This is a genomic window from Kutzneria sp. NPDC052558 (assembly GCF_044547355.1).
In the GTDB taxonomy this organism is placed as follows: domain Bacteria; phylum Actinomycetota; class Actinomycetes; order Mycobacteriales; family Pseudonocardiaceae; genus Kutzneria.
In genome coordinates this window covers 142,607-257,949 of record NZ_JBIUAG010000008.1, presented here as the reverse complement: position 1 = coordinate 257,949, position 115,343 = coordinate 142,607, and the positions used below count along the sequence as shown (strand labels likewise).

General features: G+C 70.1%; 90 protein-coding genes and 4 tRNA genes (2 of these 94 running past the window's edge). 38 read left to right on the top strand and 56 right to left on the bottom strand.

Features of this window, described 5'->3' with window-relative positions; all coding sequences use genetic code 11:
* The 3 genes from iolB to ACIG5F_RS17260 all read left to right on the top strand — a co-directional run.
* On the top strand, nt 1–251 hold the final stretch of the coding sequence (gene iolB / locus ACIG5F_RS17270) for a 5-deoxy-glucuronate isomerase (protein WP_396518682.1). The gene continues 652 nt to the left of window position 1, outside the view; only the last 251 of its 903 coding nucleotides appear in the window; its start codon lies off the left edge, out of view; the stop codon is at nt 249–251.
* Complete coding sequence (iolD, locus tag ACIG5F_RS17265) at nt 248–2,095, top strand: 3D-(3,5/4)-trihydroxycyclohexane-1,2-dione acylhydrolase (decyclizing) (protein ID WP_396518681.1); 1,848 nt, start codon at nt 248–250, stop codon at nt 2,093–2,095. The genes iolB and iolD overlap by 4 nt, the downstream gene beginning before the upstream one ends.
* A gap of 197 nt (nt 2,096–2,292) precedes the next feature.
* Nucleotides 2,293–2,718: a hypothetical protein gene (locus ACIG5F_RS17260; protein WP_396518680.1), complete on the top strand. Its 426-nt coding sequence runs from the start codon at nt 2,293–2,295 to the stop codon at nt 2,716–2,718.
* 62 nt (nt 2,719–2,780) lie between these two features.
* On the opposite strand, the gene ACIG5F_RS17255 is transcribed toward ACIG5F_RS17260, so the two are convergent.
* Complete coding sequence (locus tag ACIG5F_RS17255) at nt 2,781–2,969, bottom strand: DUF3073 domain-containing protein (protein WP_396518679.1); 189 nt, start codon at nt 2,967–2,969, stop codon at nt 2,781–2,783.
* A gap of 185 nt (nt 2,970–3,154) precedes the next feature.
* On the opposite strand from ACIG5F_RS17255, the gene ACIG5F_RS17250 reads away from it, so the two are divergent.
* Entirely contained in the window at nt 3,155–4,048 is an 894-nt protein-coding gene (locus ACIG5F_RS17250) for a hypothetical protein (protein WP_396518678.1), read from the top strand.
* On the opposite strand, the gene ACIG5F_RS17245 is transcribed toward ACIG5F_RS17250, so the two are convergent.
* From ACIG5F_RS17245 to ACIG5F_RS17230, 4 genes are all read right to left on the bottom strand, one after another.
* Nucleotides 4,049–4,618 (bottom strand): aerial mycelium formation protein, encoded by a 570-nt coding sequence (locus ACIG5F_RS17245; protein WP_396518677.1) that lies wholly within the window; start codon nt 4,616–4,618, stop codon nt 4,049–4,051.
* A gap of 52 nt (nt 4,619–4,670) precedes the next feature.
* Complete coding sequence (locus ACIG5F_RS17240) at nt 4,671–5,525, bottom strand: 3-keto-5-aminohexanoate cleavage protein (protein WP_396518676.1); 855 nt, start codon at nt 5,523–5,525, stop codon at nt 4,671–4,673.
* Between the two features lie 354 nt (nt 5,526–5,879).
* A complete protein-coding gene (locus ACIG5F_RS17235) occupies nt 5,880–6,887 on the bottom strand; it encodes a YgfZ/GcvT domain-containing protein (protein WP_396518675.1) in 1,008 nt (335 codons plus the stop codon).
* Nucleotides 6,888–6,960: 73 nt separating this feature from the next.
* A complete protein-coding gene (locus ACIG5F_RS17230) occupies nt 6,961–7,404 on the bottom strand; it encodes a Fur family transcriptional regulator (protein WP_396518674.1) in 444 nt (147 codons plus the stop codon).
* Between the two features lie 41 nt (nt 7,405–7,445).
* On the opposite strand from ACIG5F_RS17230, the gene ACIG5F_RS17225 reads away from it, so the two are divergent.
* Nucleotides 7,446–8,288, top strand: a complete 843-nt coding sequence (locus ACIG5F_RS17225) for an aminodeoxychorismate lyase (RefSeq protein WP_396518673.1) — start codon at nt 7,446–7,448, stop codon at nt 8,286–8,288.
* 62 nt (nt 8,289–8,350) lie between these two features.
* On the opposite strand, the gene ACIG5F_RS17220 is transcribed toward ACIG5F_RS17225, so the two are convergent.
* From ACIG5F_RS17220 to ACIG5F_RS17185, 8 genes are all read right to left on the bottom strand, one after another.
* Nucleotides 8,351–10,918 carry a glycosyl hydrolase family 18 protein gene (locus tag ACIG5F_RS17220; RefSeq protein ID WP_396518672.1) on the bottom strand — a complete coding sequence of 856 codons (2,568 nt, stop codon included), beginning with the start codon at nt 10,916–10,918 and terminating at the stop codon, nt 8,351–8,353.
* Between the two features lie 61 nt (nt 10,919–10,979).
* Nucleotides 10,980–11,846, bottom strand: a complete 867-nt coding sequence (locus tag ACIG5F_RS17215; RefSeq protein WP_396518671.1) for a biotin-dependent carboxyltransferase family protein — start codon at nt 11,844–11,846, stop codon at nt 10,980–10,982.
* Entirely contained in the window at nt 11,843–12,454 is a 612-nt protein-coding gene (gene pxpB / locus ACIG5F_RS17210) for a 5-oxoprolinase subunit PxpB (protein WP_396518670.1), read from the bottom strand. The genes ACIG5F_RS17215 and pxpB overlap by 4 nt, the downstream gene beginning before the upstream one ends.
* Before the next feature lie 3 nt (nt 12,455–12,457).
* Entirely contained in the window at nt 12,458–13,087 is a 630-nt protein-coding gene (locus tag ACIG5F_RS17205) for an FABP family protein (RefSeq protein ID WP_396518669.1), read from the bottom strand.
* Nucleotides 13,088–13,251: 164 nt separating this feature from the next.
* Complete coding sequence (locus ACIG5F_RS17200; protein WP_396518668.1) at nt 13,252–13,563, bottom strand: DUF1416 domain-containing protein; 312 nt, start codon at nt 13,561–13,563, stop codon at nt 13,252–13,254.
* Nucleotides 13,564–13,574: 11 nt separating this feature from the next.
* A complete protein-coding gene (locus ACIG5F_RS17195; RefSeq protein WP_396518667.1) occupies nt 13,575–14,411 on the bottom strand; it encodes a sulfurtransferase in 837 nt (278 codons plus the stop codon).
* A 37-nt stretch (nt 14,412–14,448) separates the two neighbouring features.
* Nucleotides 14,449–14,877: a DUF4395 domain-containing protein gene (locus ACIG5F_RS17190; RefSeq protein WP_396518666.1), complete on the bottom strand. Its 429-nt coding sequence runs from the start codon at nt 14,875–14,877 to the stop codon at nt 14,449–14,451.
* Nucleotides 14,878–14,948: 71 nt separating this feature from the next.
* Nucleotides 14,949–15,023, bottom strand: coding sequence for a putative leader peptide (locus ACIG5F_RS17185; RefSeq protein ID WP_396518814.1), 75 nt, complete (start codon nt 15,021–15,023; stop codon nt 14,949–14,951).
* Between the two features lie 174 nt (nt 15,024–15,197).
* Here ACIG5F_RS17185 and ACIG5F_RS17180 point away from each other — a divergent pair, with 174 nt between their 5' ends.
* Both ACIG5F_RS17180 and ACIG5F_RS17175 read left to right on the top strand, forming a co-directional pair.
* On the top strand, nt 15,198–15,665 hold the full coding sequence (locus ACIG5F_RS17180; protein ID WP_396518665.1) for a DddA-like double-stranded DNA deaminase toxin: 468 nt from the start codon (nt 15,198–15,200) through the stop codon (nt 15,663–15,665).
* Nucleotides 15,662–16,144 (top strand): Imm1 family immunity protein, encoded by a 483-nt coding sequence (locus ACIG5F_RS17175; protein WP_396518664.1) that lies wholly within the window; start codon nt 15,662–15,664, stop codon nt 16,142–16,144. The genes ACIG5F_RS17180 and ACIG5F_RS17175 overlap by 4 nt, the downstream gene beginning before the upstream one ends.
* A 21-nt stretch (nt 16,145–16,165) precedes the next feature.
* On the opposite strand, the gene ACIG5F_RS17170 is transcribed toward ACIG5F_RS17175, so the two are convergent.
* Nucleotides 16,166–16,579 carry a TlpA family protein disulfide reductase gene (locus tag ACIG5F_RS17170; protein WP_396518663.1) on the bottom strand — a complete coding sequence of 138 codons (414 nt, stop codon included), beginning with the start codon at nt 16,577–16,579 and terminating at the stop codon, nt 16,166–16,168.
* Complete coding sequence (locus ACIG5F_RS17165) at nt 16,576–17,442, bottom strand: DUF2993 domain-containing protein (protein WP_396518662.1); 867 nt, start codon at nt 17,440–17,442, stop codon at nt 16,576–16,578. Before ACIG5F_RS17165 ends, ACIG5F_RS17170 begins: the two co-directional genes overlap by 4 nt.
* 177 nt (nt 17,443–17,619) lie before the next feature.
* Here ACIG5F_RS17165 and ACIG5F_RS17160 point away from each other — a divergent pair, with 177 nt between their 5' ends.
* The 7 genes from ACIG5F_RS17160 to ACIG5F_RS17130 all read left to right on the top strand — a co-directional run bounded on the left by ACIG5F_RS17160 (nt 17,620) and on the right by ACIG5F_RS17130 (nt 25,038).
* Nucleotides 17,620–18,384, top strand: a complete 765-nt coding sequence (locus ACIG5F_RS17160) for a winged-helix domain-containing protein (RefSeq protein ID WP_396518661.1) — start codon at nt 17,620–17,622, stop codon at nt 18,382–18,384.
* An 18-nt stretch (nt 18,385–18,402) separates the two neighbouring features.
* The gene (mshD, locus tag ACIG5F_RS17155) at nt 18,403–19,284 is read left to right on the top strand and encodes a mycothiol synthase (protein WP_396518660.1); all 882 of its coding nucleotides are present in this window, start codon (nt 18,403–18,405) and stop codon (nt 19,282–19,284) included.
* Nucleotides 19,285–19,501: 217 nt separating this feature from the next.
* Nucleotides 19,502–20,629, top strand: a complete 1,128-nt coding sequence (gene pstS / locus ACIG5F_RS17150) for a phosphate ABC transporter substrate-binding protein PstS (RefSeq protein ID WP_396518659.1) — start codon at nt 19,502–19,504, stop codon at nt 20,627–20,629.
* A gap of 177 nt (nt 20,630–20,806) precedes the next feature.
* Nucleotides 20,807–21,772 carry a phosphate ABC transporter permease subunit PstC gene (gene pstC, locus ACIG5F_RS17145; protein WP_396518658.1) on the top strand — a complete coding sequence of 322 codons (966 nt, stop codon included), beginning with the start codon at nt 20,807–20,809 and terminating at the stop codon, nt 21,770–21,772.
* On the top strand, nt 21,769–22,680 hold the full coding sequence (gene pstA / locus ACIG5F_RS17140; protein ID WP_396518657.1) for a phosphate ABC transporter permease PstA: 912 nt from the start codon (nt 21,769–21,771) through the stop codon (nt 22,678–22,680). Before pstC ends, pstA begins: the two co-directional genes overlap by 4 nt.
* A gap of 8 nt (nt 22,681–22,688) precedes the next feature.
* The gene (gene pstB / locus ACIG5F_RS17135; protein ID WP_396518656.1) at nt 22,689–23,465 is read left to right on the top strand and encodes a phosphate ABC transporter ATP-binding protein PstB; all 777 of its coding nucleotides are present in this window, start codon (nt 22,689–22,691) and stop codon (nt 23,463–23,465) included.
* A gap of 130 nt (nt 23,466–23,595) precedes the next feature.
* Complete coding sequence (locus ACIG5F_RS17130; protein ID WP_396518655.1) at nt 23,596–25,038, top strand: carboxylesterase/lipase family protein; 1,443 nt, start codon at nt 23,596–23,598, stop codon at nt 25,036–25,038.
* 60 nt (nt 25,039–25,098) lie between these two features.
* Here the strand turns inward: ACIG5F_RS17130 and phoU are convergent, their stop codons facing one another.
* The 8 genes from phoU to lysA all read right to left on the bottom strand — a co-directional run bounded on the left by phoU (nt 25,099) and on the right by lysA (nt 33,568).
* The gene (phoU, locus tag ACIG5F_RS17125) at nt 25,099–25,767 is read right to left on the bottom strand and encodes a phosphate signaling complex protein PhoU (protein WP_396518654.1); all 669 of its coding nucleotides are present in this window, start codon (nt 25,765–25,767) and stop codon (nt 25,099–25,101) included.
* An 84-nt stretch (nt 25,768–25,851) separates the two neighbouring features.
* Nucleotides 25,852–27,669 (bottom strand): LCP family protein, encoded by a 1,818-nt coding sequence (locus tag ACIG5F_RS17120; RefSeq protein ID WP_396518653.1) that lies wholly within the window; start codon nt 27,667–27,669, stop codon nt 25,852–25,854.
* Nucleotides 27,670–28,828: 1,159 nt separating this feature from the next.
* Nucleotides 28,829–29,656, bottom strand: a complete 828-nt coding sequence (locus tag ACIG5F_RS17115) for a GGDEF domain-containing protein (RefSeq protein ID WP_396518652.1) — start codon at nt 29,654–29,656, stop codon at nt 28,829–28,831.
* A 145-nt stretch (nt 29,657–29,801) separates the two neighbouring features.
* Nucleotides 29,802–30,233 (bottom strand): hypothetical protein, encoded by a 432-nt coding sequence (locus ACIG5F_RS17110; RefSeq protein WP_396518651.1) that lies wholly within the window; start codon nt 30,231–30,233, stop codon nt 29,802–29,804.
* Between the two features lie 82 nt (nt 30,234–30,315).
* Nucleotides 30,316–31,449, bottom strand: a complete 1,134-nt coding sequence (dusB, locus tag ACIG5F_RS17105) for a tRNA dihydrouridine synthase DusB (protein WP_396518650.1) — start codon at nt 31,447–31,449, stop codon at nt 30,316–30,318.
* Between the two features lie 51 nt (nt 31,450–31,500).
* Nucleotides 31,501–31,884, bottom strand: coding sequence for a hypothetical protein (locus ACIG5F_RS17100; RefSeq protein ID WP_396518649.1), 384 nt, complete (start codon nt 31,882–31,884; stop codon nt 31,501–31,503).
* Nucleotides 31,872–32,087: a hypothetical protein gene (locus ACIG5F_RS17095; protein WP_396518648.1), complete on the bottom strand. Its 216-nt coding sequence runs from the start codon at nt 32,085–32,087 to the stop codon at nt 31,872–31,874. Before ACIG5F_RS17095 ends, ACIG5F_RS17100 begins: the two co-directional genes overlap by 13 nt.
* A 143-nt stretch (nt 32,088–32,230) precedes the next feature.
* Complete coding sequence (lysA, locus tag ACIG5F_RS17090; protein WP_396518647.1) at nt 32,231–33,568, bottom strand: diaminopimelate decarboxylase; 1,338 nt, start codon at nt 33,566–33,568, stop codon at nt 32,231–32,233.
* A gap of 194 nt (nt 33,569–33,762) precedes the next feature.
* On the opposite strand from lysA, the gene ACIG5F_RS17085 reads away from it, so the two are divergent.
* Both ACIG5F_RS17085 and ACIG5F_RS17080 read left to right on the top strand, forming a co-directional pair.
* Nucleotides 33,763–34,356, top strand: coding sequence for a PadR family transcriptional regulator (locus tag ACIG5F_RS17085; RefSeq protein ID WP_396518646.1), 594 nt, complete (start codon nt 33,763–33,765; stop codon nt 34,354–34,356).
* Nucleotides 34,353–35,537, top strand: a complete 1,185-nt coding sequence (locus ACIG5F_RS17080) for an FAD-dependent oxidoreductase (RefSeq protein WP_396518645.1) — start codon at nt 34,353–34,355, stop codon at nt 35,535–35,537. The genes ACIG5F_RS17085 and ACIG5F_RS17080 overlap by 4 nt, the downstream gene beginning before the upstream one ends.
* Nucleotides 35,538–35,593: 56 nt before the next feature.
* Here ACIG5F_RS17080 and ACIG5F_RS17075 read toward each other — a convergent pair whose 3' ends face one another.
* The 10 genes from ACIG5F_RS17075 to ACIG5F_RS17030 all read right to left on the bottom strand — a co-directional run bounded on the left by ACIG5F_RS17075 (nt 35,594) and on the right by ACIG5F_RS17030 (nt 50,435).
* A complete protein-coding gene (locus tag ACIG5F_RS17075) occupies nt 35,594–39,280 on the bottom strand; it encodes a DNA topoisomerase (ATP-hydrolyzing) (RefSeq protein WP_396518644.1) in 3,687 nt (1,228 codons plus the stop codon).
* 35 nt (nt 39,281–39,315) lie between these two features.
* Nucleotides 39,316–41,367, bottom strand: a complete 2,052-nt coding sequence (locus ACIG5F_RS17070; RefSeq protein ID WP_396518643.1) for a type IIA DNA topoisomerase subunit B — start codon at nt 41,365–41,367, stop codon at nt 39,316–39,318.
* Nucleotides 41,368–41,436: 69 nt separating this feature from the next.
* Nucleotides 41,437–42,363 carry an endonuclease/exonuclease/phosphatase family protein gene (locus ACIG5F_RS17065; RefSeq protein ID WP_396518642.1) on the bottom strand — a complete coding sequence of 309 codons (927 nt, stop codon included), beginning with the start codon at nt 42,361–42,363 and terminating at the stop codon, nt 41,437–41,439.
* Nucleotides 42,360–44,090, bottom strand: coding sequence for a helicase-associated domain-containing protein (locus ACIG5F_RS17060; protein ID WP_396518641.1), 1,731 nt, complete (start codon nt 44,088–44,090; stop codon nt 42,360–42,362). Before ACIG5F_RS17060 ends, ACIG5F_RS17065 begins: the two co-directional genes overlap by 4 nt.
* Nucleotides 44,091–44,099: 9 nt before the next feature.
* Nucleotides 44,100–44,936 (bottom strand): carbohydrate ABC transporter permease, encoded by an 837-nt coding sequence (locus ACIG5F_RS17055; RefSeq protein WP_396518640.1) that lies wholly within the window; start codon nt 44,934–44,936, stop codon nt 44,100–44,102.
* Nucleotides 44,933–45,802, bottom strand: a complete 870-nt coding sequence (locus ACIG5F_RS17050) for a carbohydrate ABC transporter permease (RefSeq protein ID WP_396518639.1) — start codon at nt 45,800–45,802, stop codon at nt 44,933–44,935. Before ACIG5F_RS17050 ends, ACIG5F_RS17055 begins: the two co-directional genes overlap by 4 nt.
* The gene (locus ACIG5F_RS17045; RefSeq protein WP_396518638.1) at nt 45,802–47,097 is read right to left on the bottom strand and encodes an ABC transporter substrate-binding protein; all 1,296 of its coding nucleotides are present in this window, start codon (nt 47,095–47,097) and stop codon (nt 45,802–45,804) included. The genes ACIG5F_RS17050 and ACIG5F_RS17045 overlap by 1 nt, the downstream gene beginning before the upstream one ends.
* A gap of 20 nt (nt 47,098–47,117) precedes the next feature.
* On the bottom strand, nt 47,118–47,768 hold the full coding sequence (locus tag ACIG5F_RS17040) for a ThuA domain-containing protein (protein WP_396518637.1): 651 nt from the start codon (nt 47,766–47,768) through the stop codon (nt 47,118–47,120).
* The gene (locus ACIG5F_RS17035) at nt 47,765–49,183 is read right to left on the bottom strand and encodes an aldehyde dehydrogenase family protein (protein WP_396518636.1); all 1,419 of its coding nucleotides are present in this window, start codon (nt 49,181–49,183) and stop codon (nt 47,765–47,767) included. The genes ACIG5F_RS17040 and ACIG5F_RS17035 overlap by 4 nt, the downstream gene beginning before the upstream one ends.
* Nucleotides 49,184–49,265: 82 nt before the next feature.
* Nucleotides 49,266–50,435, bottom strand: a complete 1,170-nt coding sequence (locus ACIG5F_RS17030) for an ROK family protein (protein WP_396518635.1) — start codon at nt 50,433–50,435, stop codon at nt 49,266–49,268.
* A gap of 83 nt (nt 50,436–50,518) precedes the next feature.
* Here ACIG5F_RS17030 and ACIG5F_RS17025 point away from each other — a divergent pair, with 83 nt between their 5' ends.
* Nucleotides 50,519–52,729: an ATP-binding protein gene (locus ACIG5F_RS17025; protein ID WP_396518634.1), complete on the top strand. Its 2,211-nt coding sequence runs from the start codon at nt 50,519–50,521 to the stop codon at nt 52,727–52,729.
* Between the two features lie 464 nt (nt 52,730–53,193).
* Here ACIG5F_RS17025 and ACIG5F_RS17020 read toward each other — a convergent pair whose 3' ends face one another.
* A complete protein-coding gene (locus tag ACIG5F_RS17020; protein ID WP_396518633.1) occupies nt 53,194–55,377 on the bottom strand; it encodes an ATP-dependent RecD-like DNA helicase in 2,184 nt (727 codons plus the stop codon).
* A gap of 163 nt (nt 55,378–55,540) precedes the next feature.
* Here ACIG5F_RS17020 and ACIG5F_RS17015 point away from each other — a divergent pair, with 163 nt between their 5' ends.
* Nucleotides 55,541–56,455: an SDR family oxidoreductase gene (locus tag ACIG5F_RS17015; protein WP_396518632.1), complete on the top strand. Its 915-nt coding sequence runs from the start codon at nt 55,541–55,543 to the stop codon at nt 56,453–56,455.
* 303 nt (nt 56,456–56,758) lie between these two features.
* Here ACIG5F_RS17015 and ACIG5F_RS17010 read toward each other — a convergent pair whose 3' ends face one another.
* Together ACIG5F_RS17010 and ACIG5F_RS17005 are read right to left on the bottom strand one after the other, a co-directional pair.
* A complete protein-coding gene (locus ACIG5F_RS17010) occupies nt 56,759–57,724 on the bottom strand; it encodes a helix-turn-helix transcriptional regulator (protein WP_396518631.1) in 966 nt (321 codons plus the stop codon).
* 492 nt (nt 57,725–58,216) lie between these two features.
* Nucleotides 58,217–58,289, bottom strand: a tRNA-Lys gene (locus ACIG5F_RS17005).
* A gap of 287 nt (nt 58,290–58,576) precedes the next feature.
* On the opposite strand from ACIG5F_RS17005, the gene ACIG5F_RS17000 reads away from it, so the two are divergent.
* The 9 genes from ACIG5F_RS17000 to ACIG5F_RS16960 all read left to right on the top strand — a co-directional run bounded on the left by ACIG5F_RS17000 (nt 58,577) and on the right by ACIG5F_RS16960 (nt 73,192).
* Nucleotides 58,577–61,330 carry a helix-turn-helix transcriptional regulator gene (locus ACIG5F_RS17000; RefSeq protein ID WP_396518630.1) on the top strand — a complete coding sequence of 918 codons (2,754 nt, stop codon included), beginning with the start codon at nt 58,577–58,579 and terminating at the stop codon, nt 61,328–61,330.
* Between the two features lie 58 nt (nt 61,331–61,388).
* The gene (locus ACIG5F_RS16995) at nt 61,389–62,243 is read left to right on the top strand and encodes an alpha/beta fold hydrolase (protein WP_396518629.1); all 855 of its coding nucleotides are present in this window, start codon (nt 61,389–61,391) and stop codon (nt 62,241–62,243) included.
* A gap of 91 nt (nt 62,244–62,334) precedes the next feature.
* Nucleotides 62,335–64,041, top strand: a complete 1,707-nt coding sequence (locus ACIG5F_RS16990) for a glycosyltransferase (protein WP_396518628.1) — start codon at nt 62,335–62,337, stop codon at nt 64,039–64,041.
* Complete coding sequence (locus ACIG5F_RS16985) at nt 64,038–64,748, top strand: polysaccharide deacetylase family protein (RefSeq protein WP_396518627.1); 711 nt, start codon at nt 64,038–64,040, stop codon at nt 64,746–64,748. Before ACIG5F_RS16990 ends, ACIG5F_RS16985 begins: the two co-directional genes overlap by 4 nt.
* Before the next feature lie 29 nt (nt 64,749–64,777).
* Nucleotides 64,778–65,692 (top strand): ornithine cyclodeaminase family protein, encoded by a 915-nt coding sequence (locus ACIG5F_RS16980; protein WP_396518626.1) that lies wholly within the window; start codon nt 64,778–64,780, stop codon nt 65,690–65,692.
* 143 nt (nt 65,693–65,835) lie between these two features.
* Nucleotides 65,836–67,338 carry an LCP family protein gene (locus tag ACIG5F_RS16975; protein ID WP_396518625.1) on the top strand — a complete coding sequence of 501 codons (1,503 nt, stop codon included), beginning with the start codon at nt 65,836–65,838 and terminating at the stop codon, nt 67,336–67,338.
* A 119-nt stretch (nt 67,339–67,457) separates the two neighbouring features.
* Complete coding sequence (locus ACIG5F_RS16970; RefSeq protein ID WP_396518624.1) at nt 67,458–68,708, top strand: MFS transporter; 1,251 nt, start codon at nt 67,458–67,460, stop codon at nt 68,706–68,708.
* A 60-nt stretch (nt 68,709–68,768) separates the two neighbouring features.
* Nucleotides 68,769–72,014 (top strand): S8 family serine peptidase, encoded by a 3,246-nt coding sequence (locus ACIG5F_RS16965; protein ID WP_396518623.1) that lies wholly within the window; start codon nt 68,769–68,771, stop codon nt 72,012–72,014.
* Nucleotides 72,015–72,094: 80 nt separating this feature from the next.
* Nucleotides 72,095–73,192, top strand: coding sequence for an alpha/beta hydrolase (locus ACIG5F_RS16960; protein ID WP_396518622.1), 1,098 nt, complete (start codon nt 72,095–72,097; stop codon nt 73,190–73,192).
* A 544-nt stretch (nt 73,193–73,736) separates the two neighbouring features.
* Here the strand turns inward: ACIG5F_RS16960 and ACIG5F_RS16955 are convergent.
* Nucleotides 73,737–75,821, bottom strand: a complete 2,085-nt coding sequence (locus ACIG5F_RS16955; RefSeq protein WP_396518621.1) for a putative bifunctional diguanylate cyclase/phosphodiesterase — start codon at nt 75,819–75,821, stop codon at nt 73,737–73,739.
* 181 nt (nt 75,822–76,002) lie between these two features.
* The gene (locus ACIG5F_RS16950; RefSeq protein WP_396518620.1) at nt 76,003–76,446 is read right to left on the bottom strand and encodes an SRPBCC family protein; all 444 of its coding nucleotides are present in this window, start codon (nt 76,444–76,446) and stop codon (nt 76,003–76,005) included.
* 233 nt (nt 76,447–76,679) lie between these two features.
* On the opposite strand from ACIG5F_RS16950, the gene ACIG5F_RS16945 reads away from it, so the two are divergent.
* On the top strand, nt 76,680–78,530 hold the full coding sequence (locus ACIG5F_RS16945) for a BTAD domain-containing putative transcriptional regulator (protein ID WP_396518619.1): 1,851 nt from the start codon (nt 76,680–76,682) through the stop codon (nt 78,528–78,530).
* Here ACIG5F_RS16945 and ACIG5F_RS16940 read toward each other — a convergent pair.
* The 12 genes from ACIG5F_RS16940 to ACIG5F_RS16885 all read right to left on the bottom strand — a co-directional run bounded on the left by ACIG5F_RS16940 (nt 78,413) and on the right by ACIG5F_RS16885 (nt 99,686).
* Nucleotides 78,413–79,588 (bottom strand): glycosyltransferase, encoded by a 1,176-nt coding sequence (locus tag ACIG5F_RS16940; protein ID WP_396518618.1) that lies wholly within the window; start codon nt 79,586–79,588, stop codon nt 78,413–78,415. The genes ACIG5F_RS16945 and ACIG5F_RS16940 overlap by 118 nt on opposite strands.
* Before the next feature lie 40 nt (nt 79,589–79,628).
* Nucleotides 79,629–80,480, bottom strand: a complete 852-nt coding sequence (locus tag ACIG5F_RS16935; RefSeq protein ID WP_396518617.1) for an alpha/beta fold hydrolase — start codon at nt 80,478–80,480, stop codon at nt 79,629–79,631.
* A 1-nt stretch (nt 80,481) separates the two neighbouring features.
* Nucleotides 80,482–80,784 carry a phosphopantetheine-binding protein gene (locus ACIG5F_RS16930; RefSeq protein ID WP_396518616.1) on the bottom strand — a complete coding sequence of 101 codons (303 nt, stop codon included), beginning with the start codon at nt 80,782–80,784 and terminating at the stop codon, nt 80,482–80,484.
* Nucleotides 80,781–84,827: a beta-ketoacyl synthase N-terminal-like domain-containing protein gene (locus ACIG5F_RS16925; protein ID WP_396518615.1), complete on the bottom strand. Its 4,047-nt coding sequence runs from the start codon at nt 84,825–84,827 to the stop codon at nt 80,781–80,783. The genes ACIG5F_RS16930 and ACIG5F_RS16925 overlap by 4 nt, the downstream gene beginning before the upstream one ends.
* Before the next feature lie 5 nt (nt 84,828–84,832).
* The gene (locus ACIG5F_RS16920; RefSeq protein WP_396518614.1) at nt 84,833–91,567 is read right to left on the bottom strand and encodes an SDR family oxidoreductase; all 6,735 of its coding nucleotides are present in this window, start codon (nt 91,565–91,567) and stop codon (nt 84,833–84,835) included.
* A gap of 399 nt (nt 91,568–91,966) precedes the next feature.
* On the bottom strand, nt 91,967–92,320 hold the full coding sequence (locus tag ACIG5F_RS16915) for a nucleotide pyrophosphohydrolase (RefSeq protein WP_396518613.1): 354 nt from the start codon (nt 92,318–92,320) through the stop codon (nt 91,967–91,969).
* Nucleotides 92,321–92,363: 43 nt separating this feature from the next.
* Nucleotides 92,364–93,668, bottom strand: a complete 1,305-nt coding sequence (locus tag ACIG5F_RS16910) for a DUF2786 domain-containing protein (RefSeq protein WP_396518612.1) — start codon at nt 93,666–93,668, stop codon at nt 92,364–92,366.
* Nucleotides 93,669–93,707: 39 nt separating this feature from the next.
* Nucleotides 93,708–95,525 (bottom strand): glutamine--fructose-6-phosphate transaminase (isomerizing), encoded by a 1,818-nt coding sequence (glmS, locus tag ACIG5F_RS16905; protein WP_396518611.1) that lies wholly within the window; start codon nt 95,523–95,525, stop codon nt 93,708–93,710.
* Between the two features lie 10 nt (nt 95,526–95,535).
* Nucleotides 95,536–95,766 carry a hypothetical protein gene (locus ACIG5F_RS16900; protein WP_396518813.1) on the bottom strand — a complete coding sequence of 77 codons (231 nt, stop codon included), beginning with the start codon at nt 95,764–95,766 and terminating at the stop codon, nt 95,536–95,538.
* A gap of 655 nt (nt 95,767–96,421) precedes the next feature.
* Nucleotides 96,422–97,558 (bottom strand): Ig-like domain-containing protein, encoded by a 1,137-nt coding sequence (locus ACIG5F_RS16895; RefSeq protein WP_396518812.1) that lies wholly within the window; start codon nt 97,556–97,558, stop codon nt 96,422–96,424.
* 359 nt (nt 97,559–97,917) lie between these two features.
* Nucleotides 97,918–98,397: a CoA-binding protein gene (locus tag ACIG5F_RS16890; protein WP_396518610.1), complete on the bottom strand. Its 480-nt coding sequence runs from the start codon at nt 98,395–98,397 to the stop codon at nt 97,918–97,920.
* Entirely contained in the window at nt 98,394–99,686 is a 1,293-nt protein-coding gene (locus tag ACIG5F_RS16885) for an O-acetylhomoserine aminocarboxypropyltransferase/cysteine synthase family protein (protein WP_396518609.1), read from the bottom strand. The genes ACIG5F_RS16890 and ACIG5F_RS16885 overlap by 4 nt, the downstream gene beginning before the upstream one ends.
* 481 nt (nt 99,687–100,167) lie before the next feature.
* On the opposite strand from ACIG5F_RS16885, the gene mihF reads away from it, so the two are divergent.
* Entirely contained in the window at nt 100,168–100,479 is a 312-nt protein-coding gene (gene mihF, locus ACIG5F_RS16880) for an integration host factor, actinobacterial type (RefSeq protein WP_184868828.1), read from the top strand.
* Nucleotides 100,480–100,581: 102 nt separating this feature from the next.
* Here mihF and ACIG5F_RS16875 read toward each other — a convergent pair whose 3' ends face one another.
* The 5 genes from ACIG5F_RS16875 to ACIG5F_RS16855 form a co-directional block, all read right to left on the bottom strand.
* A complete protein-coding gene (locus ACIG5F_RS16875; protein ID WP_396518608.1) occupies nt 100,582–101,850 on the bottom strand; it encodes an ADP-ribosylglycohydrolase family protein in 1,269 nt (422 codons plus the stop codon).
* Nucleotides 101,851–101,857: 7 nt separating this feature from the next.
* Nucleotides 101,858–102,871, bottom strand: coding sequence for a YbaB/EbfC family nucleoid-associated protein (locus tag ACIG5F_RS16870; protein ID WP_396518607.1), 1,014 nt, complete (start codon nt 102,869–102,871; stop codon nt 101,858–101,860).
* A 239-nt stretch (nt 102,872–103,110) separates the two neighbouring features.
* On the bottom strand, nt 103,111–104,277 hold the full coding sequence (locus ACIG5F_RS16865; RefSeq protein ID WP_396518606.1) for an Ig-like domain-containing protein: 1,167 nt from the start codon (nt 104,275–104,277) through the stop codon (nt 103,111–103,113).
* A gap of 223 nt (nt 104,278–104,500) precedes the next feature.
* Entirely contained in the window at nt 104,501–106,162 is a 1,662-nt protein-coding gene (locus ACIG5F_RS16860; protein ID WP_396518605.1) for an NAD-binding protein, read from the bottom strand.
* Nucleotides 106,163–106,238: 76 nt separating this feature from the next.
* Nucleotides 106,239–106,556: a hypothetical protein gene (locus ACIG5F_RS16855; protein ID WP_396518604.1), complete on the bottom strand. Its 318-nt coding sequence runs from the start codon at nt 106,554–106,556 to the stop codon at nt 106,239–106,241.
* Between the two features lie 1,807 nt (nt 106,557–108,363).
* Here ACIG5F_RS16855 and ACIG5F_RS16850 point away from each other — a divergent pair.
* Nucleotides 108,364–108,603, top strand: coding sequence for a hypothetical protein (locus ACIG5F_RS16850; RefSeq protein WP_396518603.1), 240 nt, complete (start codon nt 108,364–108,366; stop codon nt 108,601–108,603).
* Between the two features lie 90 nt (nt 108,604–108,693).
* Here the strand turns inward: ACIG5F_RS16850 and ACIG5F_RS16845 are convergent, their stop codons facing one another.
* Complete coding sequence (locus tag ACIG5F_RS16845) at nt 108,694–109,638, bottom strand: DUF222 domain-containing protein (protein WP_396518602.1); 945 nt, start codon at nt 109,636–109,638, stop codon at nt 108,694–108,696.
* Between the two features lie 538 nt (nt 109,639–110,176).
* Here ACIG5F_RS16845 and ACIG5F_RS16840 point away from each other — a divergent pair.
* The 8 genes from ACIG5F_RS16840 to ACIG5F_RS16805 form a co-directional block, all read left to right on the top strand.
* Nucleotides 110,177–110,249: transfer RNA gene (locus tag ACIG5F_RS16840), tRNA-Glu, on the top strand.
* A gap of 16 nt (nt 110,250–110,265) precedes the next feature.
* Nucleotides 110,266–110,339: transfer RNA gene (locus ACIG5F_RS16835), tRNA-Asp, on the top strand.
* A 30-nt stretch (nt 110,340–110,369) separates the two neighbouring features.
* Nucleotides 110,370–110,443 (top strand) — tRNA-Phe (locus ACIG5F_RS16830).
* Between the two features lie 408 nt (nt 110,444–110,851).
* Nucleotides 110,852–112,372, top strand: coding sequence for a sugar transferase (locus ACIG5F_RS16825; RefSeq protein WP_396518601.1), 1,521 nt, complete (start codon nt 110,852–110,854; stop codon nt 112,370–112,372).
* 34 nt (nt 112,373–112,406) lie between these two features.
* Nucleotides 112,407–113,183, top strand: a complete 777-nt coding sequence (locus ACIG5F_RS16820) for a glucose-1-phosphate cytidylyltransferase (RefSeq protein ID WP_396518600.1) — start codon at nt 112,407–112,409, stop codon at nt 113,181–113,183.
* A 142-nt stretch (nt 113,184–113,325) separates the two neighbouring features.
* Nucleotides 113,326–114,282: a glycosyltransferase family 2 protein gene (locus ACIG5F_RS16815; protein ID WP_396518599.1), complete on the top strand. Its 957-nt coding sequence runs from the start codon at nt 113,326–113,328 to the stop codon at nt 114,280–114,282.
* Between the two features lie 58 nt (nt 114,283–114,340).
* Nucleotides 114,341–115,135 carry a Wzz/FepE/Etk N-terminal domain-containing protein gene (locus ACIG5F_RS16810; protein ID WP_396518598.1) on the top strand — a complete coding sequence of 265 codons (795 nt, stop codon included), beginning with the start codon at nt 114,341–114,343 and terminating at the stop codon, nt 115,133–115,135.
* On the top strand, nt 115,132–115,343 hold the 5' end (the start) of the coding sequence (locus ACIG5F_RS16805) for an O-antigen ligase family protein (RefSeq protein WP_396518597.1). The gene runs 1,114 nt beyond the window's last position; the window shows 212 of its 1,326 coding nt (coding positions 1–212); its start codon is at nt 115,132–115,134; the stop codon falls past the right edge of the window. Before ACIG5F_RS16810 ends, ACIG5F_RS16805 begins: the two co-directional genes overlap by 4 nt.

Below are 115,343 nucleotides of genomic sequence, written 5' to 3'. Positions count from 1 at the left end.
ACGGCTCGATCGACGAGGACGTGGCCATTCGTGACGGCGACGTTTTCCTTATCCCACGCGGCTATCACGGCCCGTGCGTGGCCGCCCCCGGCTATCCCATGTACTACCTGAACGTCCTGGCCGGCCCGGCCGAGGACCGTTCGATGGCGTTCTGTGACGACCCGGCGCACGGTTGGATCCGTGACACCTGGGCCACGACGCCGCTGGACCCGCGCTGCCCGGTGACGTCTGCGAAGGGACGTGTGCGATGAGGATGACCACCGCCCAGGCCCTGGTCCGCTGGCTGATCGCCCAGCGCACCGAGCTGTTCGACGGCGCCGAGGCCCCGCTGTTCCCCGGCGTGTTCGCCATCTTCGGGCACGGCAACGTGCTCGGGCTCGGCACCGCCCTCGAGGAGCACCGGTCGGAGATTCCGGTGTGGCGCGGGCACAACGAGCAGGGCATGGCTCTGGCCGCCGTCGGCTACGCCAAGGCCACGCACCGCCGGCAGGTCGGCGTCGCCACCACCTCCATCGGCCCCGGCGCGCTGAACCTCGTCACCGCCGCCGGCGTCGCCCACGCCAACCGGCTGCCGCTGCTTCTGCTGCCCGGCGACACTTTCACCAGCCGCGCGCCCGATCCCGTGCTCCAGCAGATCGAGCCGTTCCACGACGGCACCGCCAGCGTCAACGACGCCTTCCGCGCTGTCAGCCGCTACTTCGACCGCATCACCCGTCCCGAGCAGCTGCTGGCCGCGTTGCCGCAGGTCGCTCGTGTGCTCACCGATCCCGCCGACTGCGGTCCGGTCACCTTGGCGCTGCCCCAGGACGTGCAGGCCGAGGCCTTCGACTTCCCCGAGTCGCTGTTCGCGCCCGTCGTGCACCGCATCCAGCGCCCCCGCGCCGATCTGCGTTCCCTGTCCGAGGCCGCCTCCGTGCTGCGCGGCGCTTCCCGGCCGTTGTTGGTGCTCGGCGGAGGCGTCCGGTACTCCGGCGCCGGTGCCGCGGCCATCGCTTTCGCCGAACGCTTCGGGCTGCCGGTCGTGGAGACCACCGCCGGCCGCACCTTGATCGCCCACGACCACCCCCTGCACGCCGGTCCCCTCGGCATCACCGGCTCCAGCTCCGGCAACGAGCTCGCCGCCGAAGCCGATGTGGTTTTCGCCGTCGGCACCCGTCTCCAGGACTTCACCACCGCCTCGTGGACCGTGTTCTCCCCGGCGGTTCGTCTGGTGGCCCTCAACGCCGCCCCCTTCGACGCCGTCAAACACGGCGCTGTGGCCGTCGTCGGCGACGCCCTCGCCGGTCTCGCCGACCTCGAACCCCTCCTCGACTCCTGGTCCGCCCCCGCCACTTGGACCGCCCGGGCCGCTTCTGCCCGTGCCGTGTGGGACTCCCACATCGACAAGCTCCGCTCGCCTTCCCCGGAGCTCACCTACGCCCAGGTCGTCGGGCTCGTCAACGACCAGTCCGGGCCGTCGGACTACGTCATGACCGCCTCCGGCGGCCTCCCCGGCGAGCTCATCGGCGGGTGGCGGGCTTCTGGTCCCGCCACCATGGACGTCGAGTACGGCTTCTCGTGCATGGGCTACGAGATCGCCGGCGCCTGGGGCGCTGCCATGGCCCATCCCGCCGGCATCGTCACCACCCTGCTCGGCGACGGCTCCTACCTCATGCTCAACTCGGAGCTCTTCAGCGCCGCCTTCGCCGGCCACGGCTTCGTCGCCGTCGTCTGCGACAACGACGGCTACGCCGTCATCCACCGCCTCCAAACCGGCCAAGGCGCCGCCGGCTACAACAACATGTACGCCGACTGCCGCTCAGACCTACCCGTCCCACCCCGCGTCAACTTCGCCGCCCACGCCGCCGCCCTGGGTTGTGCGGTCTTCGAAGCCGACGGGGTTTCCTTCGCCGCCCAGTACGCCGCGGCTCGCTCAGCCGCCTCGGAGGGCAAGGTCGCCGTGGTCACGGTCAAAACCCACCCGTCGTCGTGGACTGAGGCCGGAGCCTGGTGGGAGGTCGGCGTCCCCCAGACCTCCCACAGGGCAGAGGTCCTAGCGGCTCGGGCGGAGCTGGACGAGGCCAAGGCCAAGCAGGTCCGGTACCTGGGTCACTGACCGGCGGCCGCGCCCGGCTCCCCCCGGGCGCAGCCGCCGGGTTCATGTCGATCCGCCTGTGTGGATTCAGGCCGGCTATCACCCAAACGGGTGCACGGGTCGATTCCTGGACGACCATGCCCTAGAAGGCGTTGCGTATGTCCGCCACGGGCCGATCGTCCGGCGACTCTGATCAACTACGGCTATCGTCGATGACGATGGTTGCTGCGCGTGTCCCGGTGTTGTGCCCGGCCCACTTCCCGGACGGCTTCCGGCGAGTGGTGGCGCAGATCGTCAACGACGTGACGGCGGTGCTGCCGGAGCTGCACCCGCAGCTGCGGATAGAGGTGGCGGACCCGGCGGAGCGGCCGCTGCTGACCTTCACGGTGTGGTTCGACCACGTCCGGCGCGCGGCCTTCGGGCTGCCGGTGCGCATGCTGAGGTCCAGCGTGGAGCAGGTGAAGCGGGACCTGGCCGAGCGAATCCAGGACGCGTTCGTGGAGGAGTACGGCCGGCCGCTGCCGCCGTGCCCCGGTCACGAGCATCCGTTGACGCCGGAGGTCCGCGATGTGGCGATGTGGCTATGCCCGTACGACCCGGGTCACTGGTCCTGCCGGATCGGTGACTACCGGGCCGCTGGGTAGGCAAAAGGGAGGGCTGAGCCGCCGGTGACCGGCAGCTCAACCCTCACCACGTCGCAGACGCGTCAACGACGGTAGTCGTCGTCGTAATCGTCGTACGGGTCTTCCGTTTGCTCTTCGTCCGGCGGACCCACGTGGGACTGTCCCGAGCCCGACAGCTCACGCTGAAGGGCATCGAAGTCCGTGTTGTGGGAGCTGTACTTGAGCTCTCGGGCCACCTTCGTTTGCTTGGCCTTCGCTCGGCCGCGCCCCATGGCTCGACCCCCTCGCACAGGGACGGGGGCGGCCGGGGGAATCGGCGGCCCCACTCGTCACGACAACTGGTTCCTGGTAACTACCGTACCGTGTCGATGGGGTTCGATGCGACGCGGCTTGCTTGTGGACCGCACGACACCTCGCCGACGCCCGGTCGGGCCGCCGATCGTGGCACGATTCGGGTGTGCCCCGCCCGTTCTCCGCTTACCTCCGAGTGTACGAACCGTTGTCGGCCTTCGACGCTGCGTTGGCCGCCAGGCTGCGCAAGGCCGTCGACGAAGGCCCCCTGACCAGGGCGGAGGCCGGAGACCGGGAACGAGAACTGTGGCTCCGGTCACAGTTGGCGACGCCGCCGCGGCTGCTGCCGGGCGAGCTGTCCGACGGCCGCCCGGCCCCCAACGCCCCGCTCGACGTGCTGGTGCTGGACCCGGCCGAGGTCCCGACCAGTGAGAGCGCCACCGTGGGCCCCGGCCCCCTCATCTGCCCCCTGGACATGCGCGCCCGCTCCGCGGCGGCCCTGGTGGGCTTCCTGAGCACCTCTTCGGGCGTGCTGAAGGCGGCTGCCCTGACCATCCCGGCCGACATCGCCCGGACCCGGGCCGGCGCGGTGATGGCCGAGCTGGCCGGCGGGGCGGTGCATGTGGTGTCCACCACGTGGACGGTGCCGCTGCCGTGGTTCTCCCTGGTCGATCCGGACAGCCGGCACATCATCCTCGCGCCCCGCGAGGACGGGGAGCGGCAGGTCGCGTGGCGGATCGCCATGGCCGACGCCCGCCGCCGGGTGGCCAGGGCCCACTCCGTGGTCCGGGAGTCGCTCGGCGAGAACGGCCCGGCCCGCGTGCTCAAGGACACCGGCCGCTGGCTGGAGCACTTCCACCCGCACTCGGCCGTCGAGCTCGACTACGGCGGCCTGGTCCAGCTATTGGACGACGAGGAGCTGCTGGAGGACACCTCGGCCCAGGACGTGCACGCCATCGTCGACGCCATGGAGTCCGGCGACGCCGAAGAGGTCGCCTCCCGCTACGAGCAGCTGCGCGACTTCTGGGGCGAACTGGCCGGCAAGGAGCGCCTCGGCTAGCTATTCCGCCTCGCGGCGGGTCCGCTCGTTGGCCAGCAGCTCGTCCACCGAGGCGCTGCCGCTGCGGTAGCGGCCGGCGATCTCGTCGTTCAGCTTGTCCATCACGATCTGCACCTCGCGCCGCCGCGCCGACACCGAGGCCTCCTCGGCCACGAAGGCCTGGCCGGCCTGGACCAGCTTGTCGTCCGACAGCGAGGCCACGTCCGACAGGTCGACGTCGGAGACCAGGGCCTCCACGTGCCGGCGGTGCGCCTCGGCCCGGGACGGCTCCAGCGTCTGGTAGCGGCCGAGCCCGGTGGCCGGGCCCACGGCGTTCTCGGACAGGATCGAGACCAGCCGATCCACCACGGAGGCGCCGCCGCCCTCGACTCTGCGCTGCTGTTCCGCCTTCACGATGTCGATGCGGGCATGCAGAAGCCGGCGCAGGTAGGACAGGTCGGTCTCCTCCTGCGCCGCCTCGTCGCGCAGCGCGCGGACCTCATCGAGCGGGCGCTGTTCGACACCGGCCGTGTAGTCCGGCGCGAGCACCCGGTCGATGCGCCGCCGCCCGCCAGGACGGACCTCGATCACACCGCCATCCTGAAGCACACTGCCATCACCCGCCAACACCTGAGAGTCGGTTTCAACCGGACCGTTGCACTCCGAGTAGCTTGCGGACCCCGTCCGCGGCCAACGGCGGCCGCTGGGCTATCCGGGCGAGGCCACTGGCCCTGGCCACCAGCTGGGCGTTGTCACGGACCCGCTCGCCCCGGGCGTAGGAGACCGTGTCCTCCATCCCGACGCGCAGATGCCCGCCCGCCGAAAGGGCCGCGAACATCACCGGTATGGAGGAGCGCCCGATCCCGGTGGCCGAGAACGTCGCGCCGTCCGGGATCGCCCGCAGCGCCGCCGCGAGCGTCTCCGTGTCGCCCGGCATGCCGCCCGGCACCCCCATCACCAGGTCCACGTGCACGTGTCCGCCCGCCGGCAGGCCGTGCTGGTCCAGCAGCCGCCGCAGACTGGCCAGCTGGCCCAGGTCGAAGATCTCGTACTCCGGCACGATGCCCCGGTCCTGCATCCGCTTGTGCAGCTCGACGATGAACTCCCAGCGGTTCATGAACACGTCGTCGCCGAAGTTGACCGTGCCCATCGTGCAGGACGCCGAGTCCGGGCCCGCCTCCAGCACCCGCAGCCGGTTCTCCTCCGGGTCGGTCACCGCGCCGCCGGTCGAGAGCTGGACCACCAGCTCCGTCTCCGCCCGCAGCGCCGCCACCGTCTCCTTGAGCAGCCCCAGGTCCAGCGTCGGCCTCGTGTCCGCGCCGCGGATGTGCACGTGGATCATGGACGCGCCCACCCGCTCGCAGTCCTTGGCCGTGCTGACCAGCTCATCCAGGGTCACCGGCAGATTCGGCACATCCGCCTTGGCGTGCTCGGCCCCCGTGGGGGCGACCGTGATCAGAGTGCCGTGCGCCCCGGGGCGCGGAGTCGACGCTGACATGGCCCGATCCTCGCACGTCAGCCACGGCAGACGGAAGATTTCCCGGGGAAACCCCCACACCACGGAAATTTGACGGCCACTCTCGCGGAATCGCCCCCTGGCCAGCGCGGACCAGACCTAGCCGGAACCTGACCCAGCCCGGTTGCCCACCCAACCCCGTTGCCCACCCAACCCCGTTGCCCACCCAACCCAAGGGGGCGTCCCCCGCTGCCAGCCTACTCAGCGGTGGGGGCGGCGGGGCGGGCGAAGATCCAGATGTGGATAACTCGGGGGCTGTGGACAAGTCAGCGGTCGCAGGTCGCGGACGGCTTCGGATAGGTCAGCGGTCGCGGGTTGCCGACGGGGTTGGAGAAATCAGCGGCCCAGGTTGCGGACGGCTTCGCGGCCGAGGGCGGCGTTGTCCGGGGGCACGGAGTCGGGGTCGATGGAGGCGGCGATGGGCTCCTCGGCGGGGCCGGTGACCAGGGCGGCGTCCAGGGGAACCGAGCGCTTGATCAGGGCCAGGGCGATGGGGCCGAGCTCGTGGTGCCGTACGGCGGAGCCGATGCGGCCGACGGCCTTGCCGTCCAGCAGCACGGGGTCGCCGGTCTCGGGCAGGGCGTCCAGGGAGCCGTCGAGGTGCAGCAGCAGCATCCGCCGGGGCGGGCGGCCGACGTTCTCGACCTTGGACACGGTCTCCTGCCCCCGGTAGCAGCCCTTGTTGAGGTGCACGGCGGTGCCGATCCACCGGGCCTCGTGCGGGATGGTGCGCTCGTCGGTGTCGACGCCGAGGCGGGGGCGGAGCAGCTCCACCCGCAAAGCCTCGAAGGCCAGGGAGCCGGCGGGGCGGGCCCCGGCGTCAACCAGACGGGTGAACTCGGCGTCCCTCGAGGCCCGGGGAACGAGCAGGTCGGCGCCCCACGGCATGGGACGGACCAGACCGCCGAAGGTGACCAGGCGAGAGGTGTCGGGCCCGAGAACGGACAGAACGGCGATCTCGGACGTGGCGTCCCGGGGCTCGACCTTGGACCAGAACTTCATCGACTCCAGGTAGGCCAGCAGCGCCTTGCCGGCGCCGGGCTCGACGTCGAGCCAGGCGGTGCCGTCGAAGTCGGTGAGCACGGCGTGGTGCTCGACCCGGCCCTGCACGTCCAGCACCAGCAGCTCGGTGGTCTCCCCGTCGCGCAGGTTGAGCACGTGCTGGCTGGTCAGGTTGTGCAGCCAGGCCAGCCGGTCCTCGCCGGGCACGGCGATGACCTCACGGTTGGAGCGGTCGACCACGGCGGCGGAGCGGGCGGCGGCGCGCTGCTCGGCGAAGGGGTCGCCGTAGTGCCACGGCACGCCGGCGTCGGGCGAGCCGGCGGGGGCCTCGACGATGGTCACAGTCCCACCTCGCTGGCGCTAGGCGGGTCTGCGACCCAGGTCACTGCGCTGAATCGCGCCCTCGCAAGCTCGGTCACGAGTTCTCCTGTTCGACGCACTCCCGGCAGGTGCCGGACAGCGCGAGATGGCTGGCGTCCAGCCGGAAGCCACGGTCCTGGTCGAGCCGATCGGCCAGACCGTCCAGCAGCGAGCACGGCACCTCGTCGACCCGGCCGCAGCTGTGGCAGACCAGGTGCACGTGCTCGTGCTCGTCGACGGAGTAGGACGGCGCGCCGTGGCCGAGATGGGTGTGCCGGACCAGGTTCAGCTTCTCCAGCAGCTCCAGGGTCCGGTAGACGGTGGTGATGTTCACGGTCGGCGTCACGCGCTGCACCCGCTGGCAGATCTGCTCCGGCGTGGCGTGCTCCAGCTCGCGGACGGCGTCCAGCACCAGCTGACGCTGAGGGGTCATCCGCAGCCCGCGCTCGTGCAGCGTGCGGCGCAGCCGCGCGGCCTCCTCGGGGCTCACGGTTTCCACACCCCCAGAATAGGACGCCAACCCGTGAGTAGGCTCGGCCCATGCGCGTGCTGGCCTTTCTGGACGGAACGACCGCGGACCCCGAAGCCCCGCTGTTGCGGGTGGACGACCTGGGACTGCTCCGCGGCGACGGTGTGTTCGAGACGATCCTAGTCATCGACGGCAAGCCGAGGGAGCTCGGTCCGCACCTGGACCGGCTGGACCGCTCGGCGGCGATGCTCGAACTGCCGGAGCCGGACCGGGCCGGCTGGGAGCGGGCGGTCGACGCCGTCATCAACAACTGGACCGGCGGCAGGGACATGGCCCTGAAGCTGGTGCTGACCCGCGGCAACGAGTTCGGCGACGGCACGCCGACGGCCTTCGCGATGGGCATGCCGATCTCCGAGAAGGTGCTCAAGCAGCGCACCGAGGGCATCGCGGCGATCACGCTGGAGCGGGGCTTCGAGCCGGGCCTGCCCCAGCGCGCCCCCTGGCTGCTGCTGGGGGCCAAGTCGCTGTCGTACGCGGTGAACATGGCGGCGGTCCGCTACGCCGCCCGCGAGGGCGCGGACGACGTGATCTTCACGGCGGCCGACGGCTCGGTGCTGGAGGGCCCGACCTCGACCCTGGTCCTGGTCCGCGACCACACGCTGGTCACGCCGCCCCCGACCATCGGCATCCTGCCCGGCACCACCCAGGCGGCCCTGTTCCGGGCGGCCGAGCGGGCCGGCTGGTCGGTGAAGATCGAGCCGATCCCGTCGGCCGACCTGACCGACGCCGAGGGCCTGTTCCTGATCTCCAGCGTGCGCTGCGTGACCCGCATCCACACCCTGGACGGCAAGCAGCTCAAGGACTCCAGCGCCCTCCAGCGCGAACTCACCGCCCTGTACGAGTCCGAGTACTGATTTCGATGTCATGAAGGGCCCCATCCTGACGTTGAACGTCAGGATGGGGCCCTTCATGACGATTACTTCAGGCCGGTGTCGACGGCGGACATCAGGGCTCCGGTGTCGCCGGACATCTCCCAGATCATCGCGCCCAGCAGGCCTTTGCTCTTGATGTAGGCCATCTTCTGGCTGATGGCCCATGTGTCGTCGAACGTCCACCACTGGTTGCCGTCATAGCCGTACGTGGCCACGGCCTGAGTGTTGTGGTAGACGGTCATTCCCGGCACCGCACCGATCAGGTTGCTGTAGCCCCGGGTGCCGGCCTCCTCGGCGAACTGCCCCGGCGCGGCCCCGTTGGCCGCCTGCCATTCGCCATGGGCGCCGCCGTCGGTGACGCCCTGCCAACCTCGGCCGTAGAACGGGATGCCCACGGTTATCTTGCGCGGACTCACCCCCGCGCCCAGATAGGTCTGCACGGCCCCGTCCACGCTGAAGTGGAACGAGTACGGGTCGTTCGACGCCGGGTACAGGTTGGCCTGGTCGCCGGTGCGGTTGGGCTCCCACGAGTTGTCGCTGCCGGAGCCGTGGAAGTCGTAGCCCTGCACGTTGAAGATGTCCAGGGACTTCGCGGTCTGCGGCAGGTCCCAGCCCTCGCTGACCTTGGTCGGGTCGGCCGGGGTGAACGCGGTCAGCTGGTACCGCTTGCCGTTGGTGGCGCCGAGGGCGTCCAGTTCGGTGCGGAACTCGGCCAGCAGGGCGGTCAGGTTGGCCTTGTCGGACGCGCTGTAGTGGTTGCCGGGGTGGCCGTTGGCGTCGCCGGGCCACTCCCAGTCCAGGTCGATGCCGTCGAAGATGCCGGCGGCCACACCGGCGCCGCCCGCGCCGCCGGTGACCGGCAGGTTGCCCTTGATCCAGGTGTCGATGCAGGAGGCCACGAACTTCTTCCGCGACGCGTCGGTCTTGGCCACGTCGGAGAAGTACTTCGAGTACGTCCAGCCGCCGATCGACACCAGCAGCTTCAGGTTGGGGTACAGCGCCTTGAGTTCCTTGAGCTGGTTGAGGTTTCCGCGCAGCGGCGCGAAACCGTCGTCGGCAACGCCGTTGACAGCCTGGGCCGCCGAGAACGGCCGGCCGTAGTCGGCGTCGGCGTCGCCGGCCCCGTCACCCTGGTTGGGGTCCTCGGGATCGGCGGTGGTGCCGCGGGTGACTCCGGACAGGCAGGTCAGATTCACCGGGTCGATGTTCTCGAACGCGTACAGCAGATGCGTCAGCTTGGTCGCCGCGCCGGTGGTGACCAGGTTCTTCACGAAGTACTGGCGGCCGTAGATGCCCCACTGCACGAAGTAGCCGACCTTGGCGTAGCCGTTGCCGATCACGTCGGAAGTCGTTGCGGTGACGGCATTGCTGGCCGCGGACACGTTGTCGTAGCCGTCACGGGCCTTGACCGTGAACGTGTACTGGGTGGACGGGCTGAGGCCGGCGACGGTCGCGGTCGTGCCGGTCACCGTTGTGGCGACAGCGGATCCGTTGAACACGTCGTAGGACACCACGCCGGTGTTGTCGGTGGACGCCGACCAACTCAGCGACACCGTCACGGAATCCTTGCCCGTCACGGCCAGATTCGTTGGTGCGGTGGGAGGTTGCGTGTCGGCCGAGGGGTCGTTGGTCGTCACGGTGACTGGCGCGCTGGCCACCGATGCGGTGCCATGCGTGTCCTTGGCCTTGACGGTGAAGGTGTACGAGGTCTTCGGCGTCAGGCCAGTGATCGACGCGGTGGCGCCGGTGACCGACACGGCCAGCGCGGACCCGTTGTAGACGTCGTAGCCGGCGATGGGCAGATCGCCTGGTGTGGCGGCATTCCACGCCAGCAACACGGTCTTGGTGGTCTTGGCCGTCGAGCGCAGGTTGGTCGGCGCACCCGGTGGGGCGTCGGCGGTTCCGTCGCACTTGCTGTCGTTGACCCGGCAGTTCTGTGGACTCCCGGAGCCGCTGACCGTGAAGGTCAGGCTGTACGGCTCGGTGGTGGCATGAGCCTTCACCACGGTGTTGTAGTACGCCGGTGTCGCCACCACATGGGTGCCGGTCTGGGTCACGGTGCCGTTCTGGCCGTTGCTGACGGTGGTGCCGCCGGGCAGGTCGAAGGCCAGCGACCACGAGGGCAGATCGGTGGCGGAGTTGTTGGCTACCACGAACTTCCCGGTCGAGCCGGACTGTGAGTACTGCGCCGTCACCGCGGCTGTCACCGGCGGCGGGGTCGTTCCGCCCGACCCGTCGCAGGCGACGCCGTTGAGCAGGCAGTTGGCCGGGGAGGCGGCCGAGCTGAGCGAGAACGACAGGCTGTACGGCTCGGTGTTGCCATGGGCGGCAACGGTGTTGATGTAGTACGCCGGGGTGGCCGACACGTGGGTGCCGGTCTGGGTGAGGGTGCCGTTCTGCGGGCTGCTCGCGGTGACGCCGGCGGGCAGGTCGAAGCTGATCGACCAGCCGGTGATCGCCGCGGCCGTCGAGTTGGCCACGACGTACTTGCCGCCGCCCGCCGCCGCGGTGAACGTGGCGGTCAGGCCGGTGGTCGCGGCGGCTTGAGGGGCCAGGGCGACCGCCGCTCCCAACGTCAACAGGATTGCCGAGAGCAGTGCAAGCTTGCGCATGGTGCTCCTACGGTCCGGGTGGCGGCCCGTTCTGAACAGTAAAGTGGCCTAGACCACTGCGTCAACGGAGCGGGTGCAGCCGAACGGGTGTTCCCGGGCGGGCCTGGGCCAGCAGGGGCAACGACCGCTCGGCCACCACGCCGATCACCGGATAGCCGCCGGTGACCGGGTGATCGGCCAGAAAGAGCACCGGTCGGCCGTTGGCCGGCACCTGGACCGATCCGGTCACCACGCCCTCGCTGGGCAGCTCGCGGGACTCGAAGGCGGCGGCCCGGCGCAGCGCGTCGCCGTCCAATCGCAGCCCGACCCGGTTGCTCTGCTGGGAAACCGTCCACCGGCCGGCCGCCAGCTGCCCGGCCGGGTCGTCGAACCAGTCCTCGCGCGGGCCCAGCAGCACGGGCACCACCAACTCGGCCGGCACGACCGGAGGCGACAGCACGTCGGCCCCGACCGGCAGGCCGAGCGGCTCGCCGAGCGGGAGGACATCGTTGGCCCGCAACGGATCCGGCCCGATGCCGGAGAGAATGTCGGTGGCCCGGCTGGACATCTGCGCCGGTGCCTCGACGCCGCCGGAAATCGCCACGTAGCAACGAAGTCCGTTGATCGGCGCACCGAGCGCCAACGAGTCGCCGGGCTGGAGGTGCACCGGGGCGTACGTGTCGACGAGGTAGCCGTCGACCGAGGCCAGCACCTGCGCGCCGGTCACCGCGACTGTGCAGGAACAGTTGGCGCGCAACGTGATTCGGCCCAGCAGGGCCTCGATCCCGGCCGCCGACTCGGGATTGCCGACCAGTCGGTTGGCCAGCGTGAACGCCGGCACGTCCAGCGCGCCCGACGGCGGCACGCCCAGGTGCGCGTTGCCCGGCCGCCCCAGGTCCTGGATCAGCGTCTGTGGGCCGACCTTCACCACGGTCAGCGAGCGGCTCACCGGGCCACCTCGAACCGGACGTGATCACCCGGGGCCAGCAGCGCCGGCTCGCAACGCTTGGCGTCGAAGAGAATTGCGGTGGTGCGGCCGATCAGCCGCCAGCCGCCGGGCGATGCCGTCGGGTACGCGCCGGTGAATTCCCCGGCGATGCCAACGGATCCGGCCGGAACGCGAGTCCGCGGATTGTCCAACCTGGCCTGCCGCAACGGTTCCGGCAGCCCGACCAGGTAGCCGAAGCCGGGCGCGAAGCCACAGAACGCCACCGTGTACTCGGCGCCGCTGTGCAGCGCGACGACCTCGTCCACGCTGAGGCCGGCGGTCTCGGCGACCAGCGCCAGATCGGGGCCGTCATAGGAGATCGGCAGCCGGACCTGGCGTGGCGTGCGATCCGGCGGATGCGACAGGTCGGCCGCCTCGACGAGGGCACGGACGCGAGCCAGCCCGTCGGAACCGGGGCGCACCTCGACCAGCACGGTCGTGGCCGCCGGCACGAGCTCGACGACCTCGGGCAGGTCGGCGACCAGCAGCGCCCCGTGCAGGGCCTCCACCTCGGCCAGCGAGTCCAGCTCCACCAGCATCGCGTGCCGGCCACACCGCCGCAGCCGCACGCGTCAGCCGACGACGCGTATCAGCTGGGCCGAGACGTGCGGCTGGAGCGGCTCGCCCACCATCGCCCGCTCCTCCACGTAGGCCAAGTCGCCGTTGTTGACCAACCCGTACAGGCGCTTGGCCGCGGTGACCTCCTTGGCCGTGGAGGTGCGCATCACGATGTCGGTGGCCAACTCCCACGAGGTCTGCGACAGCGGCGTGCCGTAGTAGATCTCGACGACACCGGTGGCGTGCGTGAGCAGCACCTCGATGGTGTCGTCGGCCTGCGGCCGCCAGAAGCCCGACTCGCGGGCCGCCGGCCGGATCACCTTGCCGTGCTCGTCCAGCAGCCAGGACCGGGCCTCGTAGGTGAGGAACGGCCGGCCGTCGTGGGCGAAGGTGATCTGCTGGCCGAAGCGGAACGGGCCGTCGATCGTCGGGTAGACGATCTGCCCCTCGCCGCGCCACACGCCGACCAGCGGCAGCAGCGCCAGGCAGGCGTCGTTCAGGTTCGGGCCCAGGCGCAGGTTGGCGGTGTCGCCGGGAACCGGCAGGTCGTCGAACTGCGGCAGATTGCGGTCGCGCGTCGACTCCGCGCGCTGCTCGGCGGCGCGGACCGCGGCGTCACCGCTGCCGAACTCAGGCTTGGTCATGGCTCAGCGGTGGTCCTGCAGCAGGCGGTACACCACGTACACCGAGAACCAGCCGATGGCGATGCACACCAGCACCATCAGGAGCGTGAAGAAGAGTTCCACGTGTTCAGAATAAGGCCGGAGGCCCCAGCCAGCAGTGACTGGGGCCTCCGGAGAGCCGTGTTTCAGGCCACCGCGACCTGGAGCTGGTGCAGGCCCGGGCCCTCGGCCGTCACCTGCGCCTCGCCGGTGCCGGTGCGGTGCAGCGCGCGCACCGTCCACTCGCCCGGGGCGGCGAAGAAACGGAAGTCACCCTGCTCGGAGGAGACGACCTCGGCGGTGAACTCGCCGGTCGAGTCCAGCAGCCGGACGAACGCCCCGCCGACCGGCTGGCCGCCCGCGGAGACCGTGCCGGACAGCACGACCTCCTTGCCCGGGTCGACGTTGGCCGGCAGCGCCGCGCCCTGCTCCGGAGCCCCACACCCTGCTGCGGTCATGTCAGTCCCTCTCATTCACTGCCGAGCGCGACCGGCACGCCGACCAGCGAGCCGTATTCGGTCCAGGAGCCGTCGTAGTTCTTCACGTCCTCGTGGCCGAGCAGCTCGCGCAGCACGAACCAGGTGTGCGAGGAGCGCTCGCCGATGCGGCAGTAGGCGATGGTGGCCTTGGAGCCGTCCAGGCCGGCCTCGCCGTAGATCTGGCGCAGCTCGTCGTCGGAGCGGAAGGTGCCGTCCTCGTTCGCGGCCTTGCTCCACGGCACGTTGATCGCGCTGGGGATGTGGCCGGCGCGCTGGGCCTGCTCCTGCGGCAGGTGGGCCGGCGCGAGCAGCTTGCCGCTGAACTCGTCGGGGGAGCGCACGTCGACCAGGTTCTTGGTGTTGATCGCGGCCACGGCCTCGTCGCGGAAGGCCCGCAGCGACAGGTCCTGCTCCTGGGCCTTGTAGTCGGTGGCCGGGCGTGTCACCTCGTCCTTGACCAGCGGGCGGCCGTCCAGCTCCCACTTCTTGCGGCCGCCGTCAAGCAGCTGCACCTTGTCGTGGCCGTACAGCTTGAAGTACCAGTACGCGTAGGCCGCGAACCAGTTGTTGTTGCCGCCGTAGAGCACGACCTGGCTGTCGTTGCCGATGCCCTTGGCCGACAGCAGCTTCTCGAAGCCCTCCCGGTCCACGAAGTCCCGGCGCACCGGGTCCTGGAGGTCGGTCTTCCAGTCGACCTTGACGGCGCCGGGGATGTGGCCGCCGTCGTAGGCGCTGGTGTCCTCGTCCACCTCCACGAACACCACGCCGGGGGTCTCGAGGTTGTCCTCGGCCCACTGCGCCGAGACCAGCACGTTCTCGCGACTCATCGATCGGCTCCTTCGCCGGTTTGGGGGTTGGTTGTGCTCACTTGCCGGTGGCCGGCGCGAACCGGCGGATGATCAGGTACATCTCGCAGCCAAGGCAGAAGCCGAAGGCCGCGTTGAGGAAGGCGGCGACCAGGGCCAGCGCGGTCGCCACGATGCCGAGGACGGGCAGGCCGGCCAGGTAGCCGATCGTGCCGACCAGGGCGAAGACGAAGCCGACGGTCTGGGCGAACTGCGGCGGGGCCGCGTCCTCGCGCTCGTCGGTGGGGCCCAGCCGCGGCGCGACGAAGCGTCGGTAGAGCAGGCCGTACGGGGCGTACTGCAGCCCGAGGAAGCCGCCGATGGCGAAGACGATCGTCTGCAGGGCCAGCACCGGCCACCAGCCGGTGACGAGCACGACCGCGAGCACGACCGTCGTGATCCAGGCGCCGAAGCGCGGACCTCGGGGATCGATCTGGGGTGCGGACATGGAAGGACCTCCTGACCTGCGGACAAAACGGGTCCACCAGGACGTCGGGGGGCCGAGCCCGGGACGTCCGGTCAGAAAGCCCGACACAGGCTGCTGCGCACGCGGCAGAGATCCACCGCGCGTCGCTTGGTCAGCAGCTGGGCCATACGGCGGAGAGTACCCGCGGTTCCCTGTTCGTGGGAGGGCCGTCCACCAGATGGAATGGCTACTGTACCGATAAAGCTCGGACGGCCGAGCCGTCGAGGCATTCGGAGACCGGTTCCGAGGCGGCAGGTCGGTGTGATGACGTTGCGTGCCTATCTGGTCACGTTGTGCCATCGATGTCGGGATCGGGCCGACCTCCCTGGTCAGGTGACGCCGTATGGGCGGCGGAGGTCGGCAGAGACATCGATCCGGAAGCCACGGATCCCCGCACGCACGTCACCACCGGAATGCTGGTGGACGATGACGGTCACCGGCTCGACGAACTACTGGTCAGCGGCGAGAACAGTGAGTGGTTCGTCAAGGCGGACGACCACCTGCGCGTCCACCTGAAGACCCCGGCTGTGCGCAACCCGCGGCTGACGGCGGCGCCGCCGGCCAGTCACGTCGAGGTCCACGCGGCGATGATCATGCGCGAGCGCGGTCTCACCCACGCCACTCTCGTGATCAACAACGATCGGATCTGCCGCGGGGTCTTCGGCTGCCCGCAAGCGGTGGCCGTGGTCCTGCCCGAAGGCAGCTCACTCACCGTGTGGACTCGAGGCGCCCAGGTACCCTCAGAGCTCGAAGGGAGGCAGCGGGCATGATTCTCAGCGCGGTGCACGACGGTCGGTGGAAGCACGCCGGCACGCCTGACGAGATCGAGACGCTCCTGCACGAGTTGGTCTATCGGGCCGACCCTCGTCATCCCAGCGACGTGGTGCTCGCGGACCTGCCCTTCGACGACACTTCCGTGGACCACCCGGCTCAGATGTTCCGGGTGAGCGCCAACCCGGAGGCCGGGGTGGCGGCGCTGCTGTGGTTCCTCAACTCGGCCGACGCGCAGATGTGGGTGTCCTACAACCCGCGGCCGCCGTTGGAGGACCCGTGGCTGGCCAGTGACGTCGACACCGCCCGCTACCACGATCGTTTCACCGCGATCCCGCTGAGCCAGGCGCATGCCGCGCTGAAGCAGTTCGTGGCCGGTGACGGCCAACGGCCGTCGAACGTCCAGTGGGTGACCGGGGACTACTACGGCCGCATCACCCAGGCCTTGACGCCGGCCTCGCCGGTGAACGCCGCCTGAGACCGGACCCGCTGGCTGGAGTCAGGCCAGGTGGGGGCGGAGGGCCTCGGCCAGGACGTCGCGCTTGGGCACGCCGCCGACCCGCAGCAGCTCGGCCCCGTCCGGGGCGAAGGCGACGGTGGTGGGAGTGCGCAGCACCTTGAGCGAGGAGGCGACCTCGGGCAGGTCGGTCAGGTCCAGCTCACGGTGTTCGACGCCCTCGGTCTTGGCGGCCAGGTCGGACAGCACGACGCGGGCGTGCCGGCAGGGGGCGCAGAAGGTGGTGGAGAGCTGGACCAGGGTGACCGGGGCGGCGGGGTCGATCAGGTCCCGGACCTGCGCCGGCAGGTCGGCGGCCGGCTTGCGGCGCGTCACGCGCCCATCCCGCCCACGCAGCAGCAAGCCCACGACGGTGGCGGCGGCCAGCACCGCGAGCAGCACCCACAGCCCGGTCATCCGATCCCGCTCCTCCCGCTGCCCAACTGGACGTTGGTGGCCTTGCCGCTGACCGTGAAGGCGTTGCTGTCCACGCCGACCTTGGTCGGCACGACCGTGAACGGCAGGGCCTTGCCCAGGTCCAGCTCGGTGGACAGGGCGGCGAAGATCGGCTGCTGCAAGGTGTCCGGAACCTTCAACGTCGTGACCCCGTCCACCAATTCCAGCCGGGTCGGCTGCACCTGGATCTTCGTGCCGGACAGGCCGAGCAGGCCGTAGGCGTTGATCTTCAGCGGATGGCCGGCCACGGTGATGTTGAACGACAGCCGCACCCCGATGCTGGTGTCGGTGTACGGGCTGGTCGTGGGGGTGGGCGTCGGCGTGGGGGTCGGGGTGTCGTAGAGCATGTCGGGCGGGGTGGGCCCGATGGTCAGGTTGGACACGCCCAGGGCCTGGCCCACGTCGGTGGCGTTGAACGCCCGGTTCACGTCGGCGGCGCTGATCTGGACCTGGCCCTCGACCTGGTTGATCAGCACCGAGTGGGCGGTGCCGGACACCAGCTCCGACAGCGGCACCTTCACGTCGTAGAGGTGGGCCTTGACCTGGAGGTCGCGCAGCGTGTCGCCGATCGGGATGCCGTTGGCCTCGATCTCGATGTCCTGGTAGTCGCCGCGGGCGGCCTGGAGCATGAACGGGAAGCCATGGATGGTCACTGACGGGTCGTCGGTCAGTTTCAGCTCGGTGCGCATCTTCTTGGACACCTGGTACTCGCCGATGGCGGCGAAGGCGAAGTCGGCCGCCACCAGCATCGCGGCCAGCACCAGCAGCACCGCGACCAGGATCTTCCACCGGCGACCGCGCCGCGGTCGGGTAGTGGTGGTCATCGCCGATTCTCCCCACCTTTGTTAATTCGTGTGACGCGCGTGTTTCGACCACCCTCGGGGCTGGTCACGACCGGTATTGTCCCGGACATCCGCAGGCAACGGGGCCTGGCCACCGTACGCCGATCAGCCCGCCCGCCGGTGGCCAGGCCGCGGCGCGCGAGAGGAGGCGGCTTGCCCATGGGTGTCGATCTGCTGCTGTTGACCGGGGACCCGGACCCGACGTCGGTGCTGCCGGCGCTGTCCCTGCTGCCCCACGTGGTGCGGCCGCTGGTGCCGGAGGTTTCGGCGTTGCTCGAGGCCGGCCCGCACGACGCCGTGCTGGTCGACGCCCGCGGCGACCTGGCCGGGGCCCGCTCATTGTGCCGGCTGCTGTCCAGCAGCGGCGTCGAGGTGCCGGTTGTGGCCATTGTCACGGAGGGCGGCCTGGTCGCCGTCACCTCCGACTGGGGCGTGGACGAGATCCTGCTGCCCACCGCCGGCCCGGCCGAGGTGGACGCCCGGCTCCGGCTGGTCAGCTCCCGCCGCAAGCCCGACCAGGCCGGCGCGGCCGGCGCGATCCAGCTCGGCGAGCTGGTCATCGACGACGCCACCTACACCGCCCGCCTCAAGGGCCGCCCGCTCGAGCTCACGTACAAGGAGTTCGAGCTGCTCAAGTACCTGGCCCAGCACGCGGGCCGGGTGTTCACCCGGGCCCAGCTGCTCCAGGAGGTCTGGGGCTACGACTTCTTCGGCGGCACCCGCACGGTCGACGTGCACGTGCGGCGCCTGCGGGCCAAGCTCGGCCCTGAGCACGAGCTGATGATCGGCACCGTGCGCAACGTGGGCTACAAGTTCGTCCGCCCGTCCCGGCCCGGCGCCCGCACCACCGGCGGCGTCGACCACGACACGCACGACGATTCGGAGTCCGACGCCTTCGCCGCGCTGGCCAAGCAGTTCCGCTGACCGCTAGCGTCGGTCGGTGTGGCAGAGCTGACTGGGCGGGACCGGCTGACCGCGGTCGAGGTGGACGGGGTGGCCGGCATCTTCGAGGCGGCCCGCCTCGCCGACGAGCGCACCGGCGCCGGTGACCTGCCGTCGTTCGTCTCCCGGCCGGGCACGCACGTGCTGGCCGAGGACAACGGGCGGCTGGTCGGCTACGCCCATCTCGACACCGTCGGCGACTCCTTCGGCCACCTGGTCGGGGAGGCGCTGGTGCACCCGGCCGGCCGCAACCGCGGCGTGGGCACGCAGCTGGTCGAGCGCCTGCTGACGCTGGCCGGGGACCGGTCGGCCCGGCTGTGGTCGCACGGGGACCACCCGGCCGCCGCCGCCATCGCCGCCAAGCTGGGCCTGAACAAGGTCCGTGAGCTGCGGCGGATGCGCTGGATGGCCGGCGACGTGCCGCAGCCCCAGCTGCGTGAGGGCGTGCGGATCCGGACCTTCGTGCCCGGTCACGACGAGGCGGCGGTGGTCGCCGTCAACCACCGGGCCTTCTCCTGGCATCCCGAGCAGGGCGCGCTCACGGTCGAGGACCTGGTGGCCACCGAGCAGGAGAGCTGGTTCGACCCGGCCGGGTTCTTCCTCGCCGTGGACGCATCGGACCGGCTGCTCGGATTCCACTGGACGAAAGTCCACGACGGCCCGCCGGAGGCGATCGGCGAGGTTTACGTGGTTGGCGTGGATCCCGACGCGCAGGGCGGCGGGCTGGGCAAGGCGCTGACCGTGATCGGGATGGAGCATCTGCGCGCGGCGGGGCTACGCAGCGTGATGCTCTATGTCGAGTCCGACAACGCGCCGGCGGTGGCGGTCTACAGCAAGCTGGGATTCACTGTGTGGGACGCGGACGTGCAGTACGGGCGCTGATCCCGCGTTACGCTGCGCTGCGTCACGAAGTCTCATCGACCGGGTCACGTTGGGGTCGCGATACCACTCGGTTGGAGTAGTCGTCGTCACTTCGTGTGCCCTGTTCATCTTCCGTTCACCTGGCCAAGGGCTGTCGTCCACCCTCGCTCCTTACGGTCGGCAAACGAGCGGCGGGACCCGTCGCGCTCGAAGTCGAGTCTCCAAACGGAGGATCCAGGTGAACATGAAGCGGCACGGCGTCGCGCTGGGCATCATGGCGGCAGGCGCCCTCCTGCTCACCGCCTGTGGCAGCGACAACAACACCGGCGCGACGGGCGGCACTTCGACCACCGGCTCCAGCTCATCGGCCCCCAAGGTCGACTGCTCGGGCAAGAAGACGCTGAAGGCCAGCGGCTCCACCGCGCAGAAGAACGCGATGGACCTGTTCGTCAAGGCCTACAACGACGCCTGCGACGGCAACGACGTCAACTACACGGCCAACGGCTCCGGCGCCGGCGTCTCCGACTTCACCGGCAAGCAGACCGACTTCGCCGGCTCGGACTCCGCCCTCGACCCGAAGAAGGGCGAGCCGGACAAGGCCGCCGCCGCGTGCGGCAGCCCGGCCTGGGACCTGCCGACCGTCTTCGGCCCGATCACCGTCGTCTACAACGTGAAGGGCGTGTCCGACCTCAACCTGGACGCCGCCACCACGGCCAAGATCTTCGACGGCGAGATCAAGACCTGGAACGACGACGCGATCAAGAAGCTCAACCCGAGCGCGACGCTGCCCAGCACCGCCATCAGCGTGGTCTTCCGGTCCGACCAGTCCGGCACCACCGACAACTTCCAGCAGTACCTGACCAGCGCGGGCGGCTGGACCAAGGGCGCCGGCAAGACCTTCAACGGCGGCGTGGGCTCGGGCGCGTCCGGCAACCCGGCCGTGGCCACCTCGCTGGGCCAGACCGACGGCGGCATCGCTTACGTCGAGTGGTCCTTCGCGCAGGCCAACAAGCTCAACATCGCCTCCATCGTCACCACGGCCGGCGGCACCCCGGTCAAGGTCTCGGCCGACAGCGTCGGCAAGGCCATCGCCAGCGCCGCCTTCAAGAACGCCGGCAGCAACGACCTGTCGCTGGACCTGAGCTCGATCCACAAGTCCACCGCGGCGGGCGCCTACCCGATCGTGCTGGCCACCTACGAGATCGTCTGCTCCAAGTACGCGGACGCGGCCACCGGCAAGGCGGTCAAGGCCTTCCTGACCACCGCCATCAACCAGGGCCAGACCGACCTGGCCACCAACGGCTACGCCCCGCTGCCCGACTCGCTGAAGGCCAAGCTCACCACCGCCATCGACGCCATCAGCTGACCGCCGTACCCCGATGAGCGAGCCTGCGAGCGAGTCATTCAACGCAGAGCGTCCGCGAATGCGGACACCGAGCGCCAGCGAGGTGCCGCAGTGAGCGAGACCCGACCGACGCGCATCCGCCCCGATCGTCCAGAGTCCGCTCTGGACGATCGGGGCGGTAGCCGCATGATTGGTGCCATGACCTCCGACAGCGGTCAACCAGGTGTCCGGACGGCGACGGTACGCCGGCCCGGCGACACGATCTTTCGCACGCTGACCACCGGCGCCGGCCTCGCGATCGTGATCGCGATCGCGCTGATCGGGATCTTCCTGCTGATCAAGGCAGTCCCGTCGCTGCTGGCCGACAAGGCCAACTTCCTGGTCAGCGCCCAATTCGTCACCCTCGACCCGAACAACCTGATGTTCGGCATCAGGGACCTGCTCATCGTGACCGTGCTGACCTCGCTGGTGGCGCTGGTCATCGCCATGCCGGTCTCGCTGGGCATCGCGCTGTTCCTCACCCAGTACGCGCCGGCCCGGCTGAGCCGGCCGTTCGCCTACCTCGTGGACCTGCTGGCGGCCGTGCCGTCGATCGTCTACGGCCTGTGGGGCATCCTGGTGCTCGGCCCGGCGCTGGAGCCGTTCGAGACCTGGCTCAACGCCACCTTCGGCTGGTTCCCGCTGTTCGCCAAGGGCAACATCCCGCTGGCCGGCGCCGGCACCATCTTCACCGTCGGCGTGGTGCTGGCGGTGATGCTGCTGCCGATCATCACCTCGGTCACCCGCGAGGTGTTCCGGCAGACCCCGGTGATGCAGATCGAGGGCGCGCTGGCCCTGGGGGCCACCAAGTGGGAGGTCATCCGGACCACGGTGCTCCCGTTCGGCCGCAGCGGCTACATCGCCGCCTCCATGCTCGGCCTCGGCCGCGCGCTCGGCGAGACGGTGGCCGTGCTGCTCATCCTGCACTCCTCGCCCACGCCGGCGACGGGGAGCCTGTTCGACGGCGGCTACACGTTCGCGTCCAAGATCGCCTCGGCCGCGTCCGAGTTCAGCCAGCCGCTGCCGACCGGCGCCTACATCGCGGCCGGCTTGGTGCTGTTCGTCCTGACCTTCGTGGTCAACGCGGTGGCCCGGTCCATCGCCGGCGGAAAGGCGGCGAAATGACCACCACCGAGTCCACTCTGGACCGTCCGGCCAGCCCGCCGGCCTTCCAGGCCGTCAGCGGCGCCCGCAAGGCTAAGAACATGGTGGCCACCGTGCTGGTCACGCTGGCCTTCCTGCTCGCGCTGGTGCCGCTGGTGTGGCTGCTGATCACCGTGGTCCTGCGCGGCTACCAGGCCCTGCTGTCCTCGGACTGGTGGACGCACTCGCTCAAGGGCGTGCTGCCCAAGGAGTTCGCCGGCGGCGCGTACCACGCGATCGTCGGCACGCTGTTGCAGACGCTGGTGTGCGCGGTGATCGCGGTGCCGGTCGGCGTGCTGGCCGCGATCTACCTGGTGGAGTACGGCCGGGGCCGGCTGGCCCGGCTCACCACCTTCATGGTCGACATCCTCTCCGGCGTGCCGTCGATCGTGGCCGCGCTGTTCATCTTCGCGCTGTGGATCGGCACCGTCGGGTTGGGGCAGAGCGCGTTCGCCGTGTCGCTGGCCCTGGTGCTGCTGATGCTGCCGGTGGTCGTGCGGTCCACCGAGGAGATGCTGCGGCTGGTGCCGCAGGAGCTGCGCGAGGCCTCGTACGCGCTGGGCGTGCCCAAGTGGAAGACCATCATGCGGATCGTGCTGCCCACGGCGCTGTCCGGCGTGGTCACCGGCGTGATGCTGGCGATGGCCAGGGTGATGGGCGAGACCGCGCCGGTGCTGGTGCTGGTCGGCTACTCGAAGTCGATCAACTTCAACATCTTCGACGGCAACATGACCTCGCTGCCGCTGCTGATCTTCAACGAGCTGAACAACCCCAACCCCGCCGGCCAGCTGCGGGTCTGGGGCGCGGCGCTGACCCTGATCATCCTGATCATGCTGTTCAATCTCGTGGCCGCCCTCGTGTCGCGGTTCTCGGCCATCAAGACGAAGTGAGCTGACAAATGGCCAAGCGGATCGACGTCAAGGACCTGAACATCTTCTACGGCAAGTTCCAGGCCGTGGACGGGGTGGCGCTCGCGGTGCCGCCGCGCAGCGTGACCGCCTTCATCGGGCCTTCGGGTTGCGGCAAGTCCACCGTGCTGCGCTCGCTCAACCGGATGCACGAGGTCACCCCCGGCGCCCGCGTCGAGGGCAAGGTGCTGCTGGACGGCGAGGACATCTACGCGTCCACTGTGGACCCGGTCGAGGTGCGCCGCACCATCGGCATGGTCTTCCAGCGCCCCAACCCGTTCCCCACCATGTCCATTCGGGACAACGTGGTCGCCGGGCTGCGGCTGGGCGGCGTGCGCAACAAGAAGCAGCTCGACGAGGTGGCCGAGCGGTCGCTGCGCGGGGCCAACCTCTGGGCCGAGGTCTCCGACCGTCTCGACAAGCCCGGCGGCAGCCTCTCCGGCGGCCAGCAGCAGCGCCTGTGCATCGCCCGCGCCATCGCCGTGCAGCCCGACGTGCTGCTGATGGACGAGCCCTGCTCCGCGCTGGACCCGATCTCCACGCTGGCCATCGAGGACCTGATCGGCGAGCTGAAGAAGGACTACACGATCGTCATCGTCACCCACAACATGCAGCAGGCGGCCCGGGTCAGCGACCAGACCGCCTTCTTCAACCTGGCCGGCGTCGGCCAGCCCGGGCGGCTGATCGAGATCGACGACACCGAGAAGATCTTCTCCAACCCCGGCCAGCGGGCCACCGAGGACTACATCTCCGGCCGCTTCGGCTGATCGTGCCCCACCGGCGGCGCTCAGCCGACTGTCGGCTGAGCGCCGCACGTGTATTCGGGGCCTTCCCCAATTGCCGGCCCCGGCGTGGATCTGTTGTGGACGGCCCGGGGTTCGGCCACGATCGGGGGTCGTGACGACTTCCCCCGAGGCCACCCTGGCGCAGACCCGGGAAGGCCTGGTCCGCGGCGTGCGCGAGGGCGAACTCACCGTCTGGCGCGGAATCCGGTACGCCGAGGCGCCCGTCGGCGAGCACCGGTTCGCGCCGCCCCGACCGGTTCGGCCCTGGGACGGCGTCCGCGACGCGACGCGCTTGGGCGCCGAGCCGATCCAGGTGGCCCTGCCCATACCCGGCTTCCCCCAGCCCGGGCCGGACCAGCGCGAGGACTGCCTGTTCCTCAACGTCTGGTCGCCGTCGACCCGGGGCCGTCGGCCCGTGATCGTCTGGATCAACGGCGGCGGATTCATCGGCGGCGCCGGCAGCCACTACGACGGCAGCGTCTACGCCCGGCGGCACGACGTCGTGTTCGTCACCTTCAACTACCGGGTCAACGCCTTCGGCTACCTGCACCAGCCCGAACGGCCGGGATCGGGCAACTGCGGCCTGCTCGACCAGATCGAGGCGCTGCGCTGGGTGCGGGACAACATCGCCGGCTTCGGCGGCGATCCCGCGGCCGTCACCGTGATGGGCGAGTCCGCGGGCGGCGGCTCCATCGGCGCCATGCTGGGCGCCCCGGCGGCCCGGGGCCTGTTCCGGCGGGCGATCGTGCAGAGCGGCAGCCCCGGCTGGCTTCCCATGCCCCAGGGCCTCGGGCGCACCACCGAGGTCGTGCTCGACAACCTCGGCGTCACCGCGGACGAGCTCACCGAGGTGCCGGCGGCCGACCTGCTCGAGGCCTCGAAGCGAGTGCGGCCCGGGGTCAAATCCCAGGCGTACCACCCGGTTGTCGACGGCGACGTGCTGCCCCGCCATCCGCTCGAGGGCCTGACCGGCGAGGTCGACGTGCTGATCGGCACCTGCGACAAGGACTTCATCGACCTCGGCCCGCAGGTGCTGAACCCGTTGGAGTACGTCATCCGCCACTTCTACGGCGACGACGCCTGGGACCGACTGCTGGCCGTCTACACGCAGACCACGTCGGCCGGGCGCGATCCCCGGCAGGACGTGCTGTGCGGGGCGTTCACCCAGCTGCCGTCGATCTGGTTGGCCGACGGCCTGGTCCGGGCCGGCGCGAAGGTCTGGCAGTACACGTTCGACTACGCGGGCGCCGGCCCTATCGGCGCGACGCACGCCAGCGACGTGCCCTTCACGTTCGGTCGGATCCGTCCGGAAGTCCTTGCCCCCGGCGCGGATCCGGCCGTGGCACAGGAGGTGGCCGACACCATGGTCCACTCCTTCGCCACGTTCGCCCGCACCGGCGACCCGGGCACGCCCGCGCTGCCCCGCTGGCCGGCGATCACGCCCGACGACAAGGCGACCCTGTCGTTCGACGAGGCCCCACGCCTCAAGCAGGATCGCCTGTCCGGGCAACGTCTCGCGGCCTGGCGCGACTTCGACCCGCTGCTGCTGAGCTGACCGTCCGAAATGGACGATCGGCCCACCGGAATCCGGTGGGCCGATCGGGGTTTTCGACGTCTACAGGTCGTCGGCGGCGCTGGCGTAGCCGGGCATGCGGCCGGTGACGACGAAGACGGTGCGCTTGGCCACCGAGACGGCGTGGTCGCCGAAGCGCTCGTAGAAGCGGCCAAGCAGGGTGATGTCCACGGCCGAGGGCACGCCGTGGCCCCAGTCCTTGTCCATGATCACCGAGAACAGGTGCCGGTGCAGGTCGTCCATGGCGTCGTCCTCGTCGTCGAGGCGGCGGGCCAGGTCGACGTCCTGGGTGCGGATCACCTGCTCGGCCTTGCGGGCCAGGTCGACCGCGATCCGGCCCATCTCCTCGAAGTAGCCCCGAACCTCGTCGGGCAGCACGGCCGCCGGGTGCCGGCGGCGCGCGGCCTTGGCCACGTGCAGCGCGAGATCGCCCATTCGCTCCAGGCTTTCCGCTGCGTGGATGACCGACAGCACCGTGCGCAGGTCGGTGGCGACGGGGGCCTGCAACGCCAGCAGCGCGTAGGCGTCCTCCTCGCACTTGGCCCGCGCGTCGTCGATCTTCGCGTCGCCGCTGATGACTCGCTCGGCGATGCCGAGATCCGCGTCCAGCAACGCCTTGGTCGCCTGCTCCATGGCGTCGCCGACCAAACCGCACATGCTCGCCAGCTGGTCAGCGAGCTCGCCGAGCTGGTCGTGGTAAGCCTCACGCATGGCCGACAGCCTACGGGCCCGGGGTCGCGCCGGCGGCATCGTCGGATGAACCGGACGTGAACCACGGGCGACGAACGCGCATCGTCACTGGCAGGAAGCGTCGGCCCCGCTGATCGTGGACACATCACTGGCCTGCTGGCCGTTCGGCTGGGCCTGCGGCGTCACGACAGTGCCGTCGAACTCGGGTCCGGTCACCAGCTGCACCGCGCCGGCCAGGGACGAGTCCTCGACCAGTTTGGAGCCCGGCACCGCGGCGGCCAGCGTGCGGGCCTGCGCCTCCCGGCCGGGGGCGTAGCGGACGGTGGTCTTGTCGATCGTGGTCGCCGCCTTGTCCACCGAGACGACCTGGAAACCCAAGTGCCCCAAGGCCCCCGAGGTGTTCGTGGGCAGCTCGCCCTTGCCGCTGCCGTTGACCACCTGGATCTTCATCGACTTCGGGTCGACCAGCGGACCGCTGCCGGTCGCGCCCTCCGACGGCAGCGGCGTGCCGTTGATGACCGCTGTGAACAAGGATTTCGTGGCCTCGGGCGTGCCACCCACCGGGACGCTGGTGAACACCACCTGGTCCGGGCCGACGCCCTGCACCGACTGGGCCAGCGAGGCCAGCTGGTCCACGCCGACGTTGTCGCCGGAGGCGTTCTTGGACACCGCGCCCAGCAGGGCGTTGAGCTTGGTCGGGTCGAGCAGCACCTGGTTCTGCACCGCCGACCGCAGCAGCGCGCCCATCAGCCGCTGCTGCCGCCGGATCTGGCCCAGGTCGGGCGACGGGTCGCCGGACACGTTGCGCGCCTTCACGATCTTCGCCGCGGCGTCGCCGTCCACCGGCTGCGGCCCGGCGCCGGACATGATCGTGCCCAGCTGGCCGTCCTGCAGCGGCTGCTTCACGCACAGCTCGACGTTGCCGATGGCGTCGACGATGCCCTTGAGGCCGTCCGAGCTCATCGTCATGAAGTGGTTGATCAGCAGGCCGGAGATCTTCTGCACGTCCTGCGTCACGCATTGCGGGCCGCCCGCGGCCAGCGCCCCGGACAGGCTGGCCGGGCCGCACGGCGGCTGGCTGAGCTGCATGCCGTTGGGGAAGGACACGAACACGATCCGCTTGCGGTCGGCCGGCACATGCGCGACCAGCACGATGTCCGAGCCGGCCAGCAGGAAGTTGTCGGCGCCCCGCTGCTGGTCGGCCGCCTGGATCGCCGGCGAGTTGGGGTCGAGCGCGTCCACCTGCTTGATGTCCGCGCCGGTCCACTGCTTGACCGAGCCCCAGGCGATGCCGCAGACGATCAGCACGATCGCGGCGGCGGCGATGGCAACCACCTTGATCACCAGGCCGATCATGCGGCGCTTCTCGCGGGCCCGCTCGATCTCGGCCGGATCCATGTCGAACTCGGGATCGTCCTCCACCGGCTCCTCGGCCGAGGCCGGCGGCTCGGGCGGCACCCCGTCCTCGGTGTCGATCCACGGCATGTACTTCTTCTGCCGGTTGCGCCGCTTGGCCTCTTCGATGGCCATCTCGTCGTGCACCGCGGAGAAGCGCGCCAGCGTCTGGTCCACCTTGCGGCGGCGCTGCACCTCCTCGCCGATCGGCTCCATCTCCGTGGTCAGCGCGGCCAGCTCGATGTCCTCGCGGCGCTCCGGCTGCGGCGGGGCCTCCGGCTCGTCGAGGTCCGCCTCGATCAGCGGCTCCTCCGGCGCCTGCTCCGGGGCCACCTCGGGCTCAAGACGCGTGCGCAGGCTGTCCTGGGACCTGTCCTGGGACCTGTCCTGGGACCTGTCCTGGGACGGCGGGCGCGGCGGGGCCGGCGGGCGGCCGTTGGGCGGCAGCACCGGCCGGGGGCCGCTGCTCTCGCCCGGGCGGTCCACGACCGGGCGCGCGCCGGTGGCGTCGCCGGGACGTGGCGGCATGGGCCGGCGTCCCGAGGACTCACCCGGGCGCGGGGCGCCGTTGGGCGGTGGCACGACCGGACGGCGTCCGGTGGCCTCTCCCGGCGGCGGCACGGGCGGGCGACCGCCCGGCGGCATCGGCCGGCGCATGTTGGACAGGCTCGACTCGCCGGGGCGTGGTCCGGCCGGCGGGATCGGGCGGCGTCCGGTGGCCTCACCGGGGGGCGTGACGGCCGGCCTGCGACCCGTGGCCTCTCCCGGCGGCGTGATGGCCGCGCGGCGACCCGTGGCCTCTCCGGGCGGAGGCGTGAGCATGGCACGGCGACCCGTGGCCTCAGCAGGCGGCGTGACGGCCGCACGACGCCCCGTGGCCTCTCCAGGCGGCGGCGCGGCCGCACGGCGTCCAGTGGCCTCTCCAGGGGCCGCGCGGCGGCCCGTGGCATCGCCACGGCGGAGGGTGGTGGTCTCGTCGTCGTCATCCTCGTCCGGCGGCGGGGGCGGCACGGCCGCGCGGCGGCCTGTCGCCTCTCCGGGCGGCGTGATGGCGGCGCGGCGGCCCGTGCCCTCTCCGGGGCGCGTGCCGGCCACCGGACCCGGTTCGCGCAGCGCGCGGCGACCGGTCGGCTGGTCGTTCTGCGGCACCACCGGGTGCTGTCCGGAATGTTGACCCGTTCCGGGGTTGGAGCGGCCCGCTCGCGAGGTAGGCGGAACGGGTGGCGCGGGCTGCGCCGCGCGGCGACGGCCACTCGGCTGCGCGGGCGGCGGCGGCTCGACCGCGGGCGGCGTCGGGCGAGGCAGATTCGGTCGGGAGCCCGTGTGCCGCTGGACCAGGTCGGACACGCTCAGGCCGCCGGAGGCCTCCATCGACCTGCGTCGACGGCCACGGCGCCCGGTCGGCTCCTCGTCGGGATCCGCGGCGCCGTCGGGACCGGTGCCGCCGAAGCGGGGATCGTCGGGCACCCAGGCTCCCTTCAGGCTCACGGCCCATACGGGCTGTTCATCACGAGTTGACGTCAGTGCGGCCACAGTGGTTGCACATCGCGGCGCGGCACCCAGCGCACGCGATAGTACGGACGACCGCTAGTTCTAGCGACAGGCAGCCGCAATTCTGACACGGTTCGTACTCGAAACCGCCCACCGCATTAGGCCGAATGGGCACTTGAGCTGGGTGTGATTGCTGTCAGTAGTGTTCGGCGACCCGCACATCGGCCACCGCGCGCCGCGCCGATGCCGGGCCGGCCAGCCGCACGCGACCGTTCTCGCGGTACGCGACCGCGTTGCGCCCCGACTGCTTGGCCGAGTACAGCAGGCTGTCCGCCTGCAACAGCTGGTGCTCGGCCCCGTTCTCGCAGTTGCCGCCCACCTCGTGCGCGACGCCCGCGCTGACCGTGACCCGCAGGCCCGGGGCCATCGCCGACCAGTCGTGCCGCTCCACCCGGTCCCGGGCCGCCTCGGCGATCTCCACCGCCCGCTCGTGCTCGGTGTCCGGCAGCACCAGCACGAACTCCTCGCCGCCGTAGCGGGCGCAGAACGCCGGCTCCGGCAGGTCCACCTGGAGAAGTTCCACGACTTGTTGGAGGACCCGGTCACCCACCAGGTGCCCATAGCGGTCGTTCACCTGCTTGAACCAGTCCAGGTCGACCAGCGCCACCGCCAGCACCCCGGTCCGGTCGGCCAGCATCGCCACCAGCCGCTGGTCCAGGTAGCGCCGGTTGTAGCTGGCCGTGAGGCTGTCCCTGATGCTCTGCTCGTGGGCCTCGGCGTGCTCTCGGCGCAGCCGGTCCACCTCGCGGCGCAGCTGCTCCGGCACCGCCGGGACGTGGCCGTCGCCGTCCTGGTAGATCAGGTCGAGCGCGGACCGCAGGTGGTCGTAGGCCTCGCGCCACTGGCCGCGGGAGGCGAGCAGTCCCGCGAGCTTCTCGTGCAGGTTCACCAGTCCGCCGTCGGCCTGCTGGCCGTCCGGTTCCTCAGAGACGTCGGGCTGTGATGACGCGGTCACCGCGCTCACCTCCTCACGAAGGTGGTGTCGTCCCCGGGGCGGCGCGGCTTGAGCTCCGACACACTGGCCGGGCCGCATTTCCCTCGACTGGCTGACCGAGCCGTGGCCCGAAACGCTGACCCTCAGTAACACGGATGGGCGTATGTGAGTACCGTCACTGGGCCGGACAGGGGGCGAAGCTGTACGCCCGGCCGCCGTCGATCACCACGCGCTGCGAGCCGATCTGCGTGCCCACCACCGAGTTGCCCTGACGGATGGTGAGCGTCACCGCCACCACATAGATCCGGCCACTCGGCCGCTTGTCCGAGCCCGGCGGCGACCAGTCCGGATCCGTCCGCAGCGTGGACAGCGCCGGCGTGATCGTGATCGTCACCCCGTTCAGGTCGCACACCCGGTCCGCGAACGCCGGCACCTGCGTCGCCTTCAGGTAGCTCTGCTCCTGCTGGACTCCTTGCGCCGCCGCCGTGTCCAGGTCGTTGAAGTACGCCGTCACCAGCCCCGGATCCGGCGACGGCTGCGCCGTGCCCGCCACCGAGCACCCCGTCAGCGCCAACGCCGCGAGCGCGATCAGCCTGCCGTCAGCCACCAGCCGCCCCCTCCGCATGGCCGCTCCTTCGCCCGCCGCTCGCGTCCGGCGCATCCACCCTGCCGACCGATCCGGCCCTTCCTCAGCCGCCCGAGTGCATCATCTCGGCGCCCGCCGGCACGCTCGCGTCCTCAGGGTCGTCCAGCCAGCCCTCCGGCAGCACCACCTTCGCCGCCGAGCCCTGGCGGCCGCGGGGGCCCTCCGCGTCGGCCGGGAACGGCACCTCGTGGTCCAGCTGGCCGATCAGGTCGTCCAGCTCCTGCATGCTCGACACCATCGCGAACCCTCGGCGGACCGTCGAGCCCACCGGGAAGCCGTGCAGGTACCAGGCCATGTGCTTGCGCAGGTCGCGCAGGCCCTTGTGCTCGTCGTAGTGCTCCGTCAGCAGCTCCGCGTGGCGGCGCAGCACCTTCGCCACCTCGCCCAGCGTCGGGCCCTTCGGCAGCGGCTCCCCTCGGAACGCCGCCTGCAACTCCCCGAACAGCCATGGCCGGCCCAGGCAGCCCCGGCCAACCACCACCCCGTCGCAGCCCGTCGCCGCCACCATGTCCAGGGCGTCCTGGGCCTTGAAGATGTCGCCGTTGCCCAGCACCGGGATCGTCGTCACCGACTCCTTGAGCCGGGCGATCGCCGACCAGTCCGCGCGGCCCGAGTACCGCTGCGAGGCCGTCCGGGCGTGCAGCGCAACCGCTTGCGCCCCCTCCGCCTCCGCGATGCGGCCCGCGTCCAGGTAGGTCAGGTTCTCCTCGTCGATGCCGATGCGGAACTTCACCGTCACCGGAATCCCCGCCGGCTCCGCCGCCCGCACCGCCGCGCTCACGATGTCCCCGAACAGCCGCCGCTTGTACGGCAGCGCCGCGCCCCCGCCCTTGCGCGTCACCTTCGGCACCGGACACCCGAAGTTCATGTCGACGTGGTCGGCCAGGTCCTCGTCCACGATCATCTGCACGGCCTTGCCCATGGTCACCGGATCCACCCCGTACAGCTGCAACGACCGCGGCCGCTCGTCCGGGTGGAACGTGATCATGTGCATCGTCGTGGCATCCCGCTCCACCAACGCCCGGCTGGTGATCATCTCGCAGACGTACAGCCCGGCCCCGTACTGCCGGCACAGCTGCCGAAACGCCGTGTTGGTGATCCCCGCCATCGGCGCGAGCACCACCGGCGGGTCGACCGTATGGGGGCCGATCCGCAGGGTCCTCGCCGCAGTACGCATGCCCCCATTGTGCGGGACGCGCCCGCTCAACTCGAAGTCGACGGCGTCGCCTCAGCTGTTGGCGAGCTGGTTGACCCGTTGGAATGACAGTCCGAGAACCTCGCCGGCCTCACGCTGGGAAAGCCCCTCCGCCAGCAGTTCCCGCACCGCGGCCCGCGATTCCAGTGCGGCTTCGGCGTTCTTGCGGATCGCTTCTTCGCGCAGCACCTCGGCCCGGGCCAGATGGTCTTCCACCGAACTCGGCAGATTCACCTTCAGATGGAGGTCGTAGTCGTCGCCGCCGACCCCCTCCATGATCTCGATGAGTTCCGATGCCATGGTCGACACGTCCCGGTAGTGCAGCGCCTGTGTCGAGCGCCCGATCTCGGGGATGCGGATGAGCCAGAACTTGCCGTCGCGAGTCACTTCGGCGTGGTAGGTCTTCACTTCCGCCACCAACCCCTCCCGAGCACGTCCTGGCATTCCTTGAAGATCTCGACCGCGAAGTTCTCGCCGAGCTCAGTATGGCGTGGGATCGGAATCACGGTGTCATCGAGTGCGAAGACGCTGTGATTCGCCCCTTCTCGGACAAGCCGCCAGCCCACGCCCTGCCGCTTCGCTTCCGTCGCGATCTTTTTTACTACGTCCCGCCGCTTCACCAAGGTACGTCTAGTCCGACCTAGACGCAAGCGTCAAGGTCGGACTAGACAGTTCGCTCGATCGAGGTCGTCGGCGCCGTCGTGTTGGCCTCCTCGAAGCCGGAGAGTGCCTCGTACCGGGTGGGGGCTGTGGACAAACCGGGTCAGCCGAGGTCGCGGGCGAGGAGGTCGTCCTCGGTCTCGCGGCGGATGAGCAGGCGGGCGACGCCGTCGCGGACGGAGACGACGGGGGGACGGCCGACGAGGTTGTAGTTGGACGCGAGGGAGTGGTGGTAGGCGCCGGTGCACGGCACGGCGAGGAGGTCGCCGGGGTGGATGTCGGAGGGGAGGACGACGTCCTCGGCGAGGACGTCGCCGGCTTCGCAGTGGCGACCGACGACGGTGACGGGGCGGCCGAGGGGGGAGAAGCGGCGGCCGACGGGGCGGACGGAGTAGCGGGCGCCGTAGAGGGAGGGCCGGGGGTTGTCGCTCATGCCGCCGTCGACAGCGACGAAGGTGCGGGAAGCGCCGTGTTTGACGGTGATGACGCGGTAGAGGGTGACGCCGGCGGAGCCGACGATGGCCCGGCCGGGCTCGATGATGAGGTGGGGAGGGGGAAGCCGGTGTGAGGAGCACTCGAAGTTGACGGCTCGACGGATCCGGTCGGCGTAGCCCTGGAGGTCGAAGGAAGGATCACCGCAGCGGTACGGCACGGCATGGCCGCCGCCGAGGTCGAGCTGGGCCAGGCTGAGACCGAAGCGGGCCTGCACGGTGGCCATGAGCCCGACCATGAGCCGAGCGGCCTCCTCGAACGAGGCGACCCGAGACACCTGGGAGCCGATGTGGCAGTGCAGACCGACGAGCCGGAGGCTGGGCTGGGCCAGGACGCGGGCGACGGCCTCCAGGGCGGCGCCGGAGCGCAGGGAGAAGCCGAACTTCTGATCCTCGACGCCGGTGGCGATGGCCTTGTGGGTGTGCCCGTCGACGCCGGGGGTGACGCGGATGAGCACGTTCTGGGGATAGCGGGCCAGGGCGCCGAGTTGGTCGATCTCGTCGAGGGAGTCGACGACAATCCGGTCGACGCCGTAGGCGATGGCGGCCTTGAGGTCCTCGGGGGTCTTCACGTTGCCGTGGAAGAGAATGCGGGCGGCGGGGAAGTCGACGGAGCGGGCGACGGCGAGCTCGCCGGCCGAGCAGACGTCGAGCGACAGGCCCTCCTCGGCGATCCAGCGCAGCACGCCGCGACTGGTCATGGACTTGCCGGCATAGGCGATCTCGACGTCGGGCAGCACAGCCCGGTACTCCTGGCAGTGCTGCCGGACGGTGAGCTCGTCGAGCAGGTAGCAGGGGGTGCCGAAGCGGGCGGCGAGCTGGGTGAGCGGCACGCCGCCGAGCAGCAGGTCGCCGTCGACGCCGTGGGCGGTGGACCGCGGCCAGATCCCGGGCTCGAGGTGTCCGCGCAGCGACTCACCCAGCGTGGGCATCAGCTCGGCGAGGGTCATCGTGTCCTCCCACTCGATCGGTCCGTCGACCTCAAGAACACTCCCGAATCCGCAGGTGGGCAGGGTTGTGTACGCGGTCATGACGGCCCGGGCGGCCACGTTGTCGCGATGGTGACGCCGGCGTGGCCCCGAACACATAGTTGACACTGACTAGTCAGGTATGGATAGTTGGAACTGACCATTTGGAGTGACGGGTGAAACGACGCAAGGTGTCCAATCCGCTGGCGCTGGCCGTGCTGGCGGAGCTGTTCGCGGAGCCGCTGCACCCGTACGAGATGGGGCGGCGGCTCAAGGAGCACGGCAAGGACCGGGACATCAAGTACAACCGAGGATCGCTCTACATGGTCGTGGAGCAGTTGACCAAGGCGGGTTTCATCGCCGAGCACGAGACGGTCCGCGACACCCAGCGCCCGGAGCGCACGGTCTACGCGATCACCGACGCCGGGCGGACCGAGCTGTACGACTGGATGCGCGAGCTGGTGGCGACGCCGGTGCACGAGTACCCCAGCTTCGGGGTGGCGCTGTCGCTGCTGGTCGTGCTGCCGCCGGAGGAGACGGTCGAGCTGCTCGGGCGGCGGCTGGAGGCGCTGACGGCCGAGGTCGCGGAGATCGGCGAGACCATCCGGCAGACGACCGAGCAGGGACTGGACTGGTGGTTCCTGATCGAGGAGGAGTACCGGCTCGCGATGCGCGAGGCGGAGCGCGGCTACGTCGCGAGCCTGGCCCAACGGCTGGCCGGCCCCGACTACCACCGCATGTGGCACGAATTCTTCAGGGGGAGAACATGAAAGCACTGATCATCGGGGGTGGCGTCACCGGACCGGTGACGGCGCTGGCGCTGCGCCGAGCCGGCGTCGAGGCGGAGATCTTCGAGGCGTACGCCGACAACCCGGACAACGCCGGCGGCTGGCTCATGATCGCGCCGAACGGCGTCACCGCGCTGGGCCTGGTCGGCCTGGCCGAGGACCTGCGCCGGGTCGGCCGGCCCAACCGGCGCATGGTGATGACCGACGGCAGCGGCAAGCGGCTCGGCGCGTTCGGGGAGCTGGACGAGAACAACCCCAGCCAGCTGGTGCTGCGCCCGGACCTCTACCGGATGCTGGCCCGGCGGGCGACCGAAGCCGGCATCAAGATCCACCACAACCGGCGGCTGGTGGACGCCACCGAGACCGCGGACGGCGTCGTCGCGCACTTCGCCGACGGCAGCACCGCCACCGGCGACGTGCTGATCGGCGCGGACGGCGTCCACTCCACGGTCCGCAAGGTGATCGACCCGGACGGACCGGGCCCGCGCTACACCGGCCTGCTCGGCTTCGGCGGCTCCGTGCCGGGCAACGACTTCAACCTGGTCGAAGGCGAGTTCTACTTTGCCCAGGGCAAGCGAGGATTCCTCGGCTACGCCCTCACGGCCGATGGCGACACCGGCTGGTTCACCAATGTGCCCAGCGCGGAGCCGATCACCGGCGACCAGGCCCGCCGCATCGGGGCGGCGGAATGGCTGCGCCGGATGCGTGAGCTCTACGGCGACGACTACCCGGCCCACGACATCCTGAAGGCGGCCACGCCGGAGGGCATGCTGGTGCTCGGGGCGATGCACATCATGCCCAGCGCGCGCACCTGGCACAGCGACCGCATGGTGCTGGTCGGCGACGCCGCGCACGTGCCGTCCAACAGCACCGGCCAGGGCGCGTCGATGGCCATCGAGAGCGCCGTCCAGCTGGCCCGCTGCCTGCGTGATCTGCCGGCGCCGCAAGCGTTCCAGGCCTACGAGAAGCTGCGCCGGACCCGGGTGGAGAAGGTCGCCGAGGCCGGCGAGCGGACCAACCAGGACAAGGTGAACGGCCGCGTCGGCCACGCGATCACCAGCCTGCTGGCCCCGGTGGCGATGAAGCTGTTCATGAAGCCGGAGAAGATGTTCGGCTGGCTGCACCGCTACGAGATCGACTGGGACGAGCGGGTCGCCGCCTAGACCCTGGGGAGGGGTGACAGGGGCGCGCCGGCCGAAAACCGGCGCGCCCCACCAACTCAGCCCCGCTCGACCAGGTGCCCGATCACGTCCGGACCCGGGTGCGGATGCCCGGAGCCGTCGCGGCGGACGTCCACCTCGGGCAGTTCCACCGAGGATCCGGTGTCGGTGGAGCCGGCCGGCCGCGGGCCGACCCAGGCCAGGCGCAAAGCGGTCTCGCCCTTGAGGAAGCGGTGCGTCCGCACGCCGCCGGTGGCGCGGCCCTTGGCCGGGTACTCGGCGAACGGCGTGACCTTGACGGTGTTGCCGGTGGCGGTGACGACCATCGGCTGGCCGTGCTCCTCGTCGTCGGTGCGCACGGCCCCGAAGAACACGGTGTGCGCGCCGGCGGCCAGCTTGACGCCGGCCATGCCGCCGCCCTTGAGGCCCTGCGGCCGAACCAGCGAAGCCTCGTAGCGCAGCAAGGAAGAGTCGGAGGAGACGAACACCAGGGTCTCGCTGCCGTCACCCAGCCAGGTGGCGCCGACGATCTCGTCGCCGTCCTTGAGGGTGATCACCTCGAACTCGTCCGACCGCACCGGCCACTCCGGGGCGCACACCTTCACCACGCCCTGCCGGGTGCCGACGGCCAGGCCGGGCGATTCCGTGTCGGTCAGCGGCGCGATGGTGACGACTCGTTCGCCCTTGTCCAGCGGCACCAGCTCGGCGGCGGCCATGCCGCCGCTCAACGACACGGTGCCGACCTGCTCGGGCAACACCGGCAGCGGCAGCACATCGGTCTTGAACGCCCGCCCCTTGCTGGTGACCACGAGGATCTGCCCACGGGCGGTGGTGTGCACCACGGCGGCCACGGCGTCGTTGCGGGCCCGGCCGTTGCGGCGGCGGGCCTCCGAGGCCTCCTCCGACTCGGCGGCGGTGCGGGCGACCAAACCGGTGGCGGACAACAGGACCTGGCACGGGTCGTCGGCCACCTCCAGCGGGCCGGCCGGCTTGGACGCGGCCAGCACCTCCTTGAGGTCGCCGTCGATCAGCGCGGTCCGCCGCTCCCAGGTGAGGTCCTTGGTCACCTTGGCCAGCTCGGTGGACACGACCTTGCGCAGCACGGCCGGGTTGTCCAGGATGTTGGCCAGCTCGGCGATCTCGCCGGTCAGCTTCTCCTGCTCCGACTCCAGCTCGATCTTGTCGTACTTGGTCAGCCGGCGCAGCGGCGTGTCCAGGATGTACGAGGCCTGGATCTCCGAGAGCTTGAACTGCTTCATCAGCCCGTCGCGAGCGGCCTGGGCGTTGTCGCTGTTGCGGATCAGCCGGATCACCTTGTCGATGTCCAGCAACGCCTTGAGCAGGCCCTCGACCAGGTGCAGCCGCTCCTCGCGCTTGCGCTTGCGGTAGCGGGTGCGCCGGGTGACGACCTCGTAGCGGTGCTTGAGGAACACCTCCAGCAGCGCCTTGAGGCCCAGCGTCTGCGGCTGGCCGTCCACCAGCACCAGGTTGTTGATGCCGAAGGACTGCTCAAGCGGCGTCAGCCGGTACAGGTCGGCCAGCAGCGCCTGCGGGTTCACGCCGACCTTGCACTCGATCACCAGCCGGGTGCCGTTCTCCCGGTCGGTCAGGTCCTTCACGTCGGCGATGCCGGTCAGCCGCTTGGACTTGGTCACCTCGTCGGTGATCTTCTCGATGATCTTCTCTGGGCCGACGCCGTAGGGCAGCTCGGTCACCGTGATCGCCTGCCGGCCGCGCGAGCCCTCCAGCGGCCCGGTCTCGGCCCTGGCCCGCATTCGGACCACGCCGCGGCCGGTCTCGTAGGCCTTGCGCACCTCGTCCAGGCCCAGCAGCATGCCGCCGGTCGGCAGGTCCGGCCCCGGCACGAACTCCATCAGCTTGTCCAGCGAGGCGTCCGGGTGGTTGATCAGCCACCTGGCCGCCGCCACGACCTCGCCCAGGTTGTGCGGGATCATGTTGGTGGCCATGCCGACCGCGATCCCGGACGTGCCGTTGACCAGCAGGTTGGGGAACGCCGCCGGCAGCACCGACGGCTCCTCCAGCGAACCGTCGTAGTTGGGCCGGAAGTCGACCGTCTCCTCGCCCAGCTCCCCGACCAGCAGCATGGCCTCGTTGGACATCCGCGCCTCGGTGTACCTCGAGGCGGCCGGTCCATCGTCCGGGGAGCCGAAGTTGCCGTGCCCGTCGATCAGCGGCGCGTTGAGCGAGAAGTCCTGGGCCATGCGGACCATGGCGTCGTAAATGGCCAGGTCACCGTGCGGGTGGTACTTGCCCATGCAGTTGTGCACGACAAAGCCCTCGGCGACGAACGTGTGCTCCTCGGCCCCGACCTGGATGTCGTAGGTCGTGTCGGGGTCCACCGGCACCACGGATTCGACCGTGAGGAAAGAGAAACCGGCCAGCGCGTCGAGTCGGTCGGCCAGCGGCGAACCGATCCGGCGGAGCTCGTCCAGCCAGCCATCCGACACCGCCCGGCTGAGCGGGAAGAGACGATCTGTCAGGGAATTGCTATACCTGGAGAACTCGGCCATCACCGGGCGGTAGGGCAGGCGGTCGTTGCCCTGCTTCCCGCTGTAGCGGTAGTCGATGTCCACGACGCGCCAGAGGTCGTCGCGCTTGTATCCGATCTTCGACCAGGTCAGCAGGAGACGGGCCAGCGCAGCGGCGTCGCTGCCGGAGATGGACAGGCCGAACAGCGTCTTGTGGCCGCTCGTGCTCACCCGCGACCAGTGGTGTCCATGGATCCCGAGGTCGGCAAGCATCGAATAGACCTGGCGCACCAACAGATCGCTGGTGCTGACGTAGACGATCTCGCGGTTGCGCTTGCGCACGTAGCCGTCGCCGTCGAACAGACCAGCCAGGAACGGGGCCCACTGCGACCGGTTCTCGAACACGGCCGGCGGCACGTGCTTGCCGTCGCTGACCGGAGTCGCGACCTCGAGCAGACCCTCGTGCCGAGCGAAGGTGAGGACGTGCTGGTCCTTGTGCCGGGGGTTCTTGGCCACCCGCTTGCCACGCGAGACGTTCAGACCGGCCTCGATGGCCCAGCCGTGAGCCACGTCGATCGGTTCGACGTCGCACATATGGATGCGCACGCGGCCGTCCGCCGTTCGGGCGCGGTCGACGGCGAAGCCCTCGGCGACGATCAGACCGAGCACGTAGCTGTAGACGTCGCCACCGGCCGGCGTCTCCGCCGTCCGCCGCCGCCCGTAGCCGATGGTCTGCCGGCCAGCCAGGTCGCGGGCGTCGGTCCAGCCCATGGTCAGGTCGTCCGAGACGGTGCGGAAGCGCTGGCCGGGCGTCACAACCATGGTGTGCCCGTTGGACCAGGTGATCTTCACCAGCTCGGACACCGGGTTCTCGTACACCGCGGTCACCGGCACCGCCCGCCCGGCCGCGTCCAGCACCTGCTCGCCGAGCTCGATGTCCTCGATGCGGCGCAAGCCCGTCGGCGTCGACACGAGGGTGCCACGCACGAAGCAGTCGCCGACCACACGTGAGGACTTCACGTAGGCGTGGGTGGGGCGGTAACCCTGCTCGTGCATCGAATACAGGATGCGGCGGTGCACCGGCTTCAAGCCGTCGCGCGCGTCGGGCAGGGCGCGGGAGTGGATGACCGAGTAGGCGTACTCCAGGTACGAGTCCTCGATCTCGGTGGTCACCGGGGTGTCCAGCACGGTGGCGCCGGCGCGGTCGAAGGCCGACGGGTCCACCTTGGTCACGGAGCCCTTGCTGCGGCGTGCCATGTCTTGCCTGTTCTCCTACTCCGGAAGCGGACCGGTCAGATGTCGATCGCGGACTGGTCGACCCGGGCGGCCGATTCGACCAGCCAGTTGCGGCGGGGTTCGACCTTCTCGCCCATCAGCAGTTCCAGCGTCTGCTCGGCGGCCTCGACGTCGCTGAGGGTGATCCGGCGCACCGAGCGGGTGGCCGGGTTCATGGTGGTGTGCCACAGCTCGTCGGCGTCCATCTCGCCAAGGCCCTTGAACCGGGGCACCGGGGTGACGACCTGCTTGCCGGCCTTCTCCAGGGCGGCCAGCTTGGTCTCCATCTCCCGCTGGGTGAAGGTGAAGATGGTCTCGCTGTTGCGGCCCTTGGTGGTCAGCTTGTGCAGCGGCGGCATGGCCGCGTACAGCCGGCCGTCCTCGATCACCGGCCGCATGTACTTGGCGAACAGGGTGATCAGCAGGGTCCGGATGTGCGAGCCGTCGACGTCGGCGTCGGCCATCAGGATCACCCGGCCGTAGCGCATCGCCGACAGGTCGAAGGTGCGCCCGGTGCCGGCCCCCAGCACCTGCACGATGGACGCGATCTCGGCGTTGCGCAGGGTGTCGGCCAGGTTGGCCTTCTGCACGTTGAGAATCTTCCCCCGCAAGGGCAGAAGTGCTTGGTATTCCGACACTCGGGCCATTCTGGCCGAGCCGAGGGCCGAGTCGCCCTCCACGAGGAACAGCTCGCTACGCGAAACACCTGTGGTGCGGCAGTCGACCAGCTTGGGCGGCATGGCCGCGCCCTCCAGCGCGGTCTTGCGCCGGGCGGCGTCCTTCTGCTGCTTCTGGGTCAGCCGCACCCGCGCGGCGTCGACCACCTTCTGCAGCACGGTCTTGGCCTCGGTCTTGGTCCGCTTGTCCTCGGTCCACGCCTTGACGTGCCGCTCGACAACGCCCTGGATCACCTTGGTGATGCCGGCGGTGGACAGCTCGTCCTTGGTCTGCGAGGTGAACTGCGGCTCGGGGATGCGCACGTGGATGACGGCGGTCATGCCCTCCAGCACGTCCTCCAGCGTCGGCATGTCCTCCTTGGGCTTGAGCAGCCCGCGGGTCTTGGAGATCGCGTCCTGCACGGCCTTGGTGACGGCCCGGTCGAAGCCGCGCCGGTGGGTGCCGCCGTGCATGTTGCGGATGGTGTTGGTGAAGCACTCCACGGTGCGCTCGTAGCCGGTGCCCCAGCGCAGCGCCACCTCGACCTCGGCGCGACGCTCCACTTTGGACCGCATCACGCCGTTCTCGTCGGCGGCGTTCTCGAAGTAGGTGCCCTCGCCGTTGACCAGCAGCGTGCCGGAGACCGCCTTCTCGCCCGAGGGCGTCAGGAATTCCACCATGTCCGACAGCCCGTTGGGGTAGTGGAACGACTCCTCGGCGATGGCGCCCTCGGTGGCGTCGCGCAGCACGTAGGTCACGCCGGGCACCAGGAAGGCGGTGTTGCGCAGCTTGGCCTTCACGGCCTCGCGGTCCAGCGCGGCGTTGTTCTCGAAGTAGCGCGCGTCGTACCAGTACCGGATGGACGTGCCGCTGGACTCGCCGCGCTTCATCTTGCCGACCAGCTGGAGACCGGACTGCTGGGTGAACTTGGCCTTCGGCCCCGGACCGTCGAACACGCCGGGCACGCCGTGCGCGAAGGACATCTGGTGCACCTTGCCCTGCTGCTTCACCGTGACGTCGAACCGGTGCGACAGGGCGTTGACCGCGGAGGCGCCGACGCCGTGCAGGCCGCCGGAGGTCTTGTAGCCGGAGCCGCCGAACTTGCCGCCGGCGTGCAGCCGGGTCAGCACCAGCTCGACGCCGGACAGGCCCGACTTGGCGTGCACGCCGGTCGGGATGCCGCGGCCGTCGTCGTCGACCTGCACGCTGCCGTCGGCGTGCAGGGTGACCACGACGCGGGTGGCGAAGCCGGCGATGCCCTCGTCGGTGGAGTTGTCGACCACCTCGGTGAACAGGTGGTTGATGCCGCGGCTGTCGGTCGACCCGATGTACATGCCGGGTCGCTTGCGGACCGCCTCCAGACCCTCCAGGTGCGTGAGGTCGTCGGCCCCGTAAAGAGTCTCAGCGGTCACAGGGTCTTTCTCCCGGATCGTGTTGTGCCTTCGTCTTCGGGCCCGAGGGTAGCCCCCGGGACCGACAGGTCAGCCCGTCAGCGCCAGCTCGGCCACCACCGCCCGGTGGTCCGTGCCCGGCAGCAGGTGTTCGCTCGCCGACACCGCGGCCAGGCCGGGACCGTGCAGCACGTGGTCGATCTGCACCAGCGGGAACTGCGCCGGCCAGGTCGGCGCCCAGCCCCGGCCCAGTTCGGCGTGCGTGTCGACCAGCCCGGCCGCCAGCAGCGAGCGCAGCGGCGAGTGATCGACAGTGGCGTTGAAGTCGCCGAGCACGATCACGTCCCGGCCGGCCACGGCCCGCAGCGCCGACATGTCCTGGGCCCAGAGCCCCGGGCCTCCGACAGGATAGTACGTGTGCACGCCGACCACGGGGATCTCGTGCCCGGACACGGTCACTGTGACCTGGGTCTGCGGCCAGGTGGTCGGCAGGTCGGTCGGACCGCCGTGGGTGATCGGCAGCCGGGAGAAGATCGAGGTGTCGTTCTCCGGGTGCAGCTCCCGGTAGGGCATGGAGCGGTTCAGGCCGTCGGCGTCGAGGGCCTTGATCGCCGGCGCGTCCAGCTCCTCGGCCGCCAGCACGTCCAGGTGCTCGTCCTTGGCCAGCGAGACCAGGGCCAGCGGGTCGACCTGGCCGCGATGGGTGTTGACGGTGCCGACGCGGATGTGCACGGCGTTGGCCGGAATCGGTGTCCGATCGGGCACGAAGCGGGGCACGATCCAGGCGACCTGGAGCACCAGCAGCGCGGCGGCCGCGACGGTCAGCCACCGCCCGCGCAGTGCGAGCAGCGTCACCAACAGGCCGGCGGTGAGCAGCGCGGCGTAGGGCAGCAGGGCCATCGGCACGGCCAGGAAGGTGCCGTCGTCGAGGCCGAAGATCCGTGTGACGGCCAGCACAAGGACGCCGGTCAGCAGGACGGCGCACCCGACCAGCGCCGCCAGTCGGCCGCGGCTCACCGATGGGCCTCGACGGATTCGATGCTGGCCACGTCGAACTGGCGCTCGTCCTCGCGCAGGTAGCACCACGAGTCCAGCCAGCCGCCCAGCAGCTGCTCCGGACGAATGCGGCGAACCGTGCGGCCGCCGTGCCGGTCCCGGTATCCGATCACCACGTCCCCCTCCCGGTCGACGGCGTCGGCCAGCAGCGCCAGTTCGACCGGACTCAACACCTTGTTCCGCGCGGCCAGCCGTTCGAAGGTCGGTCCGCGCTTGACCGGCACGTGCGGATCGGCCCGCAGCCGGGCGGCCAGCTCCTCGGCGGTGAGAGTGGCCTTGGCCGGGGCCGCGAACCTGGCCGCGACATGGGTCTTCGGCCGTTCCACCACGACTGTGCCGACACGATCTTCACGGGTCGGCGCGTAGCCGGCCTTTCGTAGCAGTTCCAGCACGTTCGCCGGAGTGTCCGAACTGGACAGCACGGTCGGCGCGAGCACGGTGAAGCCCGGCAGCCGATGCGCGATCTCGGTGGCGGTCGCCTCGTCGGCGACCACACAGCACCGGACGTCGCGGACCCGGACGTGCCCGTGCCGCCGGTCCACGTCCTTGATCAGGTACGCCAGCGGCTGCGGCACGTCGCCCAGTTCCCGCAGCAGTTCCTCGGCCTGCCAGCCGGCGTCCAGGGCGGACCGCACGCTGGCCGCGGAAAACCGCCACACCGCACCGGATTCGCGCACGGCCGCCGCCTCGACCGCCGGCGGCACCGCCCCGGACACGACGGCCGTGAGATCGGATTGCAGGATCACGCCGGCCGGCACCGCCGGCAGCACGGTGTCGATGTCGTCGAACCGGCCGATGAGGTGATCGCCGAGCTCGGTCAGCGTGTCGGCGGCGACCACGCCCAGCAGCTCCGCCTCCCGCACCACGTCGGCGATGTCCTCGTCCCGGGACGGGCAGAACCAGTCGATCCGCGCGGCAACGGCTCGTACCGAGAAACCGCCCGAGGCGGCCGTCAGCAAGGCTCGGCGGACCGGGCCGCCCTGGGCGCGCGAATGCCAGGCCACGGCGAGTTGCGACCACCGCCGGGCCGGGTCGCCGTCTCGCCAGTCCGGGTAGTCCGTGGTGGGCGCGAAGCCCGCGTCGACCTCGCCCAGCAGTCCGGCCGCGCCGGCCAGGTCGAGCCACAGCGCGACCGGTCCCGGCTCGGCCGACAGCTCACGGGCCAGCCGGGACAGCTCCCTGGAACCGATGCCACCCTTCCTCAACGCGGTGATCGGCCGGGCGGTTGCCTTGTCCAGCAGCGATGTGACGCCGTCGAGCAGCGCCGCCGCCGCGGCCTGGGCGGCTCGGCGCACGGACCCCGCGTCCGTTCGGGCCAACGGCAGCTCGGGGCGGCCGGTCAGCTCCGAGCCGTGGCCGGCGTCCTGCGACCAGTGCTGGGCCAGCAGCGGCGGCAGCCGCAGATCCGTGCCCCAGACCAGGCCCAGGGCCGTGAGCTCGGTCAACACCGCCGGGAACAGCCGCCGGTCCAGCTGGTGCTGCCGGCCGGCGGTGATCGCCTCGCCGGCCACCAGCTGGTCCCGGTTCAGCGTCCGCAGCACGGCGACCAGCGACGACGCGCTGGACAGCCGCTGCGCCAGCTCGGCGAAGCCGCGCGGCGCCGGCTCGACGAGCACGTCCGGGCGGGCCGCCAGCAGCGCGACCAGCTCCGTCTCGCCGAGCCCGGCCAGGTGCTGGTCGAACTCCACCCGGCCAACCTACTTGAGCGCGCCGGTCACCAGATCCAGCCGCCAGTACCGCTGCAACGACAGGAACAGCGCGATCACCGGCAGCACCGACAGCAGTGTGCCGGTGATCACCAGCGAGTACAGCGATGCCTCGGCCGCCCCGTGCCGCAGCAGGCTGTAGAGCCCGACGGTCAGCGGGAACTTGCTGTCGGAGTTCACCATCACGAACGGCAGCAGGAAGTTGTTCCAGATGGCGATGAACTGCAACAGGAACACGGTGATCAGCCCCGGACCCATCAGCCGCAGCCCCACGGTGTGGAACAGCCGCCACTCCGATGCCCCGTCGATCCGGCCGGCCTCCAGCAGCGACTGCGGCACCGAGGACTGGGCGTAGATCCGGCACAGGTAGATGCCGTACGGGTTGAACAGCTGCGGCAGCAGCACCCCGAGATAGCTGTCGGTCAGGCCCACAGTGGACAGCAGCAGGTACTGCGGGATGGCCAGCACGATCTGCGGCAGCAGCACGCAGGCCAGGATCACGTTGAACACGACCTTGCGGCCACGGAACTCGTACAGCGCGATCGCATAGCCGCAGGCCGCCGACACCAGGGACGCCGCCACCCCGCCGATCAGGGCGTAGCCGAAGCTGTTGAGCATCCACTGCCAGAAGATGCCGCCCTGGTAGGTGGACAGGTCCACGATGTTCTGCCAGATGCCCGCCCCGAACGAGGGCAGGTAGGTGGCGGTGGAGAACAGGTCCGTCTTGGACTTGGTCGCCGCGACCAGGATCCACAGCGTCGGCACGAGGCAGTAGATCGCGCCGAGGATGAGCGCGGCGGTCGGCAGCAGCCGCGGGCGAGCAGTCATCGGTTCACCCTCGACACGGTCCGGGAGGCCACGAACGACACCGCCAGCGCGGCGAGCACGAACAGCACCGAGGTGGCGGCCGCCTTGTTCACGTCCGAGTCCACGAACGCGTCCTCGTAGATCTTCATCAGCGGCACCCAGGTGGACGAGACGGCGTTGGACAGCGGCCGCAAGGTGTTGGGCTCGTTGAACAACTGCAACGAGGCCAACGCCGTGAACAGCGTGCACATCGCGATGGCCGGCAGCACCAGCGGCACCTTGACGCGCAACGCCATCCGCAGCTCCGAGCAGCCGTCGATGCGGGCCGCCTCGTACAGTTCGGACGGCAGCGACCGCAGCGCCGTGAAGATGACGATCATGTTGAAGCCGACCGAGCCCCACACCGCCACGTTGGCCACCGAGAAGAACACCGTGGTGGAGCCGAAGAAGTCGATGTGGTCGCCGCCGATGGGACTGGTCGCCGGCAGGTACATGAAGCCCCACATCAGCGAGGCGATCACGCCCGGCACCGCGTACGGCAGGAAGATGGCCAGCCGGGTGCTGCGGGCGAACCTCACCCGCGGCACGTCCAGCAGCAGGGCGAACAGCAGCGCGAAGCCGACGGTGGCCGGAATGAACAGCAGGGCCACCAACACCATGCGCATGATGCTCGACCACAGCTCCGGATCGGCCAGCGCCAGGCCGTAGTTGTCGAACCCGACGAAGACCAGTTTGCTGCCGCCGCCCAGCAGCCCGCCCACGACCTTGCGCGCCTGGAAGCTGAGCACGAGGGCGTAGACGCCGGGCGCCACCACGAACAGCGTGAGCAGCGCGACCGCCGGGGCGACGAGCAGATAGGGCAGCTTGGCCCGGTTGCGCGCGGCCATCAGCCGACCGTGAAGCCGAGCTTCTTCATGTCGGCCACGGTCGCGTTCTGGATGTCGTCCAGCGCCGTGGCGAACGAGGTGTTGTTCTGCAACGCCGCCCCGAACTTGTCGGTGTAGCCGCTGAAGGTGACCGTCACGTCCGGGCCCCACATGGAGAAGCTGCGCGAGCTCGGCGCCACCTGCTTGACCAGGTCGTAGAAGTCGGCCTGGTTGGGGAAGAACGCCGGCGGCGAGGACAGGACCGGCAGCGAGCGTCCGGAGGTGGCCGCCGGGTAGACGTTGATGTTCTGGATCTGCGCGGTCACCGCCTTGTCGTCGGTGTTGAGCCACGACGCGAACTGCGCGGCCTGGGCGGCGTGCTTGGAGTCGGTGGTCACCGTGGTGGCCGAGCCGCCCCAGATGCCGGTGGTCCTGTCACCCGCGGTCCACGCCGGCAGCGGCCCCACCGCCCACTTTCCCTTGGTGCTGGGGGCGATTCCGCCCAGCTGGGCCGGGGCCCACGCGCCGGAGATCCAGGTGGCGAGCTGGCCCTCGTTCATCTGCTTGTTCCACTGCGGCGAGAACGACGGGTTCTTGGCCACCGTGCCCGCGGTGACCAGGCCCTGCCAGTAGTCGGCGACCTTCTTGGAGGCGGCGCTGTTGATGGCCACCTGCCAGGTCTTGTTGTCGGCGGAGGACCACCAGTCGGCCCCGCCCTGCTGCATCAGGCCGGTGATCCAGCCCGGGTCGGCGGCGTCGAAGTTGGTCATCGCCACCTGCGGGGCCTTGGCGTGCAGGTCGGCCGCCGCCTGCTTGAACTCGTCCCAGGTGGTGGGCACCTTCAGGCCGTACTGGTCGAAGATGTCGGTGCGGTAGAACAGCATCAGCGGGGCCACGTCCTGCGGCACGCCGTACACCTTGCCGTCGAAGCGGGTCGCCTTGAGCGTGGTGTCGTCGAAGTCCTTGACGGTGTCGCCGGTGTGCTGGGTGATGTCGGCGACGATGCCCTGCGACACCAGGGCCGGCAGCGACTGGTACTCCACCTTGGCGATGTCCGGGCCGTTGCCGGCCTGGTGCGCGGTGATCATCTTGCTGACCAGCTGGTCGCCGCCGGCCGGATTGGACAGCGTGACGTGGATGTCGGGGTGGGCCTGGTTCCAGATGTCCACCACCTTGTCGATGTTGGGGTCCCAGTCCCAGAACGTCAGGTTCACCTTGCCGTCGGCCGCGGCTTGGTCGCCGCCGCCCCCGCCGCAGCCGGTCACAAGCAGAGCGCCGGCGAGTAACGCGCCGGCGAGTCGCCACTGACTCCGCATAGCCCTGTCTCCGCTCACTCTCACTGAACTACCTGTCGGCTCGCCCAGACCAGACCGCGATGGGTCAGTGTGTACACCGCCGGATCCCACAGATCCTCGGTGCGGTGCCCGATCGCGGAGAAGAAGATCCTTCCTGCGCCCCAGTCGCGCGTCCAGGCCACCGGCATCGTCGCGGGCCCGTCCGGCGGCCCGAACTCGGTGGTGGCCAGGACCGTGTTCAGCGAATCGCTGAGCATCCAGTACTGCTCGGTGTGCACGGTGAAGTCCGGCAGCCCGGCCACGATCGGATGGTGGGCCTGCTCCCGGCTGACCCGCACCTCGTAGTCCAGGAACTCCGGCGGGTGGTGGAGGAACACGCCGCCGACCATCCGCAGGTACTCCGGGCTGTCCTGGAAGGTGGCCACGATGCCGCCGTGCCAGCCGGCGAAGCCGGTGCCGTTGCGGACCGCCGTCACCAGGCCGTCGCACTGGGCCGGCGTCAGCGTGCCCATCGACCAGCACTGCACGATCAGGTCGGTGGCCGCCAGTTTCTCGGCGTCGGTGTAGACGTCCAGGTCCTCGGCGATCTCCACCTCGAAGCCGGCGTCGGTCAGTCCCGGGCGGAACATCTCCGTCGCCTCGACCGGGCTGTGCCCCTCCCAGCCGCCTCGGACGATCAGCGCTCTCCTCACCGGCGGGCCGTCCAGTCCGGCACGGTCAGCGGGGTCCGCTGCACGCCGATCCACTGGCGCTTGGTGAAGCCGGGCATCTGGTTCTCCGCGCCGTGCCGGGCATGCGCGTCGTTCACGTGCACCTCGCCGGCCTGGAGCTGCTCGGCCACGTCCAGGCCGCGCACGATGTCCTTGGAGAACACGGAGTTCATCAGCATCGGATAGCCGTTGGTCAGGGCGATGGCCTCTTGCTCGGTGTCCACGACGGTCACCGGCACGACCGGGCCGAAGATCTCCTCGCTGAACACCGGCATCTCCGGCGTCACGTCGGTCAGCACGGTCGGCCGGTAGAACAGGCCGTCGTACTCGGCCCCGGTCAGCACCTTCGCGCCCATGTCGATCGAGGGCTGCACGATCTTCTGGTGCACGCGGTCCCGCTGCCGCTCGCTGATCAGCGGCCCCAGGTCGGTGGCCGGGTCCAGCGGGTCGCCGACCCGCAGCTTCGAGGCCCGGGCGACCAGGGCCTCCAGGTAGGCGTCGGCGACCGCGCGCTGCACGATGTGCCGGCTGGCGCTGATGCAGGTCTGGCCCTGAAACTCGTAGGAGGCGATCATCGCGCAGGACGCGGCCAGCTCCACGTCGGCGTCGTCGAGCACGACAAAAGCGTTGCTGCCGCCCAGTTCCAGCCGGATGTTGCGCAGGTCGACCGCGGCCGCGGCGGCGATCTCCAGGCCCACCTCGCGGGAGCCGGTGAAGTCCATCAGGTCCAGGCCGCGGTGCTCGGCCAGCGGCTTGCCGGCGTCCAGGCCGTCGCCGGTGACGACGTTGAACACGCCGGGCGGGAAGCCGGCCGCGTCGGCCGCCTGGGCCAGCGCGAGGCCGCCGATGAACGGGGTCAGCTCGGCCGGCTTGAGCACCACGGTGTTGCCGAAGGCCAGCGCCGGCGCGACCGCCCGCATGGCCAGGTTCATCGGGTAGTTCCACGGCGTGATCAGCCCGACCACGCCCAGCGGCACCGCCCGGGACAGCGAGAGCTTGCCCGCCTTGTACGGCTGGAGGATGTCGCCCGCGGTCTGCGTGGCCTGCACCGCCGAGATGGCCAGCTGCCGGATGCTGGTGCCGACCTCGTCCTCGGCCTTGTAGCGGACGCCGCCGGTCTCGCGGATGCTCTGCTCGACCAGGTCGTCGTAGTTGGCCTGGAGATAGTCGGCGAACTTGCGCAGGTAGGCGGCGCGTTCGGCGCCGGCCAGCGCGGCCCAGGCCGGCTGTGCCGCGCGGGCCGCGGCCACGGCCTTGTCCACGTCGACGGCGGTGCCCAGGGCGTACGTGCCGATCTGGGCCCCCGTGGCCTTCTCGAACACCGGCGCGGTTCTGCCGGATTCGGCCGCGCAGAAGGAGCCACCCACGTACAGCCGACCGTCCGCGACTTTATCCATGTCTTAAGGTAAGTCGCGGATGAACGGGGGGTCAATACTCTGTTTCGGGGCCCGGCCACCGCCCCGGATCAGCGGCCGGCGCTCACCCGCCGTTGGCCAGGAACCGGATCACCGGCAGCGTGGCCGCGCCCAGCGCGACCGCCTCCGGGCCCAGCTGGCCCAGCTCGATCCGGGTGCGGTTGTGCAGATAGCTCAGCGAATGCCGCCGGGTCGCGTCCAGCACGGCGTCGAGAATGACGTGCCCGATGGACAGGCTCACCCAGCCTGACAGCACCACGCAGTCCGGCGTCACCAGGTTGATCAGGTTCGCGATGCCGATGCCCAGGTACTCGGCGGTCGTGGCCAGCGTGTCGGCCGCCGGCCCCGGCCGCTCGGCCCGATCGGCCAGCTCCCGCATCCGGGCCTCGGTGTCCACCGCCAGGAACGGCTCGCTGCCCGGCAGCGCCAGATAGCGGTCCAGGATGCCCTCGGCCCCGATGTACGCCTCAAGACAGCCCCGCGACCCGCACCGGCACGGCAGCCCGCCGGCATGCACCACGGTGTGGCCCCACTCCGTGGTCGTGCTGGAAAAGCCCTGGTAGGAGTCGGATTCCACGGCCAGCGCCGCCCCAACCCCCACACCGAGCAGCGCGATCACCGACCGGGTCGAGCCCCGCCCCGCGCCCCGCCACATCTCGGCCTGGCCCAGCGTGCGGGCGCAGTTGTCCACGTACAGCGGGGCACTCACGCCGTCGGCCAGCATCTTGGCCAGCGGCACGCCCTTCCAGCCGAAGGTCGGCGCGTGCACCAAGCCGTCGCTCTCCACCGCGCCCGGCACGCCCACGCCGATGCCCATGATCGACACCGGGTTGGCGCTCACCTCGGCGATGCCGGCCAGGATCAGCTCGGCCACGTGCGCCGGCTCCAGATTGCCGGCGATCGGGAAGGTCGCCGTGGCCACCGTGTTCAGCGCGCAGTCGAACAAGCCCACCTCGATGTGCGTCTCGCCGATGTCCACGCCGATCACGTGCCCGTAGTCCCGGCGGACCTGCAACACCGTGCGCGGCCGCCCGCCCTCGGACTCGGCCGAGCCGGCCTCCTCGACCACCCCGTCGGCGATCAGGTCCGAGATCACGTTGCTCACCGTCGACGAGCTCAGCCCGGACGAGTCGACCAGCTCGAGCCGGCTGCCCCGGCCCTGGAGGTACAGCCGCGACAGCAGCGCCGAACGGTTGCGTCGACGCAGCTCACGGGTGGTCTGTTTCGCTGCCACGGACCGATCTTGCCAAACTTCCTCGCGAAAGCGTCCACATCGCACCTGTTGGGCGCAGTCGCGGGATGCGGGAGAGTGGGCACATGGCGACGCAGGAGCAGATCGGCGAGGGCTTCGGCCACGCCCTGCGCACCCGTCGCGAGGCGCTGGGCTGGTCGTTGACCGACCTGGCCAACATCGTGCGCTACGACAAGTCGCTGCTGTCCCGGCTGGAGAACGGCCGCCGCAAACCGACCGAGCAGCATGCACGTGCACTCGACAACGCGCTCGGGGCCGAGGGGCAGCTGATCACCCTGGCCCGCCGGGCCCTGCCGCGCTCCCCGGCCCAGCTGCCGGCCGCGCCGGCCCGCTTCGTCGGCCGGGACGATGAGCTGTCCTCACTGGCCGCCGCCGTGCGGGAGTTCGCCGACACCGGCGGCCCGACCGTGGTCACCATCGACGGGCCGCCCGGCGCCGGCAAGACCGCCCTGGCCCTGCGGTTCGCCCACGCCATCGCCCACGACTTCCCCGGCGGCCAGCTCTACGCCGACCTGCGCGGGCACTCCTCCGGCGACCCGGCCGACCCCAGCGACGTGCTGGAGGAGTTCCTGACCTCGCTCGGCGTGGAGAGCGAGAGCCTGCCGGCCCGGCTGGAGCAGCGGGCCAGCCTGCTGCGCTCCGCCCTCGCCCCGACCAGGACCCTGCTCCTGCTGGACAACGCCGCCGACTCCGACCAGCTGCTGCACCTGCTGCCCGGGGCCGGCGAATGCGCGGTGATCGTCACCAGCCGCGACCGGTTGTCGGGCATGGCCATGCGCACCGGGGCCGCCCGCGTCACCGTGTCCGCCATGGACTCCGCCGAGTCGGTGCGGCTGCTCACCACCATCATCGGCAACCGGGGGACCGTCGACTCGGCCCTGCTGGCCGACCTGGCCCGGCGCTGCGGGCACCTGCCCCTGGCGCTGCGGATCGCCGCCGAGCGGGTCGCGCTGTCCGAGGTCGCCGACGTGGTCGAGGAGCTCGACGACTCGCGGCTGGACGCCCTCGACGTCGCCGACGCCATGCCGGTGCGGACCATCATCTCGTGGTCGTACGGGCGGCTCGATCCCGGCAGCGCCCGCATGTTCCGGCTGCTGGGCCTGCACCGGGGGCCGTACCTCAGCGTCGCCGCCGCGGCCGCGCTGGCCGGGATCCGGGTCGGCGCCGCCCGGCGCTTCCTCGATCGGCTCGCCGGCGCCCACCTCATCCACAACCCCCGGCGCGGGCACTGGCGGTTCCACGACCTGGTCGCCGACTACGCCGCCGAGCTGGCCGCTGGGGACCCCGAGGCCCAGGTCGCCGCCGCCCGGCTGGCCAGCTGGTACCTGCACGGGTACTCGCGGGCCGGCAAGGTTCTCGCGCCGTACCGGGACAATCCGCTCCAGGTCGCCGACCTGCTGCCCGACGTGGAGCCGGCGTCGTTCACGTCCGAACAAGACGCCATCGCCTGGTGCCGGGCCGAGCTGCCGAACGTGCTCCCCGTGCTGCGGCTGGCCCTACGGCACGGCGACCGCGAGGCCGCCTGGCACCTTCCCCTGGAGCTGTGGAGCTACCTGCTGCTGGCCAAGCCGTGGGGCGTGTGGATCGCCAGCCACCAGCTCGCGCTGTCGGCGTCCGCCGGCAACGACTACGCCCACGGCTGGGTCGCCACCAACCTCGCCGAGGGCTACCGGCGCATGGGCGACCGCGACCGGGCCGCTTCCTACTACGCCCTGGGCCGGGAGCTGCGGGAACGCTGCGGCGACCGCCCCGGGCTGGCCTGGTCGCTGGCCGGCTCCGCCCTGCTGGCCATCGACCTCGGCGAGATCGCCCAGGCCAAGGACTTCTCCGAGGCCGCCGTCGAACTGTTCGCCGAGACCGACAACTCCGAGGGCCGCGCCCTGCTGCTCGGCGTGCTCGGCGACATGCAGGACGCCCTCGAGGACCACCGCGCCGCCCTGGACGTGTTCACCGAGGCCGCCGAGCTCATGACCGAACTCGGCAGTCTCCAGGGCGTCGCCCAGATGCTCACCCGCTCCGCCGAGGTCCGCCGCACCCTCGGCGACCACGACGCCGCCCTCACCGACTTCGTCGCCGCCGCCAACGCCGCCCGCCAGGCCGGCGACTCCGTCGCCGAGGTCGCCGCCCTCAGCTCCTACGCCCACCTCCTCGCCGACGTCGGCCGCCCCGACGAGGCCCGCCAGGCCTACCACCAGGCCCTCGCCATCCTCGAGTCCCGCGCCGAACCCGACGACACCCAAGCCGCCGCCATCCGCACCCGCCTAACCACCCTCTGACCCCGCGAGTAATGGGGGCCTGTGACGGCCGCTGTCGATGCGGGAAAATAGGCGCGCTCAACCAAGCCCCAAGATCCATACGAGCGCTCGGAGGGGGTGGGGTCCGGGCGGGATCATCGCGAGTACCTGCGAGTTTACTCCGTGGGTGCGCCTATTTTCGGGTCAGTCCCGCTTAGCGTCATACTGAACGCAGGTTTCCAGCAGTCCCGAAGCGCCCTTGTTTCCCCGCGCCACCAACGTTTCCTGGTAGCCCTGATCCCCCGCGAGTCCCGGCTGGCGGCACACAGAGTGTGGCTGGTGGACTGATCAACTGTGCTGAGCAGCCCCCGAATTCAGCCTAGCCGCGCACCCCGACACAACGGCCCGCCGCGGCCGACCATCGCCGCCGGCCAGCCGAACTGTCAGCCCCCCGTGCTTGGATTGGCTTGGGGGCTGCTCAGAACGACTGGCTTGGGGGAGGCTGCTCAGAACGCCGGCACCTGGCCGTGGTCGTCCGGCAGCGGCGGCAGCACTCCCGCCTCCAGGTCTTCGCCGGTGAACCGCCAGGTCAGCGCGGTGTTCCGGCGTTCCCCGGTCTGCTCGACGGCCATCCGCAGCGCCCGGGGCTGCCCGACCAGCACCACCATCGCCTTGGCCCGGGTGATCGCGGTGTAGAGCAGATTCCGCCGCAGCAGCAACAAACCGGCGCTCGTGCTGAGCGGCACCACCACGTACGGATACTCGCTGCCCTGCGACCGGTGCACCGTGATCGCATAGCCGTGGGCGAGCTCCTCCAGCTCGTCGAAGTCGTACTCGACGGCCTCACCGTCCTCCAGCGTGACCTCCAGCAGCCGGTCCTCAAGGGACAGTGCGGTCACGGTGCCGGTGGTGCCGTTGAACACCCCGTTCCTGCCCTTGTCGTAGTTGTTCCGGATCGGCATCACCCGGTCGCCGACCCGGAAGGCCCGGTCGTCCGACCAGTACTGCGGATCGCCCTCCCGATACGGATTCAGCACGTCCTGGAGCAGCCGTCCGATGTGGAGCGCCCCGACCTCCCGCGCCCGGCCCGGACACAACACCTGCACCTGACCCGGCTCGATGCCGTACGCGGCGGGCAGCCGGCGGGTGGCGATGTCCACCACCGTCTCGGCGATGTCCTTGGCGTCCTCGGCCGGCACGAACCAGAACTCCGGATTGTTGACCGGAACCACGCCGTCCCGCACGCTCGTCGCGTTCGCGGTGATGCCGCTGCCCGCGCCCTGCCGGTACACGCGGCTCAGGTGCGTGCGCGGAATGTCCGGCACGTCAAGGAGATCCCGCAACACCGAGCCCGGCCCCACACTCGGCAGCTGGTCAACGTCCCCGACCAGCAGCAGGTGCGCGCCGGCCGGGATCTTGTCCACCAGCGCGTCGGCCAGGCCGATGTCCAGCATCGAGCTCTCGTCCACGACGATCAGGTCCGCCGACATCGGATCGTTCACGTCGAACAGGCCGCCGTCGTCGTCCTCCGGCTCGACCCCGCGGCCCAGCATCCGGTGCACCGTCATCGCCGGCATCCCGGCCAGCTCCGACAGCCGCCGCGCCGCCCGCCCTGTCGGCGCGGCCAGCGTGATCTTCGCGCCGGCGGCCTTGGCCGTCTTCGCTATGTGTCGCACGGTGAAGCTCTTGCCGCAGCCCGGGCCACCGGTCAGGATCGAGACGGTGCTGGTCAGCGCCATCCGCAGCGCCTGGCGTTGCGTGTCGTCCAGCTCGGCGTCGTCGAACTTCGGCTTGCCCGGCAGCGACGACGGCGTGTGCAGCAGGCGGATCACGTTGTCCGCCAACATGGTCTCCTGCTGATGCAGGTGCGACTGGAACACCACGTCCCGGCCGCCGACCCGCTCCTGCACGATCTTTCGCCTACGCCGCAACGCATGCAGCGCCGCGCGGATCAGCTCCTCGTCCTGCGCCACCATCGCCGTCGTGTGCGTGAGCACCTCGGCCACCGGCAGGAAACAATGACCGCCCATGGTTCTGGCCTGTAGCAACGTGTGCAGCACCGCCGCCTGCATGCGCTCCGGGCTCTGCTCCGGGATGCCGGCCGCCATGGCGATCGTGTCGGCCGTGGCGAAGCCGATGCCCCACACCTCCTCGACCAGCCGGTACGGCTCGCTCCGCACCACCTGGAGCGAGTGCTCGCCCAGCTTGCGGTGGATGCGCACGGCCAGCGCCGGGCTGACGCCCACGCCCTGGAGAAACACCATCACCTCGCGGACCGCCCGCTGGTCGGCCCAGGCCGCGATGATCTTCGCCAGCCGCTCGCGGCCGATCTGGTGCACCTCCAGCAGCCGCTTCGGCTCCCGGTCGATCACGTCCAGGGTGTCCGCGCCGAACGTGTCCACGATGGCGTCGGCCAGCTTGCGGCCGATGCCCCGGACCAGGCCCGAGCCCAGGTAGCGCCGGATCGCGTGCACCGTCGCCGGCAGCACCCGCTCGCACTCGCCGACCCTGAGCGTGCCGCTGGTGGTCCAGTCCCCGTCCACCCGGACCGTCTCGCCCGGCTGGAGGCCGTGCAACACCGTCCCGGCGATCTTGGTCTCGCTGCGTTCGCCGGTGGTGAGGACCGCGACCGTGTAGCCGTCCGCCCCGACATACACCAGACGGTCGACCACACCCTCCGCGACGGCCATGCACCCATCGTAGTTATCGCCCCTGACCAATGCCCCGACCTCACTCAGGCAAGATCGGCATCGGGGCGTCCATACCCCTTTTGACCAGCGCAGATGGTGATGTCAAGTCGACTTCGCCGAACCCTGCCATGTCCTGACAGGGTTTGTCGGCACCGTGGTCGTCATGAACGATCTCACCGGCAAGGTGGCACTGGTCGCCGGCGGAACCCGCGGCGCCAGCCGGGCCATCGCGGTCGAACTCGGCCGCCGCGGCGCCCATGTGTACGTGACCGGCCGCACCACCCGGACGCAACGGTCCGAAGTGGACCGTGCCGAGGCCATCGAGGACACCCTCGACCTCATCGCCGCCGCCGGGGGCTCCGGCGCCGCCGTCCAGGTCGACCACCTCGAACCGTCCCAGGTCCAGGAGCTGGCTGCCCGCATCGACCGCGAACAGGGCCGACTCGACATCCTCGTCGACGGCCTGTGGGGCGGGGATTCCCTGATGGAGTGGGCCAAACCCGTGTGGGAGCACGCCATCGACGACAGCCTCCGCATGATCAGGCTCGGCATCGACGCCCACCTCATCACCAGCCATTTCCTGCTGCCCCTGGTCATTCGTCGCCCCGGCGGGCTCGTCGTCGAGATGACCGACGGCACCGCCGAGTACAACGCCCAGTACCGCGAGGGCACCACCCTCGCCTTCTACCTGGCCAAGTCCGCCGCCCACCAGCTGGCCATCGGCGAGGCCTTCGAGGCCAAGGCCTTCGACTGCACCTGCGTCGCCCTCACCCCCGGCTACCTGCGCTCCGAGGCCATGCTCGACCACTACGGCGTCACCGAGGCCACGTGGCGGGACGCGCTCGCCACGGAACCCCACTTCTGCATCTCCGAGTCCCCCACCTACGTCGGCCGCGGCGTCGCCGCCCTCGCCGCCGACCCCTCCCGCTCCCGTTTCACCGGCCAGACCCTCAACAGTGGCCAGCTGGCCCAGATCTACGACCTCACCGACACCGACGGCAGCCGCCCCGACGCCTGGCGCTACATGGTCGAGATCGCCGGCGCCGGCAAGCCCGCCGACCCCACCGGCTATCGCTGACCCCGCCACCCACCACCGACGCTGCCTCCGTCGACTGCTCTCACGCAGCCGGCCAAGGCAAGCCTTGCCGCGCCGAAAACCGCGTTGCCACCGCGCCGAGGGCCGCCACCAAGGCGGCCCTCGCTGCACCTGCTGCCGCTATCGCCGCCTTCGCTGCCCCACGGCCCGCCCCGCCGTGATGCCGCTGCCGCAACACGCCCCACCGCTGCTCCATGGATTCGACGGCATCCCCGCTTCCGGCTACCAGTGCGGCATTCGTTGCACCCCACGCCACAAGGTCCGCGGCGCCTCCGCCTGACCTTGTCATCGGTGACGCTCTGCCATCCGCCGCACCATCGCCACGAAGGCCGCCCTCGTAGCCGGCGGGCCGAGCACCTCCACCTCATCGCCCAGCCCGATCAGCTGCGTCGCCGCGATGGTCGGCTCCTCCAACTCCACCGTGACCCGCGTCCAGCCGTCCTCATCCGGCGGGCCGGCCTGCTCCAACGCCTTCACCGCCGCGTCGGCGTCCAGGACGGCCGGCAGGGCGCGCATCCCCAGCGGGCTCAGGCGGATCTGCACCGACTGCGTCCGCAGCGACTGCTCGAACTGCGCCGACGAACGCTGCCACCAGCCGACCAGGTCGAAGTCCGCCGGCCGCTCGAAGCGCTCGTCGGTTTCCTCCACCCCGTCGATCCTGGCCACCCGATAGGTCCGGACATCCCCGTCGACCTCCGCGACCAGGTACCAGACGCCCGCCTTGAGCACGATGCCCAGCGGCCGCAGCGTCCGCTGCACCACCCGGTCCCGCCGTCCGTAGCCGATCCTCAGCCGCCGCTGCTCCCACACCGCCCTCGCGATCGCCGCCAGGTGCTCCGTGTCGTCCGCCGCCCGGAACCAGCCCGGCGCGTCCAGATGGAACCGCTGCGCCATGCCCTGCGCCTGCTCCCGCAACGCCGGCGGCAACGTCGCGAACAGCTTCGCGTGCGCCGCCGACATCGCCGTCCCCAACCCCAACTCCGCCAGCGCCTGCGGCACCCCCATCGCGAAGATCGCCACCGCTTCCCTCGACGTCAGGCCGTCCAGCCGCGTGCGCCACCCCTCCACCAGCCGCACGCCGCCGTGCCGCCCCGTCTCCGTCCACAGTGGAACCCCCGCGTTCCGCAACGCCGCGATGTCCCGATGCATCGTCCGCTCCGACACATCCAGCGCCTCCGCCAACTCCGCTACCGTCGCACTCCGCTTGCTGTACAACGTGAACAGCAACGCCACCAACCGCTCCGCCCGCATCAGCCCCGGCCTTCCCCCGCGGATCGGTCTGGCCGACCAGATCCGCCGACGCTCCCGCTCGACGAGGCTGCCGTCACTGCGCTACCACCAGCCGCCGCGACACGACCTGTTCGAACGACAGGAGCCCGATCTCCTCCAAGTAGCCGGCAAGGACCTGGTCCTCTTCGGCAACTTCGTATCCGGCGCAGCCCTTGCCCGAAGCAGACTGTCTCACGTCACTTGGCGCCGACCCGCTTGTCGGCAAGCACCCGCGAAAGGACCAACAAACCGAGTCCGCCCACAATGGCCATCATCGCCTCAAACACCCCGTAACCGCTATATCACTATCCGTAGTCGACTGGTGTCACGGCCACCCTCGACCATGAGGAGTAGCCCACCCGCGACGGGGTCCGGGGCGAAGCCCCGGCGTGGGGGCGTGGGGGCCGTGCCCCCACAAAACACAACGAGCGACACGGTCCATGCTTTCCATGGACACGCGCCGCCCAGAGCGAGTGGGCCGCCTGGGGCTCGAACCCAGAACCTACGGATTAAAAGTCCGCAGCTCTACCGATTGAGCTAACGGCCCGTGGCCACACGATAGCGCCTCCGGCTGGGGGACCGCCGGCATACCGGGCTGTCGGGCGGGCCACAGTGGGGTACCGGTCGGGTGAACTGGGACGATGCGGGGATGATCACCTGGTGTCATCGGGTGGATTCGGCGGGTAGCGGGCGGGGGCGGCGTTGTCCTTTCCACCTGCACGGACCATGCTGGACGGCGGCGTGCAGATGCACGGTCATTCGCGGCCGGTATCCAGCCGGCCGCCGAGGGCTCTTGACTGGCGAGAGGATCGACCGGCGCGGACGGAGGTTGGCGTGGACCACCTCGAACCCCAACTGATCCCGCACCGTGCCCAGGGCCGCCCGCTGGTCGGCCGAGCGGCCCAGCTGGCGCGGCTGACGGACACGGCGGCGCAGGCGAGGAGCGAGTTCCGGCTGGTGGAGGTGGTGGGCGAGCCGGGGATGGGCAAGTCGAGACTCCTGGCGGAGTTCACGGCGTCCCGACCGGCGCTGAGGGGGAGGGCGGCGGCGCAGGAGCGGGACGTGCCGTTCGCGCCGCTGGTGGATGCCCTGGTGGATCAGGTGGACGCGTCGCTGGCGGACCGGCTGAGCGAGCCGGAGGCGCAGCTGCTGGCGGCGGTTTTCCCGGTGTTGTCGAAGAAGCCGGTGACGGAAGTCCCGAGGGCCCGGCTGTATCGGGCGGTGCGGTCGCTGCTGCGGGCGCTGGCGGTGGCGCCGACGGTGGTGGTCCTGGACGACATGCACTGGGCGGACGAGTCGACGGTGGAGCTGATCGACTACCTGGTCCGCCATCCGCTGCCGGCGCCGGTGCTGCTGGTGGTGGCCTACCGCCCGCACCAGGTGTCGTTCCGCCTGTCGAAGGCGTTGGCGGAGCACGCGGTCCGGGTCGATCTGGGCCCGCTGTCGGCGGCGGACGCCCACCAGCTGCTTGGCCCGGCGCTGAGCCAGCACATGAGGGATCGCCTGTACGAGGAGAGCGGCGGAAACCCGTTCTACCTGGACACGCTGGCCCGCACCCGGACCCAGGACGACCGGGTGGAGCTGCCGGAGGCGGCGCGGGCGACGCTGGCGGCGGAGCTGGCGGGCCTGGCCCAGCCGGAGGCGCTGGTGGCGAGGTCGGCGGCGGTCGTGGGCGACACCTTCGAGCCGGCGCTCATCGCGCACGTCGCCGAGGTGTCGGAACACGTTGTGCTGCAAGCATTTGACGACTTGGTGGCGCGGGACGTGCTGCGCGAGGTGGAGGGCTCGGGCCGGTTCCGTTTCCGGCACAGCCTGGTGCGCCAGGTCGCCTATGACTCGGCGGCGGCGGGCTGGCGGCATGGTGCCCACGCCCGCATCGCGGCGTATCTGGCGAAGGTGGGTGCGCCGGCGGCCCGCCGGGCCGAACATGTGTTGAAGTCGGCGAAGTACGGCGATCAGACGGCGGTGGACACGCTCACCGCGGCGGCCCGCGCGGTCGCCACGCATCAGCCGGCGCTCGCGGCGGCCTGGTTCGAGGCGGCGCTGCACCTCGCGGTCGACGACGACATCAAGGTCCGCACGGAACTGGCCTTCTGCCAAGGAATCAGCGGCCGCATCATGCCGGCGCTGGAGACGTTCGGCACGGCGCTGCGGGCGCTGCCGCCGGACGACCGAGCCTGGGCGGCCTCGTTCGCGTCGCTGCTGGCGCACCTGCGCGGCGAGTACGACTGGGCCCGGCTGCTGCTGACCGCGGAGCTGAACCGCCAGCCGGACCCGGACTCCGACGCGGCGGCCCCGCTGCGCCTGCAACTGGTGTTGGACGCGGCGCTGCGCGGCGACATCCAGGCGGCCAAGCCGTTCCTGGACGCGGCCCCGAGCGACGACCGCAACCGCTGGACGGTCCCGTTCGCAGCCCTGGACGCCTACATCAAGGCCGCCGACGGCAACCGGTTCGCGGCCGTGCCGGTGGTGCTCGCCGCTGCGCGCCTGGTCGACGCCAGCGACGACGACGAGTTCCTGCGCTGGCTGCCGGCGATCCACATGCTGTGCTGGGCCGAGGTGCTGATCGGCGAGCATCGGCTGGCGCTGCGCCATTTCACCAAGTCCGTGACGCTGGCCCGCGACAACGGCCACCTCTACTTCATGCCGCAGCTGTTGCACGGCCAGGCCTTCGCCTACGTCGTCGCCGGCCGCACCGCCGACGGCCTGGCCGCCGCCGACGAGGCGCTGGAGGCCACGCACCCGCAGGTCGGCAGCCGGGGCGTCCTGATGGGCGTGTGGTGCCAGCTCAACAGCTGGCGGGGCCAGCACCCGTCGGCGATCCGGGCCGGCCGCCGGGCCATCGCCAAGATCGGCTCCGGCAACCCGATGTTCGCCGCCCTGGCCCGCAACCAGTTGCTGCTGGCCCAGGTGCACGCCGGCAACTACGCCGCGGCGGTGGACGAGATGCTCGCCGCCGGCGGGCCGGAGCTGTCGGCCATCGACCCGTTCAATCGTCTGATCAGCTTTTTCCTGCTGGCCCGGGCCGAAGCGCTGCGCGGCGACCACACCGCGGCCCGGCAGTGGGCCGAGCGCGCCGGCCGCCTCGCCGACGAGCGCCTCGACCTCGACCTCGTCTTCCTCGACCTGGCCTGGGCCTACGCCGACAGCGACGCCGACAAGGCGCTCACGGCGGCGGCCGCGGCGGAGCGGATCGGCATGCCGCTGTGGGAGGCCACGGCCCGCCTGCTCGCCGGCACGTGCCTGGCCCGCGACGGCCACCGCGACCAGGCGCTACGCGAACTCCAGGTGGCCGCGGCCATCTTCAACGTCTCCGAGGCCACGGAGCTGCACGCCGCCGCGGTGCGGGAGCAGCGCCGCCTCGGGGTCCGCGTCCCGCACACCGGGGCCCTGGCCAACACCCTGTCGCCCCGTGAGCTCGACGTCGCCGAACTGGTCTGCGCCGGCAGCACCAACCAGCAGATCGCCGAGAAGCTGGTGCTGAGCGTGCGGACCGTGGAGACGCACCTGACGCACATCTTCGCCAAGCTCGGCGTGACCAACCGGGCCGGCGTCGCCCGGGTGCTGGCCAGCCAGTCCGAGGATTGAACGGTCCGCCCTCGTCAGCGGTATTCACCGGAAGGACGACGCGGACAGGAGGTGGGCGGTGCGCCACACGGATCCCGATTCCGGCTCGCTGACCGACGATCCGGGCGCGGTGTTGTGGCTCGGCGCGCCCGAACACCCCCGCGTGCTCCTGCTGCACGACATCGCCATGACCGGCTCCACCAGCTGGCTGGGCCAGCTGCGGCTGGCCGACGACCTGGCCCTGGGCATCGTGGACCGCCCCGGCTACGCGATCACCGACCGGGCCTCCAACGCCGGCTGGACCGCGGACGCCCGGATGCTGCTCGACCTGCTCGACCGCAATGGCCCCGCCCACCTGGTGGCGCACGGCGGCTCGGCCGCCGGCGTGCTGCTGGCCGCCCAGCTGGCGCCGACGCTGGTGTCGTCGATCGTGCTGGTGGAACCGCCCTTGTTCCAACTGGTGGAAGGGAGTTCGCTGGTCGAGGACCTGGCCGGCAGCCTGGTCGACCTGTACGACCGGAGCCCGCAGATGGAGGGGGAGGAGTTCCTGCGGGAGTACCAGACCACGCTGGGCTATCTGGAACCGCCGCGACTGGACGTGCCCGAGCGCTGCGCCGAGGCCGCCCGCAACGAGACGCCGGCCTGCCAGGCCCCGCTGGATCTGGAGGCCATCGCCGCGACCCGCACGATGACCACGGTGGTGATCGGCGGCCGCGACGGGCCACGGCACGACCCCGGCGAGCGGGCGGTGTTCGGCGGCGCGCTGTGGCGAACGGCGGAAGTGCTGGTGGAGGCGGCCGACGGCTGGCTGGTGCCGGTCGAGCCGGCCGGTCACAACGTGCAGCGCTGGACCGGACTGTTCAACGGCGTGCTCAGACGCCACCTCGACACCTGGTGGAGCAATCTGGACCACAGTCACGCCGCCGCGGGCTGAGCCGAGGCCAGCTCAACCGGAGATCCGGACTTCGCTAGTCTCCACGCGTCCGGTCGGACTCGACCGGGTTTCCTTGTGAGGCTGGAGATAGGTGAACCGGGTCGTCATCGTGTCCGCCAGCGTCGGCGCCGGCCATGACGGCGCGGCGCGGGAGCTCGCGCGCCGCCTGACCGATCACGGTCACAGCGTGGACATTCACGACTACCTCGACATGCTGCCCGGATCGGCCGGACGGGCGCTGGGCGCCACCTACCTGCGCCAGTTGCAGGCCGCGCCCCGCACCTGGGACATCCTGCTGCGGGCGTTGCAGCTGTCCCGCCCGTTCGCCGCGCTGGTGTGCCTGCTGTTCAACATCGCCGGCCGCCGCATGCTGCGCGCGGTCCGGTCCGCCGACCTGATCGTGTCCACGCATCCCATGCCCAGCCAGACGTTGAGCCGTCTCAAGGGCAAGGGCCGGGTGACCGCGCCGGTGGTCACCTACCTCACCGACATGTCCGTGCACCGCCTCTGGGTCGCGCCCAACGTGGACCTGCACATCGCGCTGCACAAGGTCGCCGCCGAGCAGGCCCGCCGGCTCGGCGCCCGCCGCATCGCCGTGACCGGGCCGGCGGTCGGCCCGGCGTTCCGCCCGGTCGTGAACGCCGCGCAACGCCGCCAGGCGCGGGCGAAGTTCGGCCTGCCGCTGGAAGGCCGGCTCGCGCTGGTCGTGGCCGGCTCCTGGGGCGTGGGCGACATTGCCGACACCGCAAGGGATATCGCCAAGATCGGGCTGGCGACGCCGGTCGTGCTGTGCGGCCAGAACGAGACGCTGCGCCGCCGCCTGACCGACAGTGGCGACGGCATCGCGCTCGGTTGGATCGACGACATGCCAACGCTCATGCGGGCCTGTGACGTCGTCGTGCAGAACGCGGGCGGCCTCAGCTCGCTGGAGGCGCTGGCCACCGGGCTGCCGGTGATCACCTACCGCTGCCTGGCCGGCCACGGCCGCACCAACGCCGCCGCGCTGGACGACGCCGGCCTGGTGCCGTGGATCCGTGACCCCGACGGCCTCGCCGCCGCGCTGACCGCCGAACCGGGCAACGTCCCGCTGTCGACGCTGTGCCCGACCGTGGCCCTGGACGGGGAAATGGCCCACCACGATCCGGTGCCGGCGCTGCGTTCCCGCCGCCGCAAGCTGGCGATCGCCGCCGCGTCCACCGTGGCCGTCCTGTGGCTGGCCACGGTGGGCGTGAGCCTCGCCGTCGCCGGCGGCTTCCAGTCGGCCGGCCCGGCCAGCCGCCGCGGCGGATCGGTGTACGTGCTGGTCGCGGTGGACAGCACCAAGCCGATGTCCACCTCCACCATCGACAAGCTGGCCGCCGTGCACGGCGCCGCCGCGGTGAGCACCAAGGTGCTGCTCACGCAGCCGGAAACCGTGCGGGCGCTGGCGAAAGCCGGCGTGACCATCGTCAACGCCGCCGACGGCGCCCCGTACGAGACCGGCGTGTTCACCGGCCGGGCCTCCATCGGCCAGGTCGCCGCCGGCGTCGCCGCGGTCACCGGCCGGTCGCCGCGGCTGATGATCAGCAACGGCGAACTCGACGCCATCGACGTGGGAATCGTTGCCATGCACCGGGAACGCATCATCGTGCCGGCGGCGACGGTGCACTGCGGCGCGGCCATGGGGCACGGCATGAAGGGCGTGATCCTGGTCGAGTCCACCGGCGACTGCGACCTCGACGCCACCCTGGACGAGCTCTCGGCCATGGCCAGCCGGCACTCGGTGCGGCAGGCCTCGATCGAGGAGCTGGCGGCGTGATCCGCCCCCTGCTGGCCGGCGCGGCCGTCGCGCTCGCGGCGCACGCCCTGCCCGCGGTCACCACATTCCGCCCGGTGCGGCAACGGTTCGCGCCCGGCCTGAGCGGGGTCGGCGACCGGTCCCGGGTCGCGCTGACCATCGACGACGGGCCGCATCCCGTTGCCACGCCACGATTTCTTGACTTGTTGGCCCGGGAGCGTGTGCACGCCACGTTTTTCCTGCTGGGCCAGGAGCTCGAGCGCTATCCCGAGCTGGGCAAGGAGATCGCCGCCGCCGGGCACGAGATCGCCGTGCACGGCTGGACGCACCGGATGCTGTTGCTGCGTGGGCCGATCAGCACCCGTGCAGACATCACACGAGCCCATGAGCACATCACTGAGGTCACCGGTGTGACGCCACGCTGGTACCGACCGCCCTACGGCGTGCTGACCACGGCCGCCGCGCTGACCGCCCGTGGACTCGGCCTGACCCCGGTCCTGTGGACGACATGGGGCCGGGACTGGGAAAAACGCGCCAATCCCGACCACGTCTACGACACCGTGGTCAAGGGACTGCACGGCGGCGGCACGATTCTGCTGCACGACTCCGACTGCACTTCCGTGCCGGGTTCGTGGGCGGCGACCCTGGGCGCATTGCCGTGCATCCTCGCCGAATGCGACCATCGAGGCCTGAAGGTCGGGCCGCTGCGGTCACACCAGGTGAGCTGAGGGCGCCCGAAAGCGGGGGGCCACCGACGGTGTTGACCGTTGACGCCGCAAGAATCGGCGAGCTGCTGTCGTTCGACGTGCTGGTGCCCACCCTGCGCACCGCGTTCGCGCACGGGCAGCGGGCCACCGTCGCGCCGCAGGTGCACCGGCATCGGGTGGACAACGAACTCGACGCCACCATGCTGCTGGGCGCCTCCTGGACCCGGAACTACCTGGGCGTCAAGGTGAGCACTGTGTTTCCCCGCAACGTGCTCGCCGACCTGGAGTCGTTCTCGTCGACGTATCTGCTGTCCCACGGGCGAACCGGGCATCCGCTGGCCGTGCTGGACGGCGGCGAGCTGACCCGGCGCGCGACGGCCGGCGTGTCCGCGCTGGCCGCCGGTTACCTGGCCCGGCCGGACATCAGGACCCTGCTGGTCATCGGCGAGGACCGCTTCGCCCGCGCCGCGGCCCAGGCGTACCAGGCGGTGTTCGAGATCGACCGGCTGCTGGTGCTGGGGGACACGCCGGGCTTCGTCTGCGACGGCGTGATGGTGGCGGCCGTCACAGATCTCGAAGCCGCCCTTGCGACGGCTGACGCAGTGGTCTGCGCCACAGTGGCCACGTCGACGCCCGTGCTGCCCGGCGCCTGGGTCAAACCCGGCACTTTCGTGCACCTCGCGGGGAGTTTCACGCCGTACACCAGGGAAGGCGACGATGCCCTGATCGCCGACGCGTCGGTTTTCCTCGACACGTCAACGGCTCTGACCGAATCCGGCGACCTGGCCCAGCCGACCGTGGCCGGCATCGCCCCCAAGATCCGCGGCACCCTGTTCGACCTGTGCTCGGGCGCCGCCGTTGGCCGTCAGGACGAGGGCGAGGTCACCCTGCTCAAGTCCATCGGCACGGCCATCGCCGACCTCGCCACCGCGGCTGTGGTCCACACCTCTGTACCCTCGCAGTGAGAGCCGTCGCCGGCGGGCAGGGGGCGTCCTGCCCGCCCGGTAGCCTGGTCCACTGCAACCAGCCTGGTCCGGACGGCGTCTGAGCATTCGGGGACCGGAAGAGTTCCGGTGGTGTGGGCGTGGGCGAGGAGGTGGTTGGTCGCATGGCGGGCGTAGGCACGCGCATTGCCCTCATCGGCGGCAAGAGCGTGGTCGCGGCGGTGTCGGTGTTAGTGCTGGGCACCACGTATTACGGCTGGTCGACGATCTCCAACGCGGAAGCGAACGTCTCGCACGCCGACGTGATCGACAAGACGGCCACGCCGAAGACCCCGGGGCAGGACATGAACATCCTGCTGGTTGGCATGGACAGCCGAACCGACGCGCACGGCCTGCCGTTGCCCCAGAACCTGCTCGACTCGCTGCACGCCGGCCCCGACGACGGCGAGATCGAGGCCGACACGCTGATCGTGGTGCACGTGCCCGGCGACGGCACCGCCGCCTCGGCGTTCTCCATTCCCCGCGACTCCTACGTCGCGATCGACGGCGAGAACGGCAAAGACAAGATCAACGCCGCCTTCGGCTACGGCTTCAACGAGAAGAAGGCCGAGCTGGAGAAGCAGGGCGTCAAGGATCAGCAGAAGCTGACGCTCGGCTCCATGGACGGCGGCCGCAGCAAGACCATCAGGACCGTCGAGACGCTCACCGGCGTCACCATCGACCACTACGCCGAGGTCAACCTGTTCGGCTTCGCGCAGATCAGCGACGCCATCGGCGGCGTGCCGGTGTGCCTGCTGCACGACACGTCCGACGACCTGTCCGGCGCCAACTTCAAGGCCGGCCCGCAGACCGTGCAGGGCCTGACCGCGCTGCAGTTCGTGCGGCAGCGGCACGGCCTGATCAACGAGCTCGACCGCGAGCACCGGCAGCAGGCCTTCCTGGCCTCGATGGCCCACCAGATGCTGTCCACCGGCGTGCTCGCCAACCCGGCCAAGCTCAACGACATCATCAAGGCCGTGACCAACTCGATCACCGTCGACAACGGCTGGCAGCTGCTGGACTTCGCCGGCGAGCTGCAGGGCCTGACCGGCGGCAGCATCACCTTCAACACCATGCCCGTCACCAACGTCGACGGTCGGCTCAACGACGGCACCAACGTCGTCATGGTGTCGCCCACCGCCGTGCAGGCGTGGGTGAAGGCCCTGTTCAGCAAGGTCGGCAAGCAGCCCGACACCAGCACCGCCCCGACCACCACGTCGGCGCCCAACGCCAACGCGGCGACCACCGTCGACGTGTACAACTCCAGCACCCAGGGCGGTCTGGCCGCGCGGGTGTCGGACCTGCTCGTCGCGCAGGGCTACGGCAAGGGCGACGTGCTCACCGGGACCAAGCGCGCCACCTCGCTGGTCGAGTACTCGGCCGCCGACAAGGCCGCCGCGCAGAAGGTCGCCACCGCGCTTGGGGACCTGCCGATGGCCGTCAGCTCCGCGGTGTCGCCCGGACATGTGCGCGTGCTGCTCGGAAACGCCTACCACGGGCCCGGATCCACCGCGTCCCAGGGCGTGACCGGCGGCGGTCAGCTTCAGCTCGCGCCGTCCACCCCCACCACGACCGCCACACCGGACCGGCCGCAGCTCGACGCCAGCGGAGTCACCTGCATCCCTTAATCGGTGGCGTTCGCGCCGGCCGTGCGGTCACCATGACTGGCTGTGACCGAGCTTGCGAGGGCACCATTCAACACAGCGGCATTGGTCGCAGACTCGCCGAGCGCTAGCGAGGTGGGGCTGTGACTGTTCTCGACCTGAGTCCGTGGCGGACCTCGCGCGACTACCGGCTGCTGTGGTCGTCGGGCGCGATCTCCATGCTGGGCATGTTCATCACGTACGTGACCGTGCCGTTGCAGGTCAAGCAGCTCACCGACTCCTACGTCGCGGTCGGCGCGATCGGCGTGGTCGAGCTGGCGCCGATGATCGTGTTCGGCCTGTACGGCGGGGCGCTGGCCGACGCGTTCGACCGGAGCCGGATCGTGCTGCTCACCGAGGTCGGGCTCGGCCTGTTGTCGTTGCTGCTGCTGGTGAACGCGCTCCTGCCGCATCCGATGCTGTGGCTGATCTACGTCTTCGGCGCCGCTGCCGCCGCGCTCGGCGCGATACAGCGGCCGGCCCTGGACTCGCTGCTGCCGCGGGTCGTGCCCCGTGAGCAGATGACCGCCGCCATCGCCCTGAGCTCCATCCGATTCAGCGTCGGCGCCATCGTCGGGCCCGCGATCGGCGGCCTGATCGCCGCCACTTTCGGCGTGTCCGTGGCCTACGGCTGCGACGTGCTGTCGTTCGTCCTGTCGATTTTGCTGCTGTGGCAACTGAAAGCCGTGCCACCACCGTCCGATGCGGACAAACCGTCGCTGGCCGGCATCCTGGAGGGCCTGCGCTACGCCGGCAGCCGGCCGGAGCTGCTGGGAACCTACCTTGTGGACATAGCCGCCATGGTGTTGGCCATGCCCAACGCCGTTTTCCCTTTCCTGGCCGACGAACTCGGCGCACCCTGGGCGCTGGGCATGATGTACGCCGCCACCTCGGTCGGCGCACTGGCCGTCACGGTCACCAGTGGCTGGATGTCCACAGTGCACCGTCACGGGCTGATGGTCGTGCTGGCCGCCGGCGCGTGGGGATTGGCGATGGCCGGGGCCGGTTGGTCCGGACCGGTCTGGCTTGTCCTGTTCTTCCTGGCCCTGGCCGGCGCGGCCGACTGCGTCAGCGGACTATTCCGCATGACCATGTGGAACAACACCATTCCGGACAATCTGCGGGGCCGGCTGGCCGGCATCGAACTGCTCAGCTACACCGCCGGGCCGCAGCTCTCGCAGATCCGCGCCGGCGGCGCCGCCGCGCTGATCGGCGTGCGTCCGGCGATCTGGACCGGCGGCCTGGCCTGCGTCGTCGCCGTGCTGTGTTCGACCGGACTGTCCGGATTCATCCGATATAACGAAAATGCCCGACCGAAGGGGCAGGAGTCGGTCGCGCCAGTCGATCGGGGGTAGACGGGCCCACGCGCGGCAGCAGAGGATGCGGCTCTCTAACGTAGATTCGGGGAGGCTCACGTGAGAACGAGCAGAGCCGTCGCGCCCGCCGTGGTGACGGCGGCCGCCGCGGTGTTCGTGGCGATGATCGCGCCGGCCCAGGCGATCGCGGCCAACGCCGTCGCCGTCGCCGACGACCAGGCCGCGCCGCAGAACGTCATCGTGGTGATGCGGGACCAGCACCCGGACCTCAAGCCCAAGGTGCAGACCGAACAGCGCGCCGCCGCGGTCACCGGCGACCAGAATCCGGTCGTGCAGGACCTTTCCGCGCACGGCGCCACCGACGTCAAGCAGTTCGACACCGTCAGCGCCGTCGCGGCCAAGGTCAAGCCGTCCGAGGCGGATCGCTTGCGGGCCAACCCGAACGTCGCCGCCGTCGTGCCCGACATGACGTTCTATCCACAACAGACGGCCACCGATCTCAAGCCCAGCCCGCAGATCTGCCCGTCCGACCCGAGCAAGCCCCTGCTGGAGCCGGAGGCGCTCGACCTCACCCACACCACCCAGGCCCAGTCGACCGTCACCGGCAAGGGCGTGAAGGTCGCCTTCCTCGCCGACGGCGTCGACATCGACAACCCCGAGTTCATCCGCCCCGACGGCAGCCACGTCTTCACCGACTACCAGGACTTCTCCGGTGACGGCCTGAACGACTCCAGCGGCGGCGGCGAGGCCTTCGGCGACGCCAGTTCCATTGCCGCGCAAGGCGCCCGCACCTACGACCTGTCCACCGAGCTCCCCTACTCCGGCCTGCCCAAGGGCTGCGACATCAGGATCAGGGGCTTCGCGCCGGACGTGTCGCTGATCGGCATCAAGGTCTTCGGCCAGAACGGCGTGTCCACCTCGGGCATCCTGCGTGGCATCGACTACGCGGTGAACCACGACAAGGTGGACATCCTCAGCGAATCCTTCGGCAGCAACCCGTATCCGGACCCCGACACCGACCCCGTGACCCTGGCCGACAAGGCCGCCGTGGCCGCCGGCGTCACCGTCGTCGCCTCCACCGGCGACTCCGGCATCTCCGGCACCATCGGCTCCCCGGCCAGCGACCCGCAGATCATCGGCGTCGGCGCCACCACCGCGATGCGGCTCAACGCCCAGGCCTACGGCTATCCCGGCTGGACCAGTGACAACATCACCGGTCTCTCCTCGGGCGGCGCCACCTTCAACGGCAAGGTGCCCGACCTGGTCGCTCCCGGCTACGGCGGCATGGCCGCGTGCACCGTCGACCCGCGTTGGGACGACTGCACCAGCGCCACCGAGCCCTTCGGCGGCACCAGCCAGTCCGCGCCCTTCGTCGCCGGCGCCGCCGCCCTGGTGATCCAGGCCTACGAGCAGGCCCACCACGGCGCCCGGCCCTCGCCCGACCTGGTCAAGCGGATCCTCACCGGCACCGCCACCGACCTCAACGTGCCCGCCGACCAGCAGGGCGCCGGGCTGCTCAACAGCGACGCCGCCGTCAAGGCCGCGCTCGGGCAGGGCGGTCTCGTGCCGTCCGTGGACCAGGTCAGCCTCAGCGGCAAGGCCGGCACCAGCCAGCACACCTCGATCACCCTGACCAACACCAGCACCCGGCCCCAGGTCGTCACCGACACGTCCCGGACCGTCGGCGCCACCACCTTCACCGACGCGCGGACCATCGGCATCACCGCACCGTCCACTTCGGACAAACTGCCGGCCGAGGGCGCCCTGGCCGCCGCGCCCATCATCTTCACCGTGCCGCCCGGCACGCCGCTGCTGGACACCACCATGGTCTGGCCCGGCGCCAAGGGCTCCGGCCAGCTGTCGGTGATCCTCGTCGACCCGTCCGGCAAGTACGTGCAGCAGTCCTACGACTACGGCTTCGCCGACAACCAGTACATCACCGTGCACGACCCCGTGCCCGGCAAGTGGACCGCCAAGATCGTGTGGAGCAACGGCCGGGCCCACCTCCAGGAGCCGCCGCTCACCCCGGGCTCCTTCCGGGGCAACGCCTCCATCGAGTTCGTCGGCAAGAAGTTCGCCTCGGCCGACATCACCGGCACCCCGGCCAAGATCATCCCGGCCGGCGGCTCCGCCCGGTTCGACTTCACCGTTGCGCTACCGGCCAAGGCCGGCGACGTGCCGTCGTCCATCCAGTTCGACTCCATCGGCGGCTCGCACCTGACCGTGCCGGTCAACGCGCGGGCCCTCATCCCCGCCGTTGCGGGGCAGGACAACAAGTTCTCCGTCAACGTCATCGGCGGCGTCGGCCGTGGCTTCGGCGGCGGGCAGGGCTTCTACCTCGACGTGCCCGGCGGGCACCAGAGCCTCACCGTCGACCTCGCCGCCCCCGACTCCGGGACGCCCCTGGAGTTCTACCTCGTCAGCCCCGACGGGCAGATGCTCTCCGGCGACGTCAACGCCACCGAGGGCACGTGGAACGACTCCTCGACCCGGACCGCCAACGGCGGCAGCAGCCTCACCGTCGACCGCCCCGTGGCCGGCCGGTGGCAGCTGCTGGTGATCCTCACCAATCCCATCAGCGGCAAGGAGTTCAGCGAGCAGGTCAGCGGCAAGGTCCGCTTCGACGCCACCTCCGCGCGGGCCACCGGCCTGCCCGCCGGCGGCTCGATCAAGTCCGGCAGCACCGTGACCGCGTCCGTCGACGTCACCAACACCGGGCTGACCGGTCAGTGGTTCTTCCTCGACCCCCGGCTCGCCGGGCAGGCCAAGGTCGCACTGACCCCCACCGACGGCGCCACGTCGCTGACGCTGCCCCTGCACACCAGCGACACCGCCCCGCCCAACTACCTCGTTCCGCCCCACACCGGCAAGCTGTCCACCACCGTGACCGCTTCGCTGCCCGTCGACCTCGACATGTACAACGCCAAGGGCGCGCCGGAGAAGCTGGCCCTGGCCACCAACCGGCCCGACCACGCCGTCACCGACACCGCCTCGGCCAACCAGCTCGCCACCGGCACCTGGGGCACCGACGTCCAGTCCGTCGGGCCCTACCCCAACGGCGCCCCCGCCGGCACCGCCACGATCTCCGCCACCGCCCTCACCGCTCCCTTCGACCCGTGGTTCTCGTCCGAGACCGGCGACTACTGGCAGCGGGCCATCGCCGCCCCGGCCGCCACCCCCGTCTTCATCCCGGCCGGTGCCACCCGCACCATCAAGATCACCCTCAAGCCCGCCGGCCCCGCCGGCGCCACCGTGCACGGCACCGTCTACGTCGACACCTTCAACCCCCTCATCGACCAGGGCTCCGAACTGATCGGCCTCCCCTACAGCTACACCGTCAGCTGATCGAGTGAAGTCATCGCCGCACCGGGTGGACCGGTGCGGCGATGACACCCCATGCCACCCTCTTTACCTAAACTCCGCCCGTGTCCAAGGCAGCGGCTCTGCTCGTCGGCGTCACCCTTGCCGCAACGCTCACGCCCATCTCGACCGCGCCCGCCTTCGCCTCGCCCCCACCTGCGCCCATCTCAATCGCGCACGTCCTCGCGGTTACCTCGGCCCTGCCGCCCTCGATCGCGCCCACCTCGGCCGCGCCCACCTGCCGCGAAGTCGCGATCCCCGCGACCATGCCGCTGGCCGGCACCCAGACCGTCGCCGGCTCCCTCTGCTGGTCCGGCGCAGCCCCTGCCCCCACCCTGCAGATCCTGCTCGCCGGCGCCACGTACAACCGCTCCTACTGGGACTTCCCCCAGCAGCCGGACACCTACTCCTACGTCCGCCGCGCCGTAGCCGCCGGCTACACCACGCTGGCCCTCGACCGTCCCGGCACCGGCGCCAGCTCGCACCCCGCCGGCGCCCTGCTCACCAACGCCACCGAGGCCAGCGCCGTCCACCAGGTCGTCAACGCCGCCCGGCTCGGCAAGCTCTCCCCGACACCTTTCACCCGCGTCCTCCTCGCCGGCCACTCCTACGGCTCCGTCGTCGCCTGGTACGAGGCCGCCACCTACTCGGACGTCGACGCACTGCTCGTCACCGGCATGGCCCACGAGGTCCAACCCGCCGCCGCCATCCCCGTGGCCGCCTCCCTCGTCCCGCAGGCGAGCGACCCCCGCTTCGCCTCCCGGCCCCTCGACCCCACCTACCTCACCACCAGCCCCGGCACCCGCCAGATCTTCTGGCACGGCGACCACGACGATCCCTCCGTCGTCGCCGCCGACGAGGCCACCAAGGACACCGTCACCACCGCCGAGATCGCCGACACCCTCGTCGCCCAGTCCGCGTCCACCACCGACGCCATCGCCGTCCCCGTCCTCATCGCCGCCGGCCAACAAGACCTCGCCTACGCCATCGCCCTCTCACACGAGGCCGCCCACTACCCCCACTCCCCGTGCGTCGCCACCTACCTCCAACCCGACGCCGGCCACGACCTCAACCTCTCCCCGCACGCCCCCGACTGGTTCACCGCCGCCCTCGCCTGGGCCACCAACACCCTCGCCCCCGCTGGCACCCCACCCCACTGCTGACCGCCTCACCCCGCTGCTCACCGCGGCGCTGACCGCTCCAGCCATCGGACCCGCGCGCCCGCTGCCTGCCTCGACCGCCGCCGCACACCTCGAAGCCGGACGCACTGCTCCAGTGCCACCGCATTGCTCCAGTGTCGACGCACTGCTCTAACGCCGCGGCCCGGCTCGTCCGCTGACGCATTGCTCGAAGGCGTGCGCTTTGCTCGAATGCCGCAGCTTTGCTCGAAGGCGTGCGCATTGCTCGTCCGCCGACGCGCTGCACCAATGTCGACGCACTCCTCCAAGCCCGACGCATTGCTCCAGTGCCGACGCACTGCTCCAGTGCTGCCGCTCTCCTCGGCCGGTGATGCGTTGCTCGATTGCCGAGGCGTTGATCGAGTGCAGACGCAGTGCTCCAGTGCTGCTGCTTTCCTCCAGCGGTGGCGCGTTGCTCGTTTGCTGACGCGGTGCTCCACCTCCGGAGCTTTGGTCGGCGGCCGGCGCGATGGTGAAGCGCGGCGGCACTGCGTGAATGCGGCGGCGTCGCGCGGTGGGGACGGCCCGGCTACTGGGCGGCGGCGTGGAAGGAGTCGGCGGGGCCGAAATGAGGGCCGGCGGCGATGTCGCAGCCGAGGTCACGCCACCAGTCGGCCTGTGCGGCGGACTCGATTCCGGTGACGGCGACGGTGGTGCCGGCCTCGTGGGCCATGGCCACGAGCTGGGTCAGCGAGCGCAGCACGACGGAGCCGGGACCCTCGGGGCGGGCCTGGCGCTCGACGAGCCACCGGGCGATCCGAACGGAGCGAAGCTTGAGGTCCTCGAGGTGGGCGAGGTCCATGGGCCCGATGCCGAACTCCTCGACGACCACGTCGATGCCGTTCTCGACCAGGTAGGCGAGGTTGTCGGAGGCGACGCCGCCGAGCGAGCCGGCGGGCAGTCCGAGGCGGAGACGGGAGGTCGGCAGACCGGACTGACCCACTTCACGCAGCACCCGGGCGACGAGGTCTTCGTCGTTGGCCAGGCCGGCGGGCAGACTGACCTCGACGGGCGGCGCGTCGGCCAGCTCGGCGGCCTGCTCGCAGGCGCCCCGGAGCAGCCAGTCGCCCAGCGACGGCATCAGCCCGGTCCGCTCGGCGAGGTCGACGCACTGCCGGTGGTCGACGACGCCGTGCCCGGGCCGATCCCACCGCAGCATGGCCTGCACGGCATGGGTACGACCGCTGGCCAGCTCCACCTGACGGTCGAAGACGAGCCGAACCTCTCCGGTCTCCCATGCCCCGGCCAGCACCGCGGCCATGCCGTACCGCGTCCGGTCGTCGACGTCGAGGCGGGCGTCGTGCAGCTCCCACGGGGTGCCCTTGGACCGGGCCCGACGCAGCGTCAGGTCGGCGGTCCGCAGCACGTCCTCCATCGACATCTCGGCCGGCGGCCGGTGCACGACGCCGATGGTCGCGGACGCGGCGACGCCCTGACCGTCGGTCAGGTAGACCGGCTCGGCCAGCTGGTCGTTGATCCGCCCGATCATCGTCAGCACGTCGGGCGTGGCCGGCGAGTTCTCCACCAGCACCGCGAACTCGTCGTTGCCGAGCCGGGCGACCATGGCCCGCTCGCCGAGGAACGCCGACCGCAGCCGATCGCCGACGCTGCACAGCACCTGGTCCCCGACCTGCCGCCCGAGGCCGTCGGTGATCACGGAGAAGGCGTCCAGGTCGAGTTGGTAGAGCGTGGCGCCGGTGGTCCGGTCGACCTGGTTGAGCAAGGTCTCCAGCCGCGTGCTCAGGTACTGCCGGTTGGGCAGCCCGGTCAGCACGTCGTGCAGCGACTGGTGTTTGAGCTGGTTGCGCAGCAGCGCCAGCTCGGAGTCGTCGTCCACGATGACGATCAGCTCACGGCCGCCGCGGATCGGCGCGATCGACAGCAGCGGCCGCACCGGCTCGCCGTCGGACAGCAGCGTGGTGCGGCGGTGCCGAATCCGGTCGGTGCGGCCGTCGGTCAGCTCAGTGCACGCGGTCCGCATCCGCATGGCCTCGTCCTGGGGCATGACGTCGAACAGGCTCATGCCGGACAGCTCGTTCTCGCTGAGATCGAGGATCGCCCGCAGCGCCTCGTTGCTGCGCACGAAGCGGCCGGCCCGGTCGGTGATGCCGATGCCGCTGGCCGAGGCGGCGGCCACCTCGTCGAACCGGGCCAGCGCCGCGGTGAGGCTCTGCTGCGTCTCCTTGGCCGCGCTGAACAGCGACTTGGTGAGGTTCTGCTGCTGTTCGAAGATCGACTGCTTGCCCGAGTCGGCGTAGCCGGCGGCCAGCGCGCCGAGCGCGGTGACGACCCGCTGCGCGACCTGGTGGCGTCCGCGCAGCTCGGGCTGGGCGAGCAGTCCGGCGCCGAGCACCTCGACGGTGCAGGTCAGGGTGTCGTCGCTGACGCAGTTGAGGGCGATCAGCTGCCGTCCGACGCGACCGGCGGCCGCGATGTCCACCGGCTCCACCTCGGCCGCCCGGACCAGTTGGTCGAGCATGGCGCCGAACTGGGACTCGATCTCCCCGTGGGTGAGCGGCAGATAGTTGGACTTCGCGACCAGGTAGGCCCACTTCTTGGTGAGTCTGATCCGCTCGCGAGATCCGATCGGTTGCCGCGGCTGCGGGACGCTCATGCCGATCGGCCCGCGCCCGTGCCGCCCCCGTCTCCGTGATGGACTGCCGACAGCACTCGGGTTCACCTCGCCGTTGCCGTGCTCGCGGTGACGGGAGCGTACCGGGTGCCCGTAGTCCGCCATGATCTCTCGGCCTTGTTCACTCGATCGAGCGAACAAGGCCGAGTAAGACCCACGGAAACTAGCTGCGAACGGTTGCGGCCAGCCTGTCCAGCGTCGCTGTGTGGATACGGCGCAGCCCCAGCGGCGCGAATGTGCCCTCGAAGAAGCCGGCCACGCCGCCGGCGCCCTGCCATGTCGTCTGCACGTGCACGGAGCTGGCGCCCTCGCCCTGGGGCTTGACCGTCCAGGTCGTCACCATGGTCGAGTTCTGGTCCGACTCGACCAGGGTGCCCGGGGCCGGCTCGGTGACCTCGAGCAGGCAGTCCCGCACCCGCTTCTTGGTCGCCTGCAGCTTCCAGTGCACCTTGGTGCCCGCACCCGTGCCGCCCGCGAGCACCTCGTACTCGCTGTAGTTCTCGGGCAGGATCCCTGCCCGGGCGCCGGCGTAGTCCGCCAGCGCCGCGTAGACCGCGTCCGAGGGCTTGTCGATGACCCGCTCGGCGGTTGCCTTCACCTCTGCCATGCCCCCGATTCTCGCAGTGTCCGGCGATCGGGGCGCATCACCCGGGCGTGAACAGTGATCAACGAGATGCGTCACACACGTCACGGCGAGTGAACACACCGGGACGATTGACCCATGTGCCCCGCTCGTTCGGGCACTGTGCGTGACTGTCCGTTCACCCCGGCTAGACGGGACCGCCACGGCGCGATAGGAACTGCGCACTGGGCACAACCTCTGGCGGGAGGTGTTGGGACATGCAGGTGCGGGTGCTCGGTCAGTTCGAGGTCGCTCGCGGCGAGAAGCGGATCACCCCGTCGCAGCCGAAGCTGCGCCAGCTGTTCGCCCTGCTCGCCCTCAACGCGAACACCGTGGTGCGAGCCGAGCAGCTCATCGAGGAGCTGTGGGGACCGGAGCCGCCGAGCAAGGCGATGGGCACGCTCCAGACCTATATGTCACATCTGCGCCGCCTGCTCGCCGCCGACGACATGGGCGTGTCCGTGCTGCACACCCGGCACGTCGGCTACGCCCTCACGCTGCCGGAACAGAATGTCGACGCCGGCCGGTTCGCCGGACTTGTCGCACGTGGACGGTCCGAGTTGGACGGTGGCCACGTCGAGGCGGCGTCCGAGACCTTCCGCGCGGCGCTGGCGGTGTGGCGAGGTTCGGCGCTCAGCGACGTCGACGCCGGCCCAGTGCTCGAACACCACATCCGCAGCCTGGAGGAGACCCGGGTCGGCGTGATCGACCAGCGCATGGAGGTCGAGCTCATGCTCGGCCACCACCACGAGGTCATCAACGACCTGAGCACGCTGGTCCGCGACTATCCGGCGCACGAGGGCCTGCACGTCAAGCTGATGATGGCGCTGCACCTGCTCGGCCGGCGCTCCGAGGCGCTGCACGTGTTCCAGCGCATCCGGACCACGCTCATCGACGACCTCGGCCTCGAACCGGGGCAGCAGTTGCAGCAGGTCCACCGCGGTCTGCTGGTCGGCAACCCCCAGCTCGACGCGTTGACGCCGACCGGCGCGCTGCGCAGCGGCAGCTGGCTGGAGCCGCCCGCGCAGCTGCCTCCCGACCTGCCGGTCTTCGTCGGCCGGACGGCTGAACTGGCCGCGGCGGAGAGTCCGCTCCAGCAGCCGTCGCGCTCCGCGCCCGCGGTCGTCTCGGTCGTCGGGCCGCCGGGATCGGGCAAGACCGCCTTCTCCACGCACCTCGCGCACCGCGTCCGAGCCCGTTTCCCGCACGGTCAGCTGCACGCCGACCTGGCCGAGCAGACCCCGGTCGAGGCGCTCACCGGCTTTCTCCGCGCCATCCGCGGCACCGGCGCGCAGCTCCCGGACAGCATCGAGGAACGCAGCCACCTGCTCCGGGGCTGGACCGCGGAGCGACGCGTGCTGGTTCTGATCGACAACGCGGTGAGCACGGTCGAGTTGGCGCCGCTGATGCCCAGCGGCGGCGGGTGCGCGGTGATCGTGAGCTGCCGCACGAGGCTGCCGCTGCGTGGCACGAGTCTTGCCGTCGACCTGCGGCCCCCGGCCGAGGACGAGGCCCTCGAACTGCTGGGCTCGGTGATCGGCTGGCGTCGGCTGCGGGCCGAGCTGCCGCAGGCCCGCCGGCTGATCCGACTGTTCGAGGCGTCGCCGATGGCGCTGGTCGCCGCGGCCAACCGGCTCGCCGTCCGGCCGCACTGGACCATCGCGGTGCTGCTCGACCGGCTCCGACACCGCCGTGACTGGCTCGACGAGCTGGTCAACGCCCGCGTCGACCTGGTCAACAGCATCGAGCTGAGCTGTCGGTCGCTCGCGCCCGCGCACCGCGACGCGTTCTTCCGGCTCGCCGACGCCGCCACCGAGCCGCTGACCACGAGGGGCGCGGCTGTGGTGCTCGGCTGCGACCAGCGCACCGCCGAGGCGATTCTCGAATCGCTCGTCGAACACCAGCTCGCGACGGTCGACCGCGCCCCCGATGCCTTTGTCGGACAGTTCCACTACCGCTTCAGCCCACTTGTCCGGGTCGCGGCGAGCTCGCTCAGCCAGTTCGCCGCGGCGTCGGTGCCGCCGGCCGACGCGAACGACTTCTGGATCCGCCGCGCCCCTTCGGCATAGCCGGAGCTCTCGTCCAAAGCTGACGCAATGCTCGAACGCAGCAGCGCTGCTCCGATGCGGCCGAACCGGACTCGCACGCCCGCGCCCGCGTCGACAACCTGTTGGGCGATGATCGGCTGGTCGTCCCGGATCGGGGCGACGACCAGCGGCACTCCGTGACTGAGGGCCTCACACACCGTGTTGTGACCGCCGTGGCAGACCACGACCGAGCACCTCGGCAGCAGCGCTAGTTGAGGGACGCGGCGCACGACCAAGACGTCAACATTCGAGCAAAGCTCACCCGTTGGATCAACGACGACGCCCTGCGCCAGATCCGACAACCCGCTCAACGCCTCCATCGCCGCCGCCAGGAACGGCCCGCCGGCCTCGGCGTTGGCCGTGCCCAACGTCACCAAGACGACCGGTCGCCCGTCCAGCGAGGACCAGGGGAACGGCGTGTCGTCCGGCCGTGAGTCGATCGACGGCCCGACGAACACCACCTTGCCGTCGACCGGCCCCACCAACTCCGCCGTGCTGAACGCCAGCACTCCATGAGGGGAGAAGCGCAGGTCGTGTGTCGCCGCCGTCGAGCCGTGCCGACGCCGAAGTCCAGCGAGCAGGTCGTCGAGCCACGCCGCCACCTTCGGCATCTCCGCCAGCGGCTGCACCAGCTCCGCCGACGTCGTCGCCGACGTCGCCCACGGGAGGTCCCGACGCTCGGCCACCAGCGCCCCGGCCATCGCCTGCTGGTCGACCAGCAGCGCATCGGGACCGAACTCGTCCACCGCGGCGTCCACCACCGCAACCATGTGCTCGGCGAGCGGAACCAGGAACTCCTCCCAGAGGAACTTCAGCGACGCGAACCCCCGCAGCTGCGGCGGTCGACCCACCAGCGGGTCGTCCGACAGCGGCCGACCCGTCGGGTAGAAGGCCGCGTCCGGGCCGACCAGCGGAGCCAGCGCGGCGTTCGGCCCGACCCAGCCGATCTCGTGCCCGGCGGCGGCCAGCCGCGCCGCCACCCCGACCGTCGGGTTGATGTGCCCGACAAGCGGGGGGACGACAAACAGGAACCGGCTCACGCCGCCCCCTTCGCCGACCGCGCAAGCTCCACTGCCGAGCTCACGCGACGGGCTCCGCGGCGAGCACCCGCGCGTCGTCGGCGGCGTTGATCCACGGCACGTCCGTGTGCAGGCCCCGCACCCACGGGATCAGCAGCTCGCGCACCTTCCGGTGGGCATCGACGAGCACCGAATGGTCCTGCCCGGGCAGCACCACGGTCCGACAGTTCGACAGCGCGCGCTCCAGCGCGCGCGGGTCCTCGCCCTGTAGACCGTCGCCGCCGAGGATGTGCAGCACCGGCGTCGGCAACGCCAACAGGTCCTCGGCCGACATCAGCCGGCCCTGCGACACCTCGGTCATCATCGTCGTGGCGAACAACTTGGCCGCGGCCTTGCGGGCCAGCTTCGCGTGGTGGGCCCCGTTCTGCGCCTCCAGATCGAGGAACGTCTGCTCGTTGGACAGCTGCTCGCCCATGTAGTCCATGGCCTGCACCATCCGGTCCGCCCACGGTTGGGTCGGCGGCTCCGACTCGATCGACACGATGCTCGCCACCTGCCACGGCCGAGCGAAGGCGTGTCCGAACGCGACAGTCCCGCCGAAGCTGTTGCCCACCAGGTGAACCGGGCCGCGCAACTCCAGAACGTCCAGCAGCGCACAGAGATCGTCGACGAAGTGCTGGAATGTGTAGCCGGTGTCCGGGCACTCGCTGCGGCCGTGCCCGCGCAGGTCGTACGCGATCACGTTGATGCCCGCGGCGGAGACCGGCGCGGCCAGCGTCAGATAGAAGCTGGCCAGGCTGTCCGTGCCGAGGCCGTGCACGAACACGACCGTCGGCGCCGACTCAGGGTCCACGCCCTTGGCGTTCATCCGCTGGTAGTGCGTGGTGACGCCGTTGGCCAGGATCTTGCCCACGTCAGCCTCCCGCGCGGGACAGGGCCGCGACCACGAAGTCGACCAGATCGCCGACCTTGAGCGCGATCACCTCGTCGAGATCCTTATCGGCCAGGAACTCGGCCAGGTTCACCGGCTCACCCCAGTGCTCGGTGGCCAGCGCGGTCAGCGTGACCAGGTCGATGCTCTCCAGTTCGAGGTCCTCGTTGAACGAGGTCAGCTCGGTGATCTCCACGTCGTCCACGCCCAGCTCGGCGAGCACCTTGCGCAGCATGCCGGCGATCTCGGCGAACACGACGTCGCGCGACGCCTCGGTGGTGGTCATTTGTCCTCCTGATCGGCGGGACCGGCGGTCCACGCGACGACGTACTGCCGGGCCGGCAGGTCTGCTGGATTGCTGACGGCGACCCGCTGTCGACCGTCACCGGCGGCGATGCCGGCTGTCGGGTCCTCGATCGCGATGCTCACCGGAACGTCGCCGAACCGGGCGATCGAGACACCGAGCTCACCCTTGTGCGCCAAGGAAACCGAGATGGCGGGCAGCGGGAATCCATGGTTGCCGGAGACCGTCACCCGACCGTCGACGACCTCGTCGACGAGGATCTCCGCCGGGAAGATCGGTCCGGATCCGTTGTCCCACAACAGGCTGCGCACCGCGTCCTTGACGGCGATGCGGCCGAGCAGCCAGTGCCGCCGGTCGCGCGGCGGCAGCCGGTCATAGCAGGCGCGCTCGCGGCCGCTGAGGTACTTGCTCAGATACAGCTCACGGGAGGCCAGGTCGGGCCAGCGCTCGGCGACCGCGACCCAGCCGCCGGGTTGACGCTGCGACAAGGCATTGCGCTCCGGGAACCGCCACGCCTCGTCCAGATCCATGTGGCTGTCGAACCGGCGGTCCCGCCAGTCGGCGATCTCCGCCCACACCACGCCGTTCACGGTCAGCTGGGCGTCCACCTGGTAGAGCCGGTCGCTCACCTCGACGACCTTGATCAGGCAGTTCACCGGCGTGCCGGCCGCCGGGTGCGGGCCGAAGAACTCGATGCGCCCCATCTGCACGGGGAAGGCGATCCGTTTGGTGGTCTGGGTTTCCCAGATCCAGTACCCCAGCAGCTGGCCGACGTTGTCGAGCAGACCGCCGGGCACATCAGGAGTCGTGATCACGCCGCCGACGTGGTTGGCCCCGACGCTCGTCAACGCGGTGATCCCTTGCAGGGCCGGGCCGTGGAACATCACGCGCCGCTCGTAGAACTCACGTGCGGTCATGCCCGGTGCCGTGTGCTCGCCGCCGGCCACCGACCAACTCCGGTGCGGCCTGGGCGCCCAATCCGCCGCCAGCTCCACGACAGCCTGCGAGTGATCGCCCATCGCCACCCGAACCCGATCCGGTCCGATCGGCTCGGCAGTGACCGTCACCTCGGCCGACGGCGCGCCGATGAGCCACCGCAACAACTTCACGTCGTGCACCCGCACGGCGCGAAGTCCCGGCGCGGCCTCCTCGGCCGCGTCCATCATGATCTGGATCAAGGTGGTGCCCGGCACGACCGGACGCCGGTCGGCCAGATCGGGCCACCCTTCCCGCTGCGGCGCGAAGCAGTGGTCCAACAGGAACGGCATCGACTCGGTCGAGATGGTCATCAGCTTGGTCAGCGCCCGGATCGCCGGCGCCCGGCGGCTGGAGATCACCTGCGCGGCCGACTCCGCGGTCTCCCGCAGCAGCGCCTCCAGTTCGGCCGCGATGGGGAAGTCCGCGGTCAACGAGTCCAAACGGGACGGACCGGTGCTGATCGTCGTGCCCACGGACACCAACGGCGAACCCAGTTGCAGGGCCACCGGATGCCGGGTCGGTTCCAGCAGTGAGAAGTCCGGCGACCCGCCATCGACCCACAGCGCCGCGGCGACCAGCCGAAGCTGGTCCACGCCGTTGCGGTGCGTCGAATTCGCCGCGACCGTGAGGTGGTCCTCGCCCTTCAGCGTGTCGTCGATCAGCGAACCCAGCTGTCCGGCCCCGACCTGGATGAACACCTTGATGCCGGCCGCGTGCATGGCCGACACCGTCTCGCGGAAGCGGACCGGCTCGACCAGGTGCCGAATGTAGAGGTCCCGCACGGCATCCGGGTCCGTCGGATACGGCGAAGCCGTGGTGGCGGACCAGATCGGCAGGGCTGCCCGGCCCATTTCCAGGCGATCGGCCAGATCGACGAACGGCTGGAGGTACGGCCGGAGCATCGGCGTGTGGAAACCCGACCGGAACGGCAGGACCTGGCTGATCACCGCGCGCTTGCGGAACTGCGCGACCAGTTCGGCGATCTCGTCGGGCGGCCCGCAGACGATTGTCGCGCTCGGGGAATTGTCGTGGGACAGCACGATGTTCGGCCGGTCAGCGATGGCCTCCGCCACGCGGTCGACGCCACAGCCGATGGTCGCGAACTCGACCCCCGGCACCTCGACCGAGGTCGGGTCGAACGTTGCCAGCGAGTCCTCCACCGCGCGATCGGAGAACATTCCGCTCACCGACATCGCGGTCCACTCGCCGATGCTGTGCCCGGCCAGCGCCGTCGGTTTCACGCCGATGCGCCGCAACGCACTGTCCAGCAGCCGTCCTACGCCCAGCACGCTCATGCCGTGCCGGCCGAGGTCGCCGTTGCCCAACGACCGCCTGATGAGTCCGAAGTGGTCGGCCACATCCTCGACATGCGGATCGAACTCGGCCTCCAGCCCGGGAAAGACGAAGGCAACGCCCGAATTGGGCAGCAGCGGAGCGGGGCTGAACCAGATGTTGCTGCGACCGCGCCAGGCGACGCCCTTGGCGACGGTCTTCTCCGCGAGGGCCATCCGCTTGGGCGTCGGGTCCACAACGGCCAGTCGAAGCCGGCCGGTCTCGTGCTGTTCACCCTGGTTGAGATGACGGAGCAATTCCTCGGCAGTGTCGGCCGCGATTCGCAACACCCGCACCGGTTCGTTGACGACGATCGCGGTCGGCGCCGGCTTCGGTGAAGGTGCCTGCTCCAGCACCACGTGCGCGTTGATGCCGCCGAACCCGAAGGCGTTCACCCCGGCGCGGCGCATCTCGTCCCCCCACACCTCGGCCTTGTCGATCGGCCGGAACCGGGTGGCGTTCAGCGCGGGGTTCGGGTCGTCGCAGTGCAGAGTCGGCAGCAGCACGCCGTGGTGCACGGCCAACGCGGCCTTGACCAGGCCGGCGATCCCAGCGGCCGGCATGGTGTGGCCGATCATCGACTTGACCGAGCCGATCACCGCGGGCCGTCGAGTCGGGGCGCCGAACACCGCTGCCAGGGTTGAGAGTTCCGCGGCGTCGCCGGCCGGTGTTGCCGTGCCGTGCGCTTCGAGGAGACCGATGGCGCCCTCGGCGGCGGGGTCCAATCCCGCTGCCGCCCAAGCCTTTCGGACCGCGAGGACCTGGCCGCCGGGGTCGGGGTTGAACAGACTGGCACTGCGGCCGTCGCTGGCCACGCCCGTGCCGCGCACCACCGCATAGATCCGGTCGCCGTCCCGCTCCGCATCGGCCAACCGTTTGAGCACCACGACCCCGGTGCCCTCGCCGATGAGAATTCCGTCGGCGTTGCGGTGGAACGGCCGGATCTGCTGGCTTGTCGAGAGCGCTTTCAGCTGTGTGAACACACTCCAGAACGTGATGTCGTGGCAGTGGTGCACGCCGCCGGCGAGCACCACATCGCAGCGCCCGCTGGCCAACTCGTGCACGGCGTGATCAACGGCGATCAGCGACGACGCGCACGCGGCATCCACTGTGTACGCCGGGCCGCGCAGGTCGAGCCGGTTCGCCACCCGCGACGCGGCCAGGTTGGGCACCAGGCCGATCGCCGACTCCGGCTGTTCCGGGCCGAGCTGCTCGGTGAAGGCCGTGCGCACACGCTCCAACTCGGCGGCCCCGATTCCCGGCACGAGCTCGCCGAGCGTGCGCACCAACTGCACGGCGGTGCGCACGCGCTGATCGAGCCGAACCACACCGGGCGTGAGATAGCCGCCACGGCCCAGGATCACGCCGATCCGATCACGGGCCGGCAGCCGCTCGTCGCCGCCGGCATCGGCGATCGCCGACGCGGCGACGCGCATCGCGATCAGCTGGTCCGGCTCCGCGCCGGCCACCGAATTCGGCATGATCCCGAACCGGGCCGGGTCGACATCCGCGTACTCGTCGACGAATCCACCGCGCCGGCAGTACAACCGGTCCGCCCGCGCCGAGCCGGCCGGATCGTAGTAGCCGGGATCCCAGCGGTGCTCCGGCACGTTGGTGATCGCGTCCACGCCGTTGACCAGATTTCGCCAGTACGTCTGGAGATCCGGCGCCCCCGGCAACAGGACGGACATGCCGACGATCGCGACATCGGACATCCGCGTCACCAGCCCGACGCGGTGTAGACCACGGCCCGCACGTCGTGGTCGCCGAAGGCCAGCTCCCGCAGCAGAGCCATGGTGCCCTCCTCCGGGTCGATCAGATCGATCCCGCGGCGGCTGTACTCCTGCTGCAATTCGGGGGTCACCATGCCGCCGTGCCGCGCGTCCGGAGCCCACGGTCCCCAGTGGACAGTCAACGCACGAGTTCCGGTCCGGGAAGCCCAGAGGGCGCCCAAGGTCTGGAGCGCGTCGTTGGCCGCGGAGTAGTCGATCTGCCCGCGGTTGCCCAGCGCCGCCGCGATGCTGCCGAACAACGTCACAAATCGGGGCGGCGTGGGCAGTTCCTCGATCGCGGACAGCAGGGCCCGGGCGCCGTCGACCTTCGTGTCGAACACCCGGCGGAACGAGTCGGAGTCCTTGTCGGCGATCAGCTTGTCCTCGATCACCCCGGCCGCGTAGCAGACCCCGTCGACCCGACCCTGATCCGTGTAGATCTCCTTGATGATGCCGTGCAACGCCTCCTGGTCGCGGACGTCGGCCGAGTGATAGCCGACCGTGCTGCCCAGGGACCGTAGCTCGTCCAGGGTCGCGCGCACCTCGCGGGCGGCGAGGATCTTCGCCGACATGCGCTCGATCTCCGCCGGTGAGCGATGCCCCTGCGCGATCAACGCCGCACGTAAGGAGGTCTTGTCCGTCGCCGACGCGGTCGCCGGGTCCTCGGCGTCGGTCGGCAGCGGCGTGCGGCCGATCAGCTCGATACGGCACCCAGTGGTCATCGCGAGCTTGGTCGCGAACTGGGCGGTGATGCCGCGCGCGCCGCCGACCAGCAGAACCACCGAATCCCGGTCGAGCCCGATCGCCTGCGCCTCGGCAGTGCCGTCGCCGGCCGGCCCGGCGCCGGTCGTGCCGAGCGAACCGAGATCGATCGGCAGCATGTCGATCGTCTTGCGTGTTCCGTCGCCCCGCACCACAACCGGGTGCCGGTCGTCGGCCAGCAACTCGTTGATCAGGCTCTCGGTCACCGTGGTGGCGCCGACCTCGATCAGCTTGGCGACGGTCTCCGGGTACTCGCGGGAGATGGTCCGGAAGAACCCACGCAGGCCGACCACGCGGTCGTCGGCGTGCTCGGCGACGGGAGACACCGCGATCACCCACCGCGGCCCTTCAGCCAGTGCCGCCTTGAACTCCGTGAACGCCCCCGGCAGCACCGGATCGTCGCCGGGCGACAGCGCCCCGAGGTAGAGCAGGTTGCCGGCCTTCTCCGTGACCGACGCCCCGTGCTCGCCGAGCGCCGCCGTCAGCTCGGCCACCAGCTCCGGCTGCCCACCGATGACGCGGAACTCCTTGCCGGACAACGTGGCCGACTCCAGCAGCGTGGCCGCGCCGACCTCCGTGGGCACCATCTCGAACCGCCGGGGAGCCCGGCCGGCCTTGACCTCCGCCACGATGACGGGCGCCGGCTCGCCACCGGTGGCTCCGCTGAACAGATCGGCGATCTCCTGCGCGGTCCGGGCCTTGGTGAGCTCCTCGACGTCCGAGGTCGGCGCCGCGCCCAGGCGCGTGACCAGAGTTCCGGCGATCTCGGTGCGTTTGATGGAGTCGATGGACAGGTCGGCTTCGAGGTCCAGGGTCGGGTCGAGCATGTCGGTGGGATAACCGGTCTGCTGGCTGATGACTTCCAGCACCGTGGCCAGCACGTCGGCCGCCACTGACAGCGCCGGAGCCGGGGCCGCCGGCACGGCAGAGCTGCCGAACAGATCGGCGATCTGCTGGGCCGTGCGGGCCTTGGTGATCTCTTCGAGGTCGGCGCTCGGGGCGCCGAGCTTGGTCACCAGGGTGCCGGCGATCTCGGTGCGTTTGATGGAGTCGATGGACAGGTCGGCTTCGAGATCGAGCGCCGGGTCGAGCATGTCGGCGGGGTAGCCGGTCTGGGTGCTGATGACCTCCAGGACCATGGTCAACACATCGGCGACGACCGGCTCGGGTGCGGCGACCGGCGCCGCGACAACCTTGGGGATCTCCAGGACCGGCGGCGGCGCGATGTGCTCCACCACGCGCGCCGGGGCGTTGGCCGCGCCGCCGAAGTAGCTCAGCAACACGTCCCGCTGCGCGGCGATCATCTCGCGGCTGGTGCGCAGGAAGTCGCTGATCAGCTCGTCCTGACCGGCACTCGGCTGCGACATCGACAACTCCACTCGTCGGGCGGGAACGAGCCCGCCGGCCAGGTACTGCCCGTCGGCGGTGCGGACCAACTGGCCGTCGATCGTCCAACCGGGACGCTTCGGCGGCGTGGAAGTGCTGACGTCCAAGGCATCGCGGCCGTGGAACAGCCAGCTCGTGCGGACGTTCACCCCGGACACGGCCAGCTGCGCGGCCGCGGCCAGGAAACCGCTGACGCCACCGTCGGTCGTCACGCGGACGTGCGGCCGGTCGCCGAGGATCCCGTCGACCAGCCTGGTGAGGATCCCGCCCGGGCCGACCTCGACGAAGATCCGCGCCCCGGCCTCGTACATCGACTCGATCTCGTCGACGAACCGGACGGACGACCCGATCTGCGCCGCCAACTCCTCCCGGACCTCGCCGCCGTACGGCGCGGCGGTCCGATTCGACCAGACCGGAAGCTCCGGCTCGCGAACGTCCTGTGTGGACAGAAACTCGCCGAACGCCTTGCCGCCCGCGGCCACTAGCGGACTGTGGAAGGCACAGGCGACCTGGAGCTGCCGGCCGGAGATTCCCTTGGCCCGCAGGGCCTCGACCGCCGCGCGAACCTGCTCGGACGGTCCGGAGATCACCCCCTGCTTCGGGCCGTTGTGGTTGGCCAGCACCAGCTCTTCGGTGAGGACCGGCGCGATGTCCTCGGCCGTCGCGGTGATCGCGGCCATCGAACCGGGATCCTCGCCGATCGCGCCGAGAATGCTGTCGGCACGGGCGCGGCTCAGGGCCAAAAGCGTTGCCGGGCTGAAGGAGCCCGCGACGCTCAACGCGACCAGCTCACCGTAGCTGTGGCCCGCCAACAGGTCCGGCTGCACGCCCAGACGTGACAGCAGCTGGTTGACCGCGAGTTCGGTGATGCCCAGCGCCGGCTGCGCCGCGCGAGTGTCGGTGATCCTGGCCGTGCGTTGCTGCTCGGCCTCCTTGTCGAACGCGGCCGGGGGAAACAGCGTGTCCGCCCACTCCCGTCCGAGCTGGAGCAGGTGTTGGATTTCCGGGAACGCGACAAAAAGCTCGGCGAGCATGCCGGGCCGCTGGCTGCCCTGCCCCGGGAAGAGGAAGGCCACCTTGCCATCGATCTGCTGCTGGGCAACGAAAACGCCACGCTTCGGATCGTGCCGCCCGGCGGCCCCGTCGCGGAGCAGTTGCGGCAGCTCGTCCAGGTTCCTTGCCACCACGGCGATCTGCGTCGGCTCACCGCGCTGCTCGGCCCGCCGCGACGCGGTCTTGGCCAGGTCACGCAGTCGCCACGTGCGGCCGCTCGCCTCGTTCTTGCCGACGAGGTCGAGCATCCACTCGACGGAACGCGCCGCCGACGCGTGATCCGCGCCGCGGAACGTGAACAGCTCGGCCGTCCACTGGTCGTTGCTGTGCCTCGGAGTGGGGGCCTTGTCGTAGGCCGACAACACCATGTGGAAGTTCGTGCCGCCGAAGCCGAACGCGCTGACCGCGGCGATCCGCTCCCCGGCCGGCGCAGCCCAAGGCGCGGCCTCCGCGTGTAGGACGAAGGGATTGCCCTCGGTGTCCCAGGCCGCGTTCGGCTGCTGGACGTGCAGCGTCGGCGGCTTGATGCCGTTGTGCAGGGCCAAGGCCGTCTTGATCAGGCCGGCCAGGCCGGCGGCGCACTTCGTGTGGCCGATCTGCGACTTCACCGAGCCGATCGCGCAACTGGCCGGGCGGGCCCCGTGCTCGACGAACACCTTCGCCAGCGAGCCGAGCTCCGTGCGGTCACCGACGACCGTGCCCGTCCCGTGCGCCTCGACCAGACCGACCTGCGCCGGCGACAACCCGGCGTTGCGGTACGCCCGCTCCACCGCGCTGCGCTGGCCCTCGGGCCTCGGCGCCGTCAGCCCCAGAGACTTGCCGTCGCTCGCGCTGCCGATGCCCTTGATCACCGCGTAGATCTTGTCGCCGTCCCGCTCCGCGTCGGCCAGCCGCTTGAGCACCACGCAGGCGACGCCCTCGCCGAGGGTCGTGCCGTCGGCGCTGCTGTCGAACGTCTTGCAGCGGCCCGACGGCGACAGCGCACCGACCGAGCTGAACATCAGGTAGTCGTTGATGCCGTTGTGCAGGTCCGCCGCGCCGCACAGCACCATGTCACTCGTTCCGGTGACCAGCTCCTTGCAGGCCACGTCCACCGCCGCCATCGACGAGGCGCACGCCGCGTCGACCGTGTAGTTCGCGCCGCCGAGGTCCAGGCGGTTGGCGATCCGGCCGGCGATGACGTTCGCGAGCACCCCGGGGAACGTGTCCTCGGTCAGCCTCGGCAGCTGGCGGTCGAGCTCCTCGGGCAGCGTCCCCAGGTAGGAGGGCAGGACCGTGCGCAGCGTGGTCGCGCTGGCCATGTCGCTGCCGGACTCGGCGCCGAACACCACGCTGGTCCTCGACCGGTCGAAGGCGCGGTCCCCGTAGCCCGCGTGCACCAGCGACCGGTACGCGGCTTCGAGGGCCAGCAGCTGGACCGGCTCGATGCTCGCCAGCGACGCCGGCGGAATGCCGTAGCGCAGCGGGTCGAACGGGATCTCCGGCAGGAAGCCGCCCCACTTCGACGGCGTGCTGTCCGTGGCCCCGGAGTCGGAGTAGTAGACGTCGGCGTCCCACCGCTCCGGCGGCACCTCGGTGACGGCGTCGACCCCGGCGAGCACGTTCGCCCAGAAGGTCGGCAGGTCGGGGGCCTGGGGGAACATGCAGGCCATGCCGACGACGGCGACGTCCAACGGCATGGGCTCCGGCTCTGGTGCAGTGCTGCCGCCGACGCCGAGAGCTTGCGCCCTGACGGAGTGGTGACGCATTGCTCCAATGCTCACGCTCTCGTGCAGTGCGGCGACCGTGGTGACGGAGTCACGCAGCACAGCAACCTGGCCGGCCATGAACATGCCTTCGGCAAGTTGCCGCCGCTCGTCGACGTCGAGCAGCTCCGCGCCGCTGCGCTCCACTCCCTTGCTCGCGATCCGCAGCCGACCGATGTTGAGCTGCTCCAACTCCTCCCAGACCTCGCGGTCCGGCAGTCCACGAGCGCGCAAGTCGTCACGCAGCGCGAGGAAGTCCTCCGCGAACGGGCTGGTCACGCACCTCGTCGCGTGACCGGGTGCCGTCTCCAGCAGCGCCGTCGCTTCGGCGTCGACCACCTGCTGCTGGAAGAGCGGCTGCACTGCTCCATCGCGCACGCACTCCTCGGTAAACAGGTATGCGGTCCCCATCAGGACGCCGACGTTGCAGCAATGCGCACGCAATGGAGCAGCCATCGCGCTCACCATCGCTGCCGACCGCTCGTCGTGAATGCCGCCGGCGAAGAGCACGTCCAGCTCCGCGTCCGCGTTCGCGCCGAGGAAGTCGAGCAGGACGCTCAGCTGCGCCTCCCACAGCGGGAAGCTCGACCGCGGACCGACATGCCCACCGCACTCCGACCCCTCGAAGATGAACCGCCGCGCCCCCGCCTCGAGGAACTGCTTGAGCAGACCCGGCGAGGGCACGTGCAAGAACGTCGTGATGCCGAGCCGCTCCAGCGCGGCGGCCTGCGCGGGCCGTCCACCTGCGATGATCGCGTACTGCGGGCGCAGCTCCTCGATGACTTCCAGCTGCCCGGTCCGGACCTCCTCGGCGGCGAAGCCCAGGATGCCCGCGCCCCACGGCCGGTCACCGAGCAGATCCCTTGTCTCCCGAAGCAGTTCTCGAGTCTGCTCCTTGGTCGCGAGCGCCAACGCGACGAACGGCAGGCCGCCGTTCTCAGCCACCGACGCCGCGAACCTCGCGCGGTCGCTCACCCGCGTCATCGGCCCCTGGGCGATCATGCTCGGCGCCGACGGCTCCTGCTCCAACGCCGCCACGACGCCGTCCTTGATCGCTCGCACGACCCGGTCGACCGTGCCGAACTCGTCCGCGAACCGCGCGGCGAGAAAACCGTCCTGCCCAACCGGAATCCGCTGCTGACCTGCACCCCGGCGGACCAGCAGGCGCTCGCCGTCCACCACCGTCGTCTCCGAGCCGTCCATCGGCCGGATCGCGGCGGCGATCTCGTTGTCCACATCGGACTCCGAGAGCAGCGCCAGTTGTGTGTCCAGGACAACGCCGGCGGCGCCGCCGACCACCGCGGCCGCGGCCGTGCGCACGCCGATCCCGCCCCACGCCCAGATCGGCACGTCCAGGGCATCGACAAGTTGTTGGAGCAGAACGAACGTGCTCAGCTCACTGACCGGACCACCGACCTCGTGTCCGCGGGCGATGATCCCGTGTGCACCGCGCTCGACTGCGAGCAATGCTTCCGCTTTGCTCGAGACCTCCACCAGAACTCGGTGGTGCTCGGCCAGGTCTGGAATAGACCACTCCGCGCCGTGACCAATCAGGACGGTGTGAACCTGATCACGGGGAAGGTCGCCCGGCGGCAAGGCGCACCCACCGGTCACGCGCACGCCGAACGGACCGCCGGCCCAGCTCAGCAGCAGGTCCAGCGCCTCCCGGCTGTGCCGGTCGCCGGCGCCGAGGTCGAGGACGCCGAGGCCGCCGGCTCGACAGACCGCGGAAACCAATCGGGCATCGGGAACGTTGAACGGGCTGACTCCAAGCACAAGATTCTGTGTGAATCCGGAGTTGGAGGAGTGCGCAGCCATCGAGCCTCCGCAGGGGGATACGAGACCTATGGGTGCGCACATCGGTGTAGCCACACCCTAATGGGTGGATCCAAACTGAAAGGCTATGGCTCGTTCGCAATTTCGTCAATTGAGGTACTAGGTAGTTCAGTAAAGTTTGCGTGGAAGTTCAGCGCGGCTCAAGCGTTCTCCTGGCCGCTGAACCTCGGTGACAACCCTGCTGACCTGCTCAGCTGGTCCGATCGGGTCGCGGCCGATCGAGGTGGCCGGCAACAGCCTCCCGGGGTGTCATCACCGTTGCCCGCCCGTATAGTTCAGATGAATTGGCTGGTCATCAAGTTAAAGCTCGTCGTACTTGCTCGCGTTTCCCCGTGACTTCTCGACCGGGTACCGCAATTCGTTGCGAGCCAACTTGTCCAGCGTGGCTTGGGCCAGATCGATGCCGGTCACATCGGCGAAACGGACCAGGTACATGAACACGTCGGCGACTTCCATCCGGACCCGCTCCCGCAGGTCCGATCCGGACATTCCGCTGGCGATCTGGTCGTCGGTGAGCCACTGGAGCTCGGCCAGCAGCTCTCCGGCCTCGCCGGCCAGGGCCATCGACAGGTTCTTCGGCGTGTGGAACGGCCCCCAGGACCGGGCGTCGGAGAAGGCGCGAATCCGGGCCGTCAGGTCCTCGATGTCGGTCACGGTCCCGTACGGTAGCCCTTGAAGTCGGGCCGTTACCCCAGAATTAGCGAGTGGGGGTCAGCTTTTGCCGGTCGAGCCCGATGTCGGCGAGATCGGCGGCCGCGGTGCCGGCCTCCCACCCTGCGGCGCTGCCCACCGTGTACGACTTCTTCACGGTGGCCGGATAGAGCTCGTCGAACAGCTGGTTGACCGCCTTCTCCCGGTCGGCGAGCACCGGAAGCAACCGGTCGTCGGCCGTCAGATCGCCGTTCTCCTCCTCGGCGGCGGCGCTGAGCCGCTGGCCGATCCTTGTGGCGTACGCGAGCAGGAACGACTGCCGGTAGGTTCGGCTCCGGGCCTCGATGCCGTCGGCCCGCGCCGCGCCGGCAGCGACCATTGCCCTCGTCGCCTGCAACAACAGCGAAGTCGACAGCAGTTCGGTGATCTCCAGGTCGAGATCCGCCCCGATGAGCGCGATGAAGCCGATCTTCTCGTACACCACGCCCCGCGACCGGTTGGCCGCCGCGACCGCCGCCACCAGCTGCGCCTTCGCCCCGACATACGGCGTGTCCAACCAGACCCGTCGAGAACTCGCCGTCTGCGGCACGTGATCGTCGGCGTCGAGCAGCGCTCGCTCGAAGGCGTGCCGGCTCATCAACTCCTGGGCCTTGGCCGACAACGCCTCGGCTTCCTCGGGAAACTCCGTCGACTCCGCTTTTGCGAGCAATCCTCGCACCTTGGCCAGAACCTTCTGATCCACGCCCGCGGCCGGCCCGACGTCGGCCACCGTCGCCGTACCCGGCAACGGCAGGATCAGCGGCAGCTTCGGCAAAGCCATCAACGTCGCCAACGCGACGATGACAACCTCCAGCCCCTCCTCCTTGCTCAGGATCTGTTTGACCAGCCACTGTGCGAAGTGCTGACGGTCGTGACGCCACCACGGCCGCGCCTCGATCTGGCGCAGCTGGTCCCGCCAACGCTCGTGGATCGAGGCCTGCGCGTGACGCGCCATGTCCGTGGCGATCGCGTCGACGACCAGGCTCGTCGCGAACTCGTCGCACTCCCGGCCGACCACCCGGACCAGGTCATAGGGCAGCCATCCGTTCGGCCACAGGAAACCCAGCGCTCGCGCGAACACACCAGCCACGGCCAGCCCGAGCTGGTGGTCATCGGCGCCGGCGAGGAACGCCGCGTCCACCGCCGCGGTTTGACGCTGACCATAGGAATAGTCGTTGGCGGCCGCCCACAGCCGCGCCGCGACGCCGTTGGCGTCGAGCGACCGTGCGTCGACGCCGTCGGCGGTCCGCTGCGTGTGTCGGGTGCGCGCCTGCTGCCTGGCGGCACGCCTCGTCCGGTCTGAGCTTCCCACGCGGACGAGGTTAGCGACCGAACCTGGCAATGCCCGGGCTCACTCCACGGTCACGCTCTTGGCCAGGTTCCGGGGGTGATCGACATCGTGCCCGAGCAGCACCGCGGCATGGTAGGCCAGCATCTGCAAGGGGATGCCCAGCAAGATCGGGTCCAGCTCCGGCTCGGCCTTGGGCACGACGATCGTGTGGTCGGCCAACCCGGCCGGCAGCTCGCGATGCGCCAGCGCGAGCACGGGCCCGCCGCGCGCCTTGATCTCACCGAGCGTGGTCAGGTTCTTGTCGTACAGCTCGTCGTCGGGAACGATCGCGACGGTCGGCGTCTCCGGGCTGATTAGCGCCAGCGGGCCGTGCTTGAGCTCCGAGGCCGGGTAGGCCTCCGCGTGCACGTAGGAGACCTCCTTCAGTTTCAGGGCGCCCTCGCGTGCGACCGGCCAGCCCCGCACCCGGCCGATGAACATCACGTTCGGGCACGTGCCGTACTCCTGGGCGAGCCCGGCGATCTGGTCCTCCAGCTGGAGGATCTCGCTGATCTGGGCCGGCAGCGCCCGCAGGCCGCGCACCAGCCGCTGGCCGTCGGCCGGCGACAGGTCACGCACCCGTGCCAGATGAAGCGCCAGCAGGGCGAAGTCGACCGTGGTCACCGTGAACGCCTTCGTCGACGTCACCGAGATCTCCGGGCCAGCGTGCAGGTAGATGCCGCCGTCGCACTGGCGTGCGATCGAACTGCCGACCGCGTTCACCACGCCGAGCACCCGCCCGCCCTTGCGTTGGATCTCCTGCACCGTGGCCAGCGTGTCGTAGGTCTCCCCGGACTGGCTCACCGCCACGTACAGCGTGTCCGGGTCGATCAACGGGTTCCGGTAGCGGAACTCCGAGGCCGGTTCGGAGTCGGCCGGCACCCGGGCGAGCTCCTCGATCAACTGCGCCCCGATCTGGCCCGCGTAGTGCGCCGAGCCGCAGCCGAGGATCTTGACCCGCTTGAACTCCCTCGACTCGCGCGGCGTCAGGTTGAGGCCGCCGAGGTGGGCGGTGCCGAAGCGATCGTCGAGCCGGCCGCGCAGGGTCCGCTCGACCGCTGTCGGCTGGTCGTGGATCTCCTTGCGCATGAAGTGGCCGTAGCCCTCGGCCTGGTAGTCGCTGTCTTCGACGTCGACGGTCGTCGGCGGCCTGGTGGTCACGGTCGCGTCCAGGGTCCTGGTGCTGAACCCGTCGGCGGTGAGCACCGCGACCTCGCCGTCCTCGAGGTGCACCACCTGCGAGGTGTGGCGGACCAGCGCCATCACGTCGGAGGCGACGAACAGCTCCTTGTCCCCGACCCCCAGGATCACGGGGCTGCCGTTGCGCGCCGCGATGATGCGGTCCGGCTGGCGGGTGTCGACAACCGCGATGCCGTACGTGCCGACGATGTCCGGCAGCACCCGCCGCACCGCCTCCTCGATGTCGTCGACCTGGACGGCGGCGATCAGGTGGGCCAGCACCTCGGTATCCGTCTCCGAGCTGAAGACGACTCCGTCGGCACTCAACTTGGCCCGCAGCTCCTCGGCGTTCTCGATGACGCCGTTGTGCACGACCGCGACCCGTCCGCTGCTGTCGACGTGCGGGTGCGCGTTCTGCTCACTCGGCACGCCGTGCGTCGCCCACCGGGTGTGGCCGATCCCGACCGGGCCGGCCAGGCGGGCCGGCACATCCTGCGCCAGCTGCCCGACCCGGCCCTTGACCTTGCGGACCCGGAGCTTGCCGCGGCCGACCACCGCGACCCCGGCCGAGTCGTAGCCGCGGTACTCCAGCCTCGCCAGGCCTTCCAGCAGGATCGGGACGCAGTCGCGCGACCCCACGTATCCGACGATTCCGCACATGGTCGTTCCCTCACCCGTAGACGATGCGTCGCAGCTGCCGAAGCGACAGCTCTGGCGCAGCGACGCGGCGCTGCGGCAGCTCGACGGCGATGCGCTCAAAGATCTGGTCGTTGGTCAGCCCGGCCGACTTGAGCTCGGCGTGCCGGCGGCGCACGACCGCCTCCGCCGACTCGTCGAAGTAGGCGAGCACGTCGGCGACCACCCGCGCCGCCTCGCCCGGACCGAGCGCCGTGGTGCGCATCAGGTGCGAGACGAGATCCCCGAACGGGTGACTAGTGGCCGACACGAGCAGCGATGGTGCCCTCCACGACCCCCAAAGGCAACGATCCTGCCCGAAATCGGGCAGGATCGCGTGACCGGGTAGCGAACGGCTGGTGGGCGGCGATGCTCCCCTGGACCAGCGCGGCATCTCTCACGCAGCGACGCCCCCATCTGGTAGAGCCCCCGCCTTCGAGCAATGCGTCATCCATCGGGCAGTGACGCGGCTGTCCAGCATCGGCTCCGCCTTCGAGCTACGCGTCGCTCGTCGAGCAGTGACGCCTCCGTCGAGCAGTGACGCTGCCTTCGTGCACGGGGCCGCCCGTCGAGCAGTGACGCGGCTGCTGAGCATCGGCTCCGCCTTCGAGCAGCGCGTCATCCTTCCAGCTGCGATGCCTGCCTCGGGCGACGGCGCGTCCTTCGAGTAGTGAGGCAGCCCACGAGCGGAGGCGGCTTTGGTGCATTGCTGCGGCCGGCCATGACCGGTGCTGCTTTACACAACAGCCCCGGAAGTAAAGCAGGGAGCCGGCGAGCTTGATCGGCGCGAGCGTTGGAGCAATGTGGCGACACAGCACGAGGGCCGCACCCCAGGTGGAGTGCGGCCCTCGTGCAGGACGGGTGGAGCCGTGGCGCGGGGATCAGCCGTTGAGCGCGCTGCCCTTCTGCCAGTCGGCCCAGCTGAGCTCCCAGTCGCCGTAGGTGTCCCAGAGCGGCAGCTTGCCACCGCCGGAGTTGGTCACCTCGACCACGTCGCCGAGGTTGAAATGGTTGAAGAACCACTGCGCGTTCTCGGGGCTGAGGTTGACGCAGCCGTGCGAGACGTTGGAGTTGCCCTGCTGGTTGACGGTGTTCGGGTTCTCGTGCACGAACTCGCCGTCGTTGGAGATGCGCAGGTCCCAGTACTCGGTCGACTTGTAGTAGCCGGGCTGCCCGGGCATGACGCCGTAGGTCGCCGAGTCCATCACGACCTGCTGCTGCTTGTCGGAGATCACGTGCGGCCCGATCTGCGTCGGCGTGCTGTCCTTGCCGAGGCTAATCGGCATGGTGTTCACCACGGCGCCGTTGTGCAGGATCTGCATCTGCTTGGTGTTGCCGTCGGCCTTCGCGACCCAGGAGTCGTGGATCTTGTACGTGACCGAGCGGTCGGTCTTGCCATACACGCCGCCGCCCAGGTTGACGCCGTACAGGTTGGCGTCCAGCTTGATGGTGGTGCCGGCCTGCCAGTACGTTGCGGCCCGGTAGTGCACGGTCTTGGCGTCGATCCAGTACCAGGAGCCCTGCTGTGCCGGGGTGGTGGTCACGACCAGCGCTTTCTCGGCCGCGGCCTTGTCGGTGACGTTCTTGTCGAACGAGACGCCGATGATCTGGCCGACGCCGAAGGTCGCGCCGGCGGCCGGCGGGGCCGGGATGAGCGACGGGTATGCCTGCGCCTGCGGCGTGAGCGTGGTGTAGGTGCTCTTCTGCTCGGTCTGCTTGCCGTCGGCGTTGGTCGCGTCGGCGACCACGTTGTAGCTGGCGCCGTAGCCGAGCGGCTCGCTGGTGGTCCAGGTCAGCCCGTCCGCCGACAGCTCGCCCTTGACGGCGTTGCCCTTGTCCGCGTTCGTCACGGCGACGTTTGTGATCTTCCCGCCCGTCGCCTTGACGGTGATCGGCGCGGTCGGGCTGGCCTGATCGCCGGCGGAGATCGTCACCTGCGCCGCCGGCGCGGCCGGTTTGGTTGTCGTCGGTGCGCTGGCCGAACCCTCAGTGCCCGACGAGCAGGCGCTCAGTGCCATTGCCGCCACGGCGAGTCCAACGACTCCCGCGGACCTCAGGCGCCGACGACGCCCCGCGATTGCTCCGACCAGCATGTAACCCTCTTCGCTCACGGCCCGTGTGTCCCGGATCAGCCCAGACCCATTCGTGGCCGACCTCGCCCCACAGAAGAGTAGGCGGCGGCCTCACAACGAATAAGACGTGGTGGGTGGCCCGGCGTTGCCTCCTGCCTTGAGGTGATCCGCGATTCGGTGACGTTTGGTCCGGGTAGCGCACTCAACGAGGCCGTTCCGCAGGCCTTGGTGTCCCCGGAACGGGCGGCATTGGGCCGTATGGGTGGTTACCTTGCGTGCCAATGATGTATTTGCTGATAGTTGGCTCAGAGATTGGCGTGACGCCGCGAGGACACCACGCCCGTGTTGAAGCCGGCCAGGTGCAGGCCACCGGCGAACCGGGCGTGCTCGATCTTCACGCAGCGGTTCATCACCACGTTCAGACCGGCGTCCGCGGCATGCTCGGCCACGGTCTCGTGCCACAGCCCGAGCTGTAGCCACAGGGTGCGCGCCCCGGCGGCGATCACCTCGTCGGCGACCCCGGGCAGATCGTCGTGCTTGCGGAACACCGAGACCAGGTCCGGCTTCGACGGCAGGTCGGCGAGCGACGGGTAGACCGGTCGGCCGAGCAGTTCGGTGAGCCGCGGATTGACGAAGGTGACGTCGTAGTCGGTCGAGGCGAGCAGGTAGGTGGCGACGAAGTAGCTCGGCCGCGCCGGATTGTTCGACGCGCCGACCAGTGTCACCGACCGAGTGCTCCGCAGGATGTCCCTGCGGTCCCGGGCCGACGGGCTTGTCCAGGTCACCGCTGCTTCACCGCCTCCGCCAGAGCCTGATCGATGTCCCACAGCACGTCCTCGACGTCCTCAAGACCGACCGACAGCCTGATCAGGTCGGGTGTCACGCCGGCGTCGGCCAGTTGGGAGTCCGACAGCTGCTGGTGCGTGGTGGACGCTGGATGGATCACCAGCGTGCGGACGTCGCCGATGTTGGCCAAGTGGCTGCACAGCTCGACGGATTCGACGAACCGCTGCCCGGCCGCACGTCCACCGCGGACGCCGAACGAGAACACCGCGCCCGGTCCCTTCGGCAGGTACTTGGCGGCGCGGTCATGGTGGCGGTGCGACTCCAGCCCCGCGTAGCTCACCCACGAGACGCGCTCGTCGGCCTCCAACCAGCGCGCGATCTCCAGAGCATTGCGCACGTGCGCGTCCATCCGATGCGGAAGTGTCTCCACTCCCTGGAGCAGCAGGAACGCCGAGTGAGGCGCGAGCACTGCGCCAATGTCGCGGAGTTGCTCGGCGCGCAACCTGGTGCAGAACGCGTACTCGCCGAAGTTCTCCCAGTACCGGAGCCCGCCGTAGCTGGGCACCGTCTCCGTCATCCGCGGGAAGTTGCCGTTGCCCCAGTCGAACCTTCCAGACTCGACGACGACGCCCCCGAGGGTGGTGCCGTGGCCGCCGAGGAACTTGGTCGCCGAGTGCAGCACGATGTCGGCGCCCTGCTCCAGGGGCCGGCACAGGTACGGGGTGGCCAGCGTGGCGTCCACGACCAGCGGGATTCCGGCCGATCGGGCCAGATCGGCGAGGCCTTCGAGGTCGGCGATGTCGCCGTTCGGGTTGCCGATGACCTCGGTGTAGATGAGCTTGGTCCGCGGCGTCAGCGCCGCCGCATAGGCGTCGATGTCGTCCGCGGCCACGAACGTCGTGTCCACGCCGAACCGGCGCAGCGTCCCGTCCAGTTGGGTCACCGTGCCGCCGTACAGGTTGGCCGCCGACACGATGTGGTCGCCGTTCTCAGCCAGCGCCGTGAACGTGAGGAACTCCGCGGCCTGGCCACTGGCCGTGGCGACCGCGCCGATGCCGCCCTCGAGACTGGCGATGCGTTCCTCGAACGCCGCGACCGTGGGGTTGCCGATCCGGCTGTAGATGTTGCCGTACTTCTGGAGGGCGAACAGGCTCGCGGCGTCCGCGCTGTCCTCGAACACGAAGCTCGTGGTCTGGTAGATCGGCACCGCGCGGGCGCCGGTCGTCGGGTCCGGGGTGCCGCCGGCGTGCAGGGCGCGGGTCCGGAATCCCCAGGGTCGATCGGTCATGCGAACCGGTCCGTCCAGGTCAGAGGGGTCAAGTCGATCAGGTGGCGTACAACACTCTCGTGGTCGCCAGATGGGGTGTCCGCGCCAGGTGAGGCTGTGGACAGCTCGGTCCCCGCCGCGCTGTGCACTGGATCGGTTCCGGCCTGCGGCCGCTGACCTGGCCCGATGCCGCCGTGGTGCTGTCGTTTACGACGTTTCAGCAGCACAGAGGGCATATCGCCATGGTGCTCACGCCGTCGAGAGGCCGTCAACAGCAGCGGGCCGGCTCCCAACTGTTGGGCGCGCCGGGCGTGAACTCCGCGTGAGGTCGACTTCACCTGGATGAACTTATCTCGCTCGCCGGGTGTCACTGGAAAGGCTGGCGTAGCGTCACCCACGGGGTTGCCGCGACGCGCCAACAGGCGCGAACGCTGACGAAAGTCGTGGTCAGCGTGCATGATGGCGGTCGAGCAACCCCTCGTCGCAAGAAAGGACCATGAAGTTGGCTCTGCCCACACTGACCCCTGAGCAGCGTGCGGAAGCGCTGGCGAAGGCTGCGGAGGCCCGCAAGGCCCGCACCGCGCTGCTTGCTTCGATCAAGTCCGGTGAGACGACCTTCGGTGAGGTGCTCAAGCGCGCCAAGGACGACAAGACCGTCGGCAAGACGAAGGTCGCCCAGCTGCTGAAGGCCGTGCCCGGGCTCGGCGCCGTCAAGGTCGCCAAGCTGCTCGAGGAGACCGGCATCGACGCTGACCGTCGGGCCGCCGGCCTCGGCGACCGGCAGCGCCAGGCGCTGCTCGACGCGATCGGCTGAGCACGGCCATGTGCTCGAAGACCGATAAAGGTCCAGTTGACCGATATCGAGTCAGTCCGACCCGGCGCAGCTGTCGCGCCGGGTCGGACCGAAACAACTAGCTCACCACCCCGGATAGCGCTGGAGCCACGCGTCGTCGACCGGCGGCGTCGGCCCGAATTCGGCCAGCGCGTCCCTGGTCAGCGAGGTGATCGCCGGCCTCAGTTCCAGCTGCTCCAGCCAGTCGGCCGGGATCGCGGCCACGCCGTAGCGGGCCCCGGCGAGATTGCCGCAGACCGAGCCGGTCGAGTCGCTGTCGCCGGAGTGGTTCACGGAGATCCGCAGCGCCTCCGGCAGGGTGTCGGTCACCAGCATCGCGTACACCGCGATCGCCAGCGCCTCCTCGCCCACCCAGCCGCCGCCCAGCTCATCGGCCAGTCGCTCGGCGCTGACCAGCCCTTCGTCCGCCAGCCGGACCGCCGTCGTCAGTCGCGCCAACTGCTCATCATGTCCCTGCCACCTGGTCAGCACGGGCGTCAGCGCGGCGATGCAGTCCGGCAGTGACGCTCCGGTGAGAAGGCCGTGCACGAGGAACGCCAGCGACGCCGCCGACAAGTAGCCGCTCGGGTGACCGTGCGTGAGCGCGGCGGTCGCGGCGCCCAGGGCGAAAACCACCTCGGCATCCGTCGACCAGAGCGCCACCGGTGCGGCCCGCATGACGCCGCCGCACCCCTTCGAGTCGTTGACCGGGTGCGCTATCGATCCCGCTGGGTTGCCAGCGGCGAACACCCGCAGCGCCGTCACGCACGTGTTGCCCGGCGCCCGACGGGCGAACAGGCCGCGCTCGCTCACCAGCCAGCCGTCTGGCTGGGCGCGGCCCTCGGCGAACGGGCCGCCGGCCTGCGGCCAGTCGAACCCCTGCGTGTGCAGCCAGCGCTGGTAGGCGTGCTGGACGACCGGCACCGGGTCGCCCGCGTTCGAGATGCGGTCACGCACATGAGCACGGATGAGGCCTTCGAGCGTGAACAGCGTCATCTGGGTGTCGTCGGTGATCGTGCCGTCCGGACCGGCCGGCCCGAAGCCGGTCACGCCCTGCTCGCCGTGCTGACGTCGGATCATGTCGATCGGCAGGAACTCGATCGACGCCCCCAGCGCGTCGCCGACGGCGCCGGCGAGCACGCAGCCGAGCACGCGATCGGCCCAGGTCGGCGGCTGCGGCGGCACCGGGAACTTGCGGCCGTTCTCGTCCAGGCCGATCGGGAAGTCGTGCCGGCCCGGATCCGACGGGCGGATCCGCTGCTCGACCGGCACGGCCAGGCTGTCCATATGGAACCGGGTGATCCGGTCGACGTGCTCCTGGCTGGTGCCGGGCGCCCACTCCCACTCGCTCATCGCCATGTCAGCCCAGTTCCTCCAGCGCGATGTCCCAGCCCTTGATGCTCGGGTAGTACCGCTTGCCGGTGACCCGGAACGCGGAGCCGGGCCCGAACACCACCTCGCCGAACTGCTCGCCGTCCTCGGAGATCGCCCCGATGAGCTTGCCGCCGTGACGGGCGTCGATGGTGTACCGGACCAGGCCGTCGCCGGTGTAGGCCGGATTTGCCGAGGTGCTCAGGAAGGTCCGTTCGACGATCGTGTCGCCCAGCTGGTACTCGGCCGCGATGGCCGCCGCCCGCTCCGGATCGCGGACGCCCAGCACGCGGGTCACGATCCCGGTGTAGGACTGGAGCTTGCTGAGCGCGGTCATGACGTTCTCGATCTGGCTGCCGGTGGCGGACTGGGCTACCGCCGGCGGGGCCGGGTCCTGGATCGCGACCGGAGCCGGAACCGGTTCCAAGTCGTAGCTCGGCTCCGCGACGGCCGTCGCGACCGGCGGCTCGGCCACGAGCGGCGCTTCCTCGGCAGCCGGACGGTCGCGGATCTCGGGCCGGTCGACGACTCCGGGCCGGTCGAGGTGGTCGAGTCGGTCGACGGGTTCGGTCTGCTCGGCGAACAGCGGCTGCTCGGCGGTGCTCGACTCGAGGATCGGCGGCGGACCAGCGTCGTGTCGGGCGGCCGACGACTCCGGCGACGTCGGAGCAATGCCGTCGCCTTCGAGCAATGCCGACGCATTGCTCGACTGCTGCATCGCATCACGAACGGCCTGGGCGACCGCCTCGGCGAGGCTGGCCGGCGTGTGGTGCTCGAACGCGTCGCGGTCGAACGAAAGCTGACGCAGTCCGCCGACGCCGTCGACGACAACCGTCACCGTCTGGTCCGGCGACTGCGCCATGCACGTGCGCGTACGCAGATCACGGTTGAGCTGCTGCACGTGGGCCAGCTGCTCCCGCGCGCTGGCCAGCAGCTGGCTCATCGAGTCCAGCATCGCCGCGTTGCGCGCCAGCAGCTCCGCCATCTGCTCGGAGTCGGTCATCCTCGCCTCTCTTCTTGGCAGACAGGACGGTACCCAGCGCCATCCCGCAACACAGCGAAGTTGACGTAACGACCAGCCGAAAGCGCAGCTGAACTGCCCGAACCCGTGGCGTGACGTGCGCCACCGACGACCTCGCCCCTGAACCGCGGCGTCGGCCGAGATCCAGGGGCGAGGAGTAGTTCGTCAGCAATGAAGTTGTGCGTCAGCCCTCGACGGCGATTCGCCGCCGGTCGGCCGCGTCAGCCGTGCAGCGCCGACTTGGCCACCCACTGGTCCCAGCCGACGGCCCAGTCGTAGTAGTCCCCGTCCTCGGGGCCGAGCTGCTGAGTGGACCCGGTGATCTCCACCGGGTCGCCCGGCAGCACCTCGTTGTAGACGATCTGCGCGTTGGCCGGCGCCAGGTTGACGCAGCCATGCGAGACGTTGGTGTTGCCCTGCGCCCAGATGCTGGGGGCGTAACCGTGGATGAACTCGCCGTTGTTCGAGATCCGCACCGCCCACGGGACCACGACGTTCTCGTAGTGGTACTTCGGGTTGCTCATCGAGTAGGTCGCGCTCTTGGACATCACGATGTGCGTGCCGCTGTTGGTCACCCGGCCCGGGTCGGAGTCCAGGCCGTAGCTCGCCGGGTAGTCGGCGATCATGTTGCCGTCCTGGAAGATCTGCAGGTGGTGGGTCTGCGTGTTGCCGCGCATCACCAGGCTGCGGCCGACGGTGAAGTTCAGCGACATGTCCTCCGCGCCGTACGCGCCGTTGCCGAAGGACGTGCCGTACAGCTTGGCCAGCAGCGTGACCTTGGTGTTGGCCGGCCAGTAGTCCTTGGTGCGGTAGTGCAGCGTCTTGTCGTCCAGCCAGGCCCACGAGCCGGGGGCGGCGTTCGTGCTCTGCACGGTCAGCGCCCGCTCCACCGAGGCCTTGTCCTGCACCGGCGCGCTGAACGTCAGCACGATCGGCTCGGCCACGCCCACGGTGTCATTGTCGGCGATGTTGATCTGCGCGCTGATCTGCCGGGCCGGGGTGAGCGTGTGGAACGTGCCGCTCAGGGGCACCTGCTTGCCGTCGGAGCCGAGGGCCGTGCCGGACCAGGTGTAGCTGTGGCCGTAACCGAGCGATTCGGTGGCGGTCCAAGTGTGCTTGTCGGGTGCCACCAGACCGGTCACCTCCCGGCCCTGGTCGTTGACCAGGTGCACGTCGGTCAGGGCGCCATCGGCCACCGTGACCTGCACGGGGTCGGCCGGCGAGACGTTCTGCGCGGTGTCACCAGGGATCTGCGTGACCTTGGCCGGCTTGGTGACCGCCGCCGGCGAGACCTTCTGTTCCGTCTGCGTCGGTTGGGCCGGGCCCTGCGCGCCGTTGGAACTACACGCGGCTAAACCCAGCACGGTGGCGACCACGCCCACTGTCATGGCCCACCGAGTACCTCCGACCGATCGCCGCACGGCAACCCCTTCCCCCGAACCCCTCATCACTTCCTGCACTCAATCGACGTCGCAGCTCCAGCCAACGTTGACCACATCAAACGTGATTCACGTCACAGGAATGGGAGATGCTGGCGACTGAGTTCTTGAACGTTACCGCCGAGCACGGACAGCAACGTTCTCAATTCGATCAAGATGCCGGGGCGCCCGCCTAGATGCTGCTGGCGAGGATCTGCCCCAGGCCGCTCCTGGTGGCGACCACCATCAGTCGGTCCCGAGGCACGAGTTGGTGCTCGGCGGCCGGCTGCCAGTCCAGGCGCTGCTCGGTGCGGCGCTGAAGGCCTATCACCCGAACCTCGCACCGCTCCTCGACCTGGCGCACGGTCATGCCGTTGAGCCCGGTTCCTTCACCGACAGGAACCTCGGCGATCAGCAGCACCCGCCGGCCGACCGGGATCGTGCCGATGACCTGGCGTTCCACCATGGCGGCGGCGAAGGCCGGCGCGGCCAGGGACGACACACTCCTGGACACGTTGATGTTGAAGCGGCGCTCCACCAGCCGCGCGAAGTCGTTGTCGAACAGTCGGAGGACCACCGTGAGGTCGCTGCGGATGGCGCGCGCGGTCAGCGCCGCCTCCAGGTTCACCACGTCGTGCGAACTCAGCGTGACCAGGGCTCGGCTGGTGCCGATGTAGGCCTGACGCAGCGTGTCGTCTCGGCTGGCGTCGCCGATGACCACCGGGATGCCGAGCCGCTTGGCCAGTGGCACACCGCGGGCGTTCTCGTTGCGGTCGATGCCGACGACCGGGACACCCAGGTCGTGAAGTTGGGCGATGACCCGTACACCGACCTGGCCAAGCCCGATGACCACGACATGGTCGTGGAACGGTCCCTTGGGGCCGGCCGCGGCGGCAAGGCGGGCGCTGACCACCGCGTCCAGCGCGACCGCCGTGATGATCGGGATGATCGAGATGCCGACGATCGTCACCATCACCTGGGTGATCTTGTTGATGACCGGCATGCTGTCCAGCGGCTGGGCCGCGCCGGCCACGTCGAGTGCCGTCTCGTAGATGGCGTTCCACCAGGTGTAGCCGCCGAAGGTGGCGAACATCGTGGTGCCGATGGCCAACAGCACGAACAGCGAGAGGGCGGCGACCCCAACCCGCCGGTTGAACACCGAGCCGAAGTTGCGGCGCAGTGCGGTGAGCCACTTGTGTCGCCGAGGAGTCACGGCTTTCTCGACGTCGGAGCCGTTGGCGAACGCCAACACCAGGTCGGTCGACTGCTTGTCTACCGGCAGCAGGTCCGGATGGGCCTGGTCGGCAGTGTCGGCGAGACCGCAGATGATCCGCTCGGCCTCGACCTCGTCCCGGCGCACCACGTACAAGGTGCGGCCGGAGACCCGGATGTGGGTCGGGCCCTCGCGGCCGAGAGACGCCGCGACGAACGAGGGGGCCGCCATCGCCGCGTCGGAGAGCACCGCGCAGTCGGCGAACAGCGTGCGGACCCGGTGTCCCAGGCTCGTGTTGAACAGGCGCAGCACGAGCCGTAGGTCAGGGTTGATGTCCTGGGCCAGCAGGGCGGCATGGATGTTGCCGGCGTCATCGGAGCCCAACAGGGCCAGAGCCCGGGCTGTCCCCAGCTTCGCCTGCTGGAACGCGGCGTTGTCGGGCGCTGCCGCCTCGATGACCTTGACCCGGCTGAGCTGGGCAATCCGCGGTCCGTAGTTCTCCTGCTTGGACCGGAGGATGACGGTGACGTCCTCGTCGTACCGGTTGATCAGCTCGTCGACCAGTCGGAACGCGAGCGGAGTGTCGCCCCATACGACCAAATGACGACGCCGATCGTTCCTACGGAGCTGGAGCGTCGGCACCTCTTGATCGTATGCGAGCGCCGGCCGCAGGGAGGTCGGTTGCCGGGGAAGAGGTCACTTTCGGCGGCAGGACGGGTCAGTAGTGCCCGTGCTGCTGGTTCTGGGCCTCCCAGGCCAGCCGCTGGGTGATCCACTCCTGGGCCAGTGCCAGTGGAGAGGTCTGGTGCAGGGCGGCGAGTTCGCGGAGCTGCTCGTTCGCGGTCAGCGACAGCCGCAGCTGGTAGACCTGCGCGTTGCCAAAGCGGCGGCCGGACCCGGTGGTCTCGACGTCGCCCTCGGGCGCGAGCGCCGCCAGGTAGTTCTCCAGCTCGTGGTCCGGAGCGGCTTCCTGCTGCTCACGGGCCGGCTCGCGGTGTCTGGCGTCCTTTTTTCGTCCAAGCGAGGGAAGAGGCACCGGGAGAGGATAACGGTTCGGTTGCGGGCAGGTGACGGGTGTGTCCGCCACCACACGGGGCTGACATGGAGAGGCCCCCGCGCCAGGGGGAGGAACGCGGGGGCCGGAGGGGATCTCCACAGGCGCTGACCGGGGGTATGTCAGCAATGCGATTGTGACATGGGTCGTTGCCTCGTGGGAGGGTTTCGCCTCGGATTCATGCCCGAATTTCATACTTGAAAACCACGTAGTGGGTCCGATGTAAGTGATCATTGCTCGCCACGGCTGAGTGGGGCTGCTCCGGTCAGCGCTTGCGTTCGACTGCGCATGCCCGCTACGGGCCCTTGGAAAGGCTGACGATGGCAGTGGGTTATGAAGCGCACGGAGTGTGACCGGCCTGGCTGCTCGTTACTCTTCGTCGCTTTCGGCCGGTGTCGCGACTATGAGTGACGAATTTTCCGTCGCGGTGCGTGAACTTTTCGCCGGGTCTCAGCGCGCATGGTGAGTTGGGAGCGGAGGTGGGCGACCTACCGAACCTCGGCAATCGAGCGGCGCCTTCCTGGCGGGCCGACGCCCTGGACGGAGGGATCCGGGTTGCTCGGCCGGTGTCGAACGGGCAATGCGTCGCGCGGAGGTCAAGTGCTGGTTGTCCTTGCTCGCGTCAAGGTCGCGTGAGGTTCTCGGTTCTCGGGCACCTGGCAGTTTGCCTGCCTGACAGCGCATCGGCTCGGCGTCTTGTCGGGCAGTCGAAAGTGCCCCCTGGTCTGCGGAGATGTGCGCGATCGGGCGTATCGCAACCATCAGGTTGCGCTCAAATCGGCGTCGGCTCGTGGACTCCCACCGCGGTGCTGATGGGTGCTATCCGGCGTCAATCGCGCTGGCAGGGCTGAAGCGTTCCTTGAACGCCACGATCTTGTGTGTTCGCGGTTTCGTCGATCGCCGAACCGGGGAGCGATGCGGAGTGTGTCCAATGAGCACCGTGCTCGGAACGTCGAAGACGTAACTGTGGAGAATTGCGGAGCAGCGTCTAAGTGGGCAGATCGCGCTGCCTGTCGTGGCCGCTGGAGTCTCACCGGGGCATCCAAGATCGTCTCGCGGGCTCGGCCAGGCTGGTGACGCTCCGGGCGTGCTGTGCCGTCTTGATATGTCAAGCCTTCCGAACTGCGGAAGATCCCGGTTCTCGGCAATGTAGGTGCATCCTGTTTAATCCTGTGTGATCGGTCGATCGGGCCTGGCATCTGAGCTCATTGAGAACTGGCGGCATGCTCGTACCGATGGCGTCCGCGTCGACCGGCGTCGACCATGAGGGCGTGCCCGCAACATTTCGGCCCACTCCCGCTCCGCATCCCCGCATGACGGCATCGGCGCGCTGATCAGGTTCACGCCGGAGGCTGTCTTCGCTCCAGCATCGGGGTCGCCGCGGCTGGCGGGCACGTCCTTGCGGCCGTCACCCGACCTCGGCGTGGCGTGGGCGACCGGATTCGCCGTGACGCGCCGCCGTGGGTGGGTCGTCGCGGTGTGTGGAGTTTGACGGGCAAGGCGGCGTGCCCGGTTGGCGCCGTCGTCCGCGCGCTGGGGCAGTGTGCCGTCCGCGTATCCTGCCGTTCCGGCAAGATCAATTACCCCTACTGGGTAGTCGTATGAGACCTCGATATCGCCCGCGAGCAGGGGGTTTGGCCAGCCGTCACCTCCTCGATGTTGATCAGTGCGCGATCTGGTGCATAACTCACGGTTACTCTCCGTCTGAAGGGAATCACTCTCCGGGGGGCTGCAAGCCACGCCGTAGCTCGCTTAGCCTCGCCGCCGAGAGCTGAGTCGGGGAGGCACCATGAGCGGGTCCCTTGAAGTCCGAAAGTTCCTCTGGCAGCACGACGACTCGATGCCGCGTGGCTCGACGAACGTGCCGGTCCAACGCAGCGACGAGCCATCGAAGATCTCGGCCGAGCAGGTGCACAGGGCCCGCCTCGCGGTTGCCCGTGGCGCTCTCGACGTCGACGACTGTCGGCAGCTGCTCGAGATGCTCGGGCTCGCGCCCGGCGAGGATGGAGTGCCGCCGGTACGTCGCTGAGGATCACGGCGACGTACATCGACCAGACCGGTCGTCGGGCTCAAGGCGTCGGGGCGCTGTCCGACGGTCGGTCATCCCTTTCCGTCGACGTCAGGCCGCGATGCCGGCCGGATCGCTGATCGCCACGTCGAGTTCGGCGGCGATGACTTGGGGTTCGACGCCCGCCAGGTGGGTCTCGCAGACAAGCATGCCCACCGTCATGGTCGCGTTCACGGCCGGCAGCAGCCTGATCGTGCAGGCGAGCCGGTGATGCTTCGCCTCGTTGGTGCAACCGGGTTGAACGCAACGGGCCGTCGTTACATGAGTGTCTGTCATGTCCGGCGTCGTGGCGCTCGCCAGAGGGGTCGAGCTCAGGTTCGCCGTCTCCGACCGTCCGGGCTCGGTGGCGTCATCGGCGACGCTGCGAAGGTGGATTCCCTGGCTCGCTACCACATCTTTCGGATCTGAGTCAAACTCCGGTTTGCTGTCGGACGCCGAGGGCTCGGTCGTTGTGGCGGCAGGCTCCGGGAAGGACGGTTGGTCCGGTCCGTGAGGTCGCGCAGTGGCCCGGGCCGCGCGCCCGATGCCCCGCTCGTCGGCGAGCGCGCGAACCATACGCTGAAGCCGCTCCGGCCCCGCCTGGTTGGCGAGGTTGCGGATCCAGGCTTGTTCGTGGTCGGACACGTGCGCCTGGCCCAGCGTTTTTTCCGCCCGGGCAACGGTTGTCGCGTGTGCCCAGGTGATGTGCCCACCGGCGAGCGCGGCGAGCGTGTTGGGGAGCGTTGTGGTCAGCCGCTCGGCGACGGCAACGAGCCTGGCGGCTTCGCGGCCGGAGTAGTGGCACTCGCGGGTGAGGAACTCTCTGACGTCGCCAGCCGGCTCCGTCCCGCCGGCTGCGCGGGCTGCGGACGTGGTGATGACTATGGCCGCATGTAGTCGATTTACCTGTGCTACCAAGAACTTCAAGACATCCCGGTTGGCCTGGTTGCCCTGTGCGGCCGAGTCGAGGTTCAGGACCTGGTCGACGGCGGACTCCAGTTGGGTGAGCTCCTTCATGGGTTCCTCCTGGTTGGATGTGTTGTGGGAGGCGTGCGACCGAAGCGGCGCGGAGTTTGACCACTTCGGAGGCGGGATGCCGGAGAGACGCTCGCAGCGGCGGATTATCACTGTGAACTGATCAGACATGTGGGCGAGCGCGTCTGGGGGTGAGACTACTCCGAATGCGAGACAGGCCTCAGTTTCATGATCCATTCGGCCGCCTGTGGTGAGAATCAGTGGCAGTCGAATGGGTGGCGCGGATGGCTGTGGGAAGCCTGTGAAGTCCCTGGGCGAGGTTGCGCGTGCCGGTCGGAGTTGGTGTGGCGCAGCCCACTTCGACCCGTCCGGTGTCGCCAAGGTGTCCGTCAGGGCTCTGATCAGGGCGTGATCGACTGCGCTGGACGGTCGCTGGCGGAGAAAGCGCAGGTGGGAGCGTTCCGGCACCCCGGTTTTGGAAGTTGCCCCCGACGTGTTCTATGCTTGCGGAGCTTCCAGCGGACGGCCGTTGGAGGGCCCGGATGACAAGGTCCCTCGTAGGAGGTCCAAGGAAGCCGGCGTCCTCATCGTCTAGCGGCCTAGGACCCCGCCCTTTCAAGGCGGTAGCACGGGTTCGAATCCCGTTGGGGGCACGAAACTGAAGAGCAAGGCCCAGTGGCGCAGTTGGTTAGCGCGTCGCCCTGTCACGGCGAAGGTCGCGGGTTCAAGTCCCGTCTGGGTCGCAGGAGTACGATCGGGCTTCCGGTCTTCCTGGCCAGGTAGCTCAGTTGGTACGAGCGACCGCCTGAAAAGCGGTAGGTCGGCGGTTCGACCCCGCCCCTGGCCACGACGCCCATGAGCGTTCAAAGCTGACAAAGGCCGTGGAACATCTCAGATGTTCCACGGCCTTTGTGCTATTTGCCGTTCCGACACGTTCCGCGGCTTGGTCGCAGGCGGGGCGACACTCGTCCGAGTGGCTCGGTGGCCGTACTGCCCACGGATTAGCGTTACGCTCGGTTCAACCATCTGTGTAACTTTCCCGCATCGGACCCTCTATAGAGTTACTCGTCACTCAAGTGGGGGATATTCGGCCACGCCGGTGGAACCATTTGGCAGCACACGCAATAGCCTTGCTGCCGAATCGTCGTGGTCGAGGTTCGGATATCGTCCTCGCGGACCCGGCTTGCCCTTCGAGCACGGCCGCGGGTCATCGGTGGCCCTTCATGCTCCGAGTCGGTTGATCTTGGGAGACGGGATGCGGGTTCGGGTGAGACAGCTCAGACGGGGAGATGCCGCAGGCGCGGTGTCGATCCCGGAGCCTCTCGGGTTCCTGCCACGACAGCAGATCGAGGACCGCCCTGCCGCGCGCCCAGTCGCGACGTGGGAGGTCAAGTACCGCCGCGTGGTGATGGCCAGTGATCTTGGCTCGATCGTCGCGGTCGTCTTGTTGGTGGGCAGTCTCGTCGCGCACTCCTCGACGGCGAACGACTTTCCTCCTCTGCTCCTCGCCGGAGCCACCGTGATCGCCGTTGTCGCGTCGTTGACAGCCTGCCGGGCCTGGAGCACTGCCGTGCTCGGCCAGGAGGCCGAGGAGTTCCGCCGGCTGGGCAAGGCTGTCGTCGCGGCCGCGGTGGTGCTGGCCGTGGTCAGTCTCGGCCTGGGTGTGCCGGGCGTGCGCGGCTGGATCTTCTTGGTGGTCCCGGCGATTGCGTTGGTCGCGTTCCCGTTGCGTTACATCCTTCGCCAGCTCCTGCACAGTCGGCGCCGTGCCGGTCGTTGCCTACTGCCGGTGATGGTGGCCGGCAGCGTCGAGACCGCAACCGACTTGATCGCGCGCACTCGTCGTGAACCCCACAACGGCTGGCGAGTCGAAGCGGTGTGTGCCGGCGGGGTGGCTGAACCGATCGGGCACGGCGACATCGAGGGTGTGCCCGTCGTGGGTCACTTGGACCAGCTCGCCGACCGTGTTCGTCGAGGCGGCTACCGCGTCGTCGCCATCACCCCGGACCCGTACTGGACTCCGCTTCGGTTGCAGCGTCTGGCCTGGCAACTTGAGGGCACCTCGACCGAGATGGTCGTGGCCCCGGTTCTCATGGAGGTGGCTGGTCCGCGCGTGCACATCACCGGTGTGCTCGGTCTGCCGCTGCTCCGCGTGAGCGCGCCGACCTTCACCGGCGCCCGACGGGTGGTGAAGGAGATCGTCGACAAGGTCGGAGCCCTGCTGCTGCTGACGATCCTCTCGCCGATCCTGCTGGGCATCGCCGCCGCGATCCGCCTCGGCGACCGCGGGCCCGCCCTCTACCGGCAGCAGCGCGTAGGCAAGGACGGAAAGCCGTTCACGATCCTCAAGTTCCGCACCATGGTGGTTGGCGCCGACCGCCACCGAGCCGAGTTGTTGGCCGGCAACGAGGCGGCCGGACCGTTGTTCAAGATGCGTCGCGATCCACGGGTGACGCCGATCGGCGCGGTGTTGCGCCGTTTCTCCATCGACGAACTCCCCCAGCTCGTCAACGTCCTGCTCGGAACCATGTCGCTGGTCGGGCCGCGGCCGCCGCTGCCCAAGGAGGTCGAGGCCTACGGGCCGGACATGCTCCGCCGCCTGCTGGTGAAGCCCGGGCTGACCGGGTTGTGGCAGGTGAGCGGTCGCAGCGATCTCCCGTGGGACGAGTCGGTTCGGCTCGACCTCCGTTACGTCGAGGACTGGTCGCTCGCCCTGGACGCGCTGATCCTCTGGAAGACGGTGCGCGCGGTCCTGCGCGGCCAAGGGGCGTACTGACCTTGTACCGACGTGACATCGCCGAGAGGTCCTCGTGAAGGTCGTGCTGTTCTGCGGTGGTTACGGGATGCGCATGCGCGACGGCGCCGCCGACGACATTCCGAAGCCGATGCAACTGGTCGGGCCGCGGCCGCTGCTGTGGCACGTGATGCGCTACTACGCGCATTTCGGGCATACGGAGTTCGTGCTGTGCCTCGGGTACGGCAGCCACCACATCAAGGACTTCTTCCTCGACTACCGCGAGACGGCGTCCAACGACTTCGTGCTGCGCAACGGTGATGTCGAGCTGCTGTCGTCCGACATCTTCGACTGGTCGATCACCTTCGCCCACACGGGTATCGACGCGCCGATCGGTGACCGCCTCCGCCGGGTGCGGCACCTGCTCGACGACGACGAGGTCTTCCTCGCCAACTATGCGGACGTGCTCACCGACGCGCCGCTGGACGACATGGTCGACAGGTTCGTAGCGTCGGACGCCACCGCGTCGCTGATGGTCGTGCCGCCGCAGTCCTCTTTCCACTGTGTGGAACTCGGCGAACACGGCAATGCGACCGGAATCACCCCGGTGAGCCAACTGCCGCTCTGGGAGAACGGCGGGTACTTCGTGCTCCGGCGGCAGATTTTCGAGCACCTGCCCGAGGGCGGCGATCTGGTCGCGGACGCGTGCGGCGATCTCGCGAAACGCGGCCGGCTCCTCGCCTACCCCTATCGTGGGTTCTGGCAGCCGGCCGACACGGTGAAGGAACACGTCGCGCTGGAGCAAGCCTATCGATCCGGTGATCGTCCGTGGATGCTCTGGGAGCGGGCATGAGACACCGCATTCTGTCCGAATTGGTCGACGCGGGTTCTGCTGGAAAACTGCTGGTCCGGAGGACGGCGGGACCGGACCTTGCCGATCGGCGGGTGGTGGCCGAACCTGTACCGGTGATTCCGCCGTCAGCACGGGAGGTCAGGTGAACAGGAAGGCCGCGGCCAAGGTGGCACCGGCGCTGATCGGCACCGCGAGCGCGCCGATCGCGGTCGGGCTGCCCGTGTACAACGGCGAGCCCTACCTGACCAGGGCGCTGACGAGCCTGCGCGAGCAGCGGGACGTCGACTTCGAGCTGTGGATCGGCGACAACTGCTCCACCGACGGGACCGAGGAGATCTGCCGCGACGCTGCGCGGGAGGACGAGCGCATCCGGTACCGCAGACGGGAGCGCAACCTCGGTTCGACGGGCAACCACAACCGCCTGGTGCACGAGTCGAAGGCGCGGTTCTTCACCTGGGCCGCCTCGGACGACGCCTACGAGCCGGACCGCCTGCGCAAGATGTTCGACGCGTTGAGCGACCGCCCCGACGCGGTGCTGGCGTTCACGTCGGCGCGGCAGATCGACGCCGACGAGCGGACCATCGGACACTGGAACAATCCGTGCCGCACCGACCACGCCGACCCGGTCGTCCGCATCCGGGACCTGATCGGCCTGGCGCACGAGAACTACCACTGCTACGGCCTGTACCTGCGGGACGTGCTGACCAGGACCCATCTGCTGCCGCCGGTGAAGAACAACGACCGGATACTGATCGCCGAACTGGCGTTGTACGGCCGGTTCGTCGAGATCCGTGAGGAACTGCTGCTGCACCGCCTGCATGAACGCCGGCTCACTCAGTCCGTCTCCTCCAGGGACTGGTACCGGACGCAGCGCAACGACGGCAAGCGGCTGGTCATGCCGAACGTCGAAGAGGCGAGCTGGTACCTGAAGGCGGTCGCCAAGGCTCCGCTGGGACGGCAGCAGCGGGCGCTGGCCCTGTTGGCGCTGCGGCCGTGGATCAGGGCGAACGCCGGGCCGATGGCGCTCAACGTGGCCAGGGCGGCGGTCGACGGGGCTCGGATCGCGGCCTCGGCTTCCGGCCGGTTGCTACGCAAGTGAGACTGGTCCGCGGGTTTGTCGCCCGCGGAGCCCGAGTGAGGCGAAAGGGAACACGGACGTGGACGCGTTGGACATCCTGCGAGTGCTGCGACGGCGGTGGAGGATCACCGCATTGGTCGGCGCTGTGCTCGTCGTGCTGGTCGGCGCGGTGTTGTTCCTGGTGCCCCAGCAGTACAAGGTCACGGCGATCGTTCTGGTCACGCCGACCAACAACTCGGACGTGCAGAACCCGTACACGGTCGCCCAACAGGCCCAGTCGCAGATAGCGGCGCTGCTGGTGACCGTGTTGACCTCGCCGGCTGTCACCGAGGGCTACACCGCGCAGGGCGTGAACGGCACCATTGAGGTGACCAACGCCAACGGCGTCACCGACACCTCGCAGACCGACAGCCCGTTCATCACGATCACCGTGACCGACAAGTCGCCGGACGGAGCCGTGCGCGGCGCCCAGCTGGTGCGGCAGCGGGCGATCGACGAGCTGAAGAACCGGCAGGACGCGGCGAAGGTCACCGATGCCCAGCGGCTGGTTCTCACCGACGTGCTGCCGGCGGCCGACCCGACCACGACCCATGCCTCCCAGCTCAGGGCGGTGGGCCTGGTCGCCGCGCTCGGGCTGGTGCTCGGTGTGCTCGGCGTGGTCGTCACGGACCGGGTGCTCACGGCTCGCCGCGCGGCGGCGTCCCCGACTCCGGCTCCGATTGCAGCCGTCGAGAAGGTCAACGGCGCCGCCGACCGCCGCCAAGGCGTGCTGCCCGAACTCCGTCCGGTCGCCTCGCCCAAGGACGAATCGCCGACCATCAAGTTCTCCCCGGTGCGCAGCGAGGAGAAGCAGGGCCGGGGAAGCCGCCGATGACGGTGGCCGCGGCCGGCAGACGCACGCAGGCCACCACCGTCGCGGCCCAGGCACTGTTCAGGGTCTCCCCGCATGTGATCCTGTCGATCTACGTGGTGCTGCTGGCGTTGCCGCAGAACAACGTGCTCGCCGGCGGTGGCGGGGCGATCACGCCGGCTCGCATCGTGGCCGGCGGCTGTCTGCTGTGGTGGTTGGTCGCCCGGTTCGC

What these genes read in the sequence shown, in the direction of transcription:
- ACIG5F_RS17080 (WP_396518645.1), top strand. Translation starts at nt 34,353, where the DNA reads ATGAAAGCACTGATCATCGGGGGTGGCGTCACCGGACCGGTGACGGCG.
- ACIG5F_RS16925 (WP_396518615.1), bottom strand. Translation starts at nt 84,827, where the DNA reads ATGTCCGATGTCGCGATCGTCGGCATGTCCGTCCTGTTGCCGGGGGCG.
- ACIG5F_RS17015 (WP_396518632.1), top strand. Translation starts at nt 55,541, where the DNA reads ATGAACGATCTCACCGGCAAGGTGGCACTGGTCGCCGGCGGAACCCGC.
- ACIG5F_RS17165 (WP_396518662.1), bottom strand. Translation starts at nt 17,442, where the DNA reads ATGACCACCACTACCCGACCGCGGCGCGGTCGCCGGTGGAAGATCCTG.
- ACIG5F_RS17220 (WP_396518672.1), bottom strand. Translation starts at nt 10,918, where the DNA reads ATGCGCAAGCTTGCACTGCTCTCGGCAATCCTGTTGACGTTGGGAGCG.
- glmS (WP_396518611.1), bottom strand. Translation starts at nt 95,525, where the DNA reads ATGTGCGGAATCGTCGGATACGTGGGGTCGCGCGACTGCGTCCCGATC.
- ACIG5F_RS16945 (WP_396518619.1), top strand. Translation starts at nt 76,680, where the DNA reads ATGCAGGTGCGGGTGCTCGGTCAGTTCGAGGTCGCTCGCGGCGAGAAG.
- ACIG5F_RS16875 (WP_396518608.1), bottom strand. Translation starts at nt 101,850, where the DNA reads ATGAGCGAGTGGGAGTGGGCGCCCGGCACCAGCCAGGAGCACGTCGAC.
- ACIG5F_RS16885 (WP_396518609.1), bottom strand. Translation starts at nt 99,686, where the DNA reads ATGACCGATCGACCCTGGGGATTCCGGACCCGCGCCCTGCACGCCGGC.
- ACIG5F_RS17190 (WP_396518666.1), bottom strand. Translation starts at nt 14,877, where the DNA reads ATGTCCGCACCCCAGATCGATCCCCGAGGTCCGCGCTTCGGCGCCTGG.
- ACIG5F_RS17260 (WP_396518680.1), top strand. Translation starts at nt 2,293, where the DNA reads ATGGTTGCTGCGCGTGTCCCGGTGTTGTGCCCGGCCCACTTCCCGGAC.
- ACIG5F_RS17255 (WP_396518679.1), bottom strand. Translation starts at nt 2,969, where the DNA reads ATGGGGCGCGGCCGAGCGAAGGCCAAGCAAACGAAGGTGGCCCGAGAG.
- pstB (WP_396518656.1), top strand. Translation starts at nt 22,689, where the DNA reads ATGGCCAAGCGGATCGACGTCAAGGACCTGAACATCTTCTACGGCAAG.
- ACIG5F_RS17045 (WP_396518638.1), bottom strand. Translation starts at nt 47,097, where the DNA reads ATGCGGAGTCAGTGGCGACTCGCCGGCGCGTTACTCGCCGGCGCTCTG.
- ACIG5F_RS17020 (WP_396518633.1), bottom strand. Translation starts at nt 55,377, where the DNA reads ATGGCCGTCGCGGAGGGTGTGGTCGACCGTCTGGTGTATGTCGGGGCG.
- ACIG5F_RS16975 (WP_396518625.1), top strand. Translation starts at nt 65,836, where the DNA reads ATGGCGGGCGTAGGCACGCGCATTGCCCTCATCGGCGGCAAGAGCGTG.
- pstC (WP_396518658.1), top strand. Translation starts at nt 20,807, where the DNA reads ATGACCTCCGACAGCGGTCAACCAGGTGTCCGGACGGCGACGGTACGC.
- ACIG5F_RS16955 (WP_396518621.1), bottom strand. Translation starts at nt 75,821, where the DNA reads ATGAGCGTCCCGCAGCCGCGGCAACCGATCGGATCTCGCGAGCGGATC.
- ACIG5F_RS17195 (WP_396518667.1), bottom strand. Translation starts at nt 14,411, where the DNA reads ATGAGTCGCGAGAACGTGCTGGTCTCGGCGCAGTGGGCCGAGGACAAC.
- dusB (WP_396518650.1), bottom strand. Translation starts at nt 31,449, where the DNA reads ATGCGTACTGCGGCGAGGACCCTGCGGATCGGCCCCCATACGGTCGAC.
- ACIG5F_RS17120 (WP_396518653.1), bottom strand. Translation starts at nt 27,669, where the DNA reads ATGCCGCCACGTCCCGGCGACGCCACCGGCGCGCGCCCGGTCGTGGAC.
- iolD (WP_396518681.1), top strand. Translation starts at nt 248, where the DNA reads ATGAGGATGACCACCGCCCAGGCCCTGGTCCGCTGGCTGATCGCCCAG.
- ACIG5F_RS17075 (WP_396518644.1), bottom strand. Translation starts at nt 39,280, where the DNA reads ATGGCACGCCGCAGCAAGGGCTCCGTGACCAAGGTGGACCCGTCGGCC.
- ACIG5F_RS17010 (WP_396518631.1), bottom strand. Translation starts at nt 57,724, where the DNA reads ATGCGGGCGGAGCGGTTGGTGGCGTTGCTGTTCACGTTGTACAGCAAG.
- ACIG5F_RS17225 (WP_396518673.1), top strand. Translation starts at nt 7,446, where the DNA reads ATGCGCGTGCTGGCCTTTCTGGACGGAACGACCGCGGACCCCGAAGCC.
- ACIG5F_RS17035 (WP_396518636.1), bottom strand. Translation starts at nt 49,183, where the DNA reads ATGGATAAAGTCGCGGACGGTCGGCTGTACGTGGGTGGCTCCTTCTGC.
- ACIG5F_RS17205 (WP_396518669.1), bottom strand. Translation starts at nt 13,087, where the DNA reads ATGACCAAGCCTGAGTTCGGCAGCGGTGACGCCGCGGTCCGCGCCGCC.
- ACIG5F_RS16895 (WP_396518812.1), bottom strand. Translation starts at nt 97,558, where the DNA reads ATGGCACTGAGCGCCTGCTCGTCGGGCACTGAGGGTTCGGCCAGCGCA.
- ACIG5F_RS17240 (WP_396518676.1), bottom strand. Translation starts at nt 5,525, where the DNA reads ATGTCAGCGTCGACTCCGCGCCCCGGGGCGCACGGCACTCTGATCACG.
- ACIG5F_RS17200 (WP_396518668.1), bottom strand. Translation starts at nt 13,563, where the DNA reads ATGACCGCAGCAGGGTGTGGGGCTCCGGAGCAGGGCGCGGCGCTGCCG.
- ACIG5F_RS16950 (WP_396518620.1), bottom strand. Translation starts at nt 76,446, where the DNA reads ATGGCAGAGGTGAAGGCAACCGCCGAGCGGGTCATCGACAAGCCCTCG.
- ACIG5F_RS17025 (WP_396518634.1), top strand. Translation starts at nt 50,519, where the DNA reads ATGGCGACGCAGGAGCAGATCGGCGAGGGCTTCGGCCACGCCCTGCGC.
- ACIG5F_RS17055 (WP_396518640.1), bottom strand. Translation starts at nt 44,936, where the DNA reads ATGACTGCTCGCCCGCGGCTGCTGCCGACCGCCGCGCTCATCCTCGGC.
- ACIG5F_RS17160 (WP_396518661.1), top strand. Translation starts at nt 17,620, where the DNA reads ATGGGTGTCGATCTGCTGCTGTTGACCGGGGACCCGGACCCGACGTCG.
- ACIG5F_RS17050 (WP_396518639.1), bottom strand. Translation starts at nt 45,802, where the DNA reads ATGGCCGCGCGCAACCGGGCCAAGCTGCCCTATCTGCTCGTCGCCCCG.
- ACIG5F_RS17175 (WP_396518664.1), top strand. Translation starts at nt 15,662, where the DNA reads ATGATTCTCAGCGCGGTGCACGACGGTCGGTGGAAGCACGCCGGCACG.
- pstA (WP_396518657.1), top strand. Translation starts at nt 21,769, where the DNA reads ATGACCACCACCGAGTCCACTCTGGACCGTCCGGCCAGCCCGCCGGCC.
- ACIG5F_RS17180 (WP_396518665.1), top strand. Translation starts at nt 15,198, where the DNA reads ATGTCGGGATCGGGCCGACCTCCCTGGTCAGGTGACGCCGTATGGGCG.
- ACIG5F_RS16845 (WP_396518602.1), bottom strand. Translation starts at nt 109,638, where the DNA reads ATGAAGGAGCTCACCCAACTGGAGTCCGCCGTCGACCAGGTCCTGAAC.
- lysA (WP_396518647.1), bottom strand. Translation starts at nt 33,568, where the DNA reads ATGACCCTCGCCGAGCTGATGCCCACGCTGGGTGAGTCGCTGCGCGGA.
- ACIG5F_RS16850 (WP_396518603.1), top strand. Translation starts at nt 108,364, where the DNA reads ATGAGCGGGTCCCTTGAAGTCCGAAAGTTCCTCTGGCAGCACGACGAC.
- ACIG5F_RS17170 (WP_396518663.1), bottom strand. Translation starts at nt 16,579, where the DNA reads ATGACCGGGCTGTGGGTGCTGCTCGCGGTGCTGGCCGCCGCCACCGTC.
- ACIG5F_RS16900 (WP_396518813.1), bottom strand. Translation starts at nt 95,766, where the DNA reads ATGCGCACCACGGCGCTCGGTCCGGGCGAGGCGGCGCGGGTGGTCGCC.
- phoU (WP_396518654.1), bottom strand. Translation starts at nt 25,767, where the DNA reads ATGCGTGAGGCTTACCACGACCAGCTCGGCGAGCTCGCTGACCAGCTG.
- ACIG5F_RS16870 (WP_396518607.1), bottom strand. Translation starts at nt 102,871, where the DNA reads ATGACCGACTCCGAGCAGATGGCGGAGCTGCTGGCGCGCAACGCGGCG.
- ACIG5F_RS16865 (WP_396518606.1), bottom strand. Translation starts at nt 104,277, where the DNA reads ATGACAGTGGGCGTGGTCGCCACCGTGCTGGGTTTAGCCGCGTGTAGT.
- ACIG5F_RS16930 (WP_396518616.1), bottom strand. Translation starts at nt 80,784, where the DNA reads ATGACCACCACCGAGGCGTCGCGCGACGTCGTGTTCGCCGAGATCGCC.
- ACIG5F_RS16825 (WP_396518601.1), top strand. Translation starts at nt 110,852, where the DNA reads ATGCGGGTTCGGGTGAGACAGCTCAGACGGGGAGATGCCGCAGGCGCG.